Annotated in this window: 119 protein-coding genes and 1 pseudogene (2 of these 120 only partly in view); 12 read left to right on the forward strand and 108 right to left on the reverse strand. The window is 30.6% G+C overall.

Annotation, left to right across the window (positions count from 1 at the left end; all coding sequences use genetic code 11):
• Positions 1 to 400 carry the 5' portion of a CaiB/BaiF CoA transferase family protein gene (locus KQI18_RS02140; protein WP_216465970.1) on the reverse strand. Its footprint begins 833 nt before the window's first position, so the window shows 400 of its 1,233 coding nt (coding positions 1–400); the start codon lies at positions 398 to 400; its stop codon lies off the left edge, out of view.
• Positions 401 to 1,000: 600 nt separating this feature from the next.
• Between KQI18_RS02140 and KQI18_RS02145 the strand changes: the two genes are divergently transcribed.
• Positions 1,001 to 2,020, forward strand: a complete 1,020-nt coding sequence (locus KQI18_RS02145; protein ID WP_216465971.1) for a D-2-hydroxyacid dehydrogenase — start codon at positions 1,001 to 1,003, stop codon at positions 2,018 to 2,020.
• 292 nt (positions 2,021 to 2,312) lie between these two features.
• On the opposite strand, the gene brnQ is transcribed toward KQI18_RS02145, so the two are convergent.
• The 20 genes from brnQ to aroE form a co-directional block, all read right to left on the reverse strand.
• Entirely contained in the window at positions 2,313 to 3,623 is a 1,311-nt protein-coding gene (gene brnQ, locus KQI18_RS02150; protein WP_216465972.1) for a branched-chain amino acid transport system II carrier protein, read from the reverse strand.
• A 377-nt stretch (positions 3,624 to 4,000) separates the two neighbouring features.
• Positions 4,001 to 4,894 carry a ribosome biogenesis GTPase YlqF gene (gene ylqF / locus KQI18_RS02155; RefSeq protein WP_216465973.1) on the reverse strand — a complete coding sequence of 298 codons (894 nt, stop codon included), beginning with the start codon at positions 4,892 to 4,894 and terminating at the stop codon, positions 4,001 to 4,003.
• 137 nt (positions 4,895 to 5,031) lie between these two features.
• Complete coding sequence (gene rplS, locus KQI18_RS02160; RefSeq protein ID WP_216465974.1) at positions 5,032 to 5,379, reverse strand: 50S ribosomal protein L19; 348 nt, start codon at positions 5,377 to 5,379, stop codon at positions 5,032 to 5,034.
• A 145-nt stretch (positions 5,380 to 5,524) separates the two neighbouring features.
• Positions 5,525 to 6,220 (reverse strand): tRNA (guanosine(37)-N1)-methyltransferase TrmD, encoded by a 696-nt coding sequence (gene trmD, locus KQI18_RS02165; RefSeq protein WP_216465975.1) that lies wholly within the window; start codon positions 6,218 to 6,220, stop codon positions 5,525 to 5,527.
• Positions 6,221 to 6,228: 8 nt separating this feature from the next.
• Complete coding sequence (gene rimM, locus KQI18_RS02170) at positions 6,229 to 6,741, reverse strand: ribosome maturation factor RimM (protein ID WP_216465976.1); 513 nt, start codon at positions 6,739 to 6,741, stop codon at positions 6,229 to 6,231.
• Positions 6,742 to 6,854: 113 nt separating this feature from the next.
• Complete coding sequence (locus KQI18_RS02175) at positions 6,855 to 7,082, reverse strand: KH domain-containing protein (protein ID WP_216465977.1); 228 nt, start codon at positions 7,080 to 7,082, stop codon at positions 6,855 to 6,857.
• A 28-nt stretch (positions 7,083 to 7,110) separates the two neighbouring features.
• Entirely contained in the window at positions 7,111 to 7,374 is a 264-nt protein-coding gene (rpsP, locus tag KQI18_RS02180; RefSeq protein ID WP_024620788.1) for a 30S ribosomal protein S16, read from the reverse strand.
• A gap of 36 nt (positions 7,375 to 7,410) precedes the next feature.
• Entirely contained in the window at positions 7,411 to 8,763 is a 1,353-nt protein-coding gene (ffh, locus tag KQI18_RS02185) for a signal recognition particle protein (protein WP_216465978.1), read from the reverse strand.
• Positions 8,760 to 9,128, reverse strand: coding sequence for a YlxM family DNA-binding protein (gene ylxM, locus KQI18_RS02190; protein ID WP_216465979.1), 369 nt, complete (start codon positions 9,126 to 9,128; stop codon positions 8,760 to 8,762). Before ylxM ends, ffh begins: the two co-directional genes overlap by 4 nt.
• Before the next feature lie 167 nt (positions 9,129 to 9,295).
• Entirely contained in the window at positions 9,296 to 10,627 is a 1,332-nt protein-coding gene (gene ftsY / locus KQI18_RS02195) for a signal recognition particle-docking protein FtsY (protein WP_216465980.1), read from the reverse strand.
• Between the two features lie 63 nt (positions 10,628 to 10,690).
• Positions 10,691 to 14,245: a chromosome segregation protein SMC gene (smc, locus tag KQI18_RS02200; protein ID WP_216465981.1), complete on the reverse strand. Its 3,555-nt coding sequence runs from the start codon at positions 14,243 to 14,245 to the stop codon at positions 10,691 to 10,693.
• Between the two features lie 23 nt (positions 14,246 to 14,268).
• Complete coding sequence (locus KQI18_RS02205; protein ID WP_216465982.1) at positions 14,269 to 15,342, reverse strand: elongator complex protein 3; 1,074 nt, start codon at positions 15,340 to 15,342, stop codon at positions 14,269 to 14,271.
• 70 nt (positions 15,343 to 15,412) lie between these two features.
• Complete coding sequence (gene rnc, locus KQI18_RS02210; RefSeq protein WP_216465983.1) at positions 15,413 to 16,114, reverse strand: ribonuclease III; 702 nt, start codon at positions 16,112 to 16,114, stop codon at positions 15,413 to 15,415.
• Between the two features lie 150 nt (positions 16,115 to 16,264).
• The gene (locus KQI18_RS02215) at positions 16,265 to 16,699 is read right to left on the reverse strand and encodes a CD1247 N-terminal domain-containing protein (protein WP_216465984.1); all 435 of its coding nucleotides are present in this window, start codon (positions 16,697 to 16,699) and stop codon (positions 16,265 to 16,267) included.
• Between the two features lie 99 nt (positions 16,700 to 16,798).
• The gene (gene efp / locus KQI18_RS02220) at positions 16,799 to 17,356 is read right to left on the reverse strand and encodes an elongation factor P (protein ID WP_216465985.1); all 558 of its coding nucleotides are present in this window, start codon (positions 17,354 to 17,356) and stop codon (positions 16,799 to 16,801) included.
• A 227-nt stretch (positions 17,357 to 17,583) separates the two neighbouring features.
• Positions 17,584 to 18,168 (reverse strand): hypothetical protein, encoded by a 585-nt coding sequence (locus KQI18_RS02225; RefSeq protein ID WP_216465986.1) that lies wholly within the window; start codon positions 18,166 to 18,168, stop codon positions 17,584 to 17,586.
• Entirely contained in the window at positions 18,158 to 18,580 is a 423-nt protein-coding gene (locus KQI18_RS02230; RefSeq protein ID WP_216465987.1) for a pilus assembly FimT family protein, read from the reverse strand. Before KQI18_RS02230 ends, KQI18_RS02225 begins: the two co-directional genes overlap by 11 nt.
• Before the next feature lie 18 nt (positions 18,581 to 18,598).
• Positions 18,599 to 19,249, reverse strand: a complete 651-nt coding sequence (locus KQI18_RS02235; protein WP_216465988.1) for a hypothetical protein — start codon at positions 19,247 to 19,249, stop codon at positions 18,599 to 18,601.
• A complete protein-coding gene (locus KQI18_RS02240; protein ID WP_216465989.1) occupies positions 19,233 to 19,601 on the reverse strand; it encodes a hypothetical protein in 369 nt (122 codons plus the stop codon). The genes KQI18_RS02235 and KQI18_RS02240 overlap by 17 nt, the downstream gene beginning before the upstream one ends.
• Before the next feature lie 74 nt (positions 19,602 to 19,675).
• Positions 19,676 to 20,527, reverse strand: a complete 852-nt coding sequence (gene aroE, locus KQI18_RS02245) for a shikimate dehydrogenase (RefSeq protein WP_216465990.1) — start codon at positions 20,525 to 20,527, stop codon at positions 19,676 to 19,678.
• 274 nt (positions 20,528 to 20,801) lie between these two features.
• On the opposite strand from aroE, the gene sigK reads away from it, so the two are divergent.
• Positions 20,802 to 21,443, forward strand: a complete 642-nt coding sequence (sigK, locus tag KQI18_RS02250) for an RNA polymerase sporulation sigma factor SigK (protein WP_216465991.1) — start codon at positions 20,802 to 20,804, stop codon at positions 21,441 to 21,443.
• Positions 21,444 to 21,801: 358 nt separating this feature from the next.
• Here the strand turns inward: sigK and ant(9) are convergent, their stop codons facing one another.
• Both ant(9) and KQI18_RS02260 read right to left on the reverse strand, forming a co-directional pair.
• Positions 21,802 to 22,587, reverse strand: coding sequence for an aminoglycoside nucleotidyltransferase ANT(9) (gene ant(9), locus KQI18_RS02255; protein WP_216465992.1), 786 nt, complete (start codon positions 22,585 to 22,587; stop codon positions 21,802 to 21,804).
• 130 nt (positions 22,588 to 22,717) lie between these two features.
• On the reverse strand, positions 22,718 to 22,858 hold the full coding sequence (locus KQI18_RS02260; RefSeq protein WP_216465993.1) for a hypothetical protein: 141 nt from the start codon (positions 22,856 to 22,858) through the stop codon (positions 22,718 to 22,720).
• Between the two features lie 318 nt (positions 22,859 to 23,176).
• Here KQI18_RS02260 and KQI18_RS14535 point away from each other — a divergent pair.
• Positions 23,177 to 23,320, forward strand: a pseudogene (locus KQI18_RS14535) (tyrosine-type recombinase/integrase); the annotation flags it as partial.
• Positions 23,321 to 23,365: 45 nt separating this feature from the next.
• Here the strand turns inward: KQI18_RS14535 and KQI18_RS02270 are convergent.
• From KQI18_RS02270 to KQI18_RS02355, 18 genes are all read right to left on the reverse strand, one after another.
• Entirely contained in the window at positions 23,366 to 25,033 is a 1,668-nt protein-coding gene (locus KQI18_RS02270; protein ID WP_216465995.1) for a peptidoglycan D,D-transpeptidase FtsI family protein, read from the reverse strand.
• A gap of 82 nt (positions 25,034 to 25,115) precedes the next feature.
• Positions 25,116 to 25,679, reverse strand: a complete 564-nt coding sequence (locus KQI18_RS02275) for a shikimate kinase (RefSeq protein WP_236887624.1) — start codon at positions 25,677 to 25,679, stop codon at positions 25,116 to 25,118.
• 501 nt (positions 25,680 to 26,180) lie between these two features.
• Complete coding sequence (locus tag KQI18_RS02280; RefSeq protein WP_216465996.1) at positions 26,181 to 27,425, reverse strand: peptidase U32 family protein; 1,245 nt, start codon at positions 27,423 to 27,425, stop codon at positions 26,181 to 26,183.
• Positions 27,425 to 28,084 carry an O-methyltransferase gene (locus tag KQI18_RS02285; RefSeq protein WP_216465997.1) on the reverse strand — a complete coding sequence of 220 codons (660 nt, stop codon included), beginning with the start codon at positions 28,082 to 28,084 and terminating at the stop codon, positions 27,425 to 27,427. The genes KQI18_RS02280 and KQI18_RS02285 overlap by 1 nt, the downstream gene beginning before the upstream one ends.
• Positions 28,085 to 28,134: 50 nt before the next feature.
• Positions 28,135 to 29,232, reverse strand: coding sequence for an endolytic transglycosylase MltG (gene mltG, locus KQI18_RS02290; RefSeq protein ID WP_216465998.1), 1,098 nt, complete (start codon positions 29,230 to 29,232; stop codon positions 28,135 to 28,137).
• A gap of 303 nt (positions 29,233 to 29,535) precedes the next feature.
• Positions 29,536 to 30,861 carry a pyrimidine-nucleoside phosphorylase gene (locus KQI18_RS02295; protein WP_216465999.1) on the reverse strand — a complete coding sequence of 442 codons (1,326 nt, stop codon included), beginning with the start codon at positions 30,859 to 30,861 and terminating at the stop codon, positions 29,536 to 29,538.
• A gap of 22 nt (positions 30,862 to 30,883) precedes the next feature.
• Positions 30,884 to 31,696 carry a purine-nucleoside phosphorylase gene (locus tag KQI18_RS02300; protein ID WP_216466000.1) on the reverse strand — a complete coding sequence of 271 codons (813 nt, stop codon included), beginning with the start codon at positions 31,694 to 31,696 and terminating at the stop codon, positions 30,884 to 30,886.
• Positions 31,697 to 31,713: 17 nt separating this feature from the next.
• The gene (locus tag KQI18_RS02305; RefSeq protein ID WP_216466001.1) at positions 31,714 to 32,883 is read right to left on the reverse strand and encodes a phosphopentomutase; all 1,170 of its coding nucleotides are present in this window, start codon (positions 32,881 to 32,883) and stop codon (positions 31,714 to 31,716) included.
• Positions 32,884 to 33,129: 246 nt separating this feature from the next.
• Positions 33,130 to 34,005 carry a tyrosine-type recombinase/integrase gene (locus KQI18_RS02310; protein ID WP_216466002.1) on the reverse strand — a complete coding sequence of 292 codons (876 nt, stop codon included), beginning with the start codon at positions 34,003 to 34,005 and terminating at the stop codon, positions 33,130 to 33,132.
• 11 nt (positions 34,006 to 34,016) lie between these two features.
• Positions 34,017 to 34,619 (reverse strand): hypothetical protein, encoded by a 603-nt coding sequence (locus KQI18_RS02315; RefSeq protein WP_216466003.1) that lies wholly within the window; start codon positions 34,617 to 34,619, stop codon positions 34,017 to 34,019.
• Between the two features lie 57 nt (positions 34,620 to 34,676).
• Entirely contained in the window at positions 34,677 to 35,207 is a 531-nt protein-coding gene (locus KQI18_RS02320; RefSeq protein WP_216466004.1) for an NUDIX hydrolase, read from the reverse strand.
• Positions 35,182 to 36,276: a DUF3866 family protein gene (locus tag KQI18_RS02325; RefSeq protein ID WP_216466005.1), complete on the reverse strand. Its 1,095-nt coding sequence runs from the start codon at positions 36,274 to 36,276 to the stop codon at positions 35,182 to 35,184. The genes KQI18_RS02320 and KQI18_RS02325 overlap by 26 nt, the downstream gene beginning before the upstream one ends.
• 3 nt (positions 36,277 to 36,279) lie before the next feature.
• Positions 36,280 to 37,113: a glycosyl transferase gene (locus KQI18_RS02330; RefSeq protein WP_216466006.1), complete on the reverse strand. Its 834-nt coding sequence runs from the start codon at positions 37,111 to 37,113 to the stop codon at positions 36,280 to 36,282.
• A gap of 4 nt (positions 37,114 to 37,117) precedes the next feature.
• Positions 37,118 to 37,810, reverse strand: a complete 693-nt coding sequence (locus KQI18_RS02335) for a glycosyltransferase family 2 protein (RefSeq protein WP_216466249.1) — start codon at positions 37,808 to 37,810, stop codon at positions 37,118 to 37,120.
• A gap of 22 nt (positions 37,811 to 37,832) precedes the next feature.
• The gene (locus KQI18_RS02340) at positions 37,833 to 38,708 is read right to left on the reverse strand and encodes a copper transporter (RefSeq protein ID WP_216466007.1); all 876 of its coding nucleotides are present in this window, start codon (positions 38,706 to 38,708) and stop codon (positions 37,833 to 37,835) included.
• Between the two features lie 16 nt (positions 38,709 to 38,724).
• Positions 38,725 to 39,846, reverse strand: coding sequence for a putative cytokinetic ring protein SteA (gene steA, locus KQI18_RS02345; protein ID WP_216466008.1), 1,122 nt, complete (start codon positions 39,844 to 39,846; stop codon positions 38,725 to 38,727).
• A gap of 236 nt (positions 39,847 to 40,082) precedes the next feature.
• Entirely contained in the window at positions 40,083 to 40,913 is an 831-nt protein-coding gene (spo0A, locus tag KQI18_RS02350) for a sporulation transcription factor Spo0A (RefSeq protein ID WP_420330389.1), read from the reverse strand.
• 122 nt (positions 40,914 to 41,035) lie between these two features.
• A complete protein-coding gene (locus tag KQI18_RS02355; RefSeq protein ID WP_216466010.1) occupies positions 41,036 to 42,148 on the reverse strand; it encodes a SpoIVB peptidase S55 domain-containing protein in 1,113 nt (370 codons plus the stop codon).
• 200 nt (positions 42,149 to 42,348) lie between these two features.
• Between KQI18_RS02355 and KQI18_RS02360 the strand changes: the two genes are divergently transcribed.
• Together KQI18_RS02360 and KQI18_RS02365 are read left to right on the forward strand one after the other, a co-directional pair.
• Positions 42,349 to 42,786 (forward strand): GNAT family N-acetyltransferase, encoded by a 438-nt coding sequence (locus tag KQI18_RS02360; protein WP_216466011.1) that lies wholly within the window; start codon positions 42,349 to 42,351, stop codon positions 42,784 to 42,786.
• A 61-nt stretch (positions 42,787 to 42,847) separates the two neighbouring features.
• A complete protein-coding gene (locus tag KQI18_RS02365; RefSeq protein ID WP_216466012.1) occupies positions 42,848 to 43,402 on the forward strand; it encodes a hypothetical protein in 555 nt (184 codons plus the stop codon).
• 142 nt (positions 43,403 to 43,544) lie between these two features.
• Here the strand turns inward: KQI18_RS02365 and KQI18_RS02370 are convergent, their stop codons facing one another.
• From KQI18_RS02370 to KQI18_RS02500, 27 genes are all read right to left on the reverse strand, one after another.
• Positions 43,545 to 44,087 carry a glutathione peroxidase gene (locus tag KQI18_RS02370; RefSeq protein WP_216466013.1) on the reverse strand — a complete coding sequence of 181 codons (543 nt, stop codon included), beginning with the start codon at positions 44,085 to 44,087 and terminating at the stop codon, positions 43,545 to 43,547.
• A gap of 142 nt (positions 44,088 to 44,229) precedes the next feature.
• A complete protein-coding gene (locus KQI18_RS02375) occupies positions 44,230 to 44,772 on the reverse strand; it encodes a glutathione peroxidase (RefSeq protein ID WP_216466014.1) in 543 nt (180 codons plus the stop codon).
• Positions 44,773 to 44,975: 203 nt separating this feature from the next.
• Entirely contained in the window at positions 44,976 to 46,652 is a 1,677-nt protein-coding gene (recN, locus tag KQI18_RS02380; RefSeq protein WP_216466015.1) for a DNA repair protein RecN, read from the reverse strand.
• Positions 46,653 to 46,683: 31 nt separating this feature from the next.
• Positions 46,684 to 47,496, reverse strand: coding sequence for a TlyA family RNA methyltransferase (locus KQI18_RS02385; protein WP_216466016.1), 813 nt, complete (start codon positions 47,494 to 47,496; stop codon positions 46,684 to 46,686).
• Positions 47,497 to 47,535: 39 nt separating this feature from the next.
• Positions 47,536 to 49,401 carry a 1-deoxy-D-xylulose-5-phosphate synthase gene (dxs, locus tag KQI18_RS02390; RefSeq protein WP_216466017.1) on the reverse strand — a complete coding sequence of 622 codons (1,866 nt, stop codon included), beginning with the start codon at positions 49,399 to 49,401 and terminating at the stop codon, positions 47,536 to 47,538.
• Between the two features lie 88 nt (positions 49,402 to 49,489).
• Complete coding sequence (locus KQI18_RS02395) at positions 49,490 to 49,927, reverse strand: divergent PAP2 family protein (RefSeq protein ID WP_216466018.1); 438 nt, start codon at positions 49,925 to 49,927, stop codon at positions 49,490 to 49,492.
• Between the two features lie 32 nt (positions 49,928 to 49,959).
• Positions 49,960 to 50,847 (reverse strand): polyprenyl synthetase family protein, encoded by an 888-nt coding sequence (locus KQI18_RS02400; protein ID WP_216466019.1) that lies wholly within the window; start codon positions 50,845 to 50,847, stop codon positions 49,960 to 49,962.
• 2 nt (positions 50,848 to 50,849) lie between these two features.
• Entirely contained in the window at positions 50,850 to 51,065 is a 216-nt protein-coding gene (gene xseB / locus KQI18_RS02405) for an exodeoxyribonuclease VII small subunit (RefSeq protein ID WP_216466020.1), read from the reverse strand.
• A gap of 3 nt (positions 51,066 to 51,068) precedes the next feature.
• Complete coding sequence (gene xseA / locus KQI18_RS02410) at positions 51,069 to 52,274, reverse strand: exodeoxyribonuclease VII large subunit (protein ID WP_216466021.1); 1,206 nt, start codon at positions 52,272 to 52,274, stop codon at positions 51,069 to 51,071.
• Positions 52,275 to 52,276: 2 nt separating this feature from the next.
• On the reverse strand, positions 52,277 to 53,275 hold the full coding sequence (locus tag KQI18_RS02415) for an O-sialoglycoprotein endopeptidase (protein ID WP_216466022.1): 999 nt from the start codon (positions 53,273 to 53,275) through the stop codon (positions 52,277 to 52,279).
• Positions 53,259 to 53,771 carry a transcription antitermination factor NusB gene (gene nusB / locus KQI18_RS02420; protein ID WP_216466023.1) on the reverse strand — a complete coding sequence of 171 codons (513 nt, stop codon included), beginning with the start codon at positions 53,769 to 53,771 and terminating at the stop codon, positions 53,259 to 53,261. The genes KQI18_RS02415 and nusB overlap by 17 nt, the downstream gene beginning before the upstream one ends.
• 76 nt (positions 53,772 to 53,847) lie before the next feature.
• Positions 53,848 to 54,204 carry an Asp23/Gls24 family envelope stress response protein gene (locus KQI18_RS02425; protein ID WP_216466024.1) on the reverse strand — a complete coding sequence of 119 codons (357 nt, stop codon included), beginning with the start codon at positions 54,202 to 54,204 and terminating at the stop codon, positions 53,848 to 53,850.
• Positions 54,205 to 54,479: 275 nt separating this feature from the next.
• The gene (locus KQI18_RS02430) at positions 54,480 to 55,163 is read right to left on the reverse strand and encodes a SpoIIIAH-like family protein (RefSeq protein WP_216466025.1); all 684 of its coding nucleotides are present in this window, start codon (positions 55,161 to 55,163) and stop codon (positions 54,480 to 54,482) included.
• A gap of 124 nt (positions 55,164 to 55,287) precedes the next feature.
• Entirely contained in the window at positions 55,288 to 55,851 is a 564-nt protein-coding gene (locus tag KQI18_RS02435) for a stage III sporulation protein AG (RefSeq protein ID WP_216466026.1), read from the reverse strand.
• A gap of 11 nt (positions 55,852 to 55,862) precedes the next feature.
• Positions 55,863 to 56,435 carry a stage III sporulation protein AF gene (locus KQI18_RS02440; RefSeq protein ID WP_216466027.1) on the reverse strand — a complete coding sequence of 191 codons (573 nt, stop codon included), beginning with the start codon at positions 56,433 to 56,435 and terminating at the stop codon, positions 55,863 to 55,865.
• 31 nt (positions 56,436 to 56,466) lie between these two features.
• Positions 56,467 to 57,657, reverse strand: a complete 1,191-nt coding sequence (gene spoIIIAE / locus KQI18_RS02445) for a stage III sporulation protein AE (RefSeq protein ID WP_216466028.1) — start codon at positions 57,655 to 57,657, stop codon at positions 56,467 to 56,469.
• Between the two features lie 53 nt (positions 57,658 to 57,710).
• On the reverse strand, positions 57,711 to 58,091 hold the full coding sequence (gene spoIIIAD, locus KQI18_RS02450) for a stage III sporulation protein AD (protein WP_236887626.1): 381 nt from the start codon (positions 58,089 to 58,091) through the stop codon (positions 57,711 to 57,713).
• Between the two features lie 23 nt (positions 58,092 to 58,114).
• Positions 58,115 to 58,312, reverse strand: a complete 198-nt coding sequence (gene spoIIIAC, locus KQI18_RS02455; RefSeq protein WP_216466030.1) for a stage III sporulation protein AC — start codon at positions 58,310 to 58,312, stop codon at positions 58,115 to 58,117.
• A 27-nt stretch (positions 58,313 to 58,339) separates the two neighbouring features.
• Positions 58,340 to 58,861, reverse strand: coding sequence for a stage III sporulation protein AB (locus KQI18_RS02460; RefSeq protein WP_216466031.1), 522 nt, complete (start codon positions 58,859 to 58,861; stop codon positions 58,340 to 58,342).
• Positions 58,851 to 59,837, reverse strand: a complete 987-nt coding sequence (spoIIIAA, locus tag KQI18_RS02465; protein ID WP_216466032.1) for a stage III sporulation protein AA — start codon at positions 59,835 to 59,837, stop codon at positions 58,851 to 58,853. Before spoIIIAA ends, KQI18_RS02460 begins: the two co-directional genes overlap by 11 nt.
• Positions 59,838 to 60,064: 227 nt before the next feature.
• Positions 60,065 to 60,955: a MerR family transcriptional regulator gene (locus tag KQI18_RS02470; protein WP_216466033.1), complete on the reverse strand. Its 891-nt coding sequence runs from the start codon at positions 60,953 to 60,955 to the stop codon at positions 60,065 to 60,067.
• Between the two features lie 220 nt (positions 60,956 to 61,175).
• Positions 61,176 to 62,288 carry an alanine racemase gene (locus KQI18_RS02475; RefSeq protein ID WP_216466034.1) on the reverse strand — a complete coding sequence of 371 codons (1,113 nt, stop codon included), beginning with the start codon at positions 62,286 to 62,288 and terminating at the stop codon, positions 61,176 to 61,178.
• Positions 62,289 to 62,315: 27 nt separating this feature from the next.
• A complete protein-coding gene (locus KQI18_RS02480; protein ID WP_216466035.1) occupies positions 62,316 to 64,316 on the reverse strand; it encodes a fructose-1,6-bisphosphatase in 2,001 nt (666 codons plus the stop codon).
• Positions 64,317 to 64,565: 249 nt separating this feature from the next.
• Positions 64,566 to 65,105 carry a GNAT family N-acetyltransferase gene (locus tag KQI18_RS02485; protein ID WP_216466036.1) on the reverse strand — a complete coding sequence of 180 codons (540 nt, stop codon included), beginning with the start codon at positions 65,103 to 65,105 and terminating at the stop codon, positions 64,566 to 64,568.
• A gap of 195 nt (positions 65,106 to 65,300) precedes the next feature.
• Positions 65,301 to 65,807, reverse strand: coding sequence for a nucleoside recognition domain-containing protein (locus KQI18_RS02490; protein ID WP_216466037.1), 507 nt, complete (start codon positions 65,805 to 65,807; stop codon positions 65,301 to 65,303).
• Positions 65,807 to 66,448, reverse strand: a complete 642-nt coding sequence (locus tag KQI18_RS02495; RefSeq protein ID WP_216466038.1) for a nucleoside recognition domain-containing protein — start codon at positions 66,446 to 66,448, stop codon at positions 65,807 to 65,809. The genes KQI18_RS02490 and KQI18_RS02495 overlap by 1 nt, the downstream gene beginning before the upstream one ends.
• Before the next feature lie 19 nt (positions 66,449 to 66,467).
• Positions 66,468 to 67,649 (reverse strand): M20 family metallopeptidase, encoded by a 1,182-nt coding sequence (locus tag KQI18_RS02500; RefSeq protein WP_334299384.1) that lies wholly within the window; start codon positions 67,647 to 67,649, stop codon positions 66,468 to 66,470.
• A 287-nt stretch (positions 67,650 to 67,936) separates the two neighbouring features.
• On the opposite strand from KQI18_RS02500, the gene KQI18_RS02505 reads away from it, so the two are divergent.
• A complete protein-coding gene (locus KQI18_RS02505) occupies positions 67,937 to 69,307 on the forward strand; it encodes a hypothetical protein (protein ID WP_216466040.1) in 1,371 nt (456 codons plus the stop codon).
• 305 nt (positions 69,308 to 69,612) lie between these two features.
• Here the strand turns inward: KQI18_RS02505 and fabF are convergent, their stop codons facing one another.
• The 11 genes from fabF to KQI18_RS02560 all read right to left on the reverse strand — a co-directional run bounded on the left by fabF (position 69,613) and on the right by KQI18_RS02560 (position 79,046).
• A complete protein-coding gene (gene fabF, locus KQI18_RS02510) occupies positions 69,613 to 70,851 on the reverse strand; it encodes a beta-ketoacyl-ACP synthase II (RefSeq protein WP_216466041.1) in 1,239 nt (412 codons plus the stop codon).
• Positions 70,852 to 70,881: 30 nt separating this feature from the next.
• The gene (acpP, locus tag KQI18_RS02515; RefSeq protein WP_216466042.1) at positions 70,882 to 71,106 is read right to left on the reverse strand and encodes an acyl carrier protein; all 225 of its coding nucleotides are present in this window, start codon (positions 71,104 to 71,106) and stop codon (positions 70,882 to 70,884) included.
• A 66-nt stretch (positions 71,107 to 71,172) separates the two neighbouring features.
• Positions 71,173 to 71,922, reverse strand: a complete 750-nt coding sequence (gene fabG, locus KQI18_RS02520; protein ID WP_216466043.1) for a 3-oxoacyl-[acyl-carrier-protein] reductase — start codon at positions 71,920 to 71,922, stop codon at positions 71,173 to 71,175.
• Positions 71,922 to 72,872, reverse strand: a complete 951-nt coding sequence (gene fabD, locus KQI18_RS02525; protein ID WP_216466044.1) for an ACP S-malonyltransferase — start codon at positions 72,870 to 72,872, stop codon at positions 71,922 to 71,924. Before fabD ends, fabG begins: the two co-directional genes overlap by 1 nt.
• Positions 72,873 to 72,882: 10 nt before the next feature.
• The gene (gene fabK, locus KQI18_RS02530; RefSeq protein WP_216466045.1) at positions 72,883 to 73,812 is read right to left on the reverse strand and encodes an enoyl-[acyl-carrier-protein] reductase FabK; all 930 of its coding nucleotides are present in this window, start codon (positions 73,810 to 73,812) and stop codon (positions 72,883 to 72,885) included.
• 12 nt (positions 73,813 to 73,824) lie between these two features.
• Complete coding sequence (locus KQI18_RS02535; protein ID WP_236887601.1) at positions 73,825 to 74,811, reverse strand: beta-ketoacyl-ACP synthase III; 987 nt, start codon at positions 74,809 to 74,811, stop codon at positions 73,825 to 73,827.
• Between the two features lie 27 nt (positions 74,812 to 74,838).
• Positions 74,839 to 75,894, reverse strand: a complete 1,056-nt coding sequence (gene plsX, locus KQI18_RS02540) for a phosphate acyltransferase PlsX (RefSeq protein ID WP_216466046.1) — start codon at positions 75,892 to 75,894, stop codon at positions 74,839 to 74,841.
• Between the two features lie 77 nt (positions 75,895 to 75,971).
• A complete protein-coding gene (fapR, locus tag KQI18_RS02545) occupies positions 75,972 to 76,529 on the reverse strand; it encodes a transcription factor FapR (protein ID WP_216466047.1) in 558 nt (185 codons plus the stop codon).
• 436 nt (positions 76,530 to 76,965) lie between these two features.
• Positions 76,966 to 77,142 carry a 50S ribosomal protein L32 gene (gene rpmF, locus KQI18_RS02550; protein WP_216466048.1) on the reverse strand — a complete coding sequence of 59 codons (177 nt, stop codon included), beginning with the start codon at positions 77,140 to 77,142 and terminating at the stop codon, positions 76,966 to 76,968.
• A 13-nt stretch (positions 77,143 to 77,155) separates the two neighbouring features.
• On the reverse strand, positions 77,156 to 77,686 hold the full coding sequence (locus KQI18_RS02555) for a YceD family protein (RefSeq protein WP_216466049.1): 531 nt from the start codon (positions 77,684 to 77,686) through the stop codon (positions 77,156 to 77,158).
• 163 nt (positions 77,687 to 77,849) lie between these two features.
• Positions 77,850 to 79,046 (reverse strand): acetate/propionate family kinase, encoded by a 1,197-nt coding sequence (locus KQI18_RS02560; protein WP_216466050.1) that lies wholly within the window; start codon positions 79,044 to 79,046, stop codon positions 77,850 to 77,852.
• A 386-nt stretch (positions 79,047 to 79,432) separates the two neighbouring features.
• Here KQI18_RS02560 and KQI18_RS02565 point away from each other — a divergent pair, with 386 nt between their 5' ends.
• The 3 genes from KQI18_RS02565 to KQI18_RS02575 all read left to right on the forward strand — a co-directional run bounded on the left by KQI18_RS02565 (position 79,433) and on the right by KQI18_RS02575 (position 82,671).
• The gene (locus tag KQI18_RS02565) at positions 79,433 to 80,716 is read left to right on the forward strand and encodes a nucleotidyltransferase (RefSeq protein WP_216466051.1); all 1,284 of its coding nucleotides are present in this window, start codon (positions 79,433 to 79,435) and stop codon (positions 80,714 to 80,716) included.
• 80 nt (positions 80,717 to 80,796) lie between these two features.
• Positions 80,797 to 82,020 carry a sporulation integral membrane protein YlbJ gene (ylbJ, locus tag KQI18_RS02570; RefSeq protein ID WP_216466054.1) on the forward strand — a complete coding sequence of 408 codons (1,224 nt, stop codon included), beginning with the start codon at positions 80,797 to 80,799 and terminating at the stop codon, positions 82,018 to 82,020.
• Positions 82,021 to 82,104: 84 nt separating this feature from the next.
• Positions 82,105 to 82,671: a tyrosine-type recombinase/integrase gene (locus KQI18_RS02575; protein WP_216466056.1), complete on the forward strand. Its 567-nt coding sequence runs from the start codon at positions 82,105 to 82,107 to the stop codon at positions 82,669 to 82,671.
• A 74-nt stretch (positions 82,672 to 82,745) separates the two neighbouring features.
• On the opposite strand, the gene KQI18_RS02580 is transcribed toward KQI18_RS02575, so the two are convergent.
• From KQI18_RS02580 to KQI18_RS02605, 6 genes are all read right to left on the reverse strand, one after another.
• Positions 82,746 to 83,270, reverse strand: a complete 525-nt coding sequence (locus KQI18_RS02580; RefSeq protein WP_216466057.1) for a hypothetical protein — start codon at positions 83,268 to 83,270, stop codon at positions 82,746 to 82,748.
• 2 nt (positions 83,271 to 83,272) lie between these two features.
• Positions 83,273 to 83,770 (reverse strand): pantetheine-phosphate adenylyltransferase, encoded by a 498-nt coding sequence (gene coaD / locus KQI18_RS02585; RefSeq protein WP_216466058.1) that lies wholly within the window; start codon positions 83,768 to 83,770, stop codon positions 83,273 to 83,275.
• The gene (rsmD, locus tag KQI18_RS02590) at positions 83,763 to 84,326 is read right to left on the reverse strand and encodes a 16S rRNA (guanine(966)-N(2))-methyltransferase RsmD (protein WP_216466059.1); all 564 of its coding nucleotides are present in this window, start codon (positions 84,324 to 84,326) and stop codon (positions 83,763 to 83,765) included. Before rsmD ends, coaD begins: the two co-directional genes overlap by 8 nt.
• A 58-nt stretch (positions 84,327 to 84,384) precedes the next feature.
• Positions 84,385 to 86,445 (reverse strand): ATP-dependent DNA helicase RecG, encoded by a 2,061-nt coding sequence (gene recG, locus KQI18_RS02595; RefSeq protein WP_216466060.1) that lies wholly within the window; start codon positions 86,443 to 86,445, stop codon positions 84,385 to 84,387.
• Positions 86,446 to 86,522: 77 nt separating this feature from the next.
• Positions 86,523 to 88,160: a DAK2 domain-containing protein gene (locus KQI18_RS02600; protein WP_216466061.1), complete on the reverse strand. Its 1,638-nt coding sequence runs from the start codon at positions 88,158 to 88,160 to the stop codon at positions 86,523 to 86,525.
• Positions 88,161 to 88,178: 18 nt separating this feature from the next.
• On the reverse strand, positions 88,179 to 88,526 hold the full coding sequence (locus KQI18_RS02605; RefSeq protein WP_216466062.1) for an Asp23/Gls24 family envelope stress response protein: 348 nt from the start codon (positions 88,524 to 88,526) through the stop codon (positions 88,179 to 88,181).
• A gap of 339 nt (positions 88,527 to 88,865) precedes the next feature.
• Here KQI18_RS02605 and rpmB point away from each other — a divergent pair, with 339 nt between their 5' ends.
• On the forward strand, positions 88,866 to 89,054 hold the full coding sequence (rpmB, locus tag KQI18_RS02610) for a 50S ribosomal protein L28 (RefSeq protein WP_216466063.1): 189 nt from the start codon (positions 88,866 to 88,868) through the stop codon (positions 89,052 to 89,054).
• A gap of 167 nt (positions 89,055 to 89,221) precedes the next feature.
• On the opposite strand, the gene KQI18_RS02615 is transcribed toward rpmB, so the two are convergent.
• Positions 89,222 to 89,377, reverse strand: a complete 156-nt coding sequence (locus KQI18_RS02615) for a 2-oxoglutarate translocator (RefSeq protein WP_216466064.1) — start codon at positions 89,375 to 89,377, stop codon at positions 89,222 to 89,224.
• Positions 89,378 to 89,592: 215 nt separating this feature from the next.
• Here KQI18_RS02615 and KQI18_RS02620 point away from each other — a divergent pair, with 215 nt between their 5' ends.
• A complete protein-coding gene (locus KQI18_RS02620; RefSeq protein WP_216466065.1) occupies positions 89,593 to 90,348 on the forward strand; it encodes a MerR family transcriptional regulator in 756 nt (251 codons plus the stop codon).
• Positions 90,349 to 90,484: 136 nt separating this feature from the next.
• Here KQI18_RS02620 and KQI18_RS02625 read toward each other — a convergent pair whose 3' ends face one another.
• The 18 genes from KQI18_RS02625 to dapF form a co-directional block, all read right to left on the reverse strand.
• Entirely contained in the window at positions 90,485 to 91,126 is a 642-nt protein-coding gene (locus KQI18_RS02625) for a thiamine diphosphokinase (RefSeq protein ID WP_216466067.1), read from the reverse strand.
• Positions 91,123 to 91,797 carry a ribulose-phosphate 3-epimerase gene (rpe, locus tag KQI18_RS02630; protein WP_216466072.1) on the reverse strand — a complete coding sequence of 225 codons (675 nt, stop codon included), beginning with the start codon at positions 91,795 to 91,797 and terminating at the stop codon, positions 91,123 to 91,125. The genes KQI18_RS02625 and rpe overlap by 4 nt, the downstream gene beginning before the upstream one ends.
• 6 nt (positions 91,798 to 91,803) lie before the next feature.
• Positions 91,804 to 92,688 (reverse strand): ribosome small subunit-dependent GTPase A, encoded by an 885-nt coding sequence (gene rsgA / locus KQI18_RS02635; RefSeq protein ID WP_216466076.1) that lies wholly within the window; start codon positions 92,686 to 92,688, stop codon positions 91,804 to 91,806.
• A 131-nt stretch (positions 92,689 to 92,819) separates the two neighbouring features.
• Positions 92,820 to 93,560 (reverse strand): elongation factor P 5-aminopentanone reductase, encoded by a 741-nt coding sequence (gene ymfI, locus KQI18_RS02640; RefSeq protein WP_216466078.1) that lies wholly within the window; start codon positions 93,558 to 93,560, stop codon positions 92,820 to 92,822.
• 219 nt (positions 93,561 to 93,779) lie between these two features.
• Complete coding sequence (gene pknB, locus KQI18_RS02645; RefSeq protein WP_216466081.1) at positions 93,780 to 95,729, reverse strand: Stk1 family PASTA domain-containing Ser/Thr kinase; 1,950 nt, start codon at positions 95,727 to 95,729, stop codon at positions 93,780 to 93,782.
• Between the two features lie 16 nt (positions 95,730 to 95,745).
• On the reverse strand, positions 95,746 to 96,498 hold the full coding sequence (locus tag KQI18_RS02650; protein ID WP_216466082.1) for a Stp1/IreP family PP2C-type Ser/Thr phosphatase: 753 nt from the start codon (positions 96,496 to 96,498) through the stop codon (positions 95,746 to 95,748).
• 18 nt (positions 96,499 to 96,516) lie between these two features.
• Positions 96,517 to 97,548 (reverse strand): 23S rRNA (adenine(2503)-C(2))-methyltransferase RlmN, encoded by a 1,032-nt coding sequence (gene rlmN, locus KQI18_RS02655; RefSeq protein ID WP_216466086.1) that lies wholly within the window; start codon positions 97,546 to 97,548, stop codon positions 96,517 to 96,519.
• A gap of 7 nt (positions 97,549 to 97,555) precedes the next feature.
• On the reverse strand, positions 97,556 to 98,881 hold the full coding sequence (gene rsmB / locus KQI18_RS02660; RefSeq protein WP_216466087.1) for a 16S rRNA (cytosine(967)-C(5))-methyltransferase RsmB: 1,326 nt from the start codon (positions 98,879 to 98,881) through the stop codon (positions 97,556 to 97,558).
• A 126-nt stretch (positions 98,882 to 99,007) separates the two neighbouring features.
• Positions 99,008 to 99,691 (reverse strand): zinc metallopeptidase, encoded by a 684-nt coding sequence (locus KQI18_RS02665; RefSeq protein ID WP_216466091.1) that lies wholly within the window; start codon positions 99,689 to 99,691, stop codon positions 99,008 to 99,010.
• Positions 99,692 to 99,736: 45 nt separating this feature from the next.
• Positions 99,737 to 100,480 carry a DUF116 domain-containing protein gene (locus KQI18_RS02670; protein ID WP_216466092.1) on the reverse strand — a complete coding sequence of 248 codons (744 nt, stop codon included), beginning with the start codon at positions 100,478 to 100,480 and terminating at the stop codon, positions 99,737 to 99,739.
• Positions 100,481 to 100,488: 8 nt separating this feature from the next.
• Positions 100,489 to 101,418: a methionyl-tRNA formyltransferase gene (fmt, locus tag KQI18_RS02675; protein WP_216466093.1), complete on the reverse strand. Its 930-nt coding sequence runs from the start codon at positions 101,416 to 101,418 to the stop codon at positions 100,489 to 100,491.
• 15 nt (positions 101,419 to 101,433) lie between these two features.
• Positions 101,434 to 101,874: a peptide deformylase gene (gene def / locus KQI18_RS02680; RefSeq protein ID WP_216466094.1), complete on the reverse strand. Its 441-nt coding sequence runs from the start codon at positions 101,872 to 101,874 to the stop codon at positions 101,434 to 101,436.
• A 130-nt stretch (positions 101,875 to 102,004) separates the two neighbouring features.
• Positions 102,005 to 104,494: a primosomal protein N' gene (gene priA / locus KQI18_RS02685; RefSeq protein ID WP_216466095.1), complete on the reverse strand. Its 2,490-nt coding sequence runs from the start codon at positions 104,492 to 104,494 to the stop codon at positions 102,005 to 102,007.
• Positions 104,495 to 104,762: 268 nt separating this feature from the next.
• A complete protein-coding gene (gene coaBC, locus KQI18_RS02690; RefSeq protein WP_216466096.1) occupies positions 104,763 to 105,956 on the reverse strand; it encodes a bifunctional phosphopantothenoylcysteine decarboxylase/phosphopantothenate--cysteine ligase CoaBC in 1,194 nt (397 codons plus the stop codon).
• A 1-nt stretch (position 105,957) separates the two neighbouring features.
• On the reverse strand, positions 105,958 to 106,224 hold the full coding sequence (gene rpoZ / locus KQI18_RS02695; protein WP_216466097.1) for a DNA-directed RNA polymerase subunit omega: 267 nt from the start codon (positions 106,222 to 106,224) through the stop codon (positions 105,958 to 105,960).
• 2 nt (positions 106,225 to 106,226) lie between these two features.
• Positions 106,227 to 106,844, reverse strand: coding sequence for a guanylate kinase (gene gmk / locus KQI18_RS02700; RefSeq protein ID WP_216466098.1), 618 nt, complete (start codon positions 106,842 to 106,844; stop codon positions 106,227 to 106,229).
• A gap of 53 nt (positions 106,845 to 106,897) precedes the next feature.
• Positions 106,898 to 107,779, reverse strand: a complete 882-nt coding sequence (locus KQI18_RS02705; protein ID WP_216466099.1) for a YicC/YloC family endoribonuclease — start codon at positions 107,777 to 107,779, stop codon at positions 106,898 to 106,900.
• Between the two features lie 2 nt (positions 107,780 to 107,781).
• Positions 107,782 to 108,612 carry a diaminopimelate epimerase gene (gene dapF, locus KQI18_RS02710; protein WP_216466100.1) on the reverse strand — a complete coding sequence of 277 codons (831 nt, stop codon included), beginning with the start codon at positions 108,610 to 108,612 and terminating at the stop codon, positions 107,782 to 107,784.
• A 179-nt stretch (positions 108,613 to 108,791) separates the two neighbouring features.
• Here dapF and KQI18_RS02715 point away from each other — a divergent pair, with 179 nt between their 5' ends.
• A complete protein-coding gene (locus tag KQI18_RS02715) occupies positions 108,792 to 110,570 on the forward strand; it encodes an Rqc2 family fibronectin-binding protein (RefSeq protein WP_216466101.1) in 1,779 nt (592 codons plus the stop codon).
• A 114-nt stretch (positions 110,571 to 110,684) separates the two neighbouring features.
• On the opposite strand, the gene cplR is transcribed toward KQI18_RS02715, so the two are convergent.
• The 4 genes from cplR to KQI18_RS02735 form a co-directional block, all read right to left on the reverse strand.
• Positions 110,685 to 112,337, reverse strand: a complete 1,653-nt coding sequence (gene cplR, locus KQI18_RS02720) for an ABC-F type ribosomal protection protein CplR (protein ID WP_216466102.1) — start codon at positions 112,335 to 112,337, stop codon at positions 110,685 to 110,687.
• 277 nt (positions 112,338 to 112,614) lie between these two features.
• Positions 112,615 to 113,865, reverse strand: a complete 1,251-nt coding sequence (locus KQI18_RS02725) for a uracil-xanthine permease family protein (RefSeq protein WP_216466103.1) — start codon at positions 113,863 to 113,865, stop codon at positions 112,615 to 112,617.
• Positions 113,866 to 113,907: 42 nt separating this feature from the next.
• Positions 113,908 to 114,447: a bifunctional pyr operon transcriptional regulator/uracil phosphoribosyltransferase PyrR gene (pyrR, locus tag KQI18_RS02730; protein ID WP_216466104.1), complete on the reverse strand. Its 540-nt coding sequence runs from the start codon at positions 114,445 to 114,447 to the stop codon at positions 113,908 to 113,910.
• 326 nt (positions 114,448 to 114,773) lie between these two features.
• On the reverse strand, positions 114,774 to 115,343 hold the 3' portion of the coding sequence (locus KQI18_RS02735; RefSeq protein WP_216466105.1) for an RluA family pseudouridine synthase. It continues 348 nt past the right edge of the window; 570 of the gene's 918 nt are visible here — the last part of the coding sequence; the start codon falls outside the window, past its right edge; its stop codon occupies positions 114,774 to 114,776.

A 115,343-nucleotide genomic window follows, 5' to 3' on the forward strand; every position in this document is an offset into this window, starting at 1 on the left:
CTCCATATCCTAATATGTGTGCATGAATAAGTCCTGGGAAAGCATCTTTAAGTTGATCGTAAGTAAGACCTATTTTTGCAAGAGCTTGCTCTCTCACATTTGTAACAAATATATCTGATTTTTCTAGAAGTTTGTGAAGTACTTCAACACCTTCTTTTGTTTTAACATTTACGCTTATACCTTTTTTATTTCCATTTTCAAGCTCGAACATTGGATTTTCATCATCAGTGTACGGAGATTTAAAAGTTCCACCCATAACTCTTATTCCATCTCCGCCAAGTGGTTCGATTTTAATTACTTCTGCGCCCCAATCACCAAGTAATTTGGCACAGCAAGGAGCTGCAACGAAACTTGACAACTCAACAACCCTAACACCTTTTAGTAATGCTTTATTATCCATAACTCAACCTCCTATAAATTATAAAATTGTATAATACTGAATTTTGTAATTAAGAACTTTTAAAAAATAAAATTTAAATAAATTTTAATAAATTTGAGCTGAAATTTTATTTTACTCATAATACTGTTAAGCATTTAACGTGCCAACTGTTATATTTTTCTTTCAATCGTTAATTTTTACACATTCCTACATGTTTTGTCATTAAGAAGATCTTACTGTGAAAAATCAATTCCATTGCAAAAGACCATATACATCTTGCACAATGCAAGACTTTTATATTTTTTTAATTTTTTATCTATTAATATACAAATGTTTTGTTGAAAAATTTTACATTTATCTTGTTGTAAAATTAACAACTACATGCTATCATGTAATCATCATAGCACATATTTAGTTAATTTTTTAATTTACAAAGTGGTATAAAATAGCTATGTGCATTTTTATAAATAATGATCAAATTTTATTCACTTTTGAATCATTACAAAAATTCAATATAATAGAAAAGCTATCTATATACTGTTATAGTATCTATTTTTTTTATATATTACTTTCTTTAATTGTATGATAGCTTGTCTATTAAAAAAACAAGGGGGCTTTAATATGAAAATATTGATGTTTAGTAAACGTGAACATGAATTGCCAGCAATATCAAAGTGGGTTGAGGAAAATGGAAACAATATTCAAGTCGATACAATTGAAGAAGGTTTATCAGCTGCTACTGTCGATAAAGCCAAAGGTTACGATGGAATTTCAATCCAACAAACTAATCCAATTGATGAGACAATAGTTTACGAAAAATTAAAAGAATTTGGAATAAAACAAATAGCTTCAAGAACAGCTGGAGTTGATATGATCGATTTAGATCAAGCTATTAAGAACGATCTAATCATAACAAATGTACCAGCTTATTCACCAAACTCAGTTGCAGAACTTGCTGTAACTCAAACAATGAATCTTCTAAGAAATATGCATCTTATAAACAGAAACGTTAATGCTGGAGACTTCAGATGGTCTGCAAACTTAATTGCAAGAGAAGTCAGATCAATAACTGTTGGTATAGTAGGAACAGGTAAAATAGGATCTACTGCTGCAAGATTATTTAAAGGTTTAGGAGCTAACGTTATAGCTTATGATGCATATGTAAATGAATCTCTAAAGGATGTTCTAACTTATACAGATTCATTAGAAGATCTTCTTAAAGTGGCAGATGTTGTATCTCTACACACACCTCTTACAGAAGATACAAAACATATGATAAATAAAGATAATCTAAAACTTATGAAAAAAGGTTCTTTCTTAGTAAATGCTGGACGTGGTGGAATTATCAATACAGATGATTTAATCGACGCTCTGGAAAACGGTATCATATGTGGAGCTGCCTTAGATACTTTTGAAACTGAGGGAACTTTCTTAAATCAAGTAATACCTCATCACGATCTTACAGATCCACAAATAAAGAAATTACTAAACATGGAAAACGTGTTATTTACTCACCATATAGGTTATTTCACTACTACTGCAGTAGATAATATCGTTAGTATAAGTTTAGACTGCGTTAAAGATGTCTTAACTACTGATAATAGTGCTAATAATGTATTACCAGCTATGGCACTTAAGTAGTAAAGACTTAATAAAATAGACTTCCCAATAAAAAAGACTATCTCTTTTATTATGTTTAAATATAGATAGTCTTTTTTTATTTCTTAATTTAACATACGATGAATTGAAGTATACTAATAAAAAAATATTAAATTTAGATAACGTAATATTTACTCATCATATAGCATTTTTTATATCCACCGCTGTAGATAATATAGTCAGTGTAGGTTTCCAAAAGTAAAAAAGATGATTTCTATAATAGAAATCATCTTTTTTATTAAAACTATATGAAAAATTTTTTAATTTTATTAATTTATGCTTCCTCTATTACATATGCTTTCTCTTGACTCTTTGATGGTACAAAGTTACCAATTATACCAGCTATCACAACCGGTACTACCCAGTTAAATCCAAGTTCATGCAATGGTAAACTCTCTACTAATGGTACATTGATTCCATATCCAGTTAATACAGTAGCTATACTTATTATTAAAGACATGTACACAGAGAATTTAAATACATTGTCGTTTCTGATCTTCTCTGTAAAGAACGCTAATATTATAAGTACTATTGATGGAGGATATACCACACTAAGTACTGGAGAAGCTAATTTAATAATATTTCCAACACCCATTGAAGCAACTGCTGCACTGAATATACAAACAGCTAAAACAACCTTTTCATAAGTAATTTTTCCATTTGTAAGCCTAGAAAAGTATTGTCCTGTCGCAGAAGTCAAACCTATTGAAGTAGTTAAACATGCTAGTGCAACTGCTACTGCAAGTACAGATTTACCTATATTACCAAGCAATGAAAACGTTATATTAACTATAACTTGGGTTTGAACCGCGTTTACATCATTCATAGTAGATACTGTAGCACCTAAATAACATAACCCTCCATAAACAAGCGCTAAACCAACGCACGCAACAATACCTGACACAAGAATTGCTTTCAACTTAATCTTTGATCCTTTGTAACCTTTTTCATTTAAAGATACTATAAGCACTGATGCAAGAGCAATCGCTGCAAACGCATCCATAGTTTGGTATCCTTGAGCTATACCTTCTGCAAATACACCATCTATCATTGGCTTATCAACTATAGGTCCAATTGGATCAACTATACCTTTTATTATAATTACTGTAAGAGCTATAAATAAAGCAGGTGTTAGGTACTGTCCTACAATATCGACAACTTTAGATGGCTTTATTGTAAGTACATATGTCAAGACAAAGAATACAATACAAAATAATACCACTGGTATTGAATTTCCGAATAACGGAGTAATACCCATTTCAAACGTTGTAGCACCTGTTCTTGGAATAGCTAAGAAAGGTCCTATACAAAGGATATCCGCGCAGGCTATTGCTATACCTAATTTTTTACCACATCTTTCAAACATTTTATTTACATCACCATTAAATCTTGTAGTAGCCATTACTGCTAATAAAGCCAATCCGGCATCTGCAAATGTGAACCCTATAAATGCTATTAACCACTCAGGTCCTGTTATAATACCTAGATACGGCGGAAATATTAAATTTCCTGCCCCAAAGAACATTGCAAATAATGCAAAACCAAAAACTAATACGTCTTTTCCTCTTACACCGGTCGTTTCCATTATTTATAAACCCCCTCATTTTTATACTTAAGTCTCCTTAAGTTAATCTAAATAAAATTTCATCTATTAAAAAAACGTTAATAAATTAAATTTACGTTAATTAGGCTAACGTTTTCTTAACATTTCATGATTAATTATATAGTGTTAAAATCGAAGTGTCAAGAAGGTTTTGAATTGATAAAAAATTCTCAATAGCAATTTAAGTATGATTTTTTTGTTTTTAATATTTTTTTATAATGATATTTTATCTATAATTATTTTTCAAAATAAAAAACAGAAGTTAAGACATTATTTCTTTAACTTCTGCTTTTTTCTATTATTTTGAATTATTGAACATTTTTTTATTTTTTATATACTTTTTATACACACTTTTATACCTATTTTATATCATTTACATCTTCAAGTGTTATCTTACCTATTTTTCCCTCTCTAAATTCATTTAAAACTGTACTTGCAATTCTTATATAGTCAAGCTCATTTTTTCCAGCTTTAAATCCTCTTTTTATACCTATCATATCCATAGTGTCCAAAGGTGTTTCTCCTAGAGATTCCAGTTTATATCTCTCTTTTAGCTTCTCTGGTTCTATTGTCATAAGCTTTTCAATAAGTCTAAGAGCTAGAGTCTCTACATCTAAGATTTCATCTTTTATTGCTCTGCTAAAAGCCAAATTTAGTGCTACTTCTTGATCCTCAAACTTTGGCCATAATATACCAGGCGTATCAAGCAACTCCAAGTTTCCTTTTAATCTCACCCATTGTTTTCCCTTTGTTACCCCTGGCTTGTCCCCAGTTTGAGTACTTTTTCTACCAGTTAATTTATTTATTAACGACGATTTACCAACATTTGGTACACCGACAATCATAAGTCTAACTGCTCTTTCTTTTCTACCTTTTTCTTTAAGTTGATCCATTTTATCTTTTGTTACTCTTTTACATTCATCTATGATTTTGTTTATTCCCGTCCCTTTCATAGCATCTACTGTAATAGCTTTTATTCCTATTTTTTCGTAGTACTTTATCCATCTATCAGTCTTTTCCCTGTCAGCCATATCAATTTTATTAAAAACGACTACTCTAGGCTTGTTTCCTACTAACTCATCTATTTCTGGATTTTTACTACTAAACGGTATTCTTGAATCTAGGAGTTCTACTACAACGTCCACAAGCTTCAGATTGTTTTGTACTAACTCTTTAGTTTTTTTCATATGGCCAGGGTACCAGTTTATATGCAGATTATCGTCCATTAAATATTCTTCATAATCCTTAGACATGATTTACCTCCTCATTTTTATTTATATATTTAATTATCTATAATAAAGCTAATTATATTATTGCTAAGTAAGTTCATAATTAAACAGAAAAGAGACTGAAAACTCAGTCCCCTCTATTTAAAGTAAAGCCTCTAAAATTATCTTCTTGCTTCTTTTATCTTAGCAGCTTTACCTGTTCTACCTCTTAAGTAGTTAAGTTTAGCTCTTCTAACTTTACCTTTTCTAGTAACTTCTATCTTTTCTAGCTTAGGAGAATGAACTGGGAAAGTTCTTTCTACGCCGATACCGAAAGATATTTTTCTAACAGTGAAAGTCTCTCTTGCTCCTCCACCTTGTCTCTTTAAAACTACACCTTCGAATATCTGAACTCTCTCTCTTTTACCTTCTATTATTCTTACGTGTACCTTTACAGTGTCCCCAGGTCCAAAATTAGGGATATCACTTTTTAATTGTTCTTGCTCTAATGATTTTAATATTTCGTTCATCTTTCTTCCTCCTGATATCATAGACGTTCTTAGCTACTTGACCATTGTAAACAGAGGAACGCCCGTATTTTCAACAGTTTATATTATACTATATAAAATATCTATTTACAAGCTTTTTCAGTAATAATAGCCTTTATTATATTCATTATTCATTTATAGATTTTTCGTAAAGATCTTTTCTTCTCTCTTTGGTTATCTTTATAGACTCATTTTTTCTCCACTCATCTATATTTTTATGATTCCCAGAAAGTAAGACATCTGGCACTTTTAATCCCTCAAAGTCTCTTGGCCTTGTGTAGTGAGGATATTCCAATAAATTATCCTTAAATGATTCTTCTTCAAAAGACTCATTTTGATTTAAAACACCAGGAATAAGTCTAGATATAGCATCTATCATTATAAGTGCTGGAAGTTCTCCACCAGTCAATACAAAGTCTCCAATTGATATTTCATCGGTTATTATTAAATCGATTATTCTTTGATCTACACCTTCGTAGTGTCCACATAAAAGTATCACATCTTCGCCAATTGAAAGCTCTTCTGCAATTGTCTGCTTAAATACACGACCTTTAGGTGTCAAATATATAACCTTAGGATCTTTAATATCGAATTTATCGACAATATGTTTATACGTATCATAAATGGGTTGAGGTGTCATCACCATACCAGCACCGCCACCAAAGGGATAGTCATCAACCTTCTTATGCTTGTTTGTTGAATAGTCTCTAATATTATAAACATGTACTTCTATTATTTCCTTTTCAACAGCCCTTTTCATTATACTTTCATTCATGTAGGATGTAAAAATATCTGGAAAGAGTGTCATAATATGAAATCTCATATTATCACCTAGTCAATCATTCCCTTTATAGGGTCTATAATCATTTTTCTTTCTTCCATATTGATTTCTGGAACAAATTTTAATATAGAAGGTATTAGATATTCTTTACTATCACCTTGTACAACATATACATCATTTGCTGAATACTGAAGTACATCTTTGAGAACTCCTACATGAACTCCTGCAACCGTAAACACCTCTAGACCTATCATATCAGCAATAAAGAACTCATCTTCCTCTAGATCTCTAGTATTATCTCTACCCACATAGATAAATTTATTTCTAAGCTTTTCAGCCTCTTCAATATGGTTTATTGTTTTTATCTTCATTACAACCATTTTACCTTTATAGCGTACTCTTTCAACTTCCAATTCAGCCTTTAGATCTTTATCTAAGTAAAACTTATCTAAATTGTCAAATCTATTTATATCATTAGTAAGAGGATATACTCTTACTTCTCCTTTTAACCCCTGAGTGTTAACTATCTGTCCAATCTTAAAGAGAGCTAATTTTTCATCCATCTTTTCACCTTCTTTATTTAATTATGTATAGTTTTATAGATCTTATACCTATTAACTAATTATAATCAAGTATAATAAACAAAAAGGATTAGGTGAATACCTAACCCCCATTTCTATATAATCTCAAGAGTAACCTTGATTTTTTCTTTGTTTGCTACCGATCTAACAACAGTTCTTATAGCTTTTGCTATTCTACCTTGCTTTCCGATAACTTTACCCATATCGTCCTCTGCAACAGTAAGTTTTAAGACAGTAACACCTTTGTCTTCAGTTACATTAACGACAACTTCATCAGGCTTGTCAACTAGAGCTTTAGCTATATCTTCAACTAACTCCCTCATATCATACATCTCCTAATAAAAAATTATATTATTTAGAAGCCTCAAATTTCTCCATTACTCCATTTTTAGCAAGTAAGTTTTTAACTGCTTCTGTTGGTTGAGCACCATTTTTTAGCCATGCAACAGCTTTTTCATCGTTTATTTTCACTTGTTTTGGTTCAGAAACTGGATTATAGTATCCTATTTCCTCTATGAATTTTCCATCTCTTGGTGATCTAGAATCTGCTACTACTATTCTGTAGAAAGGTTTTTTATTTGCACCCATTCTTTTTAATCTTATTTTAACTGCCATTTACAGCACCTCCGAAAATTGTGATTTTGTATTATTTTATTTGAAAAAAGGTAAACCTCCCAGTCCGCCTCTTTTTTTCATACCTTTTTGTGCTCCTGTAAACATCTTCATCATCTTCTTCATTTCATTGAATTGTTTTATTAGTCTGTTTACATCTTGCACAGTAGTTCCACTACCTCTTGCTATACGCTTCTTCCTAGAAGCGTTTAACACTGTTGGATTTCGTCTCTCATAAACTGTCATGGCTTGTACAATGGCTTTCGTTCTTTTCATCTCTTTTCCATTGACGTCTACATCTCCAAGTTGATCCTTTATCTGACCCATACCTGGCATCATTCCTAAGATTTTATCTAGTGGACCCATATTTTGAATCTGTTCCATTTGCTCTAGGAAATCTTCAAAATCTAACTCTTGTTTTTTAATTTTTTGTTCTAACTCTTTTGCTTTTTCAAGATCTATTGTCTCTTGTGCCTTTTCAATAAGGCTAAGTACGTCGCCCATTCCAAGAATCCTTGAAGCCATTCTATCTGGATGGAATGGTTCTAAATCTTCAAGTTTCTCACCCATACCAATAAACTTAATAGGCTTTTGAGTTACAGCTCTTATTGAAAGAGCCGCACCGCCCCTTGTATCACCATCAAGCTTAGTAAGTACTACTCCATCGATTCCAAGTGTCTCATTGAAACTTTCAGCGACATTCACAGCATCTTGTCCAGTCATTGAGTCTACAACTAATAGAATTTCATGAGGTTTAACCTCAGTTTTTATTGACTGTAACTCCTCCATAAGAACTTCATCTATATGAAGACGACCAGCTGTATCTATTATAACTATGTCATTACCATTTTTATTCGCATGGTTGAATCCTGCCTTTGCAATATCGAGAGGTTTCTCTTTATCACCCATACTAAATACTGGAATATCCAGTTTTTCACCTACTACCTCTAATTGTTTTATAGCTGCAGGTCTGTATACGTCACATGCAACTAATAGGGGTTTTTTACCTTGCTTCTTAAAATAACCTCCTAGTTTACCAGATGTAGTCGTTTTACCAGCACCTTGTAAACCAACCATCATTATTACTGTAGGTGGTTTTGATGATATGCTTATCTTGCTTTGAACATCACCCATAAGCTCTGTAAGCTCTTCATTAACTATTTTTATTATATGTTGTCCTGGTGTCAAGCTCTGCATAACTTCTTGGCCGACACATCTCTCTTGCACTTTTTTAATAAAGTCCTTAACAACTTTGAAGTTAACATCGGCTTCTAATAAAGCTAACTTGACTTCTCTCATTGCATCCTTTATATCGCTCTCAGTAAGTTTTCCTTTTGACTTTAACTTACTAAATGCTCCTTGCAGTTTATCAGATAAACCTTCAAATATCATTTTATCATCCCCCTACATATATCTTCTATACTTTCCAACTTAGGGATTAAATCATCAAAGTCTTTTTTGCTTTTTATGTTCTCTTTTAAATTGACTATTTCATTAAATACCAATTTAACGGAATGCTCGTGTTCTTGAAGTTTAGATACTAATTGAAGCTTATCTTCATAGTCTCTAAGTATCTTTTCTGATCTTTTAAGCGTATCGTACACACTTTGTCTTGATACACCTAAATTCTCACTTATCTCTCCAAGTGAGTAGTCTTCTTCATAGTATAAACTAACTATCTCTCTCTGTTTCTTTGTTAGTAACTCTCGATACTGTTCAAATAATAAACCTACTTCAACCATTTTTTCTATATTCATATCAAACACTTCCAAACATATACTGTAAAGTTCTTTTACTTTACACATTGTATTTTAACTTATAAATCTGTCATTGTCAACAATTAATTTGACACTGTCAAATATTGATTATCTCATTAATATAATGAAAACAAAGTACATAAACTTATAAAGCTAAAACCTGCATTCTAATTCCCGAATAAAGCTTCAGAGAATAATTTGGCATCAAAGTCTTGAAGATCTTCTGCTTTCTCACCTACACCAATTAGTTTTACAGGAACATCTACTTCTGACTTAACTGCAAGCACTACTCCACCCTTTGCAGTACCATCTAGTTTTGTAAGAACTATTCCAGTAATATCCGCTACATCTTTGAATGTCTTAGCCTGTGAAACAGCATTTTGTCCTGTTGTAGCATCAACTACTAATAGAACTTCTCTCTTGGCTTCAGAAAATTCTCTATCTACTATCTTAAATATTTTTCCAAGCTCATTCATAAGATTGGTTTTATTGTGAAGTCTACCAGCAGTATCGCATATCAATACATCAACCCCTCTGGCTCTTGCAGCTTTAACAGCATCAAATACTACAGCTCCAGGATCTGCTCCCTCATGGTGTTTGATAATATCTACATTCGCTCTCTTTGCCCAAATATCAAGTTGTTCAGTTGCCGCTGCTCTAAATGTATCAGCTGCTGCTAGTAGAACTTTTTTGCCTTCTTTTTTATATCTAGTTGCAAGCTTTCCTATTGTTGTAGTTTTTCCAACTCCATTAACTCCTACCATTAGTATTATACAAGGAGTAGGATTTATATCTAGTTTTGTATTATCCTCTGTTAGAATCTCTTCTACTATATTTTTTAGCTCAACTCTAACATCCATAGGATCTGTTATACCTTTTTCTTTTATTCTACTTCTAAGAGTGTCTATTATACCCATTGTAGAATTAACCCCTACATCAGATGTTATAAGAATCTCTTCTAAATCTTCTAGCAACTCTTCATCTACTTTTGTGTATGACTTCAGTATTATATCTATTTTGTCAGTTATACCTTGCTTCGCTTTTGTAAGGCCTTGTTTAAGCCTTTCAAACATATTAATATTTGGCTCATTAAAATCAACTTCAGTCTCTTCAACTTTAGTTTTTTCCTCAAATTTATCTTCAAGAACTTGAGCTTTGGCATCTTCTGAGAGTAATTTACCCGGTTCATCAATTAAGTTTGAATCGATATCATTAGCTTTTTTTTCTACTTCTATAGCATCCGATGAAGCTATTACTTCATCTAATTCTTTTGGTTCACTGTTTTTATCGTTATAACTTGGCTTTTTATCATTTAAGACTTCAGTCGTATCTTCTGCTAAAAATTCTTTTGCATCTTTTCCTGCAGTTTTAGTTTCAGTTTCAAGATCTTGTATTTTATCTATATTTTGTGATTCATCGTCTTCTAATGCTTGCTCTAAATCTCTAACTTCATTTTCGTCATCTTGTTGTTTCCTCGATTTAAAAAATTTTTTAAACACTTAATTTCCTCCTGTTTGAGTGATTTATTATAAAAATTAAATATAATATATAGTTTTTTATATTTACATTGCATTTGATATTTTTTCTGCTTCACTGAGTTTTAAACCAATTATTTTTGATATTGCTTTCTCCTGCATTGTAACTCCATAAATAAAGTCTGATGCTTGCATAGTTCCTCTTCTATGAGTTACAGCTATAAATTGGGTCTCTTCTGATAACTCTTTCAAGAACTCCCCAAATCTGAATATGTTAGCATCATCAAGTGGAGCTTCAATCTCATCTAATATACAAAACGGAGTTGGTTTAGTCATTAGAATCGAAAAAAGTATACTTATTGCAGTAAGTGCCTTCTCTCCTCCGGATAACAGGTTCAAGTTTTTCATTTTTTTACCAGGTGGTTGAGATATTATATTTATATCACTTTCTAATATATTTTCTTTATCATCTAGTATAAGCTCTCCATTGCCTCCACCAAATAATCTATTGTGCACATACTTATATTTTTCGTTTATTTTATCAAATTGTATTTCGAACTCATCTTTCATATTTTTTTCAAGCGAACTTATTATATTTTCAATACTTTCAATTGAAACCTCTAGATCTTTCTTTTGTACGCTATAAAAATCATATCTTTCTTTTACTTCTTCATATTCTTTAATTGAATCAAGATTTATATTACCAAGCTCTTTAATATCTCTTTTCAAACCAGCTATGGCTTTTTTATCAACACATAGATTATCATCTTTAAGTTCATTAGCACGGATAAATGTTAAATCGTATAACTCATTGAGTTTGTTTAAGCAATTTTCGTGACTTTCTCTCAACCTTTCGAGTTTTGAATCTACTTTAAATAGACTCTCTTTAAAATGAATATACTGTCTATCTATTACCTTTACATTTTTGTTTGATTCTTCAAATTTCTCTTTTATACTTACTTTTGCCAAACGCTTATTTTCTAAGCTCTTACCATTTTCAACCAATTGATCTTCTAAGTTATTTTTTTCTTCAATTTCCGATTGTATCGTTACCGATAACTCTTTAATCTCTTCTTTTAGCTTTTCAGTTACCGTTTCCAATTTCTGTTTTTTAGATTCTAATTCCAAAGATTCAACTTTTATTCTTTCAATATCCTTAACTAAGGAATCAGATGCTTGAATACATTTTACAAGATCTAATTTTAGCCTATCAAAGCTTAACTTATCTCCTTCAAATACATCATTCTGTTCTTTTAGTAGTTGTACATTTTTTTCGATATTTATTTTATTTACATAATGTTTTTGATCGAGTTCTTTTATTCCATTATTGATTGATGTAATTCTTTCTTCAGTATAATCAAGATTTATATATAACCCAGATTTTTCTTTTTCTAGTTTTTGATAATTTGTATTAAGAGTGTTTATATCGCTTTTAAAGTTATTATTTTGTAAATTAATTTCAAAAATCTGTTTCTCTTTATCCTTTAATTTAGCTTCCAATACTGTTAAGTTTTGCTCTTTTTCTGTTATTTCTTTTGTAATATATCTATGCTCTTCTTGAATTGAGGCTACTTCTTTAACTAGTATCTCAATACTTTCTTGATATTCATTTATTATTCTCTTTCTAGAAAGTATATTTCCATTACTCTTTAAACTACCTCCTGTTAAAGAACCTCCTATGTTTAAAACTTCTCCGTCAAGAGTTACAATCTTAAATTTATGACCTATCTCATTTGCAAAGGCAATTGCAATATCCATATCTTCCACAATTATAGTTCTTCCTAATACATTTTCAAAGATATTTTTGTACTGTACATCGTATGAAACTAATTCACTTGCAATACCCAATGCTTTGTTTTTTGTTTTAATAGCATTTAAATTTATTGGATTTCCTTTTATTATACTTAGAGGTAAAAATGTAACTCTCCCTAAGTTATTTTTCTTTAGATAGTTAATAGCATTTTTGGCGCTTATTTCATCTTTGGTTATTATGTTTTGCAGATATCCTCCGAGCGCAGACTCTATAGCTTTTTCATATTTTTTGGGAACTTCAACTAATTGACCTAATGCTCCATGTATACCATTTAAGGTTTTATTTTTTAATACTTCTTTTACTCCTCTATTAAAACCTTCATAATGATTTTCCATTTCATTATAAATATTAATTTTAGATTTATAGTCATTTAATGTGTAGTTCGTCTTTTGTATCTTTCCATCAAGTCCAAGAACAAAATTCTTTAGTGACCTAATCTCACTCTGCTCAGTTCCTCTTTCTTCAATCAATTGATTCAATGCTTTTTTATTATTTTCAATTCCTACCAAACTTGCTTCAAGTTTCTTGTTTTTCTCTTGTATTTTGATATTTATATCATCAAGCTCAGACTCAATGTCTTTTGATCTTGACAACATATTGTCTTTATTTGCTGTCATTGTAGAAAGCTTATTACTAAGCTCCTGTTTTTTGTTGAGAATCTCTATAATACCTTCTTTAAGATTTTCTATTTCATTATTTAAATCTTGTATAGAAGACTTTTTGTTTGAATTATTTGCCTCTAATTTTGTAATTTCAGTTTCTAATTGCTTAACTAACAGATTATTTTCAACTGATTTTGATTCTAAAATTTTTAAATTCTCTTTATATCTTTTTAGTTTTTCGTCCGATTCATCAGATTCTTTTTGTTTAGCATAAATTTCCCTTTTATGATTTTTAATTCTCTCATTTATAAGGCTAATCTGCATATCTCGTTCTGATAAAACCTCTTTTATAGAATTTATATATTCTACGGCCTTCTCAATAGAATCATCTAAAACTCTAGATTCTCTATCTAGCTCGGTAGCTTCTTTTTCAACTTTTTCTTTTTCAACTTCTTTTTCTTTAAGGTTAGCTTCAATAATTTTACTGTGTTCTACAAGTTCGGTAATTTCATTATCTAATGTCTCAATATCCCTCAAAAAGCTATTTACTTCCAAACTTTTTAGCTTTTCAGTGAGTTCTTTGTACTGTTTAGCCTTCAGTTGTTGATTGTACAGAGGTTTGATTTGATTTTCAATCTCTATGTATATATCTTGAATTCTCTCAAGATTTTCTTTCGTATTTAATAGATTTTTTTCCGCTTCGTGTTTTTTATATCTGTATTTAGAAATACCACAAGCTTCATCAAAAATCTTTCTCCTATTCTGAGGATTATTGCTAAGTATTTCATCGACTTTTCCCTGTTCAACAATAGAATACCCATCTTTGCCTATTCCTGTGTCAAGAAGAAGTTCTTTTATATCTTTTAACCTACATACTTTATTATTTAAATAAAATTCACTTTCACCATTTCTATATGCTCTTCTTTTTATAGTAACTTCACTAAAATCAATATCCATATCATTATCCAAATTGTCTATAGTAAGTTCAACTTCACAATAATTCATAGCTTTTTTAGTTTCTGTACCTATAAATATAACGTCTTCAAGTTTATCTCCTCTAAGACTTTTTATACTCTGTTCTCCCAAAACCCATCTAACTGCATCTGAAATATTACTTTTCCCACTGCCATTTGGACCTACTATAGAAGTAACCCCTTTGTTGAAAAGTATATCGGTTTTCGTTGGAAATGATTTAAATCCTTTTAATTCTAATCTCTTTAAGTACAATGCCTTTCTCCTTACTTATTTATCTAAAGATTGTAAACACTAAACAATTTAGAGTAAATATCATTCATACTAATTTTTAGTATGTTATTTTTATCTATCATTATTTGTAGTTGCTCCTCATCTACATTTGACTCTTCAACTTTTAACATAAGTCCATATTTTTTACTCATGTAGTTTTTATTTGATTTTTTATTTCCTACTATTCTCGAAATATTTTTTTTATTAACTCTTATTACTAACTCATGTTTAAACTCGTATTTGTTTATTACTTCACTTTCTATAAAATCTTTTATTATTTCAGATTCTACAAGCTCTCTAAAAGCAGGATGATATGGCCCATCAACTACGGCTTCTCCCATCTGAATATCGTCAGTTGCTTGTAGACCTACTCTTATCACATTAATATCGTTGACATAATACAACACTAAAAGTTTTTTGACAATGCTTATACTTTTCTCTAGTGAAAAAGGTGTATACTTACCTTCTGATAGAAGTATCTCAAGTCCGGTTTCCTGAACCACTAATGTAGGATAAATTCTAACACAACTTGGATTCATCTTTATAAACTCTTTTGCTGTATATAAACACTTTTCTTCAGTATCAGTAGGAAGACCAAGCATCATCTGTAGTCCAAGTTCGAATCCAAATTTCTTTATTAATTTAGCACTTTTATAGACTACATCACTTTTGTGTCCTCTTATACTTTCATCAAGAACATCCTCGTCTAGTGACTGAACCCCTAATTCTATAATTCGAACTCCGTACTCTTTTAACATACTTAAAATATATTCATCTATACAATCGGGTCTTGTCGATAATCTTATATAGTCAACATCACCGCTATCTATATAACTTTTTGCTACTGCTAGTAATTTTCTTTGTATCTCTATATCTATAGCAGTAAAACTTCCTCCAAAAAACGCAATTTCTATACTTGAATCTCTATCTATATACTCAAGACATTCTTCAATTACTGATTTAGCTGTTTCTTCTGTTACGTCCGTACTCACTCCTGTTATCTTTTTTTGATTACAAAAAATACAATCGTGAGGACATCCTTTATGAGGTACAAATATAGGAATTATTTTTTTCTTCATTATTATCAATCCTCTGTAATCTATTTACTAGGCTTAATCTCAAATTTATGAATTTGATATCTAAGTCTAATTATCTAATATTTTTAAGCCCTGCTCTTGCTGCTAACTGCTCTGCTTCCTTTTTACTCTTTCCTTCTCCAATACCTAAAACAACATCATTTATTCCAACTTCCATAACAAATCTCTTATTATGGTCTGGTCCTTTTTCATCTATTAAATTGTACCAAATGTTGTTTTCTCCTCTACTTTGGAGTAATTCTTGCAAATGAGTTTTATAATCTCTAAATATATTTCCTTTTCTAGTATCTTGAATTATATCTCCCATAAATTTAAGTATAAAATCTCTGGCACACACAAGCCCTCCATCAAGATATATAGCCGCTATTACAGCCTCAGTTGCATCTGCTAAAATAGAAATTCTCTGTCTTCCTCCCGTTGCCTCTTCACCTTTTCCAAGTAACATATATTCTCCTAAGCGAATGCTATTGGCAACTTCATTAAGTGATTCTTCACACACTATGTTAGCTCTGAGCTTAGTAAGTTCTCCTTCTGGCAAATTCTTTTCAGCTTTAAATAAATAGTCACTTACAACAACTCCTAATACTGAATCTCCTAAAAATTCAAACCTTTCATTGAAGTTAAATTTTTTATTCTCATTAGAATATGAACTATGAGTGAGTGCCTCAAGAATGTAATCTTTATTTTTAAATTCGTAACCTATAACTTTTTCAAAACATTGTATATTATCTAATAATCTTCTATTAATTTTCATAATTCACCTCCAAAACATACTTATCTACTGTATATTTTACTATTTTTTGTTAACTATTGCAAAAACTAAATTCTACATATTCATAAAAACAAAGCTGCCTATGAAACAGATAATAAAGTCTCATAGGCAGTTTTAAATCTTATAAATCTATTACTCTTCGTCTTCTGTGCAATTTCCACAATTGCAAACTTCCTCGTCATCTTCAGAAGATAGTATTACAGCGTCACACTCTGGGCAAACTATATCAACATCATCGTCGTAAAGTAGATCTTCATCTATATCTACTAACTCTCCACAGTTCGGACACTCCATCTCGATAAAATCTAAATCGTCATAATCTTCGTCATCTTCATCTTCAAATATGTCCTCTAAACTATCTTCAACATCTGCTAGATCTTCATCTATTGAATCGACATAATCTTTAAGATCATCTTGATCCTCAGATAAGACTACTATAGAATCAGCAAAAACTTCTAATACATCTACTATCTTATGTATCATTTTTCCTTCTTTGCTTTCTTTGTCAATATCCATTCCTTCTGCTAATCCTTTTAAATAAGCAACTTCTTCGTATAAATGTTTCATATAGTCTCCTCGCTTTCATATTTAATATATAATATAAGCCTATATATCTTATATTATTAAGACATATAAGCTTTTATATACATATTTTATAGATCTTTTTTAAACTCTTGATAAGTATTCGCCTGTTCTTGTATCTATCTTAACCTTGTCCCCAACATTTATAAATAATGGTACTTGTACAACAGCTCCTGTTTCTACAGTGGCTGCTTTAGTAACATTACTTGCAGTATCTCCTTTAATTCCAGGTTCAGTTTCTACTATTTCTAATTCCGCGAAGTTTGGAGCCTCAACTTGGAAAGGTTGCCCTTGGTAGAATCTTATTGTAGCAACTTCATTTTCTTTTAAATATTTAACGGCATCTTCTACTTGGTTGTATTCTAAAGGAATTTGCTCGAAAGTCTCTTCGTCCATGAAGTAATATAATTCTCCATCATTATATAAATACTGCATTTGTCTTGTATCAATTATAGCTTTTGGGAACTTTTCACTTGGGTTGAAAGTTTCTTCTCTTATTGCCCCAGTTTTTAAGTTTCTGTACTTTGTTCTAACAAATGCTGCTCCTTTACCTGGCTTAACATGTTGGAAATCTACTACTAGACATGGTTGTCCGTCTTTTTCAAATGTTACACCTTTTCTAAAATCTCCTGCTGATACCATATGTTTATTCCTCCATCTTAAATCTTATAATTATGGTAGCATTAACCATACATTAATTAATCATGTCCTGTAAATTCCCTACATTACAGGATTACAAATTTTTCTAGTATTATCATATCACAAAATACACACATATAACAAGGATTTGACACGCCTTATAACTTTATTTTTTAATATAAATAAAGATTCATCGTATTTTATACATTATATGTTATATATTTTTCCTTTTACTCCGTATTCAATATATTTATATCAAATTTTGTTTGATATTTCTGAGAGTTTTTAGATAAATTTAAACACACTTTTATATACGTCCCTTTATCTATCTGTCGTATATATATATTATCTACATAGTCTCCAATTTCATACCCACCAGCTTGACTAGAACCATTTTTTAGTGAGTTGACAAAAACTTTATTTCTGTTTCCGTTTAAATATATCTCTTTATCATCCGAACTGTCATCTCCAGTTGAATACTTAAGCTTTATTGACTTAACATCTATATACTCATTTGTATTATTCTCACCATATTTAAGGGGAGTAATACTTATTATCCCTTTACTATTTGACACTAGGCTCTCTATGTGTTTAGTAATTTCAGCAGACTGCTGTTGAAGTTCAACTAAATCATTCATTCTATTTTTTAAATTTAATGTAACACTTAAAAGTGAATATAAAGTAAATGATATAATCACGACTACAGACAGTGAAACTACACCTTCAATTAACAAGTACCCTTTGGATACTTTTAAACTAGAGATTTGTTTCACAAGTTTCGTAACAGACTTATAGTCATGCAATTTAACTCTCATACTTATCTTCCTTAAGTAGTATTCTTCCACTTACTGGTGTTATAGTTATAAATTTACTATAATTATCTTTAAATACTTCTATGGTTGAACCCTTTTCTGCTGGTGATCCGTCAATTTTAAATTTTATAGTGCTTAAACTGTGATCTATCTTTGCACCTTGTGGTAAAAGATTGGTTTTTATATCCTCTCCATCCTTTCTTAAAGCATAACCTTCTGTACCATCTTTTTTTGTGTAATATATGTATGTATTATAGTTTCCGAGCATATTTTCTCTTCTTACATATCTAATATCCGAACAAAACTGCCTTGAGAATAAGTTTATAGTTCTATTATCAACACTTCCTTTTGGGATACATAAGGTAGATAACAGTATTATTATGCTTATTGTTACAACTAGTTCTATTACGGTCACATTCCTTCTCTTTTCAATTTATAGCCCCCTGTAGTTATAGAATCTGAGATAGTCACACTCATTAAGGTCATTCTTCTTTAAATTTTCGCTTTCTTTATTTGTAATAGCGTCATCAGAATTTTTATTTATATTTTCTAAGTTTGTGTATCTGTCAAAGTTCATTTCAGCCATATTTTCTGATGATACTTCCTCATCAGAAACTTTGTATGGATTTTTTATAGCTACATTTACTCTAAGATTTTTATAGTAATTTTCATCTTTAGCAGTACTGCTTACTTCAAATAGTAAGTATCCATTTTCTTGTAATAATCTGTTATTAGTTATTTTAATACTTACATTTTTTAAATCACTGCTACTCAAATTCTTTATATCGTTAATAAAAGTATTCATGTTATTTCCTAAGAAATACTCGTTAAACCCATTTTCATCGGAAGTAGTGTCGATTGCTTTTCTGATATGTCTCAGCACATTGCTTTTTACTAATTCAGATCCACTAACAGAATTCTCCTTTAAAATATTATCTTTATACTCTAAATCAAATATCCTACTATTTGTATATATCCAGCTAATGCACACTACACTTACTGCTGTTATTATAGAAAAAACCAATAGAGAGACAATTAAAACCGAGCCACTATTGTTTTTAATGTTTCTAGTGTTTCGTAACATAACTAACCAACTCCAATGTTCTTCTATTACCAATTACTTTTACATTTATTTTATAATTTTTTACAAACTCACTATTTGATGTAACTGTACTCGATACAACATAATCCCCGACTTGATTATTACCTATGTCTAAAGATTTTACTTGGATTTCTTCACTTTCATTATTTTTTATCTTATATTTTTGATTTTCCAAATTAGATTTTGCTAAGTTTAACATTTCTCTATTTTTCTCATTATTTTTAATATGTCTATAACAATTTTGAAGAGCAGTCGATACTAAATAAACTGAAACTATTAGTATTGACAGGCTCACAACACATTCTATAGCGACAAAACCTTTGCTACTTTTCAATAGAATCTCCTTTCAAAATCACTAGTTATCTATAATTTACAAATAGATAATTTTTAACGGTTTAAATTTAGTAATCATATAGTACAATTGTACATATTTTTAAGAATTTCCTTATCTTCTAGTGTTGGATTTATTCCCGTCCATATTTTAAATGCTGCTAGTCCTTGATTTACAAGCATATCGATTCCGTACATAGTCTCTATATTTTGACTTTTAGCCCATTTAATTAAACTTGTATTGTGAGGATTATATACAATATCACAAACTAGTACTGCTTTATCAATTGAGATATTTTTATCTATAGGACAATCGTCACTTTTCATACCAATAGGTGTTGCATTTATAAGTATATCTACACCTTCAAGATCGTTCTTATCTACTTCTTTTTTGCTGCAACATGCTTTGGTTTCAAAGTTGGAGTTTATTGTTTCTACAATGTGATTTGCATTATCTAAACTTCTATTTCGAATTTCAATTGACTTAGCTCCTTCAACAGCAAGCTCTATAGATATACTTCTACATGCACCACCTGCTCCAAGAATTAGAATTTTTTTACCTTTTATGCTGTATCCTATATCGAATATAGACTGAACAAAACCTATCCCGTCTGTATTATAACCTTTCAATGCACCTCCCTCATTTTTAATTGTATTTACTGCCCCAACTAATTTAGATTTTATATCTAAAAAATCTAAGTATTTCATAATTTCTACCTTATGTGGAATAGTAACGTTTAACCCGATTATACCTAGGACTCTTACAGATTCTACAGCTGCCTTTAAATCCTCTTTTGATATATCAAAACATTCGTAAATAATATTTTCTTTATATTTTCTATAAAGGTAATTGTGTATAACTGGAGAAAAACTGTGCTCCACCGGATGACCAAAAAGACATGTAGTTTTTGTTTTTGCATTTATTTCCATAGCTTACTCTCCTCTATTTTATTGACATCAATATGTTCAATTATACTTATTAAAAATCCCAAATTTCTCTTACGTGTTTTCAATTTATATTTTATTTATTCAAATACATACTTAATATTACCTGAATAGTTATTATTCGTAAATACGATTAAAATTATTTTAGTTATGGTTAGTCGTTTTATTGTATTATTACTATTTTATTTTAGTTATATCAGTCAACTTGGATAAGTCCTCTTCATATAATTTAAGGTGACCGTATAAAGGGGGTGACTTATTGACTACTGCTAAATCGTTTGAAAAACCACTAACCCCTGAAGAGGAAATCAAATATTTAACCAAATTCAAAATAGAGGATGACAGAAATGCTAAAGATATATTAATAGAGAGAAACATGAGATTAGTGGCCTATATTGCAAAAAAATATAACAATGCCGCAGAAGATCAAGATGATTTAATTTCCATAGGCACTATAGGGCTAATAAAGGCCATTGACACTTTCAAAATAGATAAAGGTACTCGATTAGCTACATATGCATCGAGATGTATCGAAAACGAAATTTTGATGCATATCAGGACAAATAAAAAGAACAAGGTTCAAGTGTCTCTTCAAGACCCTATAGGAACAGACAAAGAGGGCAACGAAATAAATTTACTAGATATCTTAGGAACAGATATCGACTATGTTGTTGATGAAGTTCAATTGAAGGTTGAAGTTAGTAAACTATATAAACAATTGAATGACATACTAACTCCTAGAGAAAGAGAAATTGTGCAGTTGAGGTATGGACTTACACCCCTTGGATATAAAACTCAAAGAGAAATAGCACAAAAATTAGACATATCAAGATCCTACGTATCTAGGATAGAGAAAAAAGCCTTAAACAAACTACAGAAAGAATTGAGTAAAGAGTTTTAGTAGATTTTTAGTCTCTAATCGCTTTTATTCTTTAAACTCTAAATCCCCCTATATAATCCCAACTAGAATCTAGAAAACTCTAGCTGGGATTATTTCGATTTAAAGTGTTTAAGCCATTATTAACAGCCAAAGCCAACGGAGTTTTCTAGATATTTTAAAATAAAAATTAGAATAAATAAGTAAAAAGCCCCTTAATCTGAATATAAAAAATCATAATGATGTTATTTTATTACCTAGTAATTTTGTCTCTCTTATCTTAAATATTTTACCTGTTTTAGCTCCAGGGAGAGCTTTATTTATCTTAGCAGCTATAGAGTTAATCACTACCTTTCCTAAACCTGGAAGGTAAAGTATCTGTTTAGATACAATGATAAGACTCTATAGAGTTTTTCATATGATTAACGAGTGCTATCACCTCGGTTTCCAATCCCTCCCAATTATCAACATACTCTCCTCGATAAGCTTTTCTGGCTAAGTCAAGTAAAGTCGCATGTTCCTTAGGTAACTGAGGTATAGCCCACTCCGCAGCCACATCTTTTGGAGAAATTTCACCTACAGTCACTGTTAGCCACATTCGTGCAAGGGTTAAAATCACGTTACGTTCATCACCTTTGATACCCTCAATCAAACCTGGCAAAGACTCCATAATCGCTCTTCGAATATCTTTAATCGGCACTGGATCAAGTATATCTGAAGAGTGAGGGCCAAAAAGAGAAACACTACTCATTCTTACTTGTGCTAAAACTATAGCCAAATCAGGATCAAAAGTTGGTTCATGGACATGCCCTTTCTCAAACTCATCCCTAAGCCATTCACCATAGATAAATTCATTTTTTGGCGGATATCGCCAAGGTACAACATCCTCATGGTTTATAACCGTGACTTCAAGAGGTCGCACAGAATCAACATTTCCAATCTTTCCAGATATAAGCATTAGTCTATCGGTTAATTTTCTTCGAGTTGCTTCAGTCATACTATTATTTACAACCACTAGAACATCTACATCGCTATTAATATGCAAGCCACCTACTACTGCAGAACCAAATAGATATACGCCAACCACAATTCTATCTAGTAACTCCTCTATGATTTTTAATGTTTGTATTGCTTCCTTCGGTATTTTTACGCTATTAAGATTACTCATCAAATACATACTCCTCTCGTCTAAAATAAATATTCTTAAATAATCTATTACTCTATAAGACCTCCTAATATTAATCTATATATTAATACAATATCAATATATACTAAACTTTAAAAGGTAAATTTAATGTTTATTTATTCTCTAAATTATACATTACGTTAGGATTCTTAGGTATCTTCCTAATGTCCTTACTTATCTCCCTTAGTTCTTTGTCAAAAAAATCTATAGTCGCCCCAATAAGTCCTGCATCAACCCAAACTTTCTTTTTCATTATCCTCTCCTACTTATTTTATTGCATTAAAAAAGAACTCCTATATAAGAGTCCTCAGTAAAAATATATACGTTATCTTTTATTTGTTTTGTTATTCTTCATTTTTAATGAAATAACAAGCTAAACAAGCTAGTAGAGAAATTATCCAAGCATTAGTGAAAAATGAATTCATAATAATTCATAGAATTACAAATACAAACGCAATATCAATATTTTTTCTATTTAAATAAAGTTGTATCTTTTTTATATAAGTCAATATCCCCATCCCCTTTAGATATTTATTTTTGTATCATGTAATGTTATAGTCACACTCACGCTAATATGTTAATACAAAATGGAGTTACACCTAAAGATGTTCAAAAAAGATTAGGACATTCAAATATTAATATAACATTAAATACTTATACGCATACTTCAGAAGAATCACAAAGAAAGGTGGCTGAGTTATTCGATAGATTATAATTTGCCACCGAGTTTGTAATTACGGTGGCAAATAGTCTATTTAGTTTAATCATCTAAGCTTTCACATAATTCTTTGAACAAAGGTACTGCTGATTTATTGCCATTTTCATTACCTTCGACAATTGCTGTTATTACGTACTTAGGTCTATCAGCAGGATAGTATCCAGTTATCCAACCATGCTCTATCGGAACCTTATTTATATTAGATTGAGCTGTACCAGTTTTAACTCCTGATCCACCTTCTAAGTCTTTTAGAAGCTTTGCCGTACCGACTGTTGATACTGATTTCATCATATTTTTTACCCTTGTACTCACGTATGGAGAAATAATTTCTTCAGTCTTATTAGATTTAAAAGTTTTAATAGTTTTTCCTTCGTTATTTATTACGCTATCATATAGTTTTAGCGGTTTATAAGTTCCATTGTTAGCTATAATTTGGGTCATTTGATTAATTTGTATAGGGGTAAATTCCATACTTTCTTGTCCTATTGCTAAATTTCTAAGATAAATTTTCTCAGGTTTCTCTCTAATTTTTTCCTCATCCAAACCAATATCCACTTTTTCAAATAAATGAAGTTTTTCAGCCGTTTTTAGAATCTTCTCACTACCTACTTTTGTAGCTATATCAAAAAATGCAGGATTACATGAATTAGAAAATACATTTTTCAAATTTTGAAATCCATGTCCATTGTGTTTGTGACATTTAAGAACCTCGTTAGAACTACCTATCTTAGTTTGCCCAGTACATGTATAAGTATAATTTTCATCTACAACGCCATTTTCTAGAGCAGAAAATAATACGACCATCTTAAATACTGATCCTGGTGCATAAGTAGATTTTACGACTCTATTTTCAAATTCTCTATTTTTGCCATTTAAGCTCTTTGTCAAGTTATTCGGATCAAAGTTTGGTCTAGAGCTCATAGCTAGTATCTCACCCGTATCAATATCTGATACAATAATCGCAGTCGGATGATCTTCTTTGTCTGCTATTTTTTCTACTTTTCTCTGTATATCAGAATCTATAGTCAGCTTAACATGTCTATCTGTAGCACTTTTAATCACTTTTTTTATTCCACCCTTTAGTATATTTAAATCATCCGAATTACCAATATGGCCTGCTTTAAATACACTAACATATTTCTCATTCGATCCCTTTAAAATCTTATCCATACTTTTTTCTATACCCATTTTACCAACATCATCGACTTCATTTGTATATCCAATTGTATGGGAAAGTAAATTATTTTTCGAATATCTTAGAGTTTTTTCCTCTATTAAAATTCCGTTTTTTATTAATTGGGCGGTGTATTTGCTGTCAATTTTTTTTACCTCTATTTCTACTAATGTCTTATCCATTTGCTGTTGAATAGCTTTATAGATATCCAGTTCTGTAATGTCCGTAGCTTTTTTTATTAGTTCTATAAGCTTATAATTATTGTTTAACTTCTCTTTTTCAACAACTAATATAGTCTTTTTGTCTGTATCAGTTAATTTTTTACCATTTCTATCATAAATAACGCCTCTGCCACTGTTTAATTCTATTTTTTCGACGCTTTGATTTTCTACATTTTTGCTGTATTTATCATTTTTTATAACTTGAATATCTACAATTCTATATATCAAAAATCCAAAAACCACAATTAATACTATAAATAATTTATAAATTCTTCTGCCCATAACACCAGAAGATGAATTTTTTAGCCTTGACATAAGATCACCCCTTAACAACTATAATATTGACAAATTGCAAGGGGCTAATACTTCATAATGCAAATTTTAATTTTCTTTGCACTTAATTTTCAAGTTTAATTAATTTTTTTATAATTTCTTCACAAACCTCTTCTACAGATTTTTTATCTGTATCTACAATTATATCCGCTAATTTAAGATATTTTTCTTGACGTTTTTTCATAAGACTTTCTATAAAATCCACATTCATATTTCCATTTAAAATAGGCCTTTCATCGCTACCCTTTACTCTATCTAATATTGTCTTTGGATTTGCCATAAGTAATACATTTTTACCCTGAGATTTCATAGCTTCTATATTTCTACTTCTAAGGACTACTCCTCCACCACAAGATACTATATTTCCAGTGCTTTTTTTCAAATCTTCAATAACTTTACTTTCTAAATCTCTAAATTGATTTTCTCCAAATTTTTCGAATATCTCTGAAATGGGCATACCCTGCTCTTTTTTAATATATTCATCTATTTCTATACATTTCATTTCAAGCATCTGAGATAACTTCTTAGAAACTGTCGTTTTTCCAGCTCCCATAAAGCCGATTATCATTATATTGTAATTAAGAATTTCTTCTGACTTTTTCATCTCTCTTATTCTTTTTAACTCCATAGCCAAATACCCGCTCTCCTATTATCTATAAATTAAATCATATAACTTATTAATAGCCATTTGATTTGATTATTCTACTCTATTTTATATTGGCTCTTTTATAGACCAATTTTGATAATTAAATGTCATGAATAATGTTGTTAATATATATAACGATTATTCCAATAATTTCACCTCCTAAGATAAAGATTATTTTAATATTCTATATTTTTATTATACATAATATATGGATTTTAACTCCAATATTTACGAAAATCAAATAAACTTTATATAAATATCGGCTGTCTTAACTTAAATTTCTTAACCATAGTTAAAACAGAGCCATTATATTAATTCAGAAATAATTCAAACATTGGTATTGTCAATTTTTATTTAGATTTAAATGTGAAAAATTTAAAATCTATTGGAAGTGAATAAAAAAGCCCATTCTAATCAGAATGAGCTTTTTTATATTTGATTATAAACTATTATACAGATAACTGTAACCTAAATTTATAAAATCTATTTTTCTACTTTTTCTTCAATTATTTTTCTCAACATATAATCTTTGTCTACTTCAACTCCAAGTTTTAACTTTACTATTTGTCTTGGATGAGGAGCAGATTCTATAGGCTCTCCATCTTCATTGTACATTTCTTCAATATTAGTGTACGTTGTTTCTTTATAAGGTCCCATTACCTCGATTTCATCACCCACACACATTTTGTTCCTCTGTTCAGTAATTACTAACCCACTATCTTCTACATCTCTCACAATACCAATAAAATCGTAATTTCTTACATAAGAAGCAGATTCGTAATTTTGCTCAGAAGATTCTGGTTTGTTTATGTAGAAACCAGTAGTAAAGTGTCTATGACTGCCTTTCTCTAATTCTTGTAACCACATTGGATTAAACTTCCAAGTCTCAGGATTTTTGTAGTATTCATCAATTGCCATTCTGTATGCTCTAACTACTGAAGCAACATAATAAGCTGTCTTCATTCTACCTTCTATTTTTAAACTGTAAATACCCGATTGAATAATTTGAGGAATATATTCAATCATGCATAAATCTTTTGAATTAAAGAAGAAAGTCCCTCTTTCATCCTCATATATAGGATAATATTCACCAGGTCTTTTTTCTTCAACTAAATGGTATTGCCATCTACATGATTGTGCACAAGATCCTCTATTTGCATCTCTCCCGGTCATATAGTTGCTTATTAAGCATCTCCCAGAATAAGATATGCACATAGCTCCATGTACAAATGCTTCTATATCCATATCTTCTGGGGTTTTTTCTCTTATTTCTTTTATCTCATCAAATGACATTTCCCTTGCCATAACAACTCTCTTTATTCCTTGGTTATACCAGAAATTAGCACTCATATAGTTTGTATTATTAGCCTGCGTACTTATATGTACCTCCATATTTGGAGTAACTTCTTTAACAACACTAAGTACCCCAGGATCTGCTAATATTACTGCATCTACTCCTATATCTTCAAGTTCCTTTAAATACTCTGGAAGTTCTTTAAAATCTTCATTGTGCGGAATTATATTAACAGTAACAAATACTCTTTTCCCTCTCTCGTGAGCAAAGTTTACCCCTTCTATCATATCTTCTTTGCTGAAATTTTTTGCTGCAGTTCTCATGCCGAAGATCTCTCCACCTATATAAACAGCATCAGCACCATAAGTTATAGCTATTTTTAATCTTTCTAAGTCTCCTGCTGGAGCTAAAAGTTCTACTTTATTTGAATCCATTATTTCCCCTCTTCTCTCTCTTTATAACTCAAAGCAACTCCATCACCTATAGGTACTAGAGAAGTCGTAAGGTAGTCGCAATTGCATATAAAGTCTAAATAATATCTCATCCTCTTTACTATAGTCTTCTTTCTTCTTAATACAAAATCGTCGTGGGCTATCATTCCTTTGTAAAGAATGTTATCAGAGATTAAAAGCCCTCCAACTTTTAGCTTGTCTATAACAATATCGTAAAATAACTTATACTGTCCCTTTGCTGCATCGATAAATATCATATCGAATTCACCATCAACTTTACTTAGTTTTTCTTCAGCATCTCCTTCAAGTATAGTTATTTTTGATTCAAACCCTGCTCTTTTGAAGTTTTGTTTAGCTTTTTGTATCATATCTTCATTTCTTTCAGCTGTTATTATCTCTACATCACCATTTAAGGTATCTGCAAAAAAAATAGATGAATATCCTATTGCACAGCCTACTTCAAGTATTCTCTTAGGTCTCTGCACCTTTAGAAGTACTTTTAACATATCAGATACTTCTTTGTGTATTATTGGCACATTATTTTCATGTGCATAATCCTCTAACTCTTTTAAAAGTCCCGTATTTTCTTTTAAAGTATTTCGAATATAGTTTTCTACTTTTTCATTAACAATATTGCTCATAAATAAATCTCCTAGATACATAAAATAGATATATATTTTTATTGTTGATTTTAATCTTGTTTTTGATCTTTATTAGAATTTTGATCCTGTGTATTTACCTTTTTGTCTTTATTTAACTTATCTCTATCATCTTTATACTCTTTAACATACTTTAAGTGTTCCTCATATGTTTTGCTATAGTTGTTTCCACCATCAACTTTAGCAACAAAGTATAAATAATCGCTTTTCGCAGGACTTATCGCTGCCTCAATAGATTTAACACCTGGGTTTGCAATCGGTGTTGGGGGCAATCCCTTATTTTTATAACTATTATATGGTGAATCTATTTTAAGATCTGCATAAGTAACTATCTTCTTTCTTTCATTAAATATATACTGAATTGTTGCATCAGACTGCAAAGGCATACCTATTTTTAACCTATTGTAAAATACACTGGAGATAATAGGTCTATCCTTATCTAATATTGCTTCTTTTTCAATTATAGATGCCATGCTCATAATATCTTTTAAGCTCTTTTTTGATTTTTCTCTGTCAGACCTAATCTTATCATTGTATATATTATCAAATCTAGCCAACATGCTCTTAATTATATCCTTTTCAGATACTTTTCCCTCTTCAAAATAATAAGTAGCAGGATATAAAAAGCCTTCAAGAGTCGTTAAACCATCTTCTTTTAAGAATATAAAATCTTTCGAAAATTGTTTAGGATCTTTGATTAGAGATTCAAATACTTCTTTCTCTCCAAGATTCTTATCAACTAATGTAGCAATTATTTCTTTAGAAGTTGCTCCCTCTGGTACTACAATTTTTGTACCCACATTATGAACTTTACCCAAAACCAGAAGATCTAAAATATCATTATTTGAATAACTCTGATTTATCATGTAAGTTCCTGCTTTTACATTTGAATATTCATTATTTGTCTTAGCGACAAGCTTAAATAAAAATTCATTTTTTATAAGATCTTTGTCTGCTAAAACTTTCGCAATGCTAGAAATTGACGAGCCACTTGGTATTTCGACCAAGACATCAGTTTTATTATTTTTATCGTAAGGCCCTATTTGATTAACTATCACTACTGAAGCAATAATTAAAAGCACAATTATTGATAATAAAACTACTTTCCATTTATTAAATTTATGTTTCATAGTATTATCTACTCCTTATGCGTATTTACACTTTCTATATTATAAATCTTACTAAGATAATTTTCAAGGTTAGCTAAACACAGATAACCAAACTATTTCCTATATATTTCCCTACAAATGGTAGAAGCATACATTATTGCTAATTGATAAAGCATTTTAAATACTTATATTTTGCATATATAAATTTCGAATAATTTAAAATTTAAAAAAATTTCTATACTTATTACAGTATATAATTAATCTAAGAATTTAAATTAAAAAAGTCGTGGATAACCACGACTTTTTTTTATTATTCTTACTGTATTAAATTTTACGTATACCATCTTTAGTTACTACACCATATATAAGTTTGTTTTTATCCACTTTTTTATCTACAACTGTGTAACAACCTTCAAGTCTAATTTTTGCTGCTTCAAGTTTTTCTTTATTGTTGTAGTGTATATAAGCCAAAATATCTCCTTTATTCACACTATCACCTACTTTTTTATTTAAAACAATTCCTACTGAAAGATCCAGTATATCATCCTTTTTCTCCCTTCCAGCACCTAAAATCATAGCGCTTGCCCCTACTTCCTCTGCCTTTATCTTTTCTATATAACCACTTTTATCTGATTTTAGTTCATAAACATATTCGGATTTTTTAAATATAGAATAGTCATCTACTATGTTTTTATTTCCTCCTTGATTTTCTATAAATTCTTTTAACTTTTCAACTGCAGCACCAGAACTTATAACTTCTCTGATCTTTAATACTCCTTTATCAAAACTATAAACAACTTTTGCAAGTAATAGCATATATGCACCTAAGGTTTCACAAAGCTTAACAAAATCTTTTGGCCCATTTCCTTTTAGTGTCTCTATTGCTTCTATTACCTCAAGTGAATTTCCTACAGCAAATCCTAGAGGCTCACTCATATCAGTTACAACTCCTATAGTATCTCTGCCCATACCATTACCAATTTCAACCATAGAACTAGCAAGATCAAAGGAATCGTCTAATGATTTCATAAATGCTCCATCACCAGTCTTTACATCTAATACTATTGCATCTGCACCTGAAGCAAGTTTTTTACACATTACACTCGATGCTATTAATGATATATTATCAACAGTGGCAGTTACGTCTCTAAGTGAATATAGTTTTTTGTCTGCTATTGCCACTTCTGCACTCTGTCCACACACTGCTATTTTATGCTTGTTTACAGAATTGATAAATTCTTCTTCAATCATATCTATAGAGAATCCTTCGATAGACTCTAGCTTATCCAAAGTACCACCTGTATGACCAAGTCCCCTTCCAGACATTTTTGCTACCGGAACACCACACGCAGCTACCAATGGTGCAAGCGCAATTGTTGTTTTATCTCCAACCCCACCTGTACTATGTTTGTCGACTTTAACGCCTTTTATGTCAGATAGATCTATAATATCTCCAGACTTCATCATAGCTTCTGTTAGGTTAATTGTTTCTGCTTCATTCATCTTATTGATATAAATAGCCATAAGAAGCGCAGATGCTTGATAATCAGGTATTTCATCATTTGAATACTTCTCTACAAAGTAATATATCTCTTCCTTCGTAAGTTCAAGGTTGTCTCTTTTTTTCTTAATTATATCGTAAATTCTCACTGTAAAATCTCCTTTACTCAAATTATAAATTTTGTACGATTTCCTTAACCAATTTTATAAAATTTGACTTTACTTGTTTAGTGGTCTCAATTACCTCTTCATGACACAGAGGTTTATCTAGAATCCCCGCTGCCATGTTAGTTATGCAAGAAATACCTATTACATCTAACTTCGAATGAGATGCTACAATAACCTCTGGAACAGTTGACATTCCTACTGCGTCAGCACCCAATATTTTAGCCATTCTTACTTCAGCAGGTGTTTCATAATTTGGACCACTAAAGAACATATATGTTCCCATTTTTAAATCAATCCCAAACTTTGTAGCTGTTTTTTTAGCAAGATCTATAAATTTTTTTGAGTAAACATTAGACATGTCTGGAAATCTATCTCCAAATTTTTCATCGTTTGGACCTACCAAAGGATTGTCTCCACTAAAATTTATATGATCTTCTATTATCATTAAATCCCCAGGTACAAAATCTATATTTACACCTCCAGCTGCATTTGTAACTATCAATGTCTTAACACCTAAATCTTTCATAACTCTAACGGGAAATGTAACTTCTTTCTGTGAATAACCTTCGTAATAATGAAATCTTCCCTGCATTGCTACTACATCCTTACCTTCTAATTTACCTATAATTAGTTTTCCTTCATGTCCTTCAACAGTTGAGATAGGAAAGTTAGGTATATCTTTATAATTTAGTATCTCAGCTTCTTCAATGCTATCTACAAGAGATCCTAGTCCAGACCCTAAAATAAGTCCTATTTTTGGCTGAATTTTTGATTTTGCTTTTATATATCTTGTACTATCTTTGATTTTATTGTACATGTTTTCCTCCAGAATATTTAGAATAAATACTTTTTAAAGCTCTCTCCACAATTAGTTTTTTCTACACCTAAAATATCGGCAATAGTAGCTCCAATATCACAAAAACTACTTCTTACACCTAAGTTTACTCCTTTTTTAATTCTATCTCCATAAATTAAAACAGGAATATATTCTCTAGTGTGATCCGTTCCTTTGTAAGTAGGGTCATTTCCGTGATCTGAATTAATTATTAAAATATCATCTTCTTTCATAGCTTCAATTATCTCAGGCAGTCTAGCGTCAAACTCTTCAATAGCTTTTTTATAGCCTTTTGGATCTCTTCTATGCCCGTATTTAGAGTCAAAATCTACTAGATTTGTATATATAAGTCCCCTATTATTAGATTTAATATATTTAATAGTTTTGTCTACACCGTCCATATTATCTTTAGTATGTACAGCCTCGGTAATACCTTTTCCGTTAAATATATCCTCAATCTTTCCAACAGCAATTACATCAAGCCCAGAACCTTTAATATTATCTAATACTGTAGTTTTAAAAGGATCAACAGAGTAATCTCTTCTGTTTGAAGTTCTCTCAAAACTTCCTTTTTTATTCCCGATATATGGTCTAGCAATTATTCTTGCTACCGCATTGTCTCCACTCATAATTTTTCTTGCTATCTTGCACATATTGTAAAGCTCCTCTAATGGGATTATTTCCTCATGTGCAGCAATCTGAAGAACACTATCAGCAGAAGTATATACAATTGCATCTCCAGTTTTTATCTGATGTTCGCCTAACTCATCTAAAATAACAGTCCCTGACTCGGGTTTATTTCCTACAACTTTTCTTCCAGTTTGTTTTTCAAATTCATCTATAATATCTTTAGGAAAACCATTTGGAAAAGTCTTAAAAGGCTTATCCACCACAATGCCAGCCATTTCCCAATGTCCAGTTGTAGTATCCTTTCCTTGTGAAATTTCAGCACATTTACCAAAAGCAGCCGCAGGTTTATCGGCTTTTTCTAAGAAGTCAACTCCATCAATATTACCAATACCCATATCAACTATATTAGGCATATTGATATCTCCTTGTGACTTAACGATATTTCCTATAGTATTAGCACCGACATCACCAAATTTATCTGCATCAGGTAATTCACCAATACCAACACTATCAATTATTATCCAAATAACTCTACTCATAAAATCACTCCTTAAAAATTCTACATATATTGTATGTAGAATTCTATAATTAAGAACATATTTAAAAATATATTAACACATATAAGTATCAAAGATACTATTTTTAGATAAAAATCTATACAAAAATAGGCCAGCTAAATGTTTTACACAAATAGTCTAGCCTTTAATAATATTTTTTTTATTTAAAATGTAACGTAATTTTATGATGATATAAAATGCCTCTAAAAAAATTATCCTCAGAATCTATTACTTTCTAGGATGCTTTTCCTTAAGCTCCCTGCGAATATTTTGATCAATCTGATTTAAATAAACTTGAATACTCGATAAATTTGAGTTTCCTAAAATCTTACTTACTACTCCAATATTTGCTCCTTTGTTTAAAAGATGAATAGCAAACGAATGTCTAAGCATTGTAGGGTTTATATTTTTATCAATATTTGCAAGTTTTGAATATTTCTTAATAATTTTCCAAAGACCTTGTCTAGTAAATCTATGACCTAAAGAACTAACAAATAGAGCGTCTTCTGTTTCATATGCCATCTTTGATCTAGATTCCGTGATGTACAATTGAAGATAGTGCTTTGTTGTATCGAATAAAGGTATAACTCTCTTGTTCTTACACTCCTTGCAATCAATATAATCTAGATCAAAATCCACATCACTTAAATTCATATCTACAAGTTCAGATACCCTCATCCCTGTACCATATAAAAGCTCAAAGATAGCTTTATCTCTAATTAGCTTAGGCGTATCAAGTTTTGGAAAATTTAATAGAGATACTATTTCATCTTCTGTTAGTATTTCTACACTATCCTTTTTTACCTTAGGTTTTTTCATATTTTGTGCCGGATTGTCATTACATATGCGATTAAAAAATAAATACTCATGAAAAGATTTTATAGAAGATATCATTCTAGCTATTGTAGCTACTGATATATTTTCTTTTTCAAGTTGAATCAAAAAACTTATTATATCATTTTCTACTACATCATTTATTTCGATGTTATTTCTTACCATATAATCTCTATATCTTTTGATATCCATAAAATATGATGAAACTGTATTTTCTGATAGCTTTTTTTTATTTTTTATATAATCTATGTATCCCTCTATAACGTCCATATTAAACTCCTTTATATTGCTAGGAACTTCATAATACCAATACTAACTGTATTTAATACCAATTGCAACCCTGTAGAAACTATTACAACAATCAGTATATTAAATATATATCTCTTAACCAAAGAGAAAATATTCCTATTGCTAACCCTTTTGTATCTATAAATCATTTCCCTAAAATAATTTACTGCAAGTAGTAATAATAAAATAGCAGCCGGTATAATTATTAAATTCTTAATTATTACTAGTACAACTAAACTGGCGCTCTTTGCTTTCAATGCTAATATACAGCTATTAATAGTGTATCCAATCGATATCCCTTTTAAAACAAAAGCTAGTCCTGTTATAGGAACTGTAACTACGAATAAACCAAATATAGCCATAATGCACATAAAAATCAAATCAGCTCTATAGTTTGTAAAAACCGTTTGCATTACACTTATTCCCGATTTATAGTAGTTAACTGTTGGGTTAATTTTATCCATTACATCTCCCGATCCAGGGATTATTTTATTTAAATAAGTACCTATAGCAACTGAAATTATAAATAAAATACCTACAAACATTATGCTTCTGTTCAGCGAATCAAAATCATCTTTTCTTGAAGTTCTTCTCAAAATTATCCCCCCTTGTCCTTTATATATTTTTATGCTTTTGGACAGGGGGTTATTCTTTTAAATTAAATCTTTTGTCATCAATATTCCTATAGAAGTCTTTGCATCTTCTATATCATTTTTTATTACCATCTCGTATGCATCTTTTATGTCTATTTCCATAACATCTAAAAATTCATCACTCTCAAGTTTAGTTTCCCCAGGAGTTAAACCTGTAGCTAAAAATATAAATATTTTTTCATTTGAAAATCCAGCTGATGAATAGAATTTATGGATAAGCTTTATATTATCTGCTGTATAACCTGTCTCTTCTTGCAACTCTCTTATTGCGCATTCTTTTGGATTTTCTCCTATTTCCAATTTTCCTGCAGGTATTTCAACAAGAGCCTCTTCAATAGGCTTTCTAAACTGTTTTACTAAAACAATTTTATTATCGTTAGTTATGGCTACTATTCCTACTGCACCACCATGTTCAACTATCTCTCTCTTGCTGTAGCCTTTTTCTGGAATTTCAACAGTATCAACTCTTAGACTAACTATTTTTCCTGTATATATTTTATCACTTTTAATAGTTTTCTCTTCTAATACCATTTTCTACCTCCGTTATATAATATGCAGCTGTACTCGCTGCCTCAAAGAACTCTCTATCTTCTTCATAACCTCTGCCCATACTTCTAACTTTTAGATTAAAATGTTCTAAATCCTCTTTTGTATTATCATTTTCTATAAAAATTATATTGTGCTTCTTATTTAGACCATTTTTTTCTATTTGCTCTTCAACTTTACAAAGTTTATGTTGATCGTATTTAGTAAGAGGTATATACACCCTTTCATTTACTATTTCTTTAAATACAGTTATGCTGTGATGAGATATTCCATAGTGTCTATCTCTCTTATCTGCAAAACTAATTCTAGGTACTGCCACAGGTACTCCACCAAGCTTATTAACCGCATCTAATATAGGACCTTGTTCAATTCCTGTAAAACCATATTTAGTTCCTGTACCTACTATTCCAGGACCCATACTTACAAATACTGCATCAGCATTTAGTATATTCTTCGCAGTAATTAATGCAGTGTATATATTTACGCATTCATAATCTCCACCAAATGCATTTCCTATAGTAATCGTACTATCAATTAATCCCTTATTCTTTAAGTTTTCAACGTTTTTGCTTAAATATATCGGTAAAGCTGCCCCATCAGTCATTATATAAACTAATCTCTTATTTGGATACTGTCTTTTATACGATGCAACAAAAGGTGTCAACATACTGTGTAGTGTACCAACTACTACAGGCAAGTTATCAAGACTTTTAAACTCAGAAAATTTGCTATGATACTCGCTTTCTTGTTCTTCAACTGCATCTACTTTAACTTGAAAAGGGGTATATCTAAGTTTCATGATATGTCCACCTTCTGTAAGCTTTGATTCTAAATTGTTTAGATTTGAAATTACAAAATGGTATCCGCCTGTACCTAAGCTTAACTCTACTGCTGTTGTATTTAAAAGTACTTCATCACCTTCATTTACTTCACCAGTCATCTTTGGATAATTATATGCTCTTTGCTCTTCTCCGTTTACAACTACTATTAAATCATCTAACACTCCATTTTTGCTGACTATTGATTTTACTTTTCCTAATCTTTTACTTATCATAAGCTACCTTCCCAATCTATCTAAGAAATTTAGTACTTTTACATTCTCAATAATTTTAGTTAATGAATATTTTTCTGTAAGTATATGAATTAATATTAGAAATATTAACCAACCAACTCTAATATTAAAAGAGTATCCAAATACTATCATAAGACCAATAGACATCCCCAGAACGTTAGAACCTGTATCACCCATCATAGCCTTTGCCTTAAGATCATGATTGAAATAAGCTAGAACATTAGGCACTATTAGAAGAGGTAACACTTGTACAAATCCAGCTACGGTTAAAAATACTACAACCATTATGAATAAATAAACTTTTATTGCTCTACCTGGTCTTAAATCCAATAAATTCATCAAATTAGTAGAAAGTGCAATAACCAATGTGTTAACTACTATTTCTAAAATGTCTTTTGTTACTGCTACAGATACTAAAAGACCAACTATTCCACCAAATAGTGCTTTAAATCCACCGGTAGTGAGATTTCCATTAAACAAGCTTTTAAAGTGTCCTTTAAGTCCACTTACATTTCTATTCCCAATAATATCATCGAGAACGCCAGCAAAAAACATAGAGACAAGTGCAAAATCAAACATAAAAATATATAACAAACTTTCATAGTTAATCGTCAAAAAGGCTAGAATAATACTATTTATAACCATCATAGGCAAGAATACAATACCCATACTTACTGGTATCATTTCTTTATTGTAATTTGGTCTTATTATATCACCTGAAATCATCATGTTTCTAAATAAAGGTATACATAAATAAGTCCCAAATAATCCTGTTATAAGCAGTATTATATATATTAAATAAGTATCTAGAACTAACATCATACTACCTCCACTCTTTCTTCTTCTGGTTTACAATTTTTTTAATATGGTAGTATTGTTTACCTCTATGAATAAATCCTTTTAAACTTCTTCCTGTTTCATTGTGCGTCATATTTACAAGTATCTCTTTTATCTTAAATCCATATTTAAGAATATCTATAGTCATCCCCACTTCAACACCATATCCATATGGCATCTCATCAAATTTTTCCAAGACTTCTCTTTTAAAAACCCTCTGTCCAGAAATTGAAGATGTTAAATCCTCGCCAGTCATTTCAAGGACTGAGTTTCTAGCTAAACCTTTAACTAGCCCGAAACCACCTTTTTTCTTTGCCGATGGAAATCTTGCTATAGTTACATCAACTTCATTATTTTTTACTGGCTGTATTAATTTTTCAACTTCAGAGGAACAAACGCCTAAATCTCCGTCTAAAAATCCAATTATATCTGCATTTTCCAATGCTATTTTTAAACCATAATTTAGAGCATATCCTTTTCCTCTATTTTTATCTAACTTATGAAATTTGACTTTATCTAATGAATACTCACTAACTATTTTAGCTGTATTGTCTCTAGATCCATCATCAATAACCACAATTTCGGATATATCATTTATATCTTTTATTCCATCTAATGTATCTTTTATAAATTTTTCTTCATTGTAAACTGGTATTATTATACTAATATACTGGTTCATTTCATTCACTCCTTAAATCTCCTTATTCCTCTATTGGAATTAAACTATCTGCAGTTTTTGAAGAACCGAAGTTACCTATTTTATTTCCTTGTTTTAAAAGTATTGATAGTGATATACTTCCACTCTCTTCATTTATGTTATCTATAGTAGCAACTTTATTTTTAGAGTATAAATCTACATAAGAAGTTGTTACATCTGAATTCTGAACTTCTACCATGTATTTATTTTGTGCTTTTAAAGAATCTACTAAATATTTATCTAACTTTTCAAAATCCTTTTCTGGATTTTTAGAATCATCTCCAGCAGAAAGAATTACAGAATCATAAGATAAATATGAACTTCCTAAATAGTTAAGCTTAATTAGATCTAATTCTTGTAAATACTCGAGTTTTGAGCTAGCATCTTCTGTACTTAGCGTCTCTATTATATAATTTACTGCGCCTTCTGTATCACTTAAATCTACCCCAACCTTCTGAGATACCTCTTTTAACTTTGCCGTCTGTTTTATAGAATCTTTAATCACAATATTAAATGCTATCTTAGCTCCAGTTTTATCAAGAGTTGTAGTTATACCTTCACTATTATCAAAGTTTTCATTTAAAGTTATTATACCTACAGTTTTACCAGTTAGTGTAGAATCTATTAGTTTATCTACATTTTTATTGATATATGCAACTGCTTTGTCATATTTCGAATTTGATTTGCTTAAATCATTTTTTAAGGAATCATTTGTATCTTTTAATATTTCAAATTTTTCGTCTAAATCGTTTATCATGTTTGCTTGTTGCTCACTTAACTGTTCGTTGTTGTTTAAGTTGAACCCTACTAGTATACCTATCCCTAAAGCTATAAATATAGCACCAATGGTAACAATGTAGTACTTCATATTAATATGCATTGTAATCCTCCTCTATCTACATCTGTAAAAGTAGCTTAAACTTTAACTGCATAAGTTGCATAAAATGTTGAACCCCTGGTGATAAATATGCAAGTATAAGTACTGGGAATAAAGCTGTTGCAAGTAATGCTATTACATACTTAAATTTCAGCTTACTTCTATAAAGTAAGTTTACACCCTTTGCATCTATCAACTTTGATCCAATTTTTAGTCTTACTAAAAATGTACTTGCCATACCTTTTCGTCCCTTTTCTAGGAAATCTATCATATTTGAGTGAGTTCCTACTGCTACTATCAGTTCTGCTTTGTATTCATATGCTATAAGCATGGCAATATCTTCACTTGTGCCTGGCGCTGGAAAAACAATTGCATCTAATCCTAAATTTTCAACCCTCTCAAGTCCAGGCGCTCTTCCATCAGTATAAGCATGCACCACTATTTCTTTAGCCTTTTTAAGGGCATCATCACTCACACTATCCATATCCCCTACTATTACATCAGGAGTATATCCAAATTCAATAAGTGCATCTGCTCCACCATCAACTCCAACCAGTACAGGTTTGACCTCTTCTATGTAGGATATCATAGTGCTTAAATCTTCTTTATAATCTTGACCTCTAACTACTATTAACACATGTTTATTTGCATAATCTGTGTTAACTGGAGGTATTTCAACTTCACCTAGAATAAAACCTTTTTCCTTTTTCGCATAATCAATAGTATTATCAATGAATCTGTCTAATTCAAAAGATAAATTTTCGTAGGCCTTTTTAATTTTCTCTCTGACAAGTTTTAAATCTAAAACTTCTCCTTCACCTAATAATTCACCTTCTCGGTATATCTTCCCATCTATAACTTCGATAACTTGATCTTCTTTTAATTCATTAAATAATTCTTCACCAATATTATCTATAATTAATATATTGTTCTCAGTTAGTATCCCAGGTCCTTTGTTTGGATATCTACCGCTTATAGAAGGAGCCGCATTTACAACAAGCTTAATTTTAGCTTCTACCAGAGAATTCGCAGCGACTTCGTCAATATCAATGTGATTGATTACTGCAATATCTCCGCTGACAAGTCTCTTAGCAAGCTTTTTTGTCTTCCTATCCACTTTTATTGGAGCTTCGACTCTCATTTTTAAACCTCCGCCATCAATTTTATAAAATCACATTATATTATAGCATTAGTTAACAATAAAATAAATGTTTTAAGTATATTCGAGCGTCATGTATACATTTTTTGTATTTTTATGGTTTATTATCTTTTTCATATTGTCTAAATTTATTTATTTTTTTAGTTTTTATAATGAATTAAAATTATTTTCTATAAAAAATAAAGTCCTCTAAAAAGAGGACTTTGCTATTAACCTAATTATTTAACCATACTATGCTCTAATCTAAGTTTATCTGAAATCATTGCAATAAACTCTGAGTTTGTTGGTTTTCCTTTAGTATTATGAACTGTGTATCCAAACAATTGATTTATAGTATCAACTTTACCTCTACTCCATGCAACTTCTATTGCATGTCTTATAGCTCTTTCAACTCTACTAGGAGTAGTATTAAATTTCTTTGCAATACTTGGGTATAATTCCTTAGTTACAGCTCCTAAAAGCTCAACATTTTCTATAACCATCTTGATGGCTTCTCTTAAATATAAATAACCTTTGATATGAGCTGGAACTCCTATTTCGTGTATTATATTTGTTATTTCAGTTTCTATATTTCCAACGTTTTTAACAAAATCACTTCTTGTCATCTGAGTATCATAATTTTGTTTTGGTTCAATTTTTACTGCCTTGTTTGACACTAATTCTCTGATTCTATTTATAAATACAACAAAATCAAAAGGTTTCACAATGTAGTAATCTGCTCCTAAGCTTATAGCATTTTGAGTTATCTTGTCTTGACCTACTGCAGATAAAACTATGATTTTAGGAAATTTTGCAATCTCCATGCTATTAAGCTTTTCGATTACACCTAATCCGTCCAAATGTGGCATAATGATGTCTAATACCAATAAATCAGGTTGAGTCTTTTTAACTAATTCTAATGCTTCAATCCCGTCCTTTGCGATACCTAAGACTTCTATATCATCCTCATTTGATAAATACTCGTTTAAAACTTGACAAAAATCCTTATTGTCATCTGCTAAAACTATCTTGATTTTTTCGTTCACTAAAAATCCCCCCATCAAAAACATTTTCTTATACAGAAAAATCAAACTTCTTACACTAAATTGTTATATAATCTTTACACTAGTATCCTTATTCGACAGGCTCAAATTATATTCCTTCAAACAAATAAAAAAATTTATTAAATTATCTATAATTTTATCATTTCGTTTATCAAAATGCCATATCCTTTTTTAGGATCTTCTTTAGATACGTGTGTAACGGCTCCAATTATTTTGTTATTTTGTATTATTGGAGCACCACTCATGCCTTGTACAATTCCTCCAGTGTAATCAATTAAATTTTTATCTACTACTGTTAATACTATCTCTTTATGATTTCCACGGGAAGTCATAATATCCTCTATTTTTATTTCAAAAGATGTTATATTTTTATTTTTATCTTCAAATAGTATATAAGCTTTACCTTTTTTTACGTCATTTACATCTCCAACCTCCATAAGCTGCATTTCTTTATCCCCTAGTTTCAAATCATTACCTTTTCCACCTATAAATTTTCCGCTTATACCAATATCAGTGTTATTTGAAAATTTTCCAACAATATTGGAGTTTTCATAGTCTCCTTTGATGTAACCCACCTTATCTTTTGTAGATTTTATAAGTTCTAACTTTTCTGGCCTATAAATCCTTCCATCTCTTATTTTCAATAATTCATTAGTATCCGTATCTTTTATAGCGTGACCAATTGCTCCAATTCTATTGTTTTCTGGATCGTAAAATGTCATAGTGCCTACACCAGAAATTTTATCTCTTACCCATAGTCCTAATTTGAAATGACCTTCTGATTTTTTTAGTTTAATTTCTTCTGTTCTATAAATATTATTTCTTTCAAATTTAATCTCGATTTTATCTATTTGCTTATCTAAGCTATTTAAAATGTTTAATACATCTTGACTATCTTTTATCTTCTGTTTTTCTATTTCAATAATATTGTCTCCAATTTTTAGACCACCAACATATTCCACATTTTCTTCTTCAAATCCTATAATTAAAACTCCATCAGTATCTGCTTTTATCCCTATGATATTTCCAAGTGGATACACAAACTTTTTATTCCTATCTTTAAAGCTTGTCACCTCAGTATCACTTATTTTATTCTCAATTAAATTTAATGAATGATTAAATAAATCTTTTTTATAAGAATAAGTTAATCCCAATACTACAATGCAAGACAATGTGATAATTTTTATTTTAAATCCTCTAACATTTTTTAAAAGTTTTACTTTAAAGTTACTTTTCTTCATAGTTTATCACTCCCTAAGTTGTATACAATTATAATTCCAATTGGTAAGTTTTATTATTCAGTAAAAGATTTTATTTAAACGTATATTTTTGTATACTTATGCTCTTTTATTTAATTTTTTTAATGATTATCTGTAAAATTCATAAAGCATTGCTATAATAACTATAATTATTTATTTTTTATTTGAAAGGCGGTCATATTGTGATTTTAAGTATAAAAGATGCAAATATCGGTAATTGGAGAGATTTAATAAACTTATCAGTAAAAAAAAATCAGGCTAAATTTATTGAAAGCAATCTTCTATCTATAGCGGAATCTAAATTTGAAACATCTTGGAAGCCCGTTGGAATTTACAACGAAAGTACTCTAATAGGATTTGCAATGTATGGAAAACTCAAGGACAACAGAGTGTGGTTAGATAGATTCATGATTGACTACAGATATCAGTGTCGAGGCTATGGAAAGAAATCTTTGGATTTTTTGATAAATCATTTATTTAATTTTTATACTTGCAATGAAATTTATTTAAGCATATACGAAGATAACATTTCTGCGATTGATTTATATATCTCTGTTGGGTTTGAGTTTAATGGTGAACTAGATGATAACGGTGAAAAAGTAATGGTTTTAGTACTGTAACTTTAGTTGTTATTTACCTAATGATGTAAAACATTTATAATAAATATGTCAGGAGGAAATTATGAAAAGAAAGAGAAATTTAAAACAAGAATTATGGTATCTTTGTTACATGGAGTTTATAAATGCTATATTATTTATCTGTGTATATTTTGCTAATATAAATAATCTAAATATAGATTTCCATCCTATAACACTTTATCCTGTAACATTACTTAGTCTAATCCTCCTAGAGGGTTCGGTTTATTGGTTTGTTTGTTTAAAAAGAGTTCAAAAAAGAGATAGGACTTTGTACAAAAATATTGTAGCTCCAATTTTTATTTTTTTAAATAAATTAAACTTAATACTTTTTTCTATATACATACCAATATATATTGCAAATATAGGTAAAAGTGGTTTAGTAGGAAAAATAGTAGGAATAACTATTTATTTATTTGCGCTTATTGAACTAATTAACTACTTCTACTATAGACTTTCTTATTACACGAAAGGTGGATTCGGTTTGAAAGTTGTTGAACCATTGGTTAATCTGTTCACTAAAAATGCATCTAAATCACAAATTAGCAAAGAAATATCTAATTATAAAACTCAAAGAACTAATAATAATAAATCTGAATAAGTAGATCTTAGTAAATCTTTATAAACTCTATTTTTATTGAAATCATTTTCTAATATTAAGTGTTTTTAATTATAATTTGTTGTATAAAAAAAGTAACACGCAAACATAAATGTTTGCGCGTTACTTTTAGCTATTAACAATTTTATAAAGCATTTTTTATATCTTTTTCTATATTTTCAGGATCAACTGTTGGTTCAAAACGAGCGATAATATTACCATCTCTTCCTATTAAGAATTTTGTAAAGTTCCATTTTATAGAGCTATCATTATATTCATCTTGATATTTTTCTCTAGCAATTCCATCCAATAATTCTGCCATTTCTCCAGTTCCAAACCCTTCAAATTTAGTGTTATCAGTTAAATATTTGTAAAGTGGATCTTGATTTTCACCTCTTACATCTATCTTTTGAGACAATGGGAAAGTAACTCCATATCTCACTGAGCAAAACTCCTTCACATCACTATTGCTGCCAGGCTCTTGGCCATTAAACTGGTTACAAGGGAATCCTATAACTACTAACCCTTGATCTTTGTACTCTTTGTAAAGTTTCTCAAGACCTTCATATTGCGGTGTAAATCCACACTCACTAGCAGTATTAACTATTAAAACTACTTTGTCCTTAAAATCATCAAGAGATGTATCATTTCCTTCTATCGTTTTGTATTTAAAATTATAAATTGACATATTGACCACCATTCCTTTTTTATTTTTTTAGTTCTAGTTCGTAATATTTGATTTCCAACTCTGTATTGAATTATATACCCAATAATTTTTACTTTATATCAATTTTATTTATTATAGATAGAAAATTTATATATAATATTGATTATATATAAGATTTAATCGTACTCTCAATATTTTTTGGATCAATAGTTGGTTCAAATCTAGCCTTAATATTGCCATTTCTATCTATTAAGAACTTAGTAAAGTTCCATTTAATTGAGCTATCACTATAATTTCCTTTATATTTCTTTTTAAGCATAAACTCTAATCCTCTTGATTTTATTCCTTTACCAAAGCCTTCGAAATTTGTATTCTCAGTTAAATATTTAAATATTGGATCTATATTCTCATCTCTTACTTCTATCTTTTGAGATAGATGGAAAGTTACTCCGTATCTTAACTTACAGAAGCTTTCAACTTCATGGTTGTTTCCTGGTTCTTGCTCAGCAAACTGATTACACGGAAACCCTAACACTACAAAACCTTTATCTATATAATCCTTATAAAGCTTTTCAAGGCCTTCATATTGATATGTAAATCCACATTTACTTGCTGTATTTACAATTAATATTACCTTTCCCTTAAATTCATCCATAGAGACTTCTTTACCACTAATATCTTTAAACTTAAAATCGTATATAGTCATAATAAACCTCACCTCTCTTTTATTTTATATTAATTTTTTTACTTGTTTATCTAATAAATTATGTGTTTTTACTTATACCCATGAATTAAAATAAAAATAATTTTTATAAGTAAATATTTAGTAACATCTAGTAAATAATTAAAGCTGAAGATAATAAAAACATTCTTAACTGTTTTTATGCTCTCCAGCTTTCTCAATTTTTTTTATTGTTTAGCTATTTCTATAATTTCATTTGCATGGTCAATAGTTTTTTCTGTTATTTTACTTCCAGAAATTAACCTAGCAATTTCTTCAACCCTTGTATTTTCATTTAGTTTTTTTATATTAGTGAAAGTCCTGTTGTTCTGTACATTTTTTTCTATACAGAAATGAGTTGTAGCATTTGCTGCAATCTGTGGTAAGTGCGTTATACAAACAATCTGTTTTTTGATAGATATGTTCGCAAGTTTTTCTCCTACTATTTGAGCTGCTACTCCACTAATACCTGTATCTATTTCATCAAATACCAGCGTATCAGTTCCATCAATATCAGCTAAAATTGTCTTAAACGCTAGCATAAATCTAGACATTTCTCCACCTGATGCAACTTTATTTATAGGCTTCATATCTTCACCTAAGTTGAACGATACCATAAACTCTACATTGTCTTTACCATCATATGTAAATTCACACTCTGTAAACTTTACTCTAAAAGAAACATGTTTCATATTTAAACTTTCTAGTTCTACAAGTAATAATTTTTCTAATTTAATCGCTAGCTCTTTCCTAGCCAAAGTTAGTTCTGTAGCCTTTAGCGTAAGCTCTTCTTCAAGAGATGTTAACTCTTTTTTTAGTTCTTCTACCTTTTCATCTCTATTAATTATCTCATCTAGTCTATGAACAGTTTTATCGTAAAACTTTAGTATATCCTCAATTGTATCTCCGTATTTACGTCTTAAATTATTTATTTCATTAATTCTAATTTCTATTTGCTCTAGCACATATGGTTCAAAATTTATATGCTCTTTGTAATCTCTAATTCCTGAAGATATATCTTGTAATTCGTACATAATTCTCTCAATATCATTGCTAAACTCTTCAAGTTTAACATCATATTCGGCTATATCATACAATTCCTTAGAGACTATTCCTATCAAATCTACAACATTTATTTCTCCATTATGAATTCCTTCATAGCATAAATTTAATTTATTGTATATCTTTTCGCTATTTCTATATATCTCTCTTGTTTGTAATAATTCTTGATATTCGCCTTCGTTTAAATTAGCAGATGAAATTTCGTTTATTTGAAAATTTAATAAATCAATTTCTCTTTGTATCTGCATATCATCTTTATTTTCATTTAAAATATTAAGTGACTTCCTAACTTCACTGTATTTATTGTAAGTTTTTCTATAATCTTTTTTATACTTATCAAGATAATCTCCACCAAATAAGTCCAAAAACTCAATATGAGTTTCCGTATCTAAAAGAGCATTATTTTGATGCTGTCCATGTACATCTACCATCATACCTGTTATATGTTTTAGAGAAGAAATTTTAACAGTCCGCCCATTAACTCTTGCTGAGCTCTTCCCATCTGAAAATATAACTCTTGAAACTATAATCAAATTATCATCTTCAACATCTATTTCGCTCTCTTCTAAAAAATCTATGACTTTTTGATTTTCCGTATAAAATACTATTTCTATAAGCCCTTTATCAGTTCCTTTTCTTAAAAAAGATCTGTCGTATTTGCTACCAAGGCATAAATTTAATGCATCAATTATAATAGATTTTCCCGCACCAGTTTCTCCCGTAAGTATATTTAAATTTCTATCTAGACTAAGCCTAAGTTCTTCTATCAAGGCACAGTTTTTCATGTACATCTCAAGGATCAAATTAAAGCCCCCTTTAAAATATTACTAATAACTATTTATCTAGCATATGTGACTTTTCAACAAGATCTTTTACTTTATCTATATATTCTTGTTCATCTAATATCTGTTTTTTATCAATACTCTTTAAGTGAATTAAATACTCTATATTTCCCTCAGGTCCTTTTATAGGCGAAAAATCTAAATCAAGTATCTCAAATCCATTATCTAAAGCAAAGTTAGAGACCATTTCTATCACTTCAATATGAGTTGATTTCTCTCTAACAACACCTTTTTTACCAACTTTTTCACGTCCTGCTTCAAATTGTGGCTTTATAAGTGCTACTACTTCTCCACCATCCCTCAAAAGCTCCTTAGCTTTGGGTAGCACTAATTTTAATGAAATAAAAGAAACATCTATAGATGCAAAGTCTGCTGGCTTATTTATATCTTCTAATGTTACGTATCTTATATTAGTTCTCTCCATACAAACTACTCTCTTGTCCTGTCTTAGCTTCCATGCAAGTTGACCGTAACCTACGTCTATAGAAAAAACTTTAGTTGCACCATTTTGAAGCATACAATCTGTAAATCCTCCTGTAGATGCCCCTATATCCATACACACTTTATCATTTAAAGTTAAATCAAAATTTTTTAAAGCTTTTTCTAGCTTTAAACCGCCTCTACTTACATATGGAATTGGATTTCCTTTCACTTCTATTTTAGAATCTATTTTAACCTCTGTACCAGCCTTGTCACATCTTTGATTGTCTACAAATACAAGACCTGCCATAAGAGCTTTTTTAGCTCTTTCTCTACTGTCGAAAAATCCTTGCTCGACAAGTAATACATCTATTCTCTTTTTCATAAGATTACCTTTCTAAATACTTTTTTACTTCTTATCTTTTTATTTTTTTAGTAATGCTTTTACTTCTTCAATAATTTTTTTTGAAGATATTCCAACTATTTCATATAATTCTTCTTGGCTTCCGTGTTCAATAAACTCCTCTTTTATTCCTAAATTAACTATTTTTACATCACTGCAAACTTGCATAGCTAAGCTATTTATTCTACTTCCAAATCCACCTACTTTAGAATTATCTTCGACAGTAATAATATGCTTATGCTTTTTAAAAACATCTATTAATAGTTCTTCGTCCATAGGTTTTAAAAACCTTGAATTTATAACTGTAACATTTATGTTTTCCTTTTTTAGTCCCTCACATGCCACAAGTGCTTGTTTTACAGTATCCCCTATAGCTAAAATAGCTACATCTTCACCTTCATTTAAAACTTCGTATTTTCCAAGCTCAATATCACCATACTCACCAGTTTCTAAACAATAACTATTACCTCTTGCATATCTTATTGCAACTGGAGAGTCCAATTTAAGAGATAATTCCATCATAGCTTCTAGTTCTTTGGTATCTTTAGGAGCCATAACAACAATGTTTGGTATTGGATTTAAATAACTTAGATCAAAAACTCCATGATGAGTTTCACCATCGTTTCCTACCAAACCAGCTCTATCAATTAAAAAAGTCACTGGCTTTTTAGTAAGACAGACATCGTGTACTATTTGGTCATAAGCTCTTTGAAGAAAAGTTGAATACACTGCAAAATAAGGCTTTAAACCATTTTTAGCAAGACCAGCAGCAAATGTAGTTGCGTGTTGTTCAGCTATACCCACATCAAAAAATCTATCAGTGTATACTTTAGCAAAATGATTGAGTCCTGTTCCAGATGGCATTGCTGCTGTTATACCTACAACTTTATCATCATTAGCTGCCATATCTATAAGCTTTTTACCAACAGCATCTGAGGTAGATATCACTCCAGAAGAAACCACACCATCTTTTATATCAAATTTAGAAACACCATGATATTTATCTGGTTGATTTTCGGCATATCTATAGCCTCTACCTTTTTTAGTAATTACATGAAGTAGTACTGGTCCTTTCAAAAACTTAGCATAAGTCATGGATTCTATTAGTTGTTTTGTATCATGTCCGTCTATCGGTCCTATATACTTTATACCTATTGAATCAAAGAATTCACTTTCTTGTGGATTAAAACTATTTATTAAAGTATCTTTTAATTTATATGCAGTTTTTGAAATAAACTCTCCTGTTGACGTAACGCTCAAAAGTTTTTCAAATTCATCTTTAACCATATCGACACTAGAGTTTTTTATAAGCTTAGAGAAATACTTAGACATTCCACCTACATTTTTATCTATTGACATTTCATTATCATTTAATATAACTGTCATGTCAGTACCCACATCTCCTAGGTAATTAAGAGCTTCTAGGGCCATACCACCCGTCATAGCTCCATCACCTATAACCGGAATTACACTGTATTTTTCTTTTTGTATATCTCTAGCACAGGCTATTCCAACAGCTACTGATATAGACGTACTGCTGTGTCCTGTGTCAAATATATCATGTTCACTCTCTTCCTCTTTTGGAAACCCACTAAGACCATTTAATTGTCTAAGAGTTGGAAATTCACCTTTTCTTCCTGTTAATATCTTATGGACATACGCTTGGTGACCTACATCCCATATAATTTTATCTTTTGGACTGTCGAAAACTTTATGTAAAGCCAAAGTCAATTCAACAACGCCTAGATTAGATGCAAGGTGACCACCAGTTTTTGATATAGATTTAACTAAAAATTTTCTTATGTCCTTTGCAAGTAAATCAATTTCTTCTGTGTTCATATTTTTTATATCTTGCGGAGAATTGACTTTATCTAAATACTTGTACATATTATTCACACCTTTTGCTTAATTTTTAACTTCATTATATATAAAAATTCACTGTCCCGAATATAACTATTCTCGAGACAGTTTACATCTAAATTAACACCAAAGCAGTTAGTACACCGAGCAGTCCACCAAACCAAACTTCCATAGGAGTGTGACCTATAAGTTCTTTCAACTTGTTTTGCTCAATCGGCTTATTATGTTGTATATCATCTACAATTTGATTTAGTATTATAGCTTGCTTACCTACAGCCCTTCTAACTCCAGCTGCATCATACATTATTATAAGAGCTAAAACAGCTGTTATAGCAAAGTCTGTTGAGTTAAATCCTTTTTCAAGACCTACTACTGTAGCCAAACTTGTTACAAACGAGCTGTGAGAACTAGGCATTCCACCTGATGTCAATACTCTTGTTAACTCTATTCTTTTTGTTTTTCCTGTAAATATCTTTATAAACTGAGCCAAAAAACAAGCTACTATACTTATACCCAAAGCGCCGTTATTTAGAAGCTCCAAAAAAAATTCCATGTCAACCTCCTAAGAATTCTACAGATTTAATTTTAACATTCTCGTGATATGATATAATCAGCTAATCCCTTTAAAAAATCCACGCCTTCGAATGTAGTTTCTATACTCTTCTTAGCATCTGATATCAACTCTTCTGCAATATATCTAGATTTTTCTAGACCTAGCAAAGATGGATAAGTTGATTTATTATTTTCTATATCGCTATTTACTTTTTTACCCAACTTTTTTTCATCCCCGACTATATCTAAAATATCATCTACTATCTGGAATGATAGACCTATATTTTTTGCATAATTTGATATACATTTAAGCTCTTCTGTATTGGCCCCACCTACTATGGCTCCAGCTCTCATACATCCAATTATCATAGCAGCTGTTTTATTATTATGTATATAGTCTAATTTTTCTTTTTCAATTTTTTTGTTTTCACTCTCAACATCTACTACCTGTCCACCAATCATACCGTAAATACCTGCATGTTTTGCAATTTCATAAACTGCATTTAGGTATTTATCAGGATTTTCTTTTCCAAGCGATCCCTTTAACATAACTTCATATGCGTAGTTTAATAGAGCATCACCAGCCAAAATTCCCATACCTTCTCCGTAAACCTTATGATTGGTAGGTCTTCCTCTTCTCAAATCATCATTGTCTAATGCGGGAAGATCATCATGAATCAATGAATATGTGTGTATCATTTCAATAGCTACTGCAAATGGAATTGCATCTTTTGCATTTCCACCAACTAGTTTACAAGCCTCAAGTGTAAGTATAGGTCTTAATCTTTTTCCACCAGCACTAAGACTGTAATTCATAGCTTCTATTACAGTTTTCTGAAAACCTACTTCATTTGGCATGTACTCTTTTAATATTTCCTCTATATAACCTGCTCTTTCTTTTAGTGAACTATTGAATTCCATGACTATTCCTCCCCTAAGTCTAACTCTTCTTCAACACCGAGTTTGTTAAATTTGCTTATTTTAAGTTGAGCATCTTCCAATAATTTATTGCAATGCTTATAAAGTGCAATTCCCTCTTCATAAAGTTCTAAAGACTCATCGAGGCTAGCGTTATTAGACTCTAGATCTCTAAGTATCTCTTCAAGTCTTGAATATGCTTCTTCATATTTTAAGTTCATTCTCTATACCTCATCTAATTTTATATTATCAATTGTACAGTTTACATTCCCATCTTTTAAAACAATGTCGACTTTTTCTTTCTTTTTTAGTTCCTTTACACTCTTTACTACATTGCCTTCTTTCTGAAGAATACTATAACCTCTATCCATAGTAGCTAATGGACTCAAATTGTGTAAAACTGTACCAGTGCTCACAAGTTTTTCGCTTCTGAATTTAAGACTATTTTCTATCCCAAAGGTTATTTTATCATATATTTTATCTAGTTGTATAATTTTATCTTTAATAATATATGAATCTAAATAACTATTTATTTTATCAAATGTAGCCATCAACTTATATTCATCTATATTGATTTGGTTTGTTAAAGATTTTGATATCCTATTTTTTATATTTAACAATTTGTAATTTATTTCGTCAAGTGATGGAGTTGCAAGCTCTGCTGCAGCGGACGGAGTTGGTGCTCTCATATCCGATACAAAATCACATATAGTAAAATCAGTTTCGTGACCTACTGCTGATATTATCGGTATTTTTGATTTAAATATTTCTCTAGCTACATCTTCTTCGTTAAATGACCAGAGCTCTTCTATTGATCCTCCACCTCTACCAACTATAATTGTTTCTACATTTTCCATTTTGTTGAAAAATCTTATACCTTCGCAAATATCGTCTTTTGATTTACTCCCCTGCACATTTACTGGGTAAAGTTTTATATTTACCTTTGGAAATCTTCTCTTAATAACATTAATAATATCTTTTATAACGGCTCCAGTAGGAGAGGTTACAACTCCAATTGAGCTAGGCATTTTTGGAATATCCTTTTTATATTTTGGGTCAAATAAACCTTCCTTATTCAGCTTTTCCTTTAGTTTATTAAACTCAATATGTAAGTTTCCCATTCCTTCAATTTCTATTTCGTTTATATATAATTGATAAGCCCCATCTCTTTCGTAAACAGAAATATATCCTTTTGCAACTACATTGGTTCCATTGTCTAATTCCAAATTTTTATTGTAGTTGCTTTTGAATATTACACAGTTTAATTTAGAGTTTTCATCTTTTAATGATAGATAAACATTTCCACTGCTGTGAACTTTAAAATTTGATACCTCACCTTTTACTTTCAGGTTATCAAGTATTGGGTCATTTATTAAAATTCTCTTTATATATGAATTCGCTTCACTTATATCTAAAGCTCTAATTTCCATTATTATTCTCCTAAAAATTTGTTTAAACCTATTATAGCACAACCGACTGCATTATCTGTTGAATACTTAGGTTCTGAAAAATATGCTTTAATATTATTTTTTGAAAGTTTTTCTGTAACACTTTGTGATAAATACTTACTGGCCGAAACTCCTCCAGCAAATAAAACTTCTTCTACTTTGTATTTTTTACACAAGTAAATTAGAGACTTATACAGACATCTTGATAGAGTATCCATCAGTAACTTTGATACATAATTTTTATCAACATTATCTATATCGTTATAATTATCTTTTACAAATTTATTTATTTGATTTTCAATACCCGATAGATTCATATAACCCTCTTTTACAGATGTCTTAAGACCTTGTTCTATATTTAGATTTGATTTTAAAGCATTTTCGTCTATATATTTTCCACATGGAAATTCATAATCGAAACCTACACCAAGTCTATCTATTAGTTGCCCAAAACTTACATCTCTACTTCCACCTACAATTTCAATATTATAATCACAATTTATAAAATCCTCGATTGGTTTTTCTGATAGTAAAATTTCTGTAGTCCCACCAGATATGTGAACTGATAAAAATCTATTTTTATTTTTAATATTAGAATTAAACAAAACTGATTCTATATGATTTTCTTGATGTGAAGTTTCATAATATCTAGATTGTGATAAAGACGAGTACAGTTTTGCAAAATTTTGACCCACTGTAAATACTGGCATATATGAATTTTCAATAGGCCTAGGTCTTGATGATGCACAAACCGCAGCTACATTGTACTCTTCTAGTATTTTATTCAATTTATCGCTTATATATCCAAAATTATTTACGTGTTGAAAGACTGCTTCGCTCTGTCTGAGCCCTTTTGAATCTTTTTTTACTTTAAGCATAATCTTTTCATTTAAGATTATATCTCCATCAAAAGTTATAGCTGCTATGGATGTAGTATAGCAGCTAGTGTCAATTCCGATTATTATATTATTTTTCATTTTCATTTACAATACTTCCAAGTATTCCATTTATAAATTTTGGTGACTTGTCATCACAATAAATTTTTGCAAGCTCGACAGCTTCGTTGATAGAGATTTTATTTGGCATATCCATATAAAGAATTTCACATATTGAAACTCTAAGTATAGATAAATCTACTTTAGGCATTCTATCCACTGACCAGTTTTTAGCATATTTGTTAATTAAGTGATTTATATTTAATCTGTTTTCATTTATTGCTACACAGAAACTAATTATATAGTCTTTATCAACTACATCTTCAAGTCCCATATTTTCGATATCTATATCAATTTTCTTATCATTTGAATACTTTTCTCTAAGCTCTATATATCTCTCTTTGATAAATTCTAAATTGGAATTTAGAAATTCATCAACTAGCTCTAATAGATCCTCTTCTTCCTTTTGATTTATTTCTATCTGATACATAAATTTCATCATGTACTCTCTGGTAGTTACCTTCTGTGCTCTATCATTTTTCATTAAATGTGATTCTCCTTTAATTTTAATATAATATATATAAAAACAAATAACCCTCTGAAATATCAGAGGGTATAGATTAGCTTTTTTTAGACGTTTCTTCCTTTTCAGCTTTTTCTTTTTTAAAGCTGATTCCTTGAACGTGTATATTAACTTGAGAAACTACTAACCCTGTCATTGTTTCAACAGTATTTTTTATGTTTTCTTGAACTTTTTCCGCAATTTCTGGTATTGTCTTTCCGTGTTTTATAACTATCATAACATCTAGGCTAACATCGTCATCATCAACTTGTATCTTAACCCCGTTATTTTTTAATAATTTATCTGCAAAAGTTGTAGATGTCTCTATTCCATCAACCTCTAAAGCTGCTATCCCAGCTATTGTAGCAATTACATCATTTGATATTTTAACTTGTCCAAATTTATTATCTTCCATAAAGCAATTACCTCCCATTTTTAAGGTATTTTTATATAAGTATAATAATACCAAATACCGCAGATATTTGCAAGATAGAGCTACCTTAAAACTTAAATCAGTATTTAAATATAGTTTATGATTTTTTTCATATTTTATGAGTTATATTTGTCAATTTAACCAAATTTTATATCTAATAATTTATTATGATAAAGAAAAAGTAAGAGTGGTAAAAATAATTGTGAAATATTCAATATATATAATTCTATAAAAAAAGAGGCTCCATGCCTCTATTTTTATTTACTATTATTAGTTAATTTAATATTTTCATACTTTACATTAGCTTGCTCCGCAACTAAATCAAATATTTTTGCTGCATCTGTCTTATCTATTTTCTTTTCATTTACAACTACATTTACCTTACCATCACTTATATATACTAAAGCTTCTTCATAACCTTTTGTACTAAGAATATTCTCTATTTTCAACTCAGTATCCTGATTTTTCACTAAGCTAAGCTTCATATTTGAAGCTTCTTTTCTAGATTCTTCCGTTGTTGAAGGATTATTAATCATTTCATTTAAGTCCTGAACTAGTTCATTTCTTTGTTTTTCTCTAGTCATTTTCATATCCAATATGTATGTAGATTTCTTCATGTTTTTTTCTGATGCCAATTGTTCCTTTATTTGTTTACTAGTTTCAGTTACTTTTTCATCTATTTCGCTATTTTTACTATCTACCACCTGAATATCAGTTTCTTTATTATTAGCTTCAGTCTTATCTGCATCTTTTAAGCTAGTTTCATCAGTTTTAGCATCTTCAGTATTTTTTTCGTATTGTGCTTGTTCGTATGCTTTAAACTCTTGAGATGTTTCAAGTAAAGACTTTTTACTTAGTTTATAGTTTACAGTTCCAACCGCTATCAACATTACAGTAAGTGACAGTACAACAAATCCTCTTCCTTTATAATCAAATTTCATTTTTTTCCCCCCAGATATGTATTAATATTATTTTATTTCTAAAACAAGTAATTTTGACTATATAACACTTATGTATTAATGTAATTAATTTAGCTTTTATTTATAAATACTTTTTAAAGTAATATTACTTTGAATATATTTCAACTTGATGTCCTGCTATTTGTAACGAGGTTTGAACAGCACTGTAAAGAGTTTGTTTAACCTTTGGGTTGCTAGCACCACTTGCTACTACAATCACACCTTTTATCTTTGGCTCTGTAGTTTTTATTACCACAGGATCACTAGACCCAGATGTAATCATAGTTTTGTTTTCACTAGAAGTAGTTACGGTTCTCTCTCCTCCTTGTGCATCCTTCTCCTCTGTAGTCTCAGTAGTTTGATTAGAATTAAAAGCTGGCTGAATTTCTTCACTAGATTCAAATGTTAACATAACGTCTACGTCCCCAGCTCCTTCAATCTTAGTTAAAATTCTTGTTAATTTATTTTCCAACTTCACTCCTTCTGAGCTTTTAGAAGTATCTACAGTTTCGCTCGTCGACTCTGTATTTGCTTCTTTTTTCTCTTTAGAATTGTTAGGAAAGATTGAAAGTAAAACTAACGATACTACACAAACACCAGCTACAACAACCAGCGAATAAAGCTTTTTTTTGTCTTTTTCATTAAGGTTTTTAAAAAAGTTCTTAAACATCATCTCAACTCCTATTTATCAATATGTATTGTCTCGACTGAAACATCCAGTACTTTTACTAAATCATCTTTAAGTCTATCTTGATTTAGTTTTAGCTCGTGTTCATTTTTCTTATTAAAGACTTCTTTAGAATTTTCTTTTTCACTAGATTCTATGTTTGTCTGACTTTCTTTATTACTACTTTTCTCTTTTATTTTTATATTATTTATCTTAGATCCATCTAAATCAATGTCTTCTAAATCATAACCATATTCATCTAACTTAAGTTTTATAACCTCTTTTAAGCTATCTTCATATCCATTTGAAAGATTTGAAGATGTACCTGATTCTTTCGCTAGATAATTTGAGGTCTCTTCATATTTTTTATTATATTCATTCATAGACTTTAAAATTCTATCTTCCATACTAATATTGTTGCTAAAGAAATTTACAACTGGAGTTATTACTATAAATACGAATATAAAATTTAGTACTAAATTTATATAAGGTTTTATAGAAGACTTAGGTAAAAGCATATCAACAATATTTACTATAAAAGCTCCTATTAAAACACTTACAATCCACAATTTAACGCTCTCTAACATATAAACACCTCTATCTTAACTTTAGCTATCATCAACCTCTTCCTACTACACTAATCGATGTTAGTATAGCTATTGTTACGAAGAACATTACAGAAATTGCAATAACAGAAGCTAACATTATTATCATTAGATTTGCAACCTCGTTTAAAAAACTAGATATACTCTCTTCACCTATTGGCTCAACTGCAATCGCAACTGCCTTGTACACAAATATAACAGATATTATCTTTATAATTGGTACAAGACAAATACCTATAAGTATCACTAATCCTATCCCACCAAATATGTTTTTTATGAGTTGAGAAGACGATAAAATAATATCTATTGAGTCCGAGACAAACCCCCCAACAACCGGTATAAAATTACCAACGGCAAATTTTGCCGTCTTCATACTAAACTTATCAAAACTAGTAACATAGAGACCTTGTAGTGATACTAATCCCAAATAAACTGTAAACATTGCACCTATAGAAACCAAATTAAACTGCTTTATAAAGGAAAACATCTTTTTGAGTTTTAAATTTTTAGATAAATTATTTATAATAAGTACTCCAAAAGCAACAATCATTGAAGTAAATAAAAATTTTTTAAACACCACATTTATAAAAGTAACCCCTCCTAAAAAAATTGGATTTAGAGTGGTTGAAGTAATTGGAAATCCGATTAATAGTAAAAAACTAATAAGAATTGGCATCAATATTTGCATTAATGAAATTGTTCTATCAATACTGTTGTAACATATTTCAAGTACATCTTTAAAACCGACTAAGGTTAGAGATACCATTGTTATAAAAATAATATATGTAGCAATTTGACTTACTGCTCCAGATGCAAATGAGTTGTCCAAACTTTTTAAAACAGCGGATAAAAGAGCTAATACTAAAATTACAGATACTACCTTTAAGCTTGCTTTAAATTCATCAAATAACAACATCTTAATGCCGTCTTTACTAAATAAATCTAGTATATTTTTATCACCTTTAAAAAGATCCTTTATAAAGGTTTTTAATTCTACTTTGTTTAATACTTCATCTTCATTTAGATAATTTTGTATCTCATCAATATTTACTTTGTCAAGCTGACCATTTATATAGTTATCAATACTCTTTTGTGTACCATCAAATTCACTTTGTCCCTCTGCAAAACTTTTAAGTGAAAGTGCATTCAACAACAATAAAGTAGTTATAAAAATCAACATTAACTTAAAAAATGTTTTTTTCATAAGTTATCTACCCCTCGCATATCTATAAGCTTTTATTTTGCACTCTAAATTCTTTACGATGGAATAATATTTAACACCATCTCTACAATAGATAATAAAATTGGAAATGACATCGACATTACGATTATTTTTCCTCCGAATTCAAGTTTTGAAGCTATATTATTCTCTCCACAATCCTTGCAAAGCGAGATAGCAAACTCAACTAAATACGCAATACCAATTAATTTTATGATTAGAGATATATACATGGTTGGAATATTTGCTTTGTCAGCTAAGTTTTGTATACCCTCAATTATAAAATTTAATTTGTATACTACAGATAGCAGTATCACTACTCCGGCTATAATTGCAATAAAGTTTGCTATCTCAGGTCTATCTTTTTTTATTACTAAGCAGAGTGTTGTTGAAACGAGTGCAACTCCGATTAATTGCATTATTTCCAAACTATCACCACCCATTAGTAAAGTTGAAACATCGTTCTGACTGTGTTAAAAAGTGTACTAATTTCAGTTATTACTAGACCTAACACTATTATGACCCCTGCTAAAGTTGTAAGCCCTGTCCAATCTTTTCTATCAGTCTTTTCTAAAACCATGTTTAACACTGAAATAAGTATTCCTATACCTGCCACCTTTAGAATTAAAGTTATATCCACACTATCTCCCCCCTAAATATAATAATTTTAAAATAAAACTATGCATATTCCGATACCAACAAATGTAACCAACTTCTTATATAACATCCCTTTTTTTGATATATCTTCTTTAGTTTCAGTTGTATGCTTTTTAAAATTGTCAATTGTAAGATCTATCATCCTCTGCTGAGATCCTACATCACTTTTTCCTAAAGTAGATATTAGCTTTTTTATTTCATCGGTTTCTTTAGACGCTAAATATGTATCTTTGTTTAAAATATCTATATTATCATTTAATATGCCATCAAGAGTTTCCAAATTATCACTCTTTAGATCATTTGCAATGCTTTTAAAAAATCTAGAGTAAACGTTAGGATGTTTGTCTGATATCCTATCAAAAATTTCTTCAAGCGTGTACATTCCAAAAGACAAATCCATCCTTATAATCTCAAAAACTCTTATCAGATCATTTATTTGCCTATGTCTACTTACGTACATTTTGTAGATGTATTCACCTATTAAATAACTGCTACCTATTAAAAATCCTATTAGAATTATTTTAATTTGCAAAATACCATCTCTTTTCTTCTAGATCATAAATTTTTTCTATCGTTCCTGCCCCATTCTTTGCAGACAGTATTATAGCCTTTTTAAATAGTTCATTATCAAGTAACCTGCTAAGTTCTTTTCTATTTTTTATATCTTCAATAGAATCTCCATGGACGGTTGTTATCAAACTAACCCCTCCATTTAAAGCTGTGTATAACGACTTTACTTCTGCCTCACTGCCTATCTCATCTGTAACTATAATGTTTGGTGACATAGATCTAAGTAACATTGTGATTCCAAGCTCTTTAGGGCATGTTTCAATAATGTCTGTCCTAATTCCAACATCCATTTGAGGCACTCCCAGATAGGATCCTGATATCTCATTACGTTCATCGATAAGAGATACTTTCATCCCATGAAAGCCTAGTTGTTCGTTTCCATTACTTAAATTTCTAACTATATCTCTTAAAAGAGTCGTCTTCCCACATTGAGGCGGAGATATAATTATAGTGTTGTTAACTTTGTTTTTATCGTTAACTATATATCCTAAAACCTTGTCTGCACATCCCTTTATCTCCCTTGAGACTCTTATGTTTAAAGACGAGATATGCTTGATATTTTTTACTTGTCCATTTTCAACTATTACTTTTCCAACCAAACCAACTCTATGTCCTCCACTAAGCGTAATAAATCCTTTTTGTATATCGTCCATAAATGAATGTATCGAGTACTTACAAATTATTTGAAATGTTTGCTCTACATCTTCTTTAGAAACGATATACGGATTTCTTGGATAAATATCTAATACTTCAGTATCTTTATTGAAAAAATAATCGATGTTGTTTGCATTTAATATAAGAGGTTTATTTGCTCTTAATCTTATTTCTTCTATTTCATAATTTCCTGTAATTCTTACATCTTCTCGAGATATCCTTTCTATCTTTTCTCTTATGTTTGTCGACAGTGATTTAATAACTTCTCTAGGTAATTTATTCACTCCTTGTCCTCCTCTCTGGTTTATATAATTCTATTTTTATGAGACATAAAATATAACCATAAGTTTTTATTATCCACATATAATTTTATAAATTACATTTACTCTTTATCTTTATAGTTTATAAGGTATAAAAAAAGGCATAACATTAATATCATTTCACCTAAATAGAGTTTTACTTTAAGTAAATTTAATTGATATTAAAATCATACCTATATTATTTAATATTATTATTTTTCAATGGGAGTTTTATCTGTTTCAATAGCTTCTGGAAAAACTTTTAACAATTTTTTTGAAAAATTGTTGAGTTTATTATAAAACTCTAAGTAACTTGGACTTATCTTCTTCATAGCTGGTATTAATATATCATAATAGCCACTTTCTTCATAAAATAGTTTCATTAGAGATTGAAATTCCGCTGCTTCACTCTCTTTGTACTCATCTGTTTGCTTAATTTCATAGTATTCTTTGATTGTATCCTCATTTTCTTTCCAATAAGAATCAAAATCCTGATTAACAGTTTTCATATAGTTTTCAGACATAGAATTTAGAATGTTATTATCATATATAGATGACATTTCATCTATAAACTCCTTGGCTCTTTCTGGAAATTCTATTTTATCTACATTATCTAAAAATTTTATTATGATATCATAAGCCTCTTCTTGATCCGATGTGGAAATTGGCTCATTTAAAAAATTACTAAAGTGAATCGTAATGTACCTTCCAAAATACCCTGGAAAACAATCTAAAAGCTTTTCTTTAATGGTTTTATTTTTTTCGATATGTTCTAATTTTAAAAATGCTGACGACTTATTACCAGAAACATATTCTTCCATAATAGAATTCTTTTCGACATCAATAATTAATTTTTCTTTCTTTAATATTAATATTCTTGAAAGTTCATCAATCTCATTACCAGTTATCACTTTATTAATTTCGCTTATATTTAATTCAAGTTTGCGATAAAATGCTATTTTTTTAAGTATCGAAATGTCATTATCTGAAAAACTTCTATATTGATTCTCATTTATTTCAGGTTTTAGCAAACCCTTTTCAATATAGTATCCAATTGCTTTTTTAGTTAGGCCAGTTTCATTACATACTTCACTAATATGCATATTTTACACCTCCTACTACTATTTTAAAGCGTTCCCCAAGGTATCGGTCAATACATAAAATATATAAATTACTAATTATACTTTTAGTTAATAAAAATCCCTTTATACGATTATTTATCATTCGAAAATAAAGGGATTTTTTATACAGATTATTATCCTACTTAGCATAATTTTATTTTTATATTTAATTTAGTAGTTATTTTTATTATAAATATTTATATTATATAGTAGGCTTTTTAGAATTTCCTCTAACATCAATATCTAAAACTTCTAATGTTTCATCTCCTCTGTATCCTATAACATAGCTAGTCATATTTAAACAAGAACAAGAGTGATTAGGAATTATCTCTATTTTGTCTCCAATTTTTAAATCAGTCTCTCCTACTATCTCTATTTTTCCTACTTCTTCAGATAAGCCGATTATATCTAGTTCACTATGCCCTTTTACTTTTCCAAATCCTGTTATCAAGGCACTTCCATGAGCTCCTTTGTCTAACCCTAAACACTTACTTCCTACATCAACTATAAATAAATTTTTACTAGGTCTAGATATTATCGTACCAAGTGCAGTTAGTGAGCAATCGTCCTCTTTACATACATCTAAAGATAATTGTATATTATCATAGAATACGTAATTTCCCGGTCTAAGAACATCTAAAATATCATTGTCGACTACATCAAAGAAAGTAGGCGTACTTCCTGATGCTACTACTTCCATATTAAAACCATTTTTCACAAGTAAATTTTTAGCTGTAGACATAGCTTCAACTTCTTGTCTTGAAATCTCTGGTACTTCACTTGAAGATGTTATACCATAAACATGTCCTGGATGAGTACTTATCCCTATTAATTTTAAATTTTTAAAATCAGATAAATCTTTTGCTAACTCTAAACAATTTCCTGGTAATACTCCAAGTCTATTTAAACCTGAGTTGATTAATATAAAATACTCTAATGTTATGTCAGCTTGCGATAATATATCATTCCATATTTTCGCACTATCAGCATTGTCAAAACTAAGTATTATTCTTCCTTCCTTTGCAAGGTGTATGATTCTTTTAATATCTACCGGATTAGCTACTGGATACGGAAATGTTATAGAATTTATACCCGCTTTAATAAATTCTTCTGCCTCATCTACAGTTCCAACTAATAGCCCTTTTGCCCCATACTTCATTTGGATTTGAGTTATTTTTGTAGATTTATGAGTTTTGGTCATTGGCCAAAGTTCTTTACCATTTTCATTGCATAGATTTTGAACATTTTTTATATTATTCTCTAGTGCATCTAAATTTAGTAAAAAATTTGGTGTGGATAGTTCATTAATTTTCATAGCTATATATCCCCTTTTTATTTAAATTTAAAGCAAATCATCCTGACCAGATTTGATTAATCCCTTTTTATATGCAAGTAATAGAAGTTTTAAATCATCAATTTTTTCTTGAATAACTTCTCCGTCATCGGTATCCCTTACCATCTTTCTGTTAGCTTTATGCTCAACTACAACAGTTGTCGATAGTATGTCGCTCTCATTTTGTATAGCCTCTTCTGCTGAGCTAAATGGCTCATGTGAAACAAGTTGTAGCGTTCTAGAGTTATAGATAAGTGTGTAACCTGCAATACCTGTTTTTCTCTGGTAGGCTCTAGAGAATCCCCCGTCTATTACCAATATCTTACCATTTGCTTTTATAGGACTTTCTCCCTTTTTGCTTTCAACTGGAACATGGCCGTTTATTATATGTGATTCATCATAATCTAAACCGAATTCATCGAATATACTTTTGCATATATTCTCATCTTCTCTGAGTTTGTAGTACGGATTTTTCTTTTCTTTGTGCGACTCTTTATCATCAATAAAATATCTCTCAAATGTAGTCATATCATCTTTTCCAAAAAGTGAAGAGCATTTACCAGTCCACATATACCACATCATATCCATGCCGTATTGTTTGTTATTGCACTTCTTCTGCATAAAAAATCCTTCACGGATCGTAGTTTCCATTTTTAACATCAGTTCCTTACCACAATAATCTTTACCCTTTATTTTCATAGACATAAAACTTCCATCTTCATTTAAGGGAACACATCCATGTATAAGGAGATTTGAGTTTGCTTTTAAATAGATACTCCCTTTTGAAAATAAGAAAGATATATGTTTCTGAAGTTTTTCACTGCTTTTGAAAGAAGTTACTAACCTCTCAATTACAGTACTTTCCTCTTCTGTAAGCTTATAAGGATCATTTTTATCTATAGTTGGGAAATTAGTGTCGCTCAACTTGTAAGTATTCCCCTTAAGATTTATTATTCCCTTGTCGTAGTCAATCATATCTAACAACAGTCTATTTTCCATTTCAAACTCAGGTCGCCTCTTAATAACGTCTCCTTCAAGTTTAAATTGTATAATACTTATTGCTTTATGCATCTTGGCCATTAAAAATTTCTCTCTAGTTGTGAAGTTCTGATCGCTAATTTTAGGTATAAATTGCTCACATGGATCATCCTTGTATGTGTCCAGCGAGAAAGTAGCTAAAGGTAGAAGGTTTATACCGTAAATATCCTCTAATATATCAAGATTTGCATATCGGGCAGAAATTCTAAGTGCATTAGCTATACAAGTCTTTTCACCTGCTGCCGCTCCCATCCAAAGTATGTCGTGATTTCCCCACTGTATGTCTACTGAGTGGTGCTCCATAAGTTTATCTACTATTATATCAGGTCTAGGGCCTCTATCGTATATATCACCTATAACATGTAATCTATCAACAACAAGCTTCTGTATAACAGTAGATATATCTATTACAAACTCTTTAGCTCTATCTATATCTATAATTGTTTCTACTATGCTTTTAAAGTATTTTTCTTTGTGTTCACTCTTAATATCTTCATGTAGTAATTCTTCTATTATATATTTAAAATCATCAGGTAATAGTTTTCTTACTTTTAATCTAGTGTATTTACTTGATGCATATCTACATAGTTCAATAAGTCTGTATATATTTAGTCTGTAAAACTTTTCCATATCAGTTTCTTGCTCTAAAATAAGATCAAGCTTTTGTTCTGGATAGTACACAAGAGTTGCTAACATTTTCTTTTCTTTTACAGAAAGTTCTTCTCCAAAAAGTTCTTCTATCTTTCTCTTTATAACACCAGATCCATTTTTTAATACGTGTACAAAAGGCTCATATTCTCCGTGTAAGTCAGTCACAAAATGCTCAGTTCCTTTTGGAAGATTCAGTGTTGCCTCTAAATTTATTACTTCTGCACTAGCCTCAGATATGCTAGGATAAGTCTTTGATAATAATCTCAAGTATTTAAGTTTACTATTTAAATACTCATAAGATATATTAGATAACTTTTTCATTTTATTCCTCCAAATTATCTTAGTAATATATTAATTTTATGTATTAATTATATCATAAAATAACTTTAATATATAACCTACGACTCTTTAATTAACACGATTTCAGCTAAAAAATGCTAACTTTCCAAGTGTATATTAAGATTTTAGCTACAAAATATAATAAAAAACGTCAAAAAAGACTAGATATATATCTAGTCTTTAATTGATTAATTTTATTGTTTTTTTGCAAGAAATAATTCATATGTGATCTTATATTCCTAGAAGTAATGACATTCTTACTAAATTAGTATATTTTCCTTCGTAGAAATTTTCCTTTTCAAATATTGCATCTATATTAAACCCAACCTTTTTGTATAGATCAATTGCTTTTGTATTTTCTTCATTAGTTACAAGAGTTATCTTTTTAGTAATTCCATTTTCTTGACAGAAATCAATAAGTTCTTTCATTAATTCTTTGCCAAGCCCAAGACCCCAGTACATCTCTTTTACAACTATACCTAAAACTCCAACATGCTTTCCTTTCGCCTTTTGATTCGAATCTATAGTTGCTATACTAGCAATTTCCTCCCCATCAAATGCTATAAGCATAGTTGAGTTATTAGAAGTCTTATAAGATTCAATACTCGATTCAGTCTCAGTCAAAGATAATTTGTACTCACCTTCACCAAATGATAAGAATGGAGTTTCTCCACCTACTTCATTGTAAAAATCGATTACCTTTTGTGTATCTTCTTTTCTTCCATCTCTAACAATTACTTTAGTATTATTTTTTAAGCATAACTCTTTCATGTCAATTCCTCCTAAATTAATATGTATCTAAAAAGATGTTATCACCATTTTTAATTACTTACAACGACTTAATTTAGAAATCCAATTTAAAAATCAATATCAAATACAGTTATAAACTGCATATGATATTTTTGTAAACAATTTTAAATTTTATATAAACGTTTTCATTTGAATATTTTCAATTTTTTTATTCTATTACATTAGCCCCATCACTGTCAAGAATAATCTCATAATTAGCATACCTACAACTGAGTCGAAAATAGGAACCAATAACAATATCCCTCTGTATTTTGCACTAGTATTAGCAACTAACACTATTCTCGCATAGTGACCAACTAATGTCCCCATTAGCATACATGGAATGATAAGTATTGTAGCTTGTGAAGCTGTTATCATACCTTGAGCAAATAGATTCGCAGCTGTAGCCGCACCCGCTGCTTTTGCAAAGAATGCAGATATTAATACAACCACTGACTCTCCTGGAAGCCCAAATAACCCCATAACTGGTCCAAATACTTTACCAAATAGATCAACAAGCCCTGTTAATTGTAAAAACGTTACAATCATATAACCCATTATCATGGCAGGTAGTATTTGTTCAACACCTATATAAAATCCTTTTTTAGCTCCGTTCATAAATATCTCAACGGAAGACTTTTTAGGTTTACTGTTTTCTACTGTATTTCCTGCTTGTTGAGACATTATGCAACACTCCCTTGCTTTTTATTCTTTATTTTTATATATAATCTTATCATATTCGCTCCTAATAATTTACAGAATATCTCTATCAATATGATTGGCCCAACTGCCATAAGTGCTATTGGAAGAAGTGGAGCTTGAGTATTTATAGTATTTAGTATTACTGCAGAACCTGCGTATTGGTATGCAACGAATATTGTACGCTCATCATCCGTCATATCTCCACTTTCAACAAGCTCTTTAGTCATTATTGAAGCAACATCTGAACTAGTGAACGATGATACAAATGCTACACCTGCAGTTCCTGGTATACCAAGTAACGGTTTAAGAATTGGGTTAAATATCTTTGCTGCTGCTTTCATAGCACCCATTGATTCAACCACATCTATTATTCCAACTGCAAGTGCTACAGTAGGAACTAATGTCAACGCGAATAAGAAACCATCTTTAGCCCCTGTTCCGCCTTTACCTGTAAAGTCAACTCCATCTACTATCTGCCCAAAACTACCTGTAAGGTTTGCAAAGTCGAATGCCTTTAAGAAATTATCTGCATCTTTGAAAACCCCAGAAAATAATACTATAAGGACAAATAGCGACAAGTAGCCTTTCCAAGTTACCTTGTTAGTCTCATTAGATTTATCCATGTTTTATCCCCCCACTATTTTAGTATTTAAATTTGTCTAAGTTTAGTACTATCGTTGATATTATTTTAGCTCTTTCAAACATAGACTCTACTAATGCATACTCTCTCTCAGTATGGTTCCATTGACCTTGTACTCCAAAAGCACATAATGTAGGAACGTTTGCAATAGTTAGATAACTAGCATCTGAACTTCCGCCTAATCGCTTAAATCCAAACTTAGCGAAACCGTTCTCCTCGCAAACATTGTTTATGAAATTATAAAATTTCATAACATTATCTGTAGTTTCAAAGGCCATTAGTTGAGCTATGTACTGAACATTTGTTGTTGTTCCATCAACATAAGTCTTAGCACAGATATCATTTACGCTCTGTTTTATTTTATCCATATCTTCAACTCTGTCAAATCTTATGTCTATATCAATTTTACAATTTTTTGGTATTGCGTTTGGTATTCTACCACCTTTTATTACACTTACACTCGCTGTGATACCCTCTTCAAGATTTGTTAATTTTTGTATTTCTAGTATTTTATGTGCCATTTCTTCAATTGCATTTATACCACCAGCAAAGTCATTTCCTGCATGCGTTTCAACACCTTCGACTTCAACTATACAGCCTATTCTACCTTTTCTTCCTGTACATAAGCTATTGTCTACTAAAGCTGTCTCCATATTAAAAGCACAGTAACCGCCATTTGCTGCATCTAATAGAGCTTTCTCACCACTAGATCCTTCATGTCCACTTTCTTCATCACCTGATAATATAACTTTTATTGGTCTTTCATTGTATCCAATAGAGTTTAGAGCTTTTATTGTGTATAATGCAATTATGATTCCGCCTTTCATATCTAAAGCGCCAGGCCCATATGCCTTATTTCCTTCTATTCTAAAAGGATTTTCTCCAAAAGTTCCATTTTTAAATACAGTATCCATGTGGCCAGAGAATATAACTGGCTCTTTTCCTCTGTTCATACCGAGAGTTGCAACTAGTGTATTGCCATTAGGACCAACATCAATTTGCTCCACATCGAAACCTTCTTTAACAAATTCACTTTGAATTCTGTTAGCTACGACATTTACGCTTTGCTTGTTCCCAGTAAAACTTTCTAGGTTTACTATCTCTTTCCATAATTCAAGAATCTCATCTCTTTTACTGTCAATAAACTCATCAATTTCTTTTAAATAATTATTCAAAATATTCACCCCTTAATGTTTAATATAGATTACATTGCTGTTTGCTTATTTCCAATACTTATTTACTACTTTTGTTTTTTTGGAAATCATTAAAGACTAGTCTTGTTTTAAGAATATCACCATTTTATTTAATTCGTCAATACTTTTTTTATTTTCTGATTTTTCTTCATATTACTACTTTTTACATTTACATTACTAGCATTAAGCATTTATTTTTACATATTGACTCTAATAAAAGACTAGTATAGAATAAATTTGGACTAGTACTTCTTGGCAAGCAATTTAAGGAGGACAAAATGAAATATAGAATAGGATTCATAACTACCGATTATTATGTAAATGATTGGTTTTATAAAACTATAGATACTATAAGTGATAGATGCGAGGTTGATCTTATTGTAGTTGATAATTTCGATACTTATACTAAGCTTATAAACATCTACAATGAAAATGTAAAGAAATACGATGCCTTTGTATGCAGCGGTGTTATCGCGTATTCGATGTTGAAAGAAAACATTGAAAATATTGCAGTTCCAATGGATTATTTGAGTCTTGGAGACAGAGACTTCTACAAGTATATTTTTAAGGAATTGATAGAGGATAGAACACTGGATATATCTAAAATGTTCATGGACTTTCTTAGACTAGATAACAATTACTATGATATATATTCCTTGATTGATTATGAAAAATGTCCGTATACAATACGTGACTTTGACATCAATCAACCGGCTAGAGACTTTAAAGTTCTTAACGATACACTTTTGGACATACATCTTGATTTATGGAAAAGAAATAAAATTACACTTTCAATTACTAGAAACTATATCATAAGTACTATTTTAAATGACCTAGGATATAAATGTGTATATATGTCTCCATCTGCTGAATCAATACTAAATACTTTTACAAATGTGCTTAATAAATTAGAGCTAGAGAGACTTGATAAGAACAAACTTGCTACTGGAATTATCACAATCGATAGTAACGAATACTGTGATGAAAAATTTGTTTTTGATAACGATGATATCTTAAACAGACTTTGCAATATGGTATCTGATTTGTTAAATAAGATTGGTTTCTACAATATACAAGTTATAAAAAATTCAATGAAAATTGAAATGCATACTACAAAAGACACGTTATTCAAATTAACTAATGGATATAGGGACTTTTTTATTGATGATATATTAGATAATATTTCCTATAGCATAAATATAGGTTGGGGAATTGGAAATACAAAAACACATTCAGAAAGCAATGCTAGAAATGCAAATATTAAATCAGCAGAACTTGGAGGCAACTGTACTTTTGTTATAGATGATACTAATCGACTAATCGGCCCGCTTTACTCAGAAAACAAAATCATTAATGCCTCTGATAGCGTTATAGTAGAGAGGCTTGCTTCGTATATCCCACTTTCTAGCACAAATATATCTAAAATTATGTCAATAGTAGATGAGAGAGGCACAAATGAAATCACAGCCAAAATACTGTCCGACTACTTAAATGTTACTCTTAGAACAGCAAATAGAATTTTAGGCGTACTATATGAATCGAACGTCGCAACTTTAGTTGATTCAACTGGTTCAAAGAAGCATAGGGGACGTCCAGAGAAAGTTTATCAAATAAACTTCTCTCACATATTAAATCAGTTTACTAATTGAATCAATAAAATATGTAAAAGTTATAAATGGTATAGCTAATAAGTAGCTATACCATTTATTATTATAAAACCATTATTTAGTTAATTTAATCATGACTTACCTTATAATTTCTTATTTACTTACTAAACCTTCTTTTACTACCCCTTCCTACTAACAACTCCTTATTTTATAAGTTGTTTTATATGATTATAATATACTTGCGAATTATGCAAATAAACACAAATAAGCGTAAGTCAGCACCATATAAAGGTGTTGCACTTACGCTTAATATGAATCATAATTTTCTAAATGAATTTCTGATATTTTTAATATTTTTTAAATGCCAGTGTAGCATTATGGCCACCAAAACCTAACGAATTAGAAAGAGCGTATTTAACTTCTTTTTCTCTCCCTACATTAGCTACATAATCAAGATCAAGCTCTTCATCTTGATTAACTAGGTTAATTGTTGGTGGTATGAACCCTTCATCTATGCTAAGTGCGCATACAACGGCTTCTATTGCCCCTGACGCTCCTAACAAGTGACCTGTCATGGATTTAGTTGAAGACACGCATAAATCGTACGCTTTATCCCCAAAGACATTTTTTATAGCCATTGTTTCAAACTTGTCATTATAAGGAGTAGAAGTTCCATGTGCATTTATATAATCAATTTCATTAATATTTATATTTCCATCGTCTATTGCCATCTGCATAGATCTAGCTGCTCCTTCACCATTTTCTGCGGGTGTAGTTATATGATATGCATCTGCAGTAGATCCATAACCTACAACTTCAGCATAAATCTTTGCATCTCTGTTTAATGCATGCTCTAATTCCTCAAGAATAAGAATCCCTGCACCTTCTCCCATTACAAATCCATCTCTATCTTTATCAAAAGGACGAGATGCTATCTTAGGATCATCGTTTCTCACAGACATAGCCTTCATATTACAGAACCCAGAGAAGGCTAAGCCTGTTACAGCTGCTTCTGATCCACCAGATACCATTAAATCGGCATCTCCTCTTTGTATGATTTTAAATGCATCTCCTATAGAATGAGTTCCAGATGCACAAGCTGTACACACATTAGTGTTCGGACCTTTAGCTCCTAAGAATATCGATACTTGACCTGCTGCCATATTACCGATCATCATTGGTACGAAAAATGGACTTACTCTTTTGTTACCTTTTTCTAATAATATCTTGTGTTGTGTTTCTATTGTCTCCACTCCACCTATACCTGATCCTATTATAACTCCAAATCTATATGGATCTACTTTTTCTAAGTCTAGTTTAGAATCTTCAACCGCCATCTTAGCAGAAGCTATAGCATATTGAGTAAACCTATCTATTCTCTTTACTTCTTTTTTACTTATAAACTGTTCTGGTTCGAAGTTTTTTACTTCTCCAGCTATTTGAGTTTGGTATGTGCTAGCATCAAATTTAGTAATTATATCTATCCCAGATACTCCAGATTTGATATTTTTCCAGAATTCGTCTTTGTCGTTTCCAACTGGTGTGACACATCCAAGCCCAGTTATAACTACTCTTCTATTATTCATAGAATACCTCCACTATTCGTCAGCTTATTACTATTTTTGTGCTTCGATATATTTAACTATATCTCCTATTGACTTGAAGTTTTCAGCGTCTTCATCTGGTATTTCCAATTCAAATTCATCTTCTAAAGCCATTATTATTTCAACAGCGTCTAGTGAATCAGCTTCTAAATCTTTCATTAGAGATGTTTCTGGAGTTATTTCCTTATCTTCTACTCCTAATTGGTCTTTTATTATTTCTACAACTTTATCAAACATTGTGTTTCCTCCTAATTTTCGTTTTTAATTTTTTTATATAAATAACTATTAAGTTATAAACAAACCTTATTGCATAACCATTCCACCGTCTACATTTATAACCTGACCAGTTATATAATTAGACATATCACTCACAAGAAATGCAACTAAATTAGCTACATCTTCAGGCTTCCCAAAAGTCTTTTTAGGAATATTGGCAAGCATAGAATTTTTAAGATCTTCTGATAGAACCTGAGTCATATCTGTATCTATAAAACCAGGAGCTACTGCATTGATATTTATATTTCTAGATGCAAGCTCTCTAGCAGATGCTTTAGTAAATCCAATTACTCCAGCTTTAGATGCACAGTAATTTGTCTGTCCAGGATTTCCCATTATTCCAACTATAGAAGCCATATTTACAACTTTACCATATTTTTTCTTCATCATGTACTTTGAAGCGGCTTTTGTACAGTTGAATACACCTTTCAGATTTATATCTATTACTTTATCAAAATCTTCTTCCTTCATTCTCATAAGAAGGCCATCTCTGGTTATACCTGCATTATTTACAAGTATATCTATTTTTCCAAACTCTTTTACTACTGATTCCATCATGTCATTTACTTCTTCTGATTTGGATACGTCGCATTTAAATACCATGCATTTAACTCCCATACCCTCGATTTCAGATTTAGTGATATTTGCATGTTCCTCATTTGAAGTATAGTTGATTACGACATCAGAGCCAAAAGAAGCCAATTTTTTAGCAACTTCTTTTCCTATTCCACGTGACCCCCCTGTAACAACTGTAACTCTACCTGCAAAATTCATCATTAAATTTCCCCATTTCTATAATTATTTACAAATTTATCAAAAGAATCTATATCATCTATATTGTGAATATCTACTTTTGCATCTTTTTGTGAGGATATTTTTTTTATAAAAGCCTTAAGAGTCTTTCCAGGACCAATTTCAATAAATGTATCATAACCCTCATCGATAAGTCGTGATATTGAATCTTCCCAAAGCACCGAAGAACTAACTTGTTTAACTAAAAGGTCTTTACAGTTTCCATCGTAGAAATCAGCATTTACATTTGAAACTACCTTTATATTTGAGTCTTTAATATTTATCTTATCTAACTCTAAAGAAAGTTTTATTCCTGCTTCTTCTAACATCGATGAATGGAAAGGACCACTAACACTAAGTTCTACAGCCTTCTTAGCTCCACTACTTTTGCATTTTTCCATAGCTTCACGAACCTTTTCTGTTTCACCTGAAATTACTATTTGACCAGGAGAATTATAATTTGCAACTTCTACAACGCCACATGCAATCTCATCTATGACCGAATTGAGTGAGGGTCTATCCATACCTAAAATTGCGGCCATTGTCCCTTCTCCAAGAGGTACAGTATCTTGCATATACCTTCCTCTTTTTTTTACAAGCTTTACAGCATCTTTAAACTCCATTATTCCAGCTGCTACTAAAGCACTGTATTCACCTAAAGATAGTCCTAAACAAACATCAAAATCTAGATCCAATTCACTATTTAATGCTTCAAAAGCTGCTATACTATGTGTTAATATAGCAGGCTGTGTATTTTCAGTTTTAGAAAGTTCTTCATTAGGACCTTCAAACATCATAGATTTAAGATCCATATTAAGTTCTTTACAGGCAGTATCTATTATATTTTTAGCTACTTTATTACCTTCGTACAGTTCTCTTGCCATACCTGTATATTGAGCACCTTGACCAGGAAACACTAACGCTATTTTTGCCATAACACTCCTCCTATAAATTAATGTTTGGCATTACCTCTTTTGCCTTTTTAACTAAGTCTTGCAATATTTCATCACATGGTTTTATATCTTTAATCATCGCAGCTATTTGACCTGCCATAAATGAACCTTTTTCTTTATCTCCATCTATAGTAGCCATTCTTAAAGCTCCAACACCCTTAGATTCTAACTCTTCAGGAGTGGCACCCGCTGCTTCCATTTTTAAGAATTCTTTTGACAGCTTATTTTTTAGAGTTCTTACTGGATGACCTGTTATTCTTCCAGTAACAACTGCATCCCTGTCCTTAGCCTTTATAACCATTTGTTTATATGTTTCATGAGCTGTACACTCGTCACTACATATAAATCTAGTTCCAATTTGAACGCCTTGAGCTCCCAAAGCAAATGATGCAGCTATTCCTCTACCGTCAGCTATTCCTCCAGCAGCTATTACAGGTATACTAACGCAGTCAGCAATTTGAGGTATAAGAACCATAGTTGTTACTTCTCCTATGTGTCCACCAGCCTCTGTTCCCTCTGCTATAACAGCAGTAGCACCGAATCTCTCCATTCTCTGTGCCAATGCTGTAGTTGGAACTACCGGAATAACTTTCACTCCAGCTTCTTTCAATCTCTCCATATGCTTTGCTGGATTTCCAGCACCAGTTGTTATTACTTTGATTTTCTCTTCTATTACTAAGTTTATAATATCATCTGCAAATGGGGAAAGTAGCATTACATTTACCCCAAATGTTTTGTCAGTTAGTTTTCTACAGTTGTCTATCTCGTTTTTTATTACATCTTTTGGTGCATTTCCAGCAGCTATTATCCCAAGCCCCCCTGCATTAGAAACTGCAGCAGCAAGCGGTGCGTTTGCAACCCATGCCATTCCACCTTGTAATATAGGGTATTTGATATCCAATAATTCACATAATCTGTTCATAAATTACCTCCCTTATAATGTCCATTCGATTACAGAAGATCCCCATGTAAGACCTCCACCAAATCCAACTACCACTATCTTTTCACCTTTTTTTAATTTTCCTTCTCTATATGCTTCATCTAAAGCAACTGGTATAGAAGCCGCAGACATATTTCCATATTTATTTAAATTAACAAATACATTGTCCATATTAAGCTCTAATCTCTTAGCAGACGCCTCTATTATCCTAACATTCGCTTGATGTGGAACGTATAAATCTATATCTTTCGCATCCAAATTTGCTTTTTCTATAGCGATTTGGGAAGTTTCAGCCATCTTTCTTACTGCAAATTTAAATACATCACTACCTGCCATGTGAATTGTATGCATGTCGTTCTCTACTGAATCATGACTAGCTTTTATCCTAGATCCACCTGCAGGTATCTTTAGATAGTCTCTTCCCTTGCCATCTGCACCTATATATGTGGATAGGATTCCACCGACTTCTACTCTACCGATAACTGCAGCCCCAGCGCCATCACCAAACAATACAGATGTTGTTCTATCATTATAATTCAAAACTCTAGAACTAGTTTCTGATCCAATTACAAGTACATTATTGTAGGTGTCGTTTTCTATAAACTGTTTTGCTATAGTTAAAGCGTATACAAAGCCTGTACATGCAGCTGAAACGTCAAATGCAGCAGCATTAATAGCACCTATTCTATCTTGAACTATACAAGCTGTAGACGGTAAAAGCATATCGGGAGTAAGAGTAGCTAAAATTATAAGGTCTATATCTTCAGGATGTAAATTAGCACATTCTAAAGCCTTTTGTGAAGCTTTAACAGCTAAATCAGATGTAGCTTCGTCTTCCGACGCAACTCTTCTTTCTTTAATACCTGTTCTAGCTGTAATCCATTCATCAGATGTATCCATAATGCTTTCAAAGTAAAAGTTATCAACTATTTTCTCAGGCAAATAGCTCCCAACCCCTAAAATTCCAGATTTTATCTTCATAATTATATATTAAACCTCCAAAGAGCTTTACTCTTCATCTCTATTTTTATCAACATTTTCGTCATCTTTACCGCTGTTGTCCTCTGCTTTTGAATAATCTTTGATAAATTCTTCAATGTCATTTACTACTTGCCCCGTAGAGAACTTGATGCCTTGATTGATGGCATTTTTAATAGCATTTGCATCAGAGCTACCGTGTGCCTTAATAACTCCTCCATTTAGTCCTAGAAGTGGAGCTCCACCGTACTCAGAGTAATCCATAAAGCTTTTTAATTTTATAAGGTCGTCCTTTAATAAAAGTGCGCCTAATTTGCTCTTAGTACTAGACAGAAATGTCTGCTTTATAAGATCAAGCACTGAAAGAGCAACCCCTTCAGCTGATTTAAGAAGCATATTCCCAGTAAAGCCATCGCATACTATAATATCTGTATAAGAGTTTAGTATTTCTCTAGCTTCTACGTTTCCTATAAAGTTTAGATTTAGCTTCTTAATCTCTTCATAAGATTTTTTAACTAATTCATTTCCTTTACCTTCTTCTAAACCTACATTTGCAGTAGCAACTCTAGGATTGTCCATACCTAATACTTTTTTAGAGTAAATACTACTCATAGCTGCAAATTCACAAAGATTCTTAGGTTTACAATCAGCATTTGCTCCACAATCTGCTATTAAAGTCATTCCACCCTTTACATTTGGTATTGCTGAGCACAGACAAGGTCTATCTACTCCTTTTATTCTACCTACTACAAAAAGTCCACCTGCAAGGAGCGCACCAGTGTTTCCAGCTGAAATTGCAGAATCTGCAATTCCTTCTTTTACAAGATTAAGTGCTACAACCATAGACGAATCTTTCTTTTTTCTTATAGCTTTAACAGGTTTATCTTCATTTTCAATAACTTCTGTAGTACCTAATATCTCTAACTTGCTTTTATCAAATTCATATTTGGAGAATTCTTTTTCTAATACTTCTTTATCTCCTGTAATTATAATATCTATATTGTATTCCTTTATTGCCTTAACTGCTCCTTCAACTGTTGAATAAGGAGCATTATCTCCGCCCATTCCATCAATAACTATTTTCATATCTTTGCCTCCTATATTTACAAAATTTTACACTAAACAGTTAGACTAGTATATCCTCATATTTTATATCGTATATACTAGTCTATCTCTTCAAATATAAAATCTCCTTTAAATACTTGTTCGTGATTTCTACTATTTACAACGACTTTTACAAAATGATTTTTTCCATCTTTTTTATGGACTTCTGCTTTTGCAATGAGTCTATCTTTATTCTCTATCATTTTTATACAATTTATATCTGCAGACCTTAGCATTACCTTTGGAGCATTGACTATAGCCATCGAAAGAGAGCTCGTCATAGAAAATACATACGTATCTCTAACTGTATTGGTCTTTGTATAAATCATATCATCCGTAATCTCTAACATGGATATACCAAGTTGCCCAACAGATAACTCAATTATTTCTCCTATTATCTCTTGTTTACCAAGAGTTTTGACTTTGGATCCTTGAGTTTCTGCTATACTCTTAAGTCTCTCCCTAAGTTCAGGTATATTTAAACCCATTCTATCAAGTCTTATAGTTTGGATACTGACATCAAATAAACTAGATAATTCTTCGTCGGTGTAAAAAGGATCTCCTTTTAAGATCTCAACCAGTTCTTTCTGTCTTTGGGCCTTGCTTTTTTTCTTCATATAACCTCCAAATTTATAGCAGTAATTAGTACCAGCTACTAATAGTAGTATATAATATCAAATAAAGTTTTTCAACACTAAATTATTTATTTTACATTATTTATATTGATTTTCCATTGTTTTATATTATAAAGTTGATACTAAATACTATAACCGAATAATAAAAATATATATATAATGCTCATAATAAATTGAATTACACTCAAAAAAGGTTGTTTCAAAAGCGATTATTTAATCGCTCTTAAAACAACCTTTTTATAAAAATAAAAATACTAAATATTTTTATTTAAGCCATTTCCCAAAAGATTGAATCCTTCAAAACTGATTGACCAATTGCTCGTACTAGACAATTAACTTTATAAGCTTGTACTCTACTAGAGTAGTCTTTCTCTTACAAACACTCGGTCAATCAGTTTTGAGGCAACCTCTTTAAATACTATTTAGATACTACTTCTTTACCTTTATAATATCCACAATCTGGGCACACTCTGTGTGATAATTTTGGCTCATGACATTGTGGGCAACTTACGAAACCAGTTGCTTCTATTTTTGAGTTAGCTGCTCTTCTCATATCTCTTTTTGATTTAGATGTTTTACGCTTTGGTACTGCCATTTACGCCACCTCCTTAGTCATTTTTAAATAAATCTTTTAATTTAGCAAAACGGGGATCAATATCACCCTCGTCATTTGTATCTTCATTGCAAGAACATTCTTTTATATTTAAATCAGCTCCGCATTTGTAACATAGGCCTTTACACTGTTCATCACAAAGAACCTTGCTTGGTAAATTAAAATCCAAGGTCTGCTCAACTATATCTAATAGATCAATTTCTAATCCATCATAAAAAAACGCATCGAAATCTTCAAATTCGTCTTCTATATAGTCTTCGTCTTTTACAAGAAAACCTTGTATATTGTAATTTAAAGGCACTTTAACATCTTTTAGACATCTTGAACAACTTTCAAGAATAGTGAAATCAACATCCACATCTATGTATAGTCCAGATTTCGATTTTGTTATCGCACCTTGAAGATTCAAAGGTGATGCTAAATTAAAAACATCTCCACGATAACTAATAGTATCAATATTTTCACTAAAATTCAAGTCTGTCTTTTCAGTTTCTTTTCTGTTAAGTTTTTCTACACTGATTATCATTAAATTCACCTCAAAACTTTACCAAACTTATTATACAAATCCAGCATTTATTTGTCAAGTATTTTTACTTGATAGATGATTTTCGCAAAATTCAATAAACGCCAAAACATTTGTCATAATTATTATGACAAATGTTTCGACTTTTTATTAATATTTTTTACTATTATTTTACTAAGTCTAATGTATCTCTTGCTATAACTAACTCTTCATTAGTTGGTATTAATAATACCTTTACTTTTGAATCTGCTGTAGAAATAACTGTTTCTTTTCCTCTTACATCGTTAGCTTCTTTGTCTAATTTCATTCCTAAGAATTCAAGGTTAGATGCCATCTCAGCTCTTAATGCTTTACCGTTTTCACCAACACCTGCTGTGAATACTACTGCATCAAGTCCGTTCATTTCTGCTGCATATGCGCCTATATATTTTTGAACTCTCTTAACATAAGTATCTAATGCTGCTTGAGCTCTTTCATTTCCTTCAGCTGCAGAAGTTTCTATATCTCTAAAGTCTGCTGATACTCCCGACATTCCGAATACTCCTGATTTTTTGTTCATTAAGTTATCTATACCATCAGCATCTAAGTTTTCTTTTCTCATTAAAAATGGAATTATAGCTGGATCTATATCTCCACATCTAGTTCCCATTATTAATCCTTCAAGTGGAGTGAATCCCATTGATGTATCGACACATTTTCCACCATCTATAGCTGCTATTGAAGCACCATTTCCTAAGTGACAAGTTACTATCTTAAGATCTTTTATGTCTTTTCCTAGCATTTCTGCTGCTTTTTCAGATACGTATCTATGAGATGTTCCGTGGAATCCATATCTTCTTACACCGTATTTAGTGTATAATTCGTATGGAAGACCATATAAGAATGATGATTCAGGCATTGTTTGGTGGAATGCAGTATCGAATACTCCAACCATTGGTACACCTGGTAGTATAGCTTTACAAGCTTCTATTCCCATTATATTTGCTGGATTGTGAAGTGGAGCTAGATCAATGCACTCTTTAAGAGCTACTTCTACCTCTGGAGTTATTAATACAGATGAAGCGAATTTCTCACCACCGTGAACAACTCTATGTCCGACAGCATCTATTTCTTTCATATCTTTAACAGCACCAAATTCAGGATCTACTATTGCATCAAGTACAAGCTTAATTGCATCTTTGTGATCTTTCATAGGTTGCTCTATTACAAGCTTATCATCTTTTCCTTCTTTTTCATGTTTAAGAACTGATCCATCTATACCAATTCTTTCAACTAATCCTATACATTGAACTTCTTCACCGTTCATATCTATTAATTGATACTTAAGTGAAGAACTTCCGCAATTTAATACTAATACTTTCATTTCCATCCTCCTAATTTTTTACAGTTATGTATACAACTCTATATTTGACAAATACTTAAGTTGTATTCATAATATAGCTATTTTACTATATTGCATTAACGATTTTAACATAAACAATATAACATTTTTTCACATAAAAGTATAGACCTTTCACTCATTATTTTCAGAATCATGCAACTATATAGGTTTTTTTATCCAAAAAATATAAAAACATTATAATGATAATTTAATATGTATACAATTTTGCTATAATAAAAGTAGCTTGTACTAATATAACTTACACTAATTAATAATAATCTACAAGTTTTGTTACACTATAAAAATACTTTTGGTAAAATTTACTAATATAAGATATTTAAATTATTGATATTAAAAGGAGAACCTTTATGAATATATTAGGACTAGTAGTCGAATATAATCCATTTCACAATGGGCACTTGTTTCATCTAAATGAATCAAAGAAAAAAACTGAAGCTTCACATACTGTAGCAGTAATGAGCGGAAATTTTCTACAAAGAGGTGAGCCAGCAATTTTAGATAAGCATACTCGCGCTGAAATGGCTGTGAGAGCTGGAGTAGATCTCGTTATAGAATTACCTACTCTTTACGCATGTCAAAGCGCTGAGTTGTTCTCATATGGCGCTATCACTACCCTAAATTCATTAAACTGCATCAACTCAATATGTTTTGGCAGTGAAGTAGGTGATATAAGATTGCTTTATGCTATATCTGATATATTATCATGTGAGCCTTTAGAGTTTAAAGCATCATTAAAGACTTATCTTGATCTTGGTATGCTTTTTCCAACCGCAAGAAGTAAAGCATTAATCGAATATATATCTAAACATAATATAAATTCTACAAACAATAACTACAGTTTAGTAAATATTGAAGAAGTCCTTAACAACCCTAACAATATACTTGGAATAGAATATATTAAGAGGCTAATTAAGCTAAATAGCTCTATTAAACCTTACACAATAAAGAGAATACAGTCTGAATACAATTCTACAGTAATGACAGGCTTTATATCATCTGCAACTGCGATACGAAACAAATTAAATGCATGTGAAAATTTAGAAGAAATCGAAAATGCTATGCCCCTAACTTCTTATCAGGTTCTAAAAAACAAAATAGATGAAAATAATTTACTTATGCATGATGAACTATTCTTTGATACACTAAAAGCAACTATTTTTAGAGATAAAGAAAGGTTGACAGATATATTTGAGGTCAACGAAGGCATCGAAAATAAAATATATAAAGAAGCTTTTATAGCAAAAAATGCAAATGAATTAGTAAATTTAGTTAAAAGTAAAAGATATACAATGACTAAGGTTAAAAGAATCCTTAATAACATACTTCTAGGAATTTCTAAGGATGAAATTAATAAAGCTAAAGAAGTCGAAACTATGCCTTATGTAAGAATATTAGCGTTTAATAACAAAGGTAGAGAGATTTTAAAAGAAATAAAAAATAACTCTGAAATCAAAATAATAAATAAATTCTCTAATATAGAGTTTTATCTAGATGATCCAAATTTTAAAAATCTAATACAAAATGATATAAGAGCTACAAATATATACAATACGGTATATTTAAAGGGCAGAAAAATAAAATTTAAAGGTCCTAATGACTTTTACGCAAAACCTTTTTATCTCGATGAATAATTTTTCTTACTCATAAAAATAAACACCTATTAATATACATTCTATAGATAGAAAATATTATAATTAGGTGATTTATTATTATGAATAAGAGAAAAATATTTTTATTTTTGGCTCCTGCTTTTGTTGTTTTAGTACTTATAATTGGAATAGTAGTATTTCCAGTTGAATCTATTGCTGCAGCCAAGGAAGGTATAGACATATGGTTAGATATTTTAGTTCCATCACTACTTCCGTTTATCGTAGGAGCGAGTTTGATTGTAGATTTAAAAGTAATAGATATTATTGGATTTATAATTAATCCTATAACGAAATTTATTTTTAATGTTTCAGGTAAAAGTGCCTTAGTATTTGCAATCTCAACTATATCAGGTTATCCAGTAGGAGCGAAACTAGCCTCTGAGTTTAGAGCTAAAGAGCAAATATCACAAACAGAAGCTCAAAGGCTCGTATCTTTTTGTTCTACTTCTGGTCCACTTTTTATAATTGGGTCAGTAGGTACTGGGATGTTTAAAGATTCTGCTCTAGGATATTTAATGATTATATGCCACTACTTGGGTACGATTACAGTAGGTCTACTTTTTAGAAACTATGGTTGGGAAATGTTATCTAAATCTAAAAAATCTTTAAGAGAAAACATTAGAAGTGTTGTAGAGACTAAAAGTTCAAATGGAAATTTCTTTGTTATGTTTGGTAATGCAGTATACAACGGAGTTAATACACTACTTACTATAGGCGGATTTGTAATAATATTTTCAGTAGTATTTAGAGTTCTATTTCTATTTAATATTATCCAAATTGTATCTTTTATAATTCATATACCGCTTTCATTGTTTGGCATCACGGAAGAACTATGCAATGCCTTTATAAGTGGCTTCTTTGAAATTACAATTGGATGTAACAAGATATCGCAAGTTATGAGTAACTCTGAGCATATAAAAGCTACTCTTGCTAGCTTTTTGATAGGATTTAGTGGGCTTTCGATACTGTCTCAATGTTGTACTTTCTTAGCAAAAACAGATATCAATATCAAACTCTACATATCAAGTAAATTTTTACATGGTTTGTTTGCTGCTATTTTTTTATTTTTACTATACCCAATCTTTAAAACATCAGTAGTTACATCAACGTTTAACTTTTCAAGTAGTATTATATTTGACAATGTGCTTTGGGTATCATATATGAATTACTACAGAATAGTTGTTTATATAACAATAACCACTTACATAATTTCAGCTATATCAAAAATGGATAAGTTTAGATACTTTTCTAAATATTTTTACAGTAAATTTAATAAAATTAACTAATAGACTATAGAATATAGTATAATTAATCTTATCAGAGGATCATTGTATAAGTATAGAATATCAAACTGATAGGAGTGATTAATTGTGTTAACAAGGGCTGTCGAAATTGAAGAATACAGGAAAATAATGAAACTTTTGCATAAAGGATTTAAATATGTTGAAGACGGTCAAGAAAAAACATTCAGAAAAAACGAAAGAATAGCATTGGCACTTATGTTAGAAGCCAACTTAGGTCTTAAAATAACTGATATCCTTAAACTTAAAGTCTTAAATTTTAATGGGAATACTTTAGAAACTAAAAATAAAAAGACTGGTCAAATCCAAAGTCGTCCCATAAACAAAAACATAGTTGAAGTAGTTAAACAGTATGTTGAAGATAGATCTCTTCAATATGATGATTATTTAATTGACATAAAAGTTAAAACTATACAAAAACAAATAAGAATCATTTGTAAATATCTAGACCTACAAAATATTAGTACAAATAGTTTTAGAAAATTATTTGCAACTACACAATTCAAAAATAACAACTACAACCTTGAGATAGTTAAAGAGCTTTTAAATCACAGCTCCATTGAAACTACTCAAAAATATATTGGCGCTTCCAAGCAACCAGTAAATGAAGCGAGTGAAAATTTCTTTATCGAATAAATTCGCAACCTGTATTTGATATCTAGAAAAATAAAAAGACTTAGAAGTAATTAAACTTCTACGTCTTTTTTAATTTACTTTTTTGGTCTAAGTTCTTTTTTATTCTCTATTATTTCTTCCAGCATATTTTTTAAATTGTACTCAACACTAGAAAGTACATCTTCTGCATACTCAATTGCTCCAAGTCTTATTTCATGTGCGACAGTTTCTGATTTTTCAACAAGATCTCTCGCATGTGCCTCAGCCTTTTTCATAGGTTCACTAGATTCGACGTAAGCTTTAACTGCTTGTTCAGAATCTTTTTTCATGTTCTCAACTTCTGCTGAATACTCTCTTTTTATTCTTTCTGCTTCTTTATTGGCTTGTTCTACGATATTTGAAGCTTCTTGTTTAGCCTCATTTATAAGCTTATGTCTCTCTTTATTAATCCAAACTGCTTGATTGATTTCCTCAGGAATCAAAGCTTTTATGTCGCTAATTACAGCTAAAATTTCATCCCTATCAACAGTACATTTCTGAGAAAAAGGAAGAGACGATGCATTTTTTACTATTCCTTCTAATTCTGCAAATAAATCTAATAATTCTAAGTCTATCTTCATAATTAATCCCCCTTTTGGCTCTTTTTCTTAAGTTCTTTTAAAACGACATCTGGAACCAAGTTTTTGATATCAGCATCAAAAGCCAATACTTCTTTTATTAGTGATGAGCTAATAAAAGAATAATCAGTACTACTTGGGAACATTATAGTCTCTATATTAGGACTCAGCTCTTTGTTCATACGAGCCATTTGAAGCTCGTAGTCCACATCAGATCCGCTTCTAATTCCCCTGACTAAAGTGCTTACTCCATTTTCTTCACAGTATTTTACAAGCAGTCCATCAAAAGAAACAACTTTTACATTATCTAAATGATCTAAACAAGACTCGATCAGACATACTCTCTCATCAAATGTAAAAAGCCCTTTTTTATTTGGGTTATTTAAAACTCCTATTTGAAGTTCATCAAAAATTCGAGATGATCTATTGATTATATCTAAATGTCCATTAGTGATTGGATCAAAACTACCAGCAAACATCGCTCTTCTTACTTGCTTATTCATTTATATCCTCCAATTTATAAAAAGTAAGTGTAGTATTTCCGTATTTTTTATTTCTATTTTTTTCTAATCTACCTAAATTTTCTGGAAATATATCAACACTATCGTGTTCTACTACTACTATAGAATCTTCGTTTAGCAAATCGAAATCATCAATCTTCTTTATAGCCTCTATAAACATATTTTCATAGTAAGGAGGATCTAAAAACACTATATCAAACTTTCTATTTTTTAATTTAAGTGAATTTAAAGCATTGCTAAAGTCAGAATTTATAACTTCACTCTCATTTACAAAGTTTGCTTTTTTGATGTTTGAATTTAAAACCTTTATACTCTCTTTATTTAAGTCTACAAATACGCATTCTTTAGCGCCTCTTGAAAGGCATTCAAGACCAAGCGACCCAGTACCTGCAAATAAATCTAAAACGTCGCTATCGAGTATATACGGGTTTATCATGTTAAACAGAGATTCTTTTATCCTATCAGTCGTAGGACGTATATTATCATTCTTCGGAGCATTGAGTTTAAGACCTCTTGCTCTACCAGAAATTATCCTCATCTAATTGTTCTCCTTTTTACAAAATTCAGCTCAAACTATATTTTAACACAAATATTGACTAATTGAGAGCAACTTCTTCTAATAAATCTTTAAATTTTTCTATAATTTCATTTTTTAATAATTTATTTTCTCTAAGTTGAAGTTTCCGATCCTCACCGAGTATATATCTTGCTTCTTTCTGAGCTAGTTTTAGTATCTTCATATGTTGAAATAAATTTGCTACTTTTAACTCTGGTAATCCGTGTTGCCTTGTTCCAAAGAATTCTCCAGGTCCTCTAATTTCCAAGTCCTTTTCAGAAATTTTAAACCCATCATTTGTCTCTTCCATTATAGCCATTCTCTGCCTACAAACTTCATTTTTAGAATTGTATATAAGAATGCAATATGACTTATGGATTCCCCTACCAACTCTTCCTCTTAGCTGATGTAGTTGCGCTAGACCAAATCTTTCGGCATTTTCTATAATCATCAAAGTGGCATTAGGTACATTTACTCCAACTTCTATTACTGTAGTAGAAACAAGTATATCTATATTTCCTTCTTTGAATTCACTCATTACACTATCTTTTTCACTTGCCTTCATCTTTCCATGAATAAGTCCTAACTTTAAATCATCAAAGTAGTTTATCCTCAAATCTTCAACTAGTTCTACAGCAGACTGAGCTTCAATAGCCTCACTTTCTTCTACTAGGGGACAAACAATATAGACCTGTCTACCCTTTATAACCTCATCTCTAACTAAAGTATTATAAGCGGAATCTCTTTTTTTCTGTTCTATTGCAATAGTCTTAATAGGCTTTCTACCAGGAGGTAATTCATCTATTATAGATATGTCTAAATCTCCGTAAAGTATAAGAGCTAGAGTTCTAGGAATAGGTGTCGCAGTCATAACTAATACATCAGGATTATCACCTTTTAATGAGAGCTTACCCCTCTGCATAACCCCAAAGCGGTGCTGTTCATCAGTTACAACTAAACCAATATTATCAAATTCAACCTTATCCTCTATTAAAGCATGTGTCCCTATTAATATATCAATTTCCTTATTTTTTACTCTTTCTAAAACATTCTCTTTTTGCTTTTTAGTTAAACTTCCCACTAAAAGCTCACTTTTTATACCGAAATTACTTAATACTTCATTAAAAGATATGTAGTGCTGATGTGCTAAAATCTCAGTAGGTGCCATTATTGCCCCTTGGTAACCGTTTAATACGCAGTTTGCAAGAGCTAGCATTGCCACAATAGTTTTACCACTACCTACATCCCCTTGTACTAATCTGTTCATCACTTTATCAGATTCCATATCCAAAATTATCTCATTTAAAGAATTTGCTTGCGCTTTAGTTAATTTAAATGCAAGCGAATCTATAATCTCTTTTATCCCATCTTGGCTATTAAACTGAATTCCTTTTGATTCACTTCTGCCGCTTTTAAACATGAATAAACCAAGCTGTAGAATTAATAATTCTTCAAAAATTATTCTATATAGTGCTACTTTTAGAGACTCTTTACTTTTAGGAGTATGTATATTTTTAATTGCATATTTTATACCACAAAGATTGTACTTTTCAAGTATTGAACGTGGCATATACTCCTCAATCTCTAATTCCTCTGACTCAAGAGCTGTATTTATCATATTCATCACATCTTTGTTAGAAACACCATATGTGAGAGGATAAACTGGCATTAATCTCCCAGTTTGTTTTGGAGAATTTGTAAGATACTCAATTTCACAATTATTAAGCTCAATTTTATCATTTCTAATTTTTACTTTTCCGAATGCTAAGATACTGTCTCCTACTTTATATGTATTTTTTATATAACCTCTATTAAAAAAAGATAATCTAGCATGTCCAGATTCATCCTTAACATGTATATTAGTTATCGTCATTCCCTTTCTCGGGCTAAATGTATTTACACTCGATATAATCGCTTTAATAGTAACTTTTTCATCGTCTTCTAATTGAGCAATTTTCTTAATATTGTTTCTATCTTCAAAGGTTCTCGGAAAATAATATAGTAACTCCTTAAGAGTGAATACTCCTAGTTTTGCAAGTTTTGATGCCCTTTGAGGCCCGATTCCCTTGATAAATTGCACGTCTTTTTTTAAATTATTCACACTATCACCTACTATAAAAAAATCCTGTATAACCCAACTTAAAAAAGTAATCTGATTATACAGGACTTATAATATCATTATTCAACTGAAATTAAATAGTAATAAAGAGGCTGTCCACCATAATATAGCTCAATATCTATATCTTCATATTTTGCTTCTAATACGTTACCTAAATCAGAAGCTTGGCTTTCAGTAACATCTTCTCCATAAAATAAAGTTATTATTGCAGTGTCTTCATCTACCAAGTCATCTATAAGTCTTACAGTAGTTTCTTCTACATCATCCCCTGCTGCAAGTAAATCTCCTTCAGCTATTCCGATAATATTGCCTTCTTTGACATCTATACCGTTCATAACTGTATCTCTAACAGCAAATGTAACTTGACCTGATTTAACAGCTTTTAAAGCTTCTAACATAGATTCTTCATTTTCCTCGGCGCTTGCTTCTCCGTTAAAGCTTACTAAAGCTGAAAAACCTTGTGGAGTGTTTTTAGTCGGTAGTACTATAATATTTTTTTCACTAAGTTCCTTTGCTTGATTTGCGGCCATAATAATATTTCCATTATTTGGAAGTATGAATATATTTTTAGCATTTATTTTTTCTATAGCCTTCATAAAATCCTCTGTAGAAGGATTCATAGTTTGGCCGCCTTCGATTACGTGATCCACACCAAAATCTTTAAATATTTTTGCTAAACCTTCTCCCATAGAAGTCGCTATAAATCCGAAGTCCTTTTCTTCTGCTGTAGCACTAACTTGTCCTTGTTCTTCTTTACCTATTTCAAGTAGAGTATTTTCATGTTGTAATTTCATGTTTTCAATCTTTATAGTAAGAAGTTGTCCATACTGAAGTGCTTCTTGTAAGACGTTTCCAGGATCATTTGTATGAACGTGTACTTTTATAACCCCATCATCACCAACTACAGCCAAACTATCACCGTAGTTTAACATAATATCTCTTATTTTTGTATCTTCTACTTTATCGCTTTCTAGTATAAATTCTGTACAATACTGGAATTTAATATCATCACTAGAAATGTTTTTATTATGCTGAGGTATACCTGTAACTACCTCAGTAGTCTTATCACTTTTAGTTATTGATTTTCCAAGTAAAGTCTGGTACATACCTTCATATATACATACAAGCCCTTTACCCCCAGAGTCCACAACACCAGCGTCTTTTAAATTTTTAAGAAGGTCTGGAGTTCTACTAAGCGAAGCATTTGATTCTTTTACAACTAAAGACATAAATCTAACAATATCTTTTTCTCTGGAAGCTAATTTAACAGCATACTCCCCACTCTCTCTAACAACAGTTAGAATTGTACCTTCAATTGGTTTTATTACTGCCTTATAAGCAGTATCAGAACCATTTTTAAATGCTTTCGCTAAATCTTGAGTAGAGAGCCTCTCTTTCCCTTCTATTGATTTAGCTATACCTCTTATTATCTGAGATAGGATTACCCCTGAGTTTCCTCTAGCTCCCATAAGAGAACCTTTAGAAAGAGACTTACCTATATCTGTTATATCGTCATTTGCTACTTTAGACAGCTCTTGTATGGCATAAGAAATAGTAAGTGACATATTTGTACCTGTATCACCATCTGGAACTGGGAAAACATTCAGCTTGTCAACTAAATCTTTGTGATTTTGGAGATTGTTTGCACCTGAAATAAACATCTCTCTAAGCTTTTTTCCATCTATATATTGAATCATATTCTTCCTCCCGCGAAATTACTTAACTCTGATACCTTGTACATTAATATCAATTCTACTTACTTTTAAGTTAGTATTAGTTTCTACAACATATTTAACTCTTTCTATTATGTTGTTGGCAACTGTAGATATATTTGTACCGTATTGTATTATAACATAAAGCTCTATTGCAATGGTATCTTCTTCTATTTCCTCTACTCTTACACCTTTAGTAGCATTTTCACCTTTTAGAAGTTCCACTATTCCTTTTGATTTAAAAGCAAGTCCTACAAGACCGTAACTTTCCATAGCGGCTCTGTACGCTATCTGAGCGATCACTTGATTATCTATTTTTATATATCCGTATTGGTTAGTTATAGCATTCATACTTTAACCCCCTTAAATTTTTTGTTTATTCTTTATTCTTCCAATTGTATTGGAAAATATAATCATATCATACTATAAATAAAGAATAATTTAAACCTTTCTTCTCTTTTAAACCTTTCGTTAAAACTGTGGTAAATAATTTTATAATTTGGTACAATTTTTTATGCTAAACATATTTACTTTAAAAGAAAATATATATATAATTTTATATGATAATTAGAATTTCTTCAATATATGTTACGTAAATATATATATTTCTATTGAAAGTCTTCGCTATTTATGATAATATAAATATGTTTTTAGTCTCTAAATAGTTATCATTTAAGGAGGTGTACACAAATGGCAAAAGTATGTAGTGTATGTGGTAAAGGTAGAGTATCAGGACACCAAGTAACACATTCAAATAAACACAATAAAAGAACATGGTCAGCTAACTTAAGAAATGTAAGAGCTCTAATAGATGGAACTCCTAGAAGAGTAAAAGTTTGTACTAGATGTCTACGTTCTGGTAAAGTTGAAAGAGCATAAGTCAAAATTGACTTACTATAAAAGCCTACTTCCGAAAGTAGGCTTTTTTGTTTTATTTTCTTTTAAATTTTCTCATAAATCTAAGTATTATATTAGATATCCATCTCGGTAATCTAATTGTAACTATTTTCACCGACAATCACCCCAGACTATATAGTAAAAATCAACTAACAAAAAAATAATAGCGCTCCACATCCAATAAGTATCAATGCAGTAAGTGTCGACCAAATCCAACCAGGTAATACTAATGATAAAATAGTAGCTACACCTATAGATAAACAAAGCATGCCTATTAAAACCTTAGATTTGTTGTTGTTTCTCATTACACACCTCCACATAGATTAAGTACATAAACCTTTCTATATATAAAACTTATTCTATAAGAATTGTCTTTATTCCATTTTTATTTAATTTTAGTTTCTTTTCATTATATTTATAAGATTATTTAATAAACTATTGACCTTTACCTAACGTAAAGGTGTATATTTGAAATTAACATAGGTAAACAATAAGATTAATATTCAGAAAGGGGTGCTTTATGGAGTACACAGTTAACAAACTATCAAAATTAGCCGGCATTAGTTCTAGAACTCTAAGATTTTATGATGAAATCGATCTATTAAAACCAAATAGAGTTAATTCTTCCGGTTATAGGATTTACGGTGAGAAAGAAGTTAATAAGCTTCAGCAAATTCTATTTTACAGAGAGCTAGGATTAAAATTAGATAGTATTAAAGATATAATAAACTCGAGTGAGTTTAACGAATTAGGTGCACTTAAAGACCACCAAAAAAAATTATTAGAAAAGAAAAAGCAAATAGAACTTTTGATTACTAATGTTGGAAAAACTATAAAATTAAAAGAGGGTAAGATAAAAATGAATGATAACGAAAAATTTGAAGGATTTAAAGATAAACTTCTAAATGAAAATGATAAAAAATATGGTGACGAGATACGAGAAAAATATGGTGACAAGACTATAGATGAGTCATATAAAAAGTTTAAAGGCATGTTAGAGGAGGATTTCCGTGTTATGGAAGAAATGAGTCAGGAAATCCTTAAAAAGCTTAATAAGGCATATAAAACTGGCGATCCAAGCTCCCCTTTAGCTCAAGATGTTTGTGACTTACACAGAAGATGGCTAGGGTTTACATGGAATGGCTATTCTAAGGAAGCACATAGAGGCTTAGCTCAGATGTATGTAGATGATGATAGATTTACTGCTTATTATGATAAAGAGCAACCTGGGCTTGCTGAGTTCCTTAGAGATGCTATAAACGTTTATACTGAATAGTTTATTATTTATAGTTAATGAAGATATCTAGGTATTGTTGATTTGCTTAGGTAGAGATATAGCAGGGATGAAATTCGGCCCCTTCAGCTTGGACTAAAGGCTGCAAATGTCGCCTACATTCCCATCCCTCTATATACTATTTATTTCTGATTACCAACAGACAACCTTTCTCAACTATAATCCTACACGTATCTTTAAGCATTACATTAGATATCCCTATAGGTTTTGAATACTTCATATAATACCTGTCAAGAGGATACTCTAAGTCTAATAAAGTGACCCCTACTGCATCACCTTTAGCCGCTACTACAGATATTGTATCGCCTCTGTTACCATGCAATTCCATCTCTCCGTCTTCAAGCAAGTATATATCTTCCTTAGTCGATAGAATTCTTGAATATATTCCGTACTCTTTTGTATAGTAAAGTAACTTAATATTCGCCATCGTATGATCTATTCTTCCGCCAAGAGATCCAAAAAAATCTATTTGATCTGCTCCAAGTGTCTTAGCTAAATAGATACATAACTCAGTATCAGTTTCATCCTTTTTAGTTGGAAACTTTTTAAATGATACTCCAGCATCTTTATAATAATCTATTCTATCTAGATTTATTGAATCTAAATCCCCAAGAATATAATCTGGGATTATATCCATTTCGTACGCATGATTTGCCCCTCCATCAGAACAAATTGTACAGTCGTATTTTTCATCTAAAATAACTTTTTTAGTTTTTTTGTAATTATCTATTTTACCATTTAGTATTATACATATTTTCATATTAAATTCGCCTTACTTTTTGTAGCATTTTCTCTTAGCGATTTAACAGCGCTTTCTATACTGTCACTACCAAATATTGCAGACCCCGCAACTAATATATTAGCTCCAGCAGCCACTACATCACCTATATTAGAACTTTTAACTCCACCGTCAACTTCTATATCAATATTTAACCCTTTTTCCTTTATTATGCTCTTTAGTTCTTTTATTTTGTCGAGTACACATGGTATAAATGACTGCCCTCCAAAACCTGGGTTGACCGACATTAATAATACCATATCAACATCTTCTAGTATATGCTTGATACTTTCTATTGGAGTAGCAGGATTTAATGATACACCTGCTTTAATTCCATATGATTTTATATTTTGTATTGTTCTGTGAAGATGTACACAAGCTTCTTGATGTACAGTTATGATATCACAACCTGCATCCACAAAATCTTTTATGTACATATCCGGGTTTTCGATCATAAGATGGGCGTCAAACACCATATTCACGTCTTTTCTTAAACTTTTTACTATAGCTGGACCTAGAGTTATGTTAGGCACAAAATGTCCATCCATTACATCTATGTGTAAGTATTCACAACCTGCTTTTTCAACCTTCTTTACATCCTCAAGTAATCTTGCAAAATCAGCCGATAAAATCGACGGCGCTAATTTAATCATATTATATTAATACCTCCTACTGTTATATTCTCTAATTTCTCCTAGAAGTTGTAAGTAACTATTATACCTTTCTTTAGATATATCTTCATTTTCTACAGCTTCTTTTACTCCACATTTTGGTTCATTTTCGTGTATACATTTATTTCCAAACTTACAGGTACTAAACTCATCAAACTCTATGAAATATTCTTTTAGTTCCTCTTCTTCGATTTCGTCCACAGATAGAGAACTAAAACCAGGGGTATCCGCTACCATACCTCCAAATTTAAGTTTAAATAATTCTGCATGTCTTGTAGTGTGTTTTCCTCTTTTTATCTTATTACTTACTTCCCCAGTTTGAAGTTTAAAATTTTCATCTATCTCATTTAATAGACTTGATTTACCAACTCCAGATGGACCTGCAAACACTGTTACACTACCCTTTAATTCTTCTTTTACTTTATCAATATTTAAATTATCGACGTTGCTTACAGGTATTACCTCATATCCACATTTTTCATATACATTTTTCATATTCTCAAATGAATACTCGATATCAAGGTCTACCTTAGTTAAGACTATCACAGTTTCTAATCTTTCTCTCTCTGAAAGAACCAAAAATCTATCTAAAAGGGATAAATTTAAGTTTGGGTTTTTTATTGCAAATATAATTAAAGCTTTATCTACATTTGCAATTGGTGGCCTAATAAGCTCTGACTCTCTTTCTTCTATTTCCTCAACAACACCTTTTTTTTCAATCTCATCAAGAACATTTATCATTACTCTATCACCAACTAGAGGAGTAATCTTATCTTTTCTAAGTATTCCCCTAGCCTTGCATTCATAAAGCCCCTTATCTGTATCTACGTAATAAAAACCACTTATTCCTTTTACAATTTGTCCCTTTAACATTAAATACCTCCCATTCTTATATTTGTATACTTAATCGAATCCTATTCTAAAAAATAAAACATATTATTTTAAATAGAAATTTCACAAAACTACTATTTTCTTTAATATATATAATTTTAATATATATTTATCTAAATAACAATTCCACCATTTGGACTTAATACTTGTCCTGTAAAGAAATCTGCCTTATCTGATGCCAAAAACAATGCACAATTGGATATATCTTCTGGTTTTCCTAGTTTCATTAAAGGAGTTTCTTGCCTGAACAACTCAAGATCATCACTGTTTACTTGTTCCAACATATCTGTAACAATAGCACCAGGTGCTATACAATTCACCTGTATATTAGACGGTCCTACTTCTTTTGCAAGAGCTTTAGTAAGTCCTATTATACCAGCTTTAGAAGCGGAATAATGAACTTCAAAAGAACCTCCAGCAATTCCCCATATTGATGAGATGTTTATTATTTTACCCTTTTTTTCAGAAATCATATGTTTAAGAGCAGTTTGTGTACAAAGATACACGCCTTTTAGATTAACGTTCATTAGGTTGTCCCAATCTTCATCAGTTACATCTGTAAATAACATTCCTTTTGCAACACCAGCGTTATTAATAAGTATATCTAAATCACCAAATTCTTTTAAACAATATTCAAACATTGCCTCAACTTCATCTCGCTTACTTACATCAGCTTTAAACGCTTCTACAGAAAGGCCCTCCGATTTTAATTTATTATAAAGTTCCTCTGCATTTTCTTTAGATTTATTGTAGTTTATTAAAACATTGTATCCTTCTTTAGCAAATTTTTCTGCCATATTACTTCCAATACCTCTAGAAGATCCTGTGATTAAAACAGTTTTATTTTTATCCATCAATATCACCTCATTAAATATTTGATCTTAAATTATATACATTTCAAAAAATTGAGGCTATCTCAATTAATTGAGACAGCCCTAATATACGTGTATTTCCTTTAGTTATACTTCAAAATAATTAGTATTTCTGATTCTTTATTAGTTTAAAAATACTCAAATTGTACTATCAATTTATATAAAATTAGATCTAACAAAAACTTTTATTTATGCTAAGACTTATTCAGTATCAGTTCCAGCTCCACCAGTCCCTGATCCACCTGAGCCTGTGTTTCCTGAACCTCCGGTACCTGTTCCACCTGAGCCTCCAGTACCGCCTGATCCTGATCCACTTGATCCTGATCCATCTCCATTATTGTTGTTGTTTCCTGTTCCATTATTGTTATTGTTTCCTGTTCCATTATTGTTGTTGTTTCCTGTTCCATTATTGTTGTTGTTGTTTCCTGTTCCACTATTGTTGTTGTTTCCTGTTCCACTATTGTTACTGTTTCCATCATCTGTAACTGGTGGCTGAGTAGTGTTATCTTCGTCAGTTTTATTATCTTCAGGATCTACAACATTAGATTCTTCTGACTTTTTACTTACAACTAAGTTTATTCTATCTCCCTCTTTTATACTAGATGATCCTGATCTTGGACTTTGACTTAGTACTGTACCCTCTTTTTCGGAATTACTGTACTCGTATTTAACTGTTCCCAGTTTTAGATTTGATTCCTTAAGGGCTTCTTTAGCATCACTTAGAGTGAGTCCTACGACATCTGGAACCGATATACTATCTGGACCCTTACTAATTATTACAGCGACTTCATCACCCTTATCTAATTTGGTTCCTGCTGGCGGAGTCTGTGATATTATACAGTCTTCTTCAACATCATCACTGTTCTCACTTCCCTTAACCTTAATGCTTACACCTAGTTTGTCTAACTCTGTCCTAGCTTCATCTAGTGTCATATTTACGAGATTTGGTGCTACCGAATCTCCTCCCCCAAGTGCTGGTTTTATAAGAAAGTTATACGCTAGAGCAAATTGAGCCATAAGTACTATAAGTAGTAATACGGCTACAACCTTTAGTCTTCTCCTAGTCTTTGGACTATCCTTCTTTTTCTTTTTCTTATTCTTTTTTCTTTCTCTTCTCTTTGATCTTCTGCTTTCCTCTTCATAATCTTCATCGTCATCTTCATAATCATCTTCGTCTTCCTCTTCATACTCATCATCATAGTCATCTTCCAAATCAGGAATAGGAGTCGGATTCAATTTATCTGACACCGATTTATTCTCTAAGTTTAATATATTAGGATCAATCTTCTTAGTCTCAAAATCATTGTACTCTTTTATAAAATCTAGATCTATATTTTTCTCAATGTATTCTATATCTTCAATTAATTCTTCAGCAGTTTGATATCTGTCCGAAGCTGACTTCTCTGTTAATTTTTTTATCAAAGTTCTTACACTTTGAGGTATACTAACCTTTTCATCCGCAGTAAATTCAATATCATCGTTTATATGTTGTAGGGCTATTGAAATAGGGCTATCCCCTCTAAAAGGAACCTTACCTAAAAGCATCTCGTATAAAACAATACCTAATGAATATAAATCTGCACTGTTTGTAACAAACTTACCTTTAGCTTGTTCAGGTGAAAAGTAGTGAACAGAACCTATTACACTACCAATATTTGTTACAGTAGTATTCGATACAGCCTTTGCAATACCAAAGTCTGCTACTTTAACTACTCTACCTTCATTTGATATAAGTATATTATGCGGTTTTATATCTCTATGTATAATCCCTTTTTTATGGGCAGCACCAAGAGCTAATGCAATTTGTTTAGTGATGTCTAAGGCAGTGTATTCATCTAATGTTCCTTCGTTTTGAATGATTTCCTTTAGATTTTGACCATCAACAAACTCCATGACAATATAGTGTACCTTACCATCTTCTCCTACATCATATACATTTACTATATTTGGATGAGATAAGCTAGCTACTGCTTCAGCTTCTCTCTTAAATTTCGTTAAAAATTCTTCATCATCAACAAACTCTGGTCTAAGGACCTTAAGAGCTACGGTTCTATTTAGCAACTTATCTTTAGCTTCGTAAACAAAAGCCATTCCCCCGTCGCCAATTTTTCTGATGATTTCATATCTATTTCCTAAAACTGTTTCTCCCACATTACCACCGTCCTAATTATACTCTTATTAAGATAACAGAAATATTATCTTTACCAGAAACGTCGTTTGCCATATTAATTAATCTTGCACTTAATTCATCTATCTCTTCATCTTTATTTTCAATAATTGTACATCTAATTTCATTGTCACTTACAAATCCTGTTAACCCATCTGTAGCCATGAGAATAAAATCTCCTTCTCTAAGCTTCTTCTTAAAAATATCTACTACAACCATATCATCTGTGCCAACAGCACGAGTTATACGATTTCTCTGAGGATGGGTTTTAGCTTCTTCTTCTGTAATAACATTTGCCATAATTAATTCTTCTACTACAGAGTGATCTATTGTTATTTTATCAAATTTTCTGTCGTGTAACAAATAGCATCTGCTGTCACCTACGTTAGCAACATATATATTGCTATTGTAGATTATTGCAGTAACTAGTGTTGTACCCATACCATCAAATTCCAAAGATTCTTTAGATTTATTGTGTATAATCGTATTTACATTATTATAAGCTTGTTTTAAGACATCATCTATATAGTCAATTTTTATGCTTTCTCTCTGCAATAGATTTTCTTTTAGAAATTTTATGATATTTGAAACAGCTAATTTACTCGCAACTTCACCTTTGTTATGGCCGCCCATACCATCAGCTATTGCAAATATTCCAATTGGTCCAAACTCTGTTTCTATAATTTCTCCCTCACAGTAATCTTCATTGTTCTTTCTTATTTTTCCTATATGGGAGGCACAACTATAATCCATACGATTTCCTCCTTGTTATCACTTATATTTTCTCCTCAACTGACCACAAGCACCACTTATATCAGACCCTCTTGAGATCCTAACAGTGGCAGGTATATTGTGTTTTTCTAAATTATCTCTAAATTTGTAAATATACACTTTATCCGGCTTTTCATATTCCCTTTCATCAACTTTATTTATTGGAATAAGATTTACATGGCATAACATACCTTTAAGTAGCTTAGCTAGTGCTTCAGCTTCTTTCTCAGAATCGTTTACGCCTTTTATCAAGGAGTACTCAAAAGTGATCCTTCTATTTGTCTTTTTAATATAGTAACGACAAGCCTTGATAATTTCATCAATAGTGTAAGTTTTTGCAACAGGCATTATATCTTTTCTAATACTATCATATGGCGAATGGAGAGATATTGCAAGATTTATCGGAATTTCTAAATCAGCAAGATCATAAATCTTAGGTACAATACCACATGTTGATAAAGTTATATGTCTATACCCTAAATTTAATCCATTCTCTTCATTGACTATCTTTAAGAATTTTTTTGAGTTTTCAAAATTATCTAGTGGTTCTCCACTTCCCATCATTACTATGTTAGAAACTCTCTTACCTGTATCTTTTTGAACCTGCAAAATCTGGTCTAAAATCTCCCAAGGTTCAAGATTTCTTACTAGACCGTCAATAGTAGATGCACAGAAATTACATCCCATCCTACACCCAACTTGATTAGATACACATACTGTTATCCTATCTCCGTAGTCCATCATCACTGTTTCTATTATATTTCCGTCTGGCAATAAAAACAAATATTTTTTTGTACCGTCTATTTTAGATTCTAACTTTAATTCCTGCTCTAAAGTACCTATATAAGCACTTTTATCTAATTTTTCTCGTAAAGATTTGGGAATATTTTTCATATCCTCAAAGCTTTCTGCACCCTTATAAATCCACGAAAAAATCTGACTTCCTCTAAATGGCTTCTCACCAATTTCTTTCATGTACTCTTTTATTTCATATTCAGTAAAATTTTTCAGTGCTATTTTTTTCTCTTCCACCACATCACTACCTTACTCTCACTAATTTTGCTATAAAAAATCCATCCATTCCATGTATATTTGGATAAATCTTTAATACTCCACTGCTTTGCTCTTCCTTGTCTATATCTACTGAATCTATAGTATCTAACCTAAAATTGCTGTTATCCTTTAAAAATGCTTCTACAACATCTATATTTTCCTCATCCTGTATTGTACATGTACTATAAACAAGTGTACCACCAACTTTCACATATTTAGAAGAATTATCTAAGATATTCCTTTGAATTATTGGCAGCTCTTTTAAATCTACTTTTTCTTTATACTTTATTTCAGGTTTTCTTCTTACTATACCAAGACCTGAACAAGGTACATCTGTAAGTACATAGTCAAATTTTTCAACACTTTCTTCATCAAACTTAAGTGCATCATATTCTTCAATATCCACATTACTTAATCCCAATCGATCAACTGTAGATTTTATAAGTTTTAATTTATGTTTAAAAACATCTCTCGCAACTACTTTACCAGTATTTTTCATAACGGTTGCTATATGTGTAGTTTTCCCACCTGGAGCACTACATACATCAAGCACAAGAGAGTTTTCCTTAGGATTAATTGTTTTCCCTACTATCATAGAACTAATATCTTGAATTGTAAATAATCCTTGATTAAATAATTCATTATTTTCAATATTTTTTAAGTTTTTAACTTCTATTGCTTCTTCTATATTGTTTACTTTACTACATTCTATACCTAACTTAACTAGTTTTTCTATAAGCTCATCTCTACTAATTTTAATGGTATTTACTCTTATGTAAATATTAGGTTTTTTACTGTTCTCTTCTAATAACTCTTCAGTAAAATCTATACCGAATCTTTCTATCCAAGATTCTATCATCCATTGATTATATGAATATTTAATAGAAAGGGCTTTTGCTTTATCTTTTTCTTCGATATTTTTTATAGTTTCTTTGTTTCTAATTTCATTTCTCAAAATAGCATTAACGAACCCTGATGATCTTTTATCGTATTTTTTGGCTAGCTTTACTGATTCGTCCACAGCTGCATAGTCAGAAATGCTATCTAAAAATAATATTTGATAGGTTCCCATTCTTATTATAGTCTTAACAAATGTAGACATTTTCTTTACTTTTATCTTTGAAAGTTTATTGATTATATAGTCTAGGTAGTATTTATTCTCTACTACACCATAGATAAGTTCTGTAGCAAAACCACGTTCTGCATTTTTTATATCGATATTTTTGAAATGCTTATTAATTGAGATATTTGAATAATTTTTATTTGTTTCTATATCGCATATCACTTTAAATGCAAACTCTCTTGCGTTCATAAATTTTTCTCCTCAAGTTTGTAAAAATAAATTAAGCTGAAAATATCTCATAACTGACATTACGAGTTTATATACTCGCCAAAAGTAAATTGATATTTTCAGCCTAAAATAATTGTAAATTTTCTATTAATCGTTCCTTCTCTGTGCTATTAATACTAATCTAAGTAATTGTAGTGCTGCTGTTAATGCTGCTGCAACATAAGTAAGAGCCGCAGCTGTTAAAACTTTTCTACTTTGTCTCTTCTCACCTTCATCTACTATCCCAAGAGTTGCTAGCTGTGTTACCGCCCTACTTGAAGCATTAAATTCAACTGGTAGAGTCACTAATTGGAACAAAACTGTTAACGAAAAAAGAATTATACCAAATTTTAAAAACGGACCAGTTGTAATAAATCCTATTAATATCAAAATCCAAGAAATATTAGATGCAAAGTTAACCACCGGAACTAATGAACTTCTAATATTTAATGGCACATATCCGCGGGCATGTTGTATAGCGTGACCACACTCATGAGCCGCAACTGAAATCGAAGTTATCGAATTACCATAGTAAACATCTTGAGATAATCTCACAGTTTTTCTTCTAGGATCGTAGTGATCACTCAAATGTCCTCCTATTGGCTCAACGTTTACATTGTTTAAACCATTTACACTAAGTATTCTTTTAGCTACTTGCTCCCCAGTATATCCACTGTAAGCACGCACTTTTAAATATTTATTAGTAGTTGAACTAACTTTAAATTGAGCATACATAGTGAATAGTAAAGCTGGTATTAATATAACCATTGTTGGGTCTAATCCATAATACATTTTTATAACACTCTCCTAATGAATTTTAATCGATATTCACTGTGCTTAAAACCAAACGTTTCCCCTCAGAAACTTAATTGCATTTTCAACATCTTCTATATCTATACCAGTATTAAAACAAGGTCCATTTGGCCTTTTGTTAAATACCCCTAATACCGGCATTTTACTTACATCCTGAACACCTGATGTAAGATCTCTCTCACAAGCTACAGCAATAACTGCCTTTGGTTTATTATCTACTATTATTTTTCTAGCCAAAGTACCTCCTGTAGCAACAAACACTTTTACATTTTGTTTATTTTTTAATTCAACTAAGTCATTTACACTACAAAGACCACATCTATTGCAGTTATCTATATCATTAGTTATCTTTAATTTACATGAATTATTTTGAACACAGTGAGGTATAAGTATTATTATATCCTCTGCATCAAAATTATATTTACCACTGTATATATATTCATTGTTGAGCTTGATATATACCCTTCTCATTTCATCTTTCGATATTTTAAGCATAGAAGCTATATATGTAACAATAGGAAATAGTAAATTTACAATTTTAAAGTTGATTTTCATAATATTTGAGTTTACTTTTTTGTCCATTACAACGAAATAAGTGACAATCGTTGAAAAAACAATAATTCCCACGATAGTAACGAATAAAGCTATAAGTAATTTTGAAAATATATCGTTGTAACTAGTCACAAATAAATCTACAACTCCTACAAGAACACCAAGTAATATAATTAGAATACATATACTTGCTGAGTATTTCTTTATCTCAGTCATAATCTCACCTAGTCTAACACTACCCCAGTTTTTATTGTGTTACCTTTTATATATTCTCCAACTAATACTCTCTTTTTATTTGGCATTTGAATCTCTTCTAAAAGTATAATTTTATCCTTAGTACAGACTTTTATACCGTCTTTATTAACCTCAATTATCGTTCCAGGCTCTTTTGTACTGTCTTCTACAGTGATTTTAGTCTTCCAAACTTTCATCGTCTCGCCATCATAATTCGTATAAGCACTAGGCCAAGGATTCACCCCTCTTACTAAATTGTGTATTTCTTTAGCAGATTTAGAAAAATCTATTTTACCTAAGCTTTTATCCATTATTGGAGCATAAGATGACTCAGAATCTACTTGCTTAGCTCTCGGAGCATTGCCACTTTCTATCATATTTACTGTATCTTTAAGTAAGTCTGCTCCCAGGTACATTATCTTATCATGTAACTCGCCAGCAGTAATCTCATCATTTAAATCTATTTCTTTTTGTAAAATTATATCTCCTGTATCTAACCCTTCATCCATGTACATAGTAGAGACTCCAGTTTTTTCTTCTCCATTTATTATTACCCAGTTAATTGGTGCAGATCCTCTGTATTTTGGTAGTAGAGAAACGTGTACATTAACACATCCGTATTTAGGGATTTCTAATATCTCTTTTGGAAGTATTTGTCCATAAGCTACTACTATAATCAGATCCGGAGATAATACTCTTATCTCATTTATAAAATCCTCATCTCTAGCTCTCTTTGGCTGATAAACATTTATATCGTTCTTTACTGCAATCTCCTTTACAGGTGGCATAGCTAGTTTTTTCCCTCTACCTTTGGGTTTATCCGTACGAGTTACAACACCTACAATTTCGTGATTTTCTTCTATCAATTTTTCTAAACATGGGACTGCTATTTCTGGTGTTCCCATAAAAACAATCTTCATAAATATCAGCTCCTATTATTTTTCTATTTTATCTACAAATAAGACTCCTTCTAAATGGTCCGTCTCATGACAGAACGCCCTTGCTAAGAAGTCTTCAGCTTCGTACTCAACTTCGACTCCATCTCTATTAAGCCCTCTCACCTTAACATAGTTAGGTCTTTTAACTTCTCCTGATTCTCCATCAACACTTAAACATCCTTCAGAATCAATTTGTTCACCTGAAAACTCAATTATTTCAGGATTTATTAGTTCTATAAGGCCTTCTCCTATATCAATAACAATTATTCTTTTTAGAATCCCAACTTGTGGTGCCGCCAGACCTACACCCTCAGCTTCATACATTGTTTCTGCCATATCATCTAATAATTGTATTATTCTATCATCTATTTTTTCAACTTTTCTAGATTTTTTCCTTAGTACTTCTTCTCCTATTTGCGCAATTCTTCTAAGTGCCATCTTTCTTCCTCCTCTAAACTATATATAAAGTCGCTACATGTTTTTAAACACTTCAGCTCTAATTTTAAATAAAATTTATAAATAACTAAATATAATTAATTTAGCTATTAAATATACCACTACATAACTTTTATAGTATTGTATTTGGATTTATGTCAATTGAAACATTTACTTTTTTATCAAAGACAAAATCTCTCTTTGTAATGCATATATACTTTATTATACCCTTTAACAGATTAATTTCAATATTGTCATCTTTAAATAATATCTGCCATCTGTAATTTTGCTTAATTTTCGATATAGAACACGGATTTGGTCCTAATATAAAATCAAATTTATCTATGCCTCTTTCTTTTAGTAAATATACCAGCGAACTGTGTAAATTGTCGATACCCTTTTTTACAACAACTTCATTTTCACCGCTTACGACCACTCTCATCATATTACTGAAAGGTGTGTATCCAAATGCTTTTCTTATTTTTACTTCATCATTATAAAAACTTTCATAATCGTAGTTAATTGCATGTCTTATAGCGTAATGATCTGTATCATAAGTCTGAAGCACCACTTTTCCTTCTTTGTCTGACCTACCTGCCCTTCCTGAAACCTGTGTTATTAATTGAAAAGTAGTTTCAAAACTTTTAAAATCAGGAAAGTTTAAAATCATATCAGCAGATAAAATACCAACAAGGGTTACATTTTCAAAATCAAGACCCTTACTTAACATCTGAGTGCCAATTAATATATCCGCTTCCTTATCTTTGAATTTGTTCAGCATCTTTTCAAGTGAACCCTTTTTAGACGTAGTATCTTTGTCCATTCTAAGAGTTTTCACATCTGGTAGAATCGTTTTTAACTCTTCTTCTATCTTTTGTGTACCTGTTCCAAAAGGTTTTATATTCTCATTTCCGCACTCTGGGCATGTCTTAGGAATAGCAGTTTCGTAACCACAATAATGACATACTCCTGAATTATTATACTTGTGATAAGTCAAAGATATATCACAGTCATTACACTTAAAAACGTATCCACATTTTCTACAAGACACAAAATTAGCATACCCTCTTCTATTTAAAAATAATATCGCCTGATTACCATTTCTTATAGTTTTTTTAAGTTCACTTATAAGCTCATTACTAAATATACTTGTATTTCCAGCATCTAGCTCTTTCTTCATATCAACTACACCTATTTTAGGAAGAGGCTTATTGTTTGCTCTATTGTTTATTTCAATTAAATTGTATTCTCCTGACTTTGCTCTGTAATACTCCTCAACAGATGGCGTAGCAGACCCAAGTACTAAAGTAACATTATTTTTTATAGACATATACCTAGCAACTTCTATAGCACTAAATTTGGGATTGTTCTCAGCTTTATATGAAGTTTCATGAAATTCATCTATAATAATCGCTCCTAAATTATCAAAAGGTGCGAACAATGCAGATCTAGCTCCTATAAGTATTCTTACTTTACCAGCTTTTATAGCTTTGTATACATCGTGCCTCTCACCTTCAGATAACTTACTATGGTAAACTCCTACGATAGGACCAAATCTGTTTTTTAATCTTGCTATTGTCTGAGGTGTTAAAGATATCTCAGGAACTAGTAATATACTGCTTAGACCTTGGCTGAGTGCATGGTCTATTATTTCCATATATACTTCTGTTTTTCCACTTCCGGTTATTCCATGGATTAAGTAAGGTTTTTTATCATCAACAAACATCTCAGACGTAACTTTATTTACAGCATTTAGTTGTTCTTCATTTAAGTCAACTCTCTTGTGCTCTGATTTGAAATTAAAGTCAGGCTCCCTATAATAAGGCTTGAATTCTAATTTTAAAATTCCTTTTGTCCCTAATGTACTTATACTCTGTCTTGATACCCCGAGTAAGTCTATTAAATCATTTATCTCTACATCATCATTGTCACTTAAAAAATCAATTATCTTCTTCTGACTTTTTCCTATTCTTAGTTTGTTAGCTTCAGTATATTCATCAAGTTCATCATATTTGAAACAAAGCGATGCGTAGCATACCTTTTTTTCATTTTCTCTGTCATCATATTCCCAGATTAGTTTTATATACTCCTTTTTTTCAAGCCTATTTATTACGTTATTTATATTTTGTATATAGTTTAACTTATCGACCTTGACTTTTCCTTTACTATAAAATAGTTTTTTTACTATTTCTCTTTCGTCTTGTTTTAATTCTGCTAAAATTTCTTTCTCGAGGCTCGTTCCGATATATTTTAATTTATCTCCTCTTATGATAACCTTATAATTGTCAAGCTTATACCCCTTAGGATATATTAAGTTTATACAATCTATATAAGTGCACAAATATCTGTTTTTCATCCAGGTAACTAACTCTATATCTTCTTCTCTAAATATAGGACTTTCATCTAGTATTTCAACAATATCCTTAACTTTGAAACCTTCATCAAATTTATCAATTAGTTTGAAAACAAATGCTTCTACAGGTTTATTCCCTCTACCAAATGGAACAAGTACTCTGTGACCTACTTCTATTTTGCCATCAAAATAATCAGGGATTTGATATGTAAAAAGGTTATCAGTGTACGTAGAATTACTTCTAACAACAACCTCAACGTAACTAGCCAATTCTAATCCCTCTCCTTATACCTTTTTTATACCTAGTATTTATTTTACACCAAAAAAAGTAATCTATCTATGTATAGGCATATTTATTTTACCTAAAAAGACAGTTTGCAATATATTTTAAATATTATTGCCGCATTTTTAAATAAAAATCTTATAATTCATTGACCTTTAATTCCAAAAGCATATTTCTTGATATCTCCTAATAGAACATAAAAAAGCGATATAAATTCTTAAGTTGGAATTTATACCGCACAAATTTATTGCATATCTATAAAATATTTTTTACTTTATCTAAAATTATATTTGCAACTTCCTCTTTTTTCATCTTGGGATATTCTTCTATGCTACCTTTTTTATCTATTATCTTAACTATATTAGTATCAGCTTTAAAACCAGCACCTTTTTGAGTTAAATCGTTGGCTACAATAAAATCTAGATTCTTTTTAGTTATTTTACCCTTAGCGTGCTCAATTAAGTCGTTAGTCTCAGCTGCAAATGCAACTAAAACCTTGTCTTTCTTATTTTTTCCTATTTCGTATGCGATATCTTTATTTCTCCCTAAATTTATAACTAGATCATTGTCGCTTTTTTTTATTTTTTTATCTGAGTATTCATTTGGTCTATAATCAGCCACAGCAGCACTTTGAATAAATACTCTATTTTCATCGAAATTATCTACCATAGCTTCATATAATTCATCAGCTGATTCGATTTGGACATATTTTGATAGCCCGGTTGGAACTTTTAGATTTGTGGGACCTGATATTAAAGTTACATCAGCACCTCTTTTAGCCGCTTCTGATGCTATTGAGTAACCCATCTTACCAGTAGATCTATTCGATAAGAATCTTACCGGATCTATTCTCTCTACTGTAGGACCAGCAGTAACGACAATCTTTTGACCTTTTAGATCCTGCTCTACATTTAATAAATCTACAATCCTATCTAAAATAGTATCGACATTGGCAAGTTTACCTGCTCCTATATCTCCACATGCTAATCTTCCGCTATCTGGCTCCACAAAATTGTATCCACGACTTTGTAAAAACTCTATATTATTTTGTACAATAACATTTTCGTACATATTTGTATTCATAGCTGGAGCTATTAAAACTGGTGCTTTTGTTGCCATAACTGTAGTTGTAAGCATATCATCAGATATACCGTTTGCGATTTTTCCTATTATATTTGCAGTTGCTGGAACTATCAAAAATAAATCGGCTTTTTTAGCTAAAGATATATGTTCAACATCCCAAGTCTTTGGTTCTACGAACATATCTGATACTACATAGTTTTGGCTTAACGACTGAAACGTCAATGGCGAAACAAACTCCGCAGCAGCTTTCGTCATTATTACGTGAACATTTAAACCTATTTTTTTTAGTTTACTTACTAGATCACATGCTTTATATACTGCAATACCACCGCTTACTCCTAAAACAACAGTCTTACCATTTAACATATTACTCTTCTTCCCTTAAATGTTGATGTTGTTCTTCGTAATGTCTAGCTTCTTCTATTTCAATTTCTTCTTCAGTTAGTAATCTGTAAGTCATAAGTCCGTCGGCAACTTCTCTTGTAGCTACGCTTACTGGCTTTTCTCTATCTTTTGTCGGTACAAGCGGCTCTGCACCGTCGATTAAATTTCTAGATCTCTTTGCTACTGTTCCCACTAAGAAATATCTATTGTCAATTCTCTCAAGAACTTCGTTGATAGATGGTTTTAACATAATTATAATTCCTCCTTAAATTTCTCTAAAATAATATCTTTGTATCTTTTAACTCTATTTTTTTCACATGCTATTATATTTTCTATCTCTTTAACAGATGTGTCAATATCTTTATTAAATATAAAGTAGTCATAATCCTCTATTAGTTTGATTTCTTCAAAAGCACACCCAAATCTTTTCTCAATCTCTTCTTCAGTTTCAGTGCCCCTTCCCACTATTCTGTTTTTTAATTCTTCAAGTGAAGGCGGAAGAGTAAATATAAATACTCCATCAGGATAAACTTTTTTTACCTGCATCGCTCCTTGCATTTCTATCTCTAATAATACATCTTGTCCATTATTTAAGCTTTCTATAATAGTCGACTTAGGAGTTCCATAAAAATTATCATAAATTTGTGCATACTCTAAAAATTCATTAGCGGATATCAAGTCCTGAAACTTTTCTTTCTTCACAAAGTAATAATTAATTCCCTCTACCTCTCCAACTCTAGGTTTTCTAGTAGTAGCTGAAACTGAAAGCTTAATATCTTCATTTGCTTTAAGCAGCTCCTTACAAATCGTTCCTTTACCAGCACCTGATGGTCCTGATACAACTAGCAAAAGTCCCTTTCTCTTAAACATTTACTTAATTCCCTTCTAATTAAAACATTATATAACTAAATTATATCATTATTTTACTCAATATTTTGTATCTGTTCTCTAATTTTTTCTAATTCGCTTTTTACTTCTACTACTAAATTAGTAATATTTAAATCAGATGATTTAGAACCTATTGTATTTGTTTCTCTATTCATCTCTTGAATTAAAAAATCTATCTTTCTACCTATTGATTCATTTTTTATAACTGTCTTTTTTAATTGATCAATATGACTTTTAAATCTAACTATTTCCTCTGTGATACTACTCTTATCTGCGTATATTGCTACTTCTTGAGCTAATCTACTTTCATCTATTACACTCGGATCTTCCACTAAGTCACTTATTCTTGTATTAAGTTTTTCTCTGTAATCCTCAACAACTCTATCTGAGAATCCTTCTATTTCTTCGATGTATTTACTTAAATAATCACATCTCATTACTATATCTTCAGCTAGTTTGTTCCCTTCTTCTGTTCTCATCTCTTTTAGTCTGGTAAAAGACTCTTCAATAGCCTCGTTTAATTTTGACCAAATAAGATCTTCATCTTCTTCTTTTTCTTCTGTCGAAACCACATCAGGAAACTTAGCCACACTCATAACACTAATATCATCAGATAAATCGAATTTATCTTTTATTCTTTTTAGTATATCCACATACTGTGCAGCTAAATCTTCATCTAGTTTTAAACTTATATCTTCGTTTCCGATTACTTCAAATTTTATATAGATATCTGCCCTACCTCTTCTGATGTAGTTTTTTACAGAGTTTCTAACTTTTTCTTCTAAAAATAATATCTTTCTTGGCATTCTTATATTTATATCTGCATACTTATGATTTATAGTTTTACACTCAACTAAAAAGTAGTAATTGTCATCTTTATACTCGCCTCTTCCAAAGCCAGTCATACTAATAGCCATATTTAAACCTCCAGAAATCCTTCACATATTTTTACTGCAGGACCAGTCATATACAATGAGTCCTCTATATCTATCTTTACCGTTCCACCTTCAGAAGTTACATTTACACTTTTTTCTACTTTACCTAGATAGTTGCATACCATGGCTGACGCTGTCATACCCGTACCACAGCCTAGCGTATATCCACAACCTCTCTCCCAAGTTCTTACAGATATATTGTACTTATCTTCTACTTTTACGAAATTTACATTTGTCTTGTTAGGATACAGATTATTAACTTCTATTTCTTTTCCGTATTTTTTTGTAAAATCTACATCTAGTTCATCAACTAATATAACAGTGTGAGGTACACCCATGAGAATTGAGGTAGCTTTTAGCTTTCTACCTAAAATTTCAACTTCTTCCTCTACGAACATTTTCTTATCAGTAAGTACAGGAACATCATTAGCTAAAAAGCTTCCTATTCCCATATTTACCTTTATAGAATTTATATTTCCACTGTCTGTATTTAAAACTACATTTTTTATTCCATCAAGAGTAAATACACTGAATTCATCTTTTCTAAGTATACTATTGTCATACACATATTTACAGAAACATCTAAGTCCATTTCCACACATTTCTCCACGAGATCCGTCAGTATTATAGTATACCATTTCTATATCGGCCTTATCAGTATTTTTTACTATCAATAGACCATCTGCTCCGACTGAAAATCTTCTATTGCATACTTTTTTTGCAAGCATAGAATAATCTGCTTGATCTATTCCATCAAACCGTCCATCAATTGCAATAAAATCATTTCCTATTCCATGTAACTTCCAGAATTTCATAATATCGCTCCTTATTATAATTTATTCCTAATACTATATTATACCTCTTGTACAAGCATATTAACAGTAATAATTGCAAAATATTACATATACTCAAGTCTAAATATAAGTTTCTATTTCCTACTGTTTTTAGTATAATTAGTTTATTGGCTATAAGCAATATGAAAGGAGTGAGTTTTATGGCTTTAGATGGCTTAGTTATACATTCTATCGTTGACGAATTATCATCAAAATTAGTTGGTGGAAAAGTTGATAAAATATCACAACCAGAAAACGATGAAATTATTTTAAATATAAGAAATAATCCAAACAACTATAAATTGGTGCTCAGTGCTAGTGCATCAAACCCAAGAGTTTACATCGCAAATAATTATAAAAAGCAAAACCCTAAAAAAGCACCTGTATTTTGTATGTTATTTAGAAAACACATACAGGGCGGTACTATTACAAAAGTTTCACAAATTGGATTTGAAAGAATAATAAAGATAAGCGTAGAATCTTTGGACGAACTAAAAGAAAAATCTACAAAAGATATTATTGTAGAAATAATGGGAAGACATAGCAATATAATTCTTGTACAATCTGAAAACAGTAAAATTTTCGATTCTGCAAAGAGAGTTCCAGTGAGTGTAAGTAGAGTACGCCAAATACTACCCGGACTTACTTATGAGCTTCCACCTGCACAGGATAAAATCAATCCACTTGATAAATTAAGTAGTGAAGTTTTTATAGAAAATATTAAAACATATGATGGCCCTGTTTTCAAAGGTATTTATACTAAATTTTTAGGTATAAGTCCAATTATTGCCAAGGAAATTTGCTTTAGATCTAGTGTAGACCCTAAAATAAATACCTTTGATTTAACAGACGAGGACATCTCAAGATTGTATATTGAATTCGAAAAACTCTTTAAGGATATATCTAAAAATAATTTTCATCCTTCAATAATTGTGGATAGAAGTATAGATAAGTATTTAGATTTTAGTTGTGTCAATTTAACAATATACAAAGATTTAGATTCAATTTATAATGAAAGTGTATCTGAAATCCTTGAAAACTACTACCAAACTAGGGATGTAAAAGATAGAATCCATCAACGTGCATCCGACCTTAGAAAAAGTATTACTATTAAGCTCGATAGACTTTATAATAAACAAAAAAAACAACATGAAGAACTTTTAGAATCAGAACATGCTGATGAATTTAAGTTAAAAGGTGAACTTTTAACCGCCTATATATATATGATAAAAAAAGGTATGAAAGAGATTGAAGTTCAGAACTTTTACACCTCCGATTACTCGAATATAAAAATTTCTCTAAATGAAAATCTTACACCATCTGAAAATAGTCAGAAGTACTTTAAAAAGTACAACAAACTTAAAACAGCTAAAAAAGAAATAACTCATCAAATGGATATAAATGAAGAGGAAATAGATTATCTAGAAAACATACTTCTAAGTATAGATAACTGTGAAAATATGGATGAACTACAGGATATACGAGAAGAGTTGGTAAAACTTGGATATGCAAAAGTTCAGGGAAAAGCTAAACCTAAAAAAGAGACTACTCTTACTACAATGCCACATAAATTTTTATCATCCGATGGAACTACTATTTTTGTTGGAAAAAATAACAAGCAAAACGATCATTTAACTCTTAGAATCGCTGACTACGATGATATCTGGTTGCATACTAAAAATATCCCTGGTTCACATGTTATTATTAAATGTGCAGGTACAGAAGTAAGTGATGAAACAATCTACGAAGGAGCTATGCTAGCTGCTTATTTTAGTAAGTCAAAGATGTCGTCAAAAGTACCAGTGGATTACACTAAAAAGAAAAATGTAAAAAAACCAAGTGGATCAAAACCCGGAATGGTCATTTATGAGACAAATAGTACTATATATGTAACACCAACTGAAGAAATGGTTGCAAAATTAAAACCAAAAGATGATTAAAAGTAATTAACTGCTTAAAATCAGAAGGGATAGTCTAGAGACTGTCCCTTCTATTTTTATTTCAAATTGATTTTAAAATGAATCTAAAATTCAATTTGACTACATTTAATGGCTTTAGTTAATATTTTTCAAATTATTAAGCTTTTTTACGAGATCACTATATTCATCTTCAAGTTTTTCTTTAATTTTTTCATCATTTTCTATTGATATTTTAGAAATTAAATAACTTAATTTATTTTGAAGAATTAATATCTCGTCGCTATGTTTATCTTGACTTATAAAGTCTTCCTTAGTTTTTTCATTGTTTTTAATTTTAACTTCAAAACTAGAATTATGAACTTCAATTTTCTTATTTTTTATCTCGAGTATAGTATCACATGTATGAGAAATAAAATCTCTATCATGAGATACTATAAGTATAGTTTTATTTGTACTTTTTAAAGCTTTTTCTAATGCTTCAATAGATATTATATCAAGATAATTTGTGGGTTCATCCAATACCAAAAAGTTGTTGTCCTCCAATATAATCTTACATAAAGATACCTTAACCTTTTCCCCACCACTTAACTTTTCAACTTTTTTATAAATATCATCTTTTGAAAATCCAAATAAATTTAAATTTATTCTTATAAAAGTTTCATCATAGGACGACTTTGATTTAATATTTTCTAAAATACTTTCTTTTTCGTCTAAAATCTTCTGTTCCTGATCAAAAAATCCTATTACAACTCTTGGATTTATCTTTAAATTTTCATTATTGTTTTTTACAATTTCTTTTAACAGAGTTGTTTTTCCCGAACCATTCTCCCCAATAAGCGCTACTTTACTGTCCCTTTTAATTTTAAACGATGTTTGATCTAGTAATCTTTTTCCATCTGTATCTAAATACAAATCTCTTACTTCTAAAATATTTTTTCCAATGACCTCCATACCGTCTTTTATAATAATTTTTATTTCTTTATCTTCAGTTGGTTTATGCTTGACTTCAAGATGCTCTATTCTACTTTGAATCGCTTTTAAACTATTGTCTATTTTTTTCTTTTGCTGTTGTCCTCCCATTTTATGAAGTCTTGCTTCAGAATTTCCCATTCTCTTTGGAGTTTTTTTGATTTTTTTACTCATATTTGACTTTCCTAAAATAGCTTTTTCTAGTCTATTTTTTTCATTTATATAACTTTGATACTCAAATTGCTCTCTGTCTTTTTCTAATTCTTTTTGATGCAAATACTCTGAATAGTTGCCATTATAAATCTTTAATTTTCCACCTTTAAGTTCGGCAATTTTATTACATAATTTATTTAAAAATCCTCTATCATGAGAAACTAAAATCATTGCTCCCTTAAAGTTTTTCAACATATCTTCAAGAACTGTTACACTCTTTGTATCTATATTTGCAGTAGGTTCATCTGCTATAATAAGTTTGCAATCAACTTTTAGGGCTTGAGCAATCTTTAGCTTAGTTTTTTCACCGCCTGAAAGAGTTTCTCTAAAATTATTTGGAGCATTTAATAAGCTCTTTACTTTACTATCTTCACAAATATCAAAATCATTATCCAGTTGAGAAATATAGGAATAGCTGTTATCTAAATATATTCTTCCTTCATCTATTTCTATTTCACCAATAACCGACTTTAAAAGAGTACTCTTACCTTCACCATTAGCTCCAACTAATCCTATTCTATCGCCTTCAAAAACTTTGAAAGTATCTATATCTAAAATAATTCTATCACCATAACTTTTTTTTAAGTTATTTATACTTAATAACAAAAAAATCCCTCCTTATCGATACTTAAATATAAAGAGAGATACACCAAAAAAGGGTACACAAACTAAGCTATTATGAAATAACTTACTCTCCTTAATTTAAGCATCACAAAATCTAATCTATACAAGTAGATTTTAAAATTTATATGCTTTAAATTAATTTGAATAAATTATATTCTCATATCCTTAGTTCCTTACCCTTTCTTTACACGTATTTGTTTTCAAAGACATTATATCAAAAGATACAATATAAGTCTAATAAATTTAATTTATATTTCATTTACAAGTTAATTACGTTCACAGCATCCTCTAAGTTTTCTTCACCTTGATCATTACCAAAATCACTATTGTTTACTACCCTATTTACCAATATACCTAATATCGCAGCTAAACTTAAACCAGTGATTTTAACAGAACTAGTTATAGGTATTCCTATTTGTATTCCTTTATTAGCCAAATAAGTTGTACCTAGACCAATAACTAATACTGTAAGTATTACTACCATATTTGATTTCTTCTCAACGCGAGAATTATCTCTTATAGTTTTTATACCTACGTATGTTATCATAGAGAAAAGCATTATACTTACCCCGCCCATTACTGATCCTGGTATACTTTGTAAAAATCCTCCGAACTTTCCAACGCATGATAAAATAATTGCTAATACTGCAGTTAATCTTAATAAAGATGGATCGTAATTTTTAGTTATTGCTAGTACTGCTGTATTTTCTCCATAAGTTGTGTTAGCTGGTCCTCCTAAAAATCCTGCTACTAAAGAAGCAAGTCCATCTCCTAAAAGAGTTCTGTTTAATCCTGGATCTTCTATAAAATTCTTTCCTACAACCATACCATTAGTAGTTATATCTCCTATATGTTCCATGACAACGGCTAATGTAACTGGTGCAATTATTACTATTGCTTCAAGCCCAAACTTTGGCATTGTAAATTGAGGTAGTGCAAATAAGCTGGCTTGAGTTATTTTAGTGAAATCTATTAGTCCAAGTGCAATGCATATTCCATACCCTGAAAATACAGCTATTAAAATTCCTAGTTGTTTAATAAATCCTTTACCAAATTTATTTATGATAATTGCTATTGCAAGTGTTATAAATGCAACCAAATATTGTTCAGATGCCATATTAAAAGCTGTTGGTAGTAAATTTAAACCTATTACTACTATCATAGATCCTGTTACTTGAGCAGGAAAATATCTTTTGATTTTATCAACCCCTACTAGTTTAACTATTACAGATAGAAGTATATAGATCAAACCTGCTACTATTATTCCTCCTTGAGCATACGCTAAATCTCCTCCGTATGCTTCTTTTGTTGCTATTATTACTGGTATAAATGCAAAACTTGACCCTAAAAATACAGGAACTTTCTTCTTAGTACAAAAGTGAAATATCAATGTTCCAACTCCTGCACAAAATATTGCAGTCGCCGGATTAAATCCTGTAAGTATAGGAACTAAAACTGTTGCACCAAACATTGCAAATAAATGTTGAATCGACATTATTAACTTTTTCATAAAAACCTCCAGATGTAAAATAAATTTGTCTAAATTATAAAATTACTCGTTTTCGTTAATAGTAACTGAATCTTCCCCATCTGTTTCAACTAACTTAACAGATATTATTTCCTGTTTTGATGTTGGAACGTTCTTCCCTACAAAATCAGCTCTTATAGGTAGTTCTCTATGTCCTCTATCAACTAATACTGCGAGCTGTATTGCATTAGGTCTCCCTATATCAACCAATGCGTCGAGCGCTGCTCTAACAGTTCTGCCTGTGTAAAGAACATCATCTACTAACACTACAATTTTTCCATTAATGTCGAAATCAAAGAACGATCCTTTTACAATAGGTTCAATGTCCACTTTTTCAAGATCGTCTCTATAAAGTGTTATATCTATAAATCCTGTATTTACCCCAAAACCTTCAATTTGATTAATTTTTTTTGCAATTCTATTAGCGATAGGTACTCCTCTAGTTTTTACTCCCACTAGTACAACGTCTTCTACACCCTTGTTTCTCTCAATAATCTCATGGCTCACTCTAGTAATAGCTCTTGCCATAGCTTTTTCGTCCATTAATAATGCTTTTTCTATCATAATACTTTTATTGCCATAACCCTGTTAAAAAACAGATTTTTTATGACAAATCCCCTTTCTTTTTATTTTCTTTTTATTTTGTAAATATTAACTTCTTAAAATCTCTGTAAACATAAAAAAACCCCTTATCATAAGACAAGAAGTTATAATATTCTCCGAAACATCGAAAAAAATACAGTACTCTTCCACAGGCTTATGATATCTCTGTATCATTTAAAGTCTTCTAAAGTTTACTACTATTTATTAAATTATATATTTATTTATTTATTTATTAAAGTATACAACAATTTTTAACATCTTTCAATGTATTTTTATTTAGATTTAATCTATATAGATTTTAACTTTAAAAGTATATCATTAAAATAATCAGGAAGCTCAGAATCAAACTCCATATACTCCTTAGTTGTAGGATGTATAAATCCTAATTTTTTTGCATGAAGGATTTGTCCATTTAGTTTAAATTTTTCTTTTTTATTCCCATAAACACTATCCCCTAAAAGTGGATGTTTTATAAATTTTGCATGAACTCTAATCTGATGTGTCCTACCTGTTTCTAGTCTAGCTTTCATATGAGTAAACTTATCAAATCTTTTAATAACCTCAAAATGAGTCACTGCATTTTTTCCACCTTCGACTACAGCCATTTTTAGTCTATCTTTTGGATTTCTTCCAATTGGCCTATCAACTGTTATTACATCTTCTTCAACAACACCATGACATATAAATTGGTATTCTCTCTTAGTTGTATGTTCTTTTAATTGATCTGCTAAAAATACATGAGCTGCATCATTTTTTGCTACCATCAATAATCCAGATGTATCTTTATCTATTCTATGGATTATTCCTGGCCTTGTATCTTCATCATTTATCGTAGAAAGTTTTCCATTTGTATGAAA

Origin of the sequence: Metaclostridioides mangenotii (assembly GCF_018917235.1) — a bacterium.
Lineage (GTDB): Bacteria > Bacillota > Clostridia > Peptostreptococcales > Peptostreptococcaceae > Metaclostridioides.

What these genes read in the sequence shown, in the direction of transcription:
- KQI18_RS02145 (WP_216465971.1), top strand. Translation starts at nt 1,001, where the DNA reads ATGAAAATATTGATGTTTAGTAAACGTGAACATGAATTGCCAGCAATA.
- brnQ (WP_216465972.1), bottom strand. Translation starts at nt 3,623, where the DNA reads ATGGAAACGACCGGTGTAAGAGGAAAAGACGTATTAGTTTTTGGTTTT.
- ylqF (WP_216465973.1), bottom strand. Translation starts at nt 4,894, where the DNA reads ATGTCTAAGGATTATGAAGAATATTTAATGGACGATAATCTGCATATA.
- rplS (WP_216465974.1), bottom strand. Translation starts at nt 5,379, where the DNA reads ATGAACGAAATATTAAAATCATTAGAGCAAGAACAATTAAAAAGTGAT.
- trmD (WP_216465975.1), bottom strand. Translation starts at nt 6,220, where the DNA reads ATGAGATTTCATATTATGACACTCTTTCCAGATATTTTTACATCCTAC.
- rimM (WP_216465976.1), bottom strand. Translation starts at nt 6,741, where the DNA reads ATGGATGAAAAATTAGCTCTCTTTAAGATTGGACAGATAGTTAACACT.
- KQI18_RS02175 (WP_216465977.1), bottom strand. Translation starts at nt 7,082, where the DNA reads ATGAGGGAGTTAGTTGAAGATATAGCTAAAGCTCTAGTTGACAAGCCT.
- rpsP (WP_024620788.1), bottom strand. Translation starts at nt 7,374, where the DNA reads ATGGCAGTTAAAATAAGATTAAAAAGAATGGGTGCAAATAAAAAACCT.
- ffh (WP_216465978.1), bottom strand. Translation starts at nt 8,763, where the DNA reads ATGATATTTGAAGGTTTATCTGATAAACTGCAAGGAGCATTTAGTAAG.
- ylxM (WP_216465979.1), bottom strand. Translation starts at nt 9,128, where the DNA reads ATGAATATAGAAAAAATGGTTGAAGTAGGTTTATTATTTGAACAGTAT.
- KQI18_RS02205 (WP_216465982.1), bottom strand. Translation starts at nt 15,342, where the DNA reads ATGAAGAAAAAAATAATTCCTATATTTGTACCTCATAAAGGATGTCCT.
- rnc (WP_216465983.1), bottom strand. Translation starts at nt 16,114, where the DNA reads ATGAAAATTAATAGAAGATTATTAGATAATATACAATGTTTTGAAAAA.
- KQI18_RS02215 (WP_216465984.1), bottom strand. Translation starts at nt 16,699, where the DNA reads ATGAAACATTTATACGAAGAAGTTGCTTATTTAAAAGGATTAGCAGAA.
- efp (WP_216465985.1), bottom strand. Translation starts at nt 17,356, where the DNA reads ATGGTATCAGCAGGAGATTTTAGAAAAGGTGTAACATTTGAAAAAGAC.
- KQI18_RS02225 (WP_216465986.1), bottom strand. Translation starts at nt 18,168, where the DNA reads ATGAGAGTTAAATTGCATGACTATAAGTCTGTTACGAAACTTGTGAAA.
- KQI18_RS02235 (WP_216465988.1), bottom strand. Translation starts at nt 19,249, where the DNA reads ATGTTACGAAACACTAGAAACATTAAAAACAATAGTGGCTCGGTTTTA.
- aroE (WP_216465990.1), bottom strand. Translation starts at nt 20,527, where the DNA reads ATGGAAATAAATGCAAAAACAAAAACTACATGTCTTTTTGGTCATCCG.
- KQI18_RS02260 (WP_216465993.1), bottom strand. Translation starts at nt 22,858, where the DNA reads ATGAAAAAGAAAGTTTGGGTTGATGCAGGACTTATTGGGGCGACTATA.
- KQI18_RS02270 (WP_216465995.1), bottom strand. Translation starts at nt 25,033, where the DNA reads ATGTCAAGGCTAAAAAATTCATCTTCTGGTGTTATGGGCAGAAGAATT.
- KQI18_RS02275 (WP_236887624.1), bottom strand. Translation starts at nt 25,679, where the DNA reads ATGGAGTTAAAAAGAATAAGAGAGATGAAAAAGTCAGAAGAAATTCTT.
- KQI18_RS02280 (WP_216465996.1), bottom strand. Translation starts at nt 27,425, where the DNA reads ATGGATTCAAATAAAGTAGAACTTTTAGCTCCAGCAGGAGACTTAGAA.
- KQI18_RS02285 (WP_216465997.1), bottom strand. Translation starts at nt 28,084, where the DNA reads ATGAGCAATATTGTTAATGAAAAAGTAGAAAACTATATTCGAAATACT.
- mltG (WP_216465998.1), bottom strand. Translation starts at nt 29,232, where the DNA reads ATGAAACATAAATTTAATAAATGGAAAGTAGTTTTATTATCAATAATT.
- KQI18_RS02300 (WP_216466000.1), bottom strand. Translation starts at nt 31,696, where the DNA reads ATGTACAATAAAATCAAAGATAGTACAAGATATATAAAAGCAAAATCA.
- KQI18_RS02305 (WP_216466001.1), bottom strand. Translation starts at nt 32,883, where the DNA reads ATGAGTAGAGTTATTTGGATAATAATTGATAGTGTTGGTATTGGTGAA.
- KQI18_RS02310 (WP_216466002.1), bottom strand. Translation starts at nt 34,005, where the DNA reads ATGGACGTTATAGAGGGATACATAGATTATATAAAAAATAAAAAAAAG.
- KQI18_RS02320 (WP_216466004.1), bottom strand. Translation starts at nt 35,207, where the DNA reads ATGGTATTAGAAGAGAAAACTATTAAAAGTGATAAAATATATACAGGA.
- KQI18_RS02325 (WP_216466005.1), bottom strand. Translation starts at nt 36,276, where the DNA reads ATGATAAGTAAAAGATTAGGAAAAGTAAAATCAATAGTCAGCAAAAAT.
- KQI18_RS02330 (WP_216466006.1), bottom strand. Translation starts at nt 37,113, where the DNA reads ATGTTAGTTCTAGATACTTATTTAATATATATAATACTGCTTATAACA.
- KQI18_RS02335 (WP_216466249.1), bottom strand. Translation starts at nt 37,810, where the DNA reads ATGAACCAGTATATTAGTATAATAATACCAGTTTACAATGAAGAAAAA.
- KQI18_RS02340 (WP_216466007.1), bottom strand. Translation starts at nt 38,708, where the DNA reads ATGCATATTAATATGAAGTACTACATTGTTACCATTGGTGCTATATTT.
- steA (WP_216466008.1), bottom strand. Translation starts at nt 39,846, where the DNA reads ATGAGAGTCGAAGCTCCAATAAAAGTGGATAGGAAGACAAAAAAGCTT.
- spo0A (WP_420330389.1), bottom strand. Translation starts at nt 40,913, where the DNA reads ATGTTTTTGATGGGGGGATTTTTAGTGAACGAAAAAATCAAGATAGTT.
- KQI18_RS02355 (WP_216466010.1), bottom strand. Translation starts at nt 42,148, where the DNA reads ATGAAGAAAAGTAACTTTAAAGTAAAACTTTTAAAAAATGTTAGAGGA.
- KQI18_RS02365 (WP_216466012.1), top strand. Translation starts at nt 42,848, where the DNA reads ATGAAAAGAAAGAGAAATTTAAAACAAGAATTATGGTATCTTTGTTAC.
- KQI18_RS02370 (WP_216466013.1), bottom strand. Translation starts at nt 44,087, where the DNA reads ATGTCAATTTATAATTTTAAATACAAAACGATAGAAGGAAATGATACA.
- KQI18_RS02375 (WP_216466014.1), bottom strand. Translation starts at nt 44,772, where the DNA reads ATGACTATATACGATTTTAAGTTTAAAGATATTAGTGGTAAAGAAGTC.
- KQI18_RS02385 (WP_216466016.1), bottom strand. Translation starts at nt 47,496, where the DNA reads ATGAAAAAGAGAATAGATGTATTACTTGTCGAGCAAGGATTTTTCGAC.
- dxs (WP_216466017.1), bottom strand. Translation starts at nt 49,401, where the DNA reads ATGTACAAGTATTTAGATAAAGTCAATTCTCCGCAAGATATAAAAAAT.
- KQI18_RS02395 (WP_216466018.1), bottom strand. Translation starts at nt 49,927, where the DNA reads ATGGAATTTTTTTTGGAGCTTCTAAATAACGGCGCTTTGGGTATAAGT.
- KQI18_RS02400 (WP_216466019.1), bottom strand. Translation starts at nt 50,847, where the DNA reads ATGGAATTCAATAGTTCACTAAAAGAAAGAGCAGGTTATATAGAGGAA.
- xseB (WP_216466020.1), bottom strand. Translation starts at nt 51,065, where the DNA reads ATGAACTTAAAATATGAAGAAGCATATTCAAGACTTGAAGAGATACTT.
- xseA (WP_216466021.1), bottom strand. Translation starts at nt 52,274, where the DNA reads ATGGAAATTAGAGCTTTAGATATAAGTGAAGCGAATTCATATATAAAG.
- KQI18_RS02415 (WP_216466022.1), bottom strand. Translation starts at nt 53,275, where the DNA reads ATGAAAATGAAAAATAATATAATAATCGGAATTGACACTAGCTGCTAT.
- nusB (WP_216466023.1), bottom strand. Translation starts at nt 53,771, where the DNA reads ATGAAAAATGATAGAGCACAGAAGGTAACTACCAGAGAGTACATGATG.
- KQI18_RS02425 (WP_216466024.1), bottom strand. Translation starts at nt 54,204, where the DNA reads ATGGAAGATAATAAATTTGGACAAGTTAAAATATCAAATGATGTAATT.
- KQI18_RS02430 (WP_216466025.1), bottom strand. Translation starts at nt 55,163, where the DNA reads ATGAAATTTGATTATAAAGGAAGAGGATTTGTTGTACTGTCACTTACT.
- KQI18_RS02435 (WP_216466026.1), bottom strand. Translation starts at nt 55,851, where the DNA reads ATGTTTAAGAACTTTTTTAAAAACCTTAATGAAAAAGACAAAAAAAAG.
- KQI18_RS02440 (WP_216466027.1), bottom strand. Translation starts at nt 56,435, where the DNA reads ATGTTAGAGAGCGTTAAATTGTGGATTGTAAGTGTTTTAATAGGAGCT.
- spoIIIAE (WP_216466028.1), bottom strand. Translation starts at nt 57,657, where the DNA reads ATGAAAAAAACATTTTTTAAGTTAATGTTGATTTTTATAACTACTTTA.
- spoIIIAD (WP_236887626.1), bottom strand. Translation starts at nt 58,091, where the DNA reads ATGCAATTAATCGGAGTTGCACTCGTTTCAACAACACTCTGCTTAGTA.
- KQI18_RS02470 (WP_216466033.1), bottom strand. Translation starts at nt 60,955, where the DNA reads ATGCATATTAGTGAAGTATGTAATGAAACTGGCCTAACTAAAAAAGCA.
- KQI18_RS02475 (WP_216466034.1), bottom strand. Translation starts at nt 62,288, where the DNA reads ATGAAAATTAATGAACTATCCACACCAAATTTTTTACTAAATTTAGAT.
- KQI18_RS02480 (WP_216466035.1), bottom strand. Translation starts at nt 64,316, where the DNA reads ATGAAAAAGTTATCTAATATATCTTATGAGTATTTAAATAGTAAACTT.
- KQI18_RS02485 (WP_216466036.1), bottom strand. Translation starts at nt 65,105, where the DNA reads ATGAAAGAGTTATGCTTAAAAAATAATACTAAAGTAATTGTTAGAGAT.
- KQI18_RS02490 (WP_216466037.1), bottom strand. Translation starts at nt 65,807, where the DNA reads ATGTCTCAACAAGCAGGAAATACAGTAGAAAACAGTAAACCTAAAAAG.
- KQI18_RS02495 (WP_216466038.1), bottom strand. Translation starts at nt 66,448, where the DNA reads ATGGATAAATCTAATGAGACTAACAAGGTAACTTGGAAAGGCTACTTG.
- KQI18_RS02505 (WP_216466040.1), top strand. Translation starts at nt 67,937, where the DNA reads ATGAAATATAGAATAGGATTCATAACTACCGATTATTATGTAAATGAT.
- fabF (WP_216466041.1), bottom strand. Translation starts at nt 70,851, where the DNA reads ATGAATAATAGAAGAGTAGTTATAACTGGGCTTGGATGTGTCACACCA.
- acpP (WP_216466042.1), bottom strand. Translation starts at nt 71,106, where the DNA reads ATGTTTGATAAAGTTGTAGAAATAATAAAAGACCAATTAGGAGTAGAA.
- fabG (WP_216466043.1), bottom strand. Translation starts at nt 71,922, where the DNA reads ATGATGAATTTTGCAGGTAGAGTTACAGTTGTTACAGGGGGGTCACGT.
- fabD (WP_216466044.1), bottom strand. Translation starts at nt 72,872, where the DNA reads ATGGCAAAAATAGCGTTAGTGTTTCCTGGTCAAGGTGCTCAATATACA.
- fabK (WP_216466045.1), bottom strand. Translation starts at nt 73,812, where the DNA reads ATGAACAGATTATGTGAATTATTGGATATCAAATACCCTATATTACAA.
- KQI18_RS02535 (WP_236887601.1), bottom strand. Translation starts at nt 74,811, where the DNA reads ATGAAGATAAAATCTGGAATTTTAGGGGTTGGGAGCTATTTGCCTGAG.
- plsX (WP_216466046.1), bottom strand. Translation starts at nt 75,894, where the DNA reads ATGAAAATAGTTATTGATGGAATGGGCGGAGATAATGCTCCTTATTCA.
- fapR (WP_216466047.1), bottom strand. Translation starts at nt 76,529, where the DNA reads ATGAAGAAAAAAAGCAAGGCCCAAAGACAGAAAGAACTGGTTGAGATC.
- rpmF (WP_216466048.1), bottom strand. Translation starts at nt 77,142, where the DNA reads ATGGCAGTACCAAAGCGTAAAACATCTAAATCAAAAAGAGATATGAGA.
- KQI18_RS02555 (WP_216466049.1), bottom strand. Translation starts at nt 77,686, where the DNA reads ATGATAATCAGTGTAGAAAAACTTAACAGAAAAGAAACTGAAAAGACA.
- KQI18_RS02560 (WP_216466050.1), bottom strand. Translation starts at nt 79,046, where the DNA reads ATGAAAGTATTAGTATTAAATTGCGGAAGTTCTTCACTTAAGTATCAA.
- KQI18_RS02565 (WP_216466051.1), top strand. Translation starts at nt 79,433, where the DNA reads ATGAATATATTAGGACTAGTAGTCGAATATAATCCATTTCACAATGGG.
- ylbJ (WP_216466054.1), top strand. Translation starts at nt 80,797, where the DNA reads ATGAATAAGAGAAAAATATTTTTATTTTTGGCTCCTGCTTTTGTTGTT.
- KQI18_RS02580 (WP_216466057.1), bottom strand. Translation starts at nt 83,270, where the DNA reads ATGAAGATAGACTTAGAATTATTAGATTTATTTGCAGAATTAGAAGGA.
- coaD (WP_216466058.1), bottom strand. Translation starts at nt 83,770, where the DNA reads ATGAATAAGCAAGTAAGAAGAGCGATGTTTGCTGGTAGTTTTGATCCA.
- rsmD (WP_216466059.1), bottom strand. Translation starts at nt 84,326, where the DNA reads ATGAGGATAATTTCTGGTAGAGCAAGAGGTCTTAAACTCAATGCTCCG.
- KQI18_RS02600 (WP_216466061.1), bottom strand. Translation starts at nt 88,160, where the DNA reads ATGATTCAATATATAGATGGAAAAAAGCTTAGAGAGATGTTTATTTCA.
- KQI18_RS02605 (WP_216466062.1), bottom strand. Translation starts at nt 88,526, where the DNA reads ATGAATGCTATAACTAACCAATACGGATATATAAAAATAGATAATCAA.
- rpmB (WP_216466063.1), top strand. Translation starts at nt 88,866, where the DNA reads ATGGCAAAAGTATGTAGTGTATGTGGTAAAGGTAGAGTATCAGGACAC.
- KQI18_RS02615 (WP_216466064.1), bottom strand. Translation starts at nt 89,377, where the DNA reads ATGAGAAACAACAACAAATCTAAGGTTTTAATAGGCATGCTTTGTTTA.
- KQI18_RS02620 (WP_216466065.1), top strand. Translation starts at nt 89,593, where the DNA reads ATGGAGTACACAGTTAACAAACTATCAAAATTAGCCGGCATTAGTTCT.
- KQI18_RS02625 (WP_216466067.1), bottom strand. Translation starts at nt 91,126, where the DNA reads ATGAAAATATGTATAATACTAAATGGTAAAATAGATAATTACAAAAAA.
- rpe (WP_216466072.1), bottom strand. Translation starts at nt 91,797, where the DNA reads ATGATTAAATTAGCGCCGTCGATTTTATCGGCTGATTTTGCAAGATTA.
- rsgA (WP_216466076.1), bottom strand. Translation starts at nt 92,688, where the DNA reads ATGTTAAAGGGACAAATTGTAAAAGGAATAAGTGGTTTTTATTACGTA.
- ymfI (WP_216466078.1), bottom strand. Translation starts at nt 93,560, where the DNA reads ATGGATAAAAATAAAACTGTTTTAATCACAGGATCTTCTAGAGGTATT.
- KQI18_RS02650 (WP_216466082.1), bottom strand. Translation starts at nt 96,498, where the DNA reads ATGGATTATAGTTGTGCCTCCCATATAGGAAAAATAAGAAAGAACAAT.
- rsmB (WP_216466087.1), bottom strand. Translation starts at nt 98,881, where the DNA reads ATGAACGCAAGAGAGTTTGCATTTAAAGTGATATGCGATATAGAAACA.
- KQI18_RS02665 (WP_216466091.1), bottom strand. Translation starts at nt 99,691, where the DNA reads ATGTATTATGGATTAGACCCAACAATGGTTATATTAATACCAGCTTTA.
- KQI18_RS02670 (WP_216466092.1), bottom strand. Translation starts at nt 100,480, where the DNA reads ATGACTGAGATAAAGAAATACTCAGCAAGTATATGTATTCTAATTATA.
- fmt (WP_216466093.1), bottom strand. Translation starts at nt 101,418, where the DNA reads ATGAAGATTGTTTTTATGGGAACACCAGAAATAGCAGTCCCATGTTTA.
- def (WP_216466094.1), bottom strand. Translation starts at nt 101,874, where the DNA reads ATGGCACTTAGAAGAATTGCGCAAATAGGAGAAGAAGTACTAAGGAAA.
- coaBC (WP_216466096.1), bottom strand. Translation starts at nt 105,956, where the DNA reads ATGTTAAATGGTAAGACTGTTGTTTTAGGAGTAAGCGGTGGTATTGCA.
- rpoZ (WP_216466097.1), bottom strand. Translation starts at nt 106,224, where the DNA reads ATGTTAAAACCATCTATCAACGAAGTTCTTGAGAGAATTGACAATAGA.
- gmk (WP_216466098.1), bottom strand. Translation starts at nt 106,844, where the DNA reads ATGTTTAAGAGAAAGGGACTTTTGCTAGTTGTATCAGGACCATCAGGT.
- KQI18_RS02705 (WP_216466099.1), bottom strand. Translation starts at nt 107,779, where the DNA reads ATGGCTATTAGTATGACTGGCTTTGGAAGAGGCGAGTATAAAGATGAC.
- dapF (WP_216466100.1), bottom strand. Translation starts at nt 108,612, where the DNA reads ATGAAATTCTGGAAGTTACATGGAATAGGAAATGATTTTATTGCAATT.
- KQI18_RS02715 (WP_216466101.1), top strand. Translation starts at nt 108,792, where the DNA reads ATGGCTTTAGATGGCTTAGTTATACATTCTATCGTTGACGAATTATCA.
- KQI18_RS02725 (WP_216466103.1), bottom strand. Translation starts at nt 113,865, where the DNA reads ATGAAAAAGTTAATAATGTCGATTCAACATTTATTTGCAATGTTTGGT.
- pyrR (WP_216466104.1), bottom strand. Translation starts at nt 114,447, where the DNA reads ATGATAGAAAAAGCATTATTAATGGACGAAAAAGCTATGGCAAGAGCT.